The 115,343-nt window shown below is 40.9% G+C and carries 105 protein-coding genes (1 of these 105 only partly in view); 58 read left to right on the top strand and 47 right to left on the bottom strand.

Annotated elements, in window-relative coordinates; all coding sequences use genetic code 11:
• Positions 1-137 precede the first annotated feature (137 nt).
• Positions 138-995, bottom strand: coding sequence for a hypothetical protein (locus KSK55_RS15860; RefSeq protein ID WP_218607644.1), 858 nt, complete (start codon positions 993-995; stop codon positions 138-140).
• Positions 996-1,412: 417 nt separating this feature from the next.
• On the opposite strand from KSK55_RS15860, the gene KSK55_RS16585 reads away from it, so the two are divergent.
• The 4 genes from KSK55_RS16585 (at position 1,413) to KSK55_RS15845 (ending at position 5,874) form a co-directional block, all read left to right on the top strand.
• The gene (locus KSK55_RS16585) at positions 1,413-1,544 is read left to right on the top strand and encodes a hypothetical protein (protein WP_256664063.1); all 132 of its coding nucleotides are present in this window, start codon (positions 1,413-1,415) and stop codon (positions 1,542-1,544) included.
• 308 nt (positions 1,545-1,852) lie between these two features.
• On the top strand, positions 1,853-2,482 hold the full coding sequence (locus KSK55_RS15855; RefSeq protein ID WP_218607643.1) for a hypothetical protein: 630 nt from the start codon (positions 1,853-1,855) through the stop codon (positions 2,480-2,482).
• Between the two features lie 62 nt (positions 2,483-2,544).
• Positions 2,545-2,838: an SNF2-related protein gene (locus tag KSK55_RS15850; RefSeq protein ID WP_256664062.1), complete on the top strand. Its 294-nt coding sequence runs from the start codon at positions 2,545-2,547 to the stop codon at positions 2,836-2,838.
• A 570-nt stretch (positions 2,839-3,408) separates the two neighbouring features.
• Positions 3,409-5,874, top strand: coding sequence for a PAS domain S-box protein (locus tag KSK55_RS15845; protein ID WP_218607642.1), 2,466 nt, complete (start codon positions 3,409-3,411; stop codon positions 5,872-5,874).
• A 101-nt stretch (positions 5,875-5,975) separates the two neighbouring features.
• On the opposite strand, the gene KSK55_RS15840 is transcribed toward KSK55_RS15845, so the two are convergent.
• The 3 genes from KSK55_RS15840 to KSK55_RS15830 form a co-directional block, all read right to left on the bottom strand.
• Complete coding sequence (locus tag KSK55_RS15840) at positions 5,976-8,564, bottom strand: PAS domain S-box protein (RefSeq protein WP_218607641.1); 2,589 nt, start codon at positions 8,562-8,564, stop codon at positions 5,976-5,978.
• A gap of 123 nt (positions 8,565-8,687) precedes the next feature.
• The gene (locus KSK55_RS15835; protein ID WP_218607640.1) at positions 8,688-10,622 is read right to left on the bottom strand and encodes a heavy metal translocating P-type ATPase; all 1,935 of its coding nucleotides are present in this window, start codon (positions 10,620-10,622) and stop codon (positions 8,688-8,690) included.
• A gap of 20 nt (positions 10,623-10,642) precedes the next feature.
• A complete protein-coding gene (locus tag KSK55_RS15830) occupies positions 10,643-11,071 on the bottom strand; it encodes a MarR family winged helix-turn-helix transcriptional regulator (RefSeq protein ID WP_214421139.1) in 429 nt (142 codons plus the stop codon).
• A 196-nt stretch (positions 11,072-11,267) separates the two neighbouring features.
• Here KSK55_RS15830 and KSK55_RS15825 point away from each other — a divergent pair, with 196 nt between their 5' ends.
• Together KSK55_RS15825 and KSK55_RS16580 are read left to right on the top strand one after the other, a co-directional pair.
• The gene (locus tag KSK55_RS15825; RefSeq protein WP_214421138.1) at positions 11,268-11,450 is read left to right on the top strand and encodes a hypothetical protein; all 183 of its coding nucleotides are present in this window, start codon (positions 11,268-11,270) and stop codon (positions 11,448-11,450) included.
• A gap of 89 nt (positions 11,451-11,539) precedes the next feature.
• Positions 11,540-11,674 carry a hypothetical protein gene (locus KSK55_RS16580; protein ID WP_256664061.1) on the top strand — a complete coding sequence of 45 codons (135 nt, stop codon included), beginning with the start codon at positions 11,540-11,542 and terminating at the stop codon, positions 11,672-11,674.
• Between the two features lie 287 nt (positions 11,675-11,961).
• Here KSK55_RS16580 and KSK55_RS15820 read toward each other — a convergent pair whose 3' ends face one another.
• The 6 genes from KSK55_RS15820 to KSK55_RS15795 are packed head-to-tail and all read right to left on the bottom strand — an operon-like array spanning position 11,962 to position 16,404.
• On the bottom strand, positions 11,962-13,200 hold the full coding sequence (locus tag KSK55_RS15820; protein WP_218607639.1) for an ATP-binding protein: 1,239 nt from the start codon (positions 13,198-13,200) through the stop codon (positions 11,962-11,964).
• On the bottom strand, positions 13,130-13,492 hold the full coding sequence (locus KSK55_RS15815) for a helix-turn-helix domain-containing protein (RefSeq protein ID WP_218607638.1): 363 nt from the start codon (positions 13,490-13,492) through the stop codon (positions 13,130-13,132). Before KSK55_RS15815 ends, KSK55_RS15820 begins: the two co-directional genes overlap by 71 nt.
• Positions 13,485-13,931 carry a hypothetical protein gene (locus tag KSK55_RS15810; RefSeq protein WP_218607637.1) on the bottom strand — a complete coding sequence of 149 codons (447 nt, stop codon included), beginning with the start codon at positions 13,929-13,931 and terminating at the stop codon, positions 13,485-13,487. The genes KSK55_RS15815 and KSK55_RS15810 overlap by 8 nt, the downstream gene beginning before the upstream one ends.
• Positions 13,932-13,934: 3 nt before the next feature.
• Positions 13,935-15,923, bottom strand: coding sequence for a ferrous iron transport protein B (feoB, locus tag KSK55_RS15805; RefSeq protein WP_218607636.1), 1,989 nt, complete (start codon positions 15,921-15,923; stop codon positions 13,935-13,937).
• A gap of 7 nt (positions 15,924-15,930) precedes the next feature.
• On the bottom strand, positions 15,931-16,155 hold the full coding sequence (locus tag KSK55_RS15800; protein WP_214421133.1) for a FeoA family protein: 225 nt from the start codon (positions 16,153-16,155) through the stop codon (positions 15,931-15,933).
• 6 nt (positions 16,156-16,161) lie between these two features.
• The gene (locus tag KSK55_RS15795; RefSeq protein WP_214421132.1) at positions 16,162-16,404 is read right to left on the bottom strand and encodes a FeoA family protein; all 243 of its coding nucleotides are present in this window, start codon (positions 16,402-16,404) and stop codon (positions 16,162-16,164) included.
• Positions 16,405-16,776: 372 nt separating this feature from the next.
• On the opposite strand from KSK55_RS15795, the gene KSK55_RS15790 reads away from it, so the two are divergent.
• Positions 16,777-17,412, top strand: coding sequence for a hypothetical protein (locus KSK55_RS15790; RefSeq protein ID WP_218607635.1), 636 nt, complete (start codon positions 16,777-16,779; stop codon positions 17,410-17,412).
• A 96-nt stretch (positions 17,413-17,508) separates the two neighbouring features.
• Here the strand turns inward: KSK55_RS15790 and KSK55_RS15785 are convergent, their stop codons facing one another.
• On the bottom strand, positions 17,509-18,204 hold the full coding sequence (locus KSK55_RS15785) for a hypothetical protein (protein WP_218607634.1): 696 nt from the start codon (positions 18,202-18,204) through the stop codon (positions 17,509-17,511).
• 415 nt (positions 18,205-18,619) lie between these two features.
• Between KSK55_RS15785 and KSK55_RS15780 the strand changes: the two genes are divergently transcribed.
• Positions 18,620-19,204 carry a DUF2178 domain-containing protein gene (locus KSK55_RS15780; RefSeq protein WP_218607633.1) on the top strand — a complete coding sequence of 195 codons (585 nt, stop codon included), beginning with the start codon at positions 18,620-18,622 and terminating at the stop codon, positions 19,202-19,204.
• Positions 19,204-19,437, top strand: a complete 234-nt coding sequence (locus KSK55_RS15775; protein WP_214421128.1) for a helix-turn-helix transcriptional regulator — start codon at positions 19,204-19,206, stop codon at positions 19,435-19,437. Before KSK55_RS15780 ends, KSK55_RS15775 begins: the two co-directional genes overlap by 1 nt.
• A 74-nt stretch (positions 19,438-19,511) precedes the next feature.
• Here the strand turns inward: KSK55_RS15775 and KSK55_RS16775 are convergent, their stop codons facing one another.
• Positions 19,512-20,123, bottom strand: coding sequence for a DUF4143 domain-containing protein (locus KSK55_RS16775; RefSeq protein WP_372238730.1), 612 nt, complete (start codon positions 20,121-20,123; stop codon positions 19,512-19,514).
• On the opposite strand from KSK55_RS16775, the gene KSK55_RS15765 reads away from it, so the two are divergent.
• The 5 genes from KSK55_RS15765 to rbr all read left to right on the top strand — a co-directional run bounded on the left by KSK55_RS15765 (position 20,118) and on the right by rbr (position 24,744).
• A complete protein-coding gene (locus KSK55_RS15765; protein WP_218607631.1) occupies positions 20,118-21,182 on the top strand; it encodes a DMT family transporter in 1,065 nt (354 codons plus the stop codon). The genes KSK55_RS16775 and KSK55_RS15765 overlap by 6 nt on opposite strands.
• 9 nt (positions 21,183-21,191) lie before the next feature.
• Positions 21,192-22,202: a class I SAM-dependent methyltransferase gene (locus KSK55_RS15760; RefSeq protein WP_218607630.1), complete on the top strand. Its 1,011-nt coding sequence runs from the start codon at positions 21,192-21,194 to the stop codon at positions 22,200-22,202.
• Positions 22,203-22,664: 462 nt separating this feature from the next.
• On the top strand, positions 22,665-23,300 hold the full coding sequence (wrbA, locus tag KSK55_RS15755; protein ID WP_218607629.1) for an NAD(P)H:quinone oxidoreductase: 636 nt from the start codon (positions 22,665-22,667) through the stop codon (positions 23,298-23,300).
• Positions 23,301-23,485: 185 nt separating this feature from the next.
• Positions 23,486-23,926: a metal-dependent transcriptional regulator gene (locus tag KSK55_RS15750; protein ID WP_218607628.1), complete on the top strand. Its 441-nt coding sequence runs from the start codon at positions 23,486-23,488 to the stop codon at positions 23,924-23,926.
• An 89-nt stretch (positions 23,927-24,015) separates the two neighbouring features.
• On the top strand, positions 24,016-24,744 hold the full coding sequence (gene rbr / locus KSK55_RS15745; RefSeq protein ID WP_256664059.1) for a rubrerythrin: 729 nt from the start codon (positions 24,016-24,018) through the stop codon (positions 24,742-24,744).
• Positions 24,745-24,840: 96 nt separating this feature from the next.
• Here rbr and KSK55_RS15740 read toward each other — a convergent pair whose 3' ends face one another.
• A complete protein-coding gene (locus KSK55_RS15740; protein ID WP_218607626.1) occupies positions 24,841-25,404 on the bottom strand; it encodes a YqhA family protein in 564 nt (187 codons plus the stop codon).
• A gap of 286 nt (positions 25,405-25,690) precedes the next feature.
• Between KSK55_RS15740 and KSK55_RS15735 the strand changes: the two genes are divergently transcribed.
• Positions 25,691-27,841 (top strand): PAS domain S-box protein, encoded by a 2,151-nt coding sequence (locus KSK55_RS15735; RefSeq protein WP_218607624.1) that lies wholly within the window; start codon positions 25,691-25,693, stop codon positions 27,839-27,841.
• Between the two features lie 109 nt (positions 27,842-27,950).
• Here the strand turns inward: KSK55_RS15735 and KSK55_RS15730 are convergent, their stop codons facing one another.
• The 4 genes from KSK55_RS15730 to KSK55_RS15715 all read right to left on the bottom strand — a co-directional run bounded on the left by KSK55_RS15730 (position 27,951) and on the right by KSK55_RS15715 (position 40,597).
• Positions 27,951-30,794: a PAS domain S-box protein gene (locus KSK55_RS15730; RefSeq protein WP_218607622.1), complete on the bottom strand. Its 2,844-nt coding sequence runs from the start codon at positions 30,792-30,794 to the stop codon at positions 27,951-27,953.
• Between the two features lie 164 nt (positions 30,795-30,958).
• The gene (locus KSK55_RS15725) at positions 30,959-35,470 is read right to left on the bottom strand and encodes a PAS domain S-box protein (protein ID WP_218607621.1); all 4,512 of its coding nucleotides are present in this window, start codon (positions 35,468-35,470) and stop codon (positions 30,959-30,961) included.
• Between the two features lie 269 nt (positions 35,471-35,739).
• On the bottom strand, positions 35,740-38,661 hold the full coding sequence (locus tag KSK55_RS15720) for a PAS domain S-box protein (protein WP_218607620.1): 2,922 nt from the start codon (positions 38,659-38,661) through the stop codon (positions 35,740-35,742).
• Positions 38,662-38,854: 193 nt separating this feature from the next.
• Positions 38,855-40,597, bottom strand: a complete 1,743-nt coding sequence (locus KSK55_RS15715) for a PAS domain S-box protein (RefSeq protein WP_218607618.1) — start codon at positions 40,595-40,597, stop codon at positions 38,855-38,857.
• A 257-nt stretch (positions 40,598-40,854) separates the two neighbouring features.
• Between KSK55_RS15715 and KSK55_RS15710 the strand changes: the two genes are divergently transcribed.
• The 4 genes from KSK55_RS15710 to KSK55_RS15695 all read left to right on the top strand — a co-directional run bounded on the left by KSK55_RS15710 (position 40,855) and on the right by KSK55_RS15695 (position 47,132).
• Entirely contained in the window at positions 40,855-42,903 is a 2,049-nt protein-coding gene (locus KSK55_RS15710) for a HAMP domain-containing methyl-accepting chemotaxis protein (RefSeq protein WP_256664058.1), read from the top strand.
• A gap of 100 nt (positions 42,904-43,003) precedes the next feature.
• Entirely contained in the window at positions 43,004-45,892 is a 2,889-nt protein-coding gene (locus KSK55_RS15705) for a methyl-accepting chemotaxis protein (protein WP_218607614.1), read from the top strand.
• Entirely contained in the window at positions 45,889-46,395 is a 507-nt protein-coding gene (locus KSK55_RS15700; RefSeq protein ID WP_214421113.1) for a chemotaxis protein CheW, read from the top strand. Before KSK55_RS15705 ends, KSK55_RS15700 begins: the two co-directional genes overlap by 4 nt.
• Positions 46,396-46,493: 98 nt before the next feature.
• Complete coding sequence (locus KSK55_RS15695; protein WP_218607612.1) at positions 46,494-47,132, top strand: response regulator; 639 nt, start codon at positions 46,494-46,496, stop codon at positions 47,130-47,132.
• Positions 47,133-47,414: 282 nt separating this feature from the next.
• On the opposite strand, the gene KSK55_RS15690 is transcribed toward KSK55_RS15695, so the two are convergent.
• From KSK55_RS15690 to KSK55_RS15680, 3 genes are all read right to left on the bottom strand, one after another.
• Positions 47,415-51,311: a methyl-accepting chemotaxis protein gene (locus KSK55_RS15690; protein WP_218607610.1), complete on the bottom strand. Its 3,897-nt coding sequence runs from the start codon at positions 51,309-51,311 to the stop codon at positions 47,415-47,417.
• Positions 51,312-51,528: 217 nt separating this feature from the next.
• Positions 51,529-52,263 (bottom strand): hypothetical protein, encoded by a 735-nt coding sequence (locus KSK55_RS15685; RefSeq protein WP_218607609.1) that lies wholly within the window; start codon positions 52,261-52,263, stop codon positions 51,529-51,531.
• An 86-nt stretch (positions 52,264-52,349) separates the two neighbouring features.
• A complete protein-coding gene (locus tag KSK55_RS15680; RefSeq protein WP_214421108.1) occupies positions 52,350-53,126 on the bottom strand; it encodes a DUF169 domain-containing protein in 777 nt (258 codons plus the stop codon).
• Between the two features lie 140 nt (positions 53,127-53,266).
• On the opposite strand from KSK55_RS15680, the gene ppk1 reads away from it, so the two are divergent.
• From ppk1 to KSK55_RS15660, 4 genes are all read left to right on the top strand, one after another.
• On the top strand, positions 53,267-55,447 hold the full coding sequence (ppk1, locus tag KSK55_RS15675; protein ID WP_218607608.1) for a polyphosphate kinase 1: 2,181 nt from the start codon (positions 53,267-53,269) through the stop codon (positions 55,445-55,447).
• Positions 55,448-55,469: 22 nt separating this feature from the next.
• Positions 55,470-55,952 carry a hypothetical protein gene (locus KSK55_RS15670; RefSeq protein WP_214421106.1) on the top strand — a complete coding sequence of 161 codons (483 nt, stop codon included), beginning with the start codon at positions 55,470-55,472 and terminating at the stop codon, positions 55,950-55,952.
• 164 nt (positions 55,953-56,116) lie between these two features.
• On the top strand, positions 56,117-59,044 hold the full coding sequence (locus tag KSK55_RS15665; RefSeq protein WP_218607606.1) for a PAS domain S-box protein: 2,928 nt from the start codon (positions 56,117-56,119) through the stop codon (positions 59,042-59,044).
• Between the two features lie 89 nt (positions 59,045-59,133).
• Positions 59,134-59,748, top strand: coding sequence for a PAS domain-containing protein (locus KSK55_RS15660; RefSeq protein WP_218607605.1), 615 nt, complete (start codon positions 59,134-59,136; stop codon positions 59,746-59,748).
• A 73-nt stretch (positions 59,749-59,821) separates the two neighbouring features.
• Here the strand turns inward: KSK55_RS15660 and KSK55_RS15655 are convergent, their stop codons facing one another.
• The gene (locus tag KSK55_RS15655) at positions 59,822-60,445 is read right to left on the bottom strand and encodes a LysE family transporter (RefSeq protein WP_256664057.1); all 624 of its coding nucleotides are present in this window, start codon (positions 60,443-60,445) and stop codon (positions 59,822-59,824) included.
• Between the two features lie 32 nt (positions 60,446-60,477).
• Between KSK55_RS15655 and KSK55_RS15650 the strand changes: the two genes are divergently transcribed.
• The 5 genes from KSK55_RS15650 (at position 60,478) to KSK55_RS15630 (ending at position 64,841) form a co-directional block, all read left to right on the top strand.
• Positions 60,478-60,885: a ribonuclease HI family protein gene (locus KSK55_RS15650; RefSeq protein ID WP_218607603.1), complete on the top strand. Its 408-nt coding sequence runs from the start codon at positions 60,478-60,480 to the stop codon at positions 60,883-60,885.
• A 62-nt stretch (positions 60,886-60,947) separates the two neighbouring features.
• On the top strand, positions 60,948-62,111 hold the full coding sequence (locus tag KSK55_RS15645) for a response regulator (RefSeq protein WP_218607602.1): 1,164 nt from the start codon (positions 60,948-60,950) through the stop codon (positions 62,109-62,111).
• 25 nt (positions 62,112-62,136) lie between these two features.
• Positions 62,137-62,496, top strand: a complete 360-nt coding sequence (locus KSK55_RS15640) for a response regulator (RefSeq protein ID WP_218607600.1) — start codon at positions 62,137-62,139, stop codon at positions 62,494-62,496.
• 236 nt (positions 62,497-62,732) lie between these two features.
• Entirely contained in the window at positions 62,733-64,193 is a 1,461-nt protein-coding gene (locus tag KSK55_RS15635) for a response regulator (RefSeq protein ID WP_218607599.1), read from the top strand.
• 42 nt (positions 64,194-64,235) lie between these two features.
• Positions 64,236-64,841 carry an SOS response-associated peptidase gene (locus KSK55_RS15630; RefSeq protein ID WP_214421098.1) on the top strand — a complete coding sequence of 202 codons (606 nt, stop codon included), beginning with the start codon at positions 64,236-64,238 and terminating at the stop codon, positions 64,839-64,841.
• A gap of 19 nt (positions 64,842-64,860) precedes the next feature.
• Here the strand turns inward: KSK55_RS15630 and KSK55_RS15625 are convergent, their stop codons facing one another.
• The gene (locus tag KSK55_RS15625; protein ID WP_218607597.1) at positions 64,861-67,275 is read right to left on the bottom strand and encodes an ATP-binding protein; all 2,415 of its coding nucleotides are present in this window, start codon (positions 67,273-67,275) and stop codon (positions 64,861-64,863) included.
• Between the two features lie 35 nt (positions 67,276-67,310).
• A complete protein-coding gene (locus tag KSK55_RS15620) occupies positions 67,311-67,475 on the bottom strand; it encodes a rubredoxin (protein WP_218607595.1) in 165 nt (54 codons plus the stop codon).
• A 248-nt stretch (positions 67,476-67,723) separates the two neighbouring features.
• Here KSK55_RS15620 and KSK55_RS15615 point away from each other — a divergent pair, with 248 nt between their 5' ends.
• Positions 67,724-68,248 (top strand): zinc ribbon domain-containing protein, encoded by a 525-nt coding sequence (locus KSK55_RS15615; RefSeq protein WP_218607593.1) that lies wholly within the window; start codon positions 67,724-67,726, stop codon positions 68,246-68,248.
• Positions 68,249-68,257: 9 nt separating this feature from the next.
• On the opposite strand, the gene KSK55_RS15610 is transcribed toward KSK55_RS15615, so the two are convergent.
• Positions 68,258-70,039 (bottom strand): hypothetical protein, encoded by a 1,782-nt coding sequence (locus KSK55_RS15610; RefSeq protein WP_218607592.1) that lies wholly within the window; start codon positions 70,037-70,039, stop codon positions 68,258-68,260.
• Between the two features lie 183 nt (positions 70,040-70,222).
• On the opposite strand from KSK55_RS15610, the gene KSK55_RS15605 reads away from it, so the two are divergent.
• On the top strand, positions 70,223-70,747 hold the full coding sequence (locus tag KSK55_RS15605) for a protein-tyrosine phosphatase family protein (protein ID WP_218607591.1): 525 nt from the start codon (positions 70,223-70,225) through the stop codon (positions 70,745-70,747).
• A 20-nt stretch (positions 70,748-70,767) separates the two neighbouring features.
• Entirely contained in the window at positions 70,768-71,163 is a 396-nt protein-coding gene (locus KSK55_RS15600) for a PaaI family thioesterase (RefSeq protein ID WP_218607590.1), read from the top strand.
• Positions 71,164-71,211: 48 nt separating this feature from the next.
• Here KSK55_RS15600 and KSK55_RS15595 read toward each other — a convergent pair whose 3' ends face one another.
• Entirely contained in the window at positions 71,212-74,409 is a 3,198-nt protein-coding gene (locus KSK55_RS15595) for a tetratricopeptide repeat protein (protein WP_218607589.1), read from the bottom strand.
• Between the two features lie 404 nt (positions 74,410-74,813).
• Positions 74,814-75,266, bottom strand: coding sequence for a GNAT family N-acetyltransferase (locus tag KSK55_RS15590; protein WP_214421090.1), 453 nt, complete (start codon positions 75,264-75,266; stop codon positions 74,814-74,816).
• A gap of 77 nt (positions 75,267-75,343) precedes the next feature.
• On the opposite strand from KSK55_RS15590, the gene KSK55_RS15585 reads away from it, so the two are divergent.
• The 6 genes from KSK55_RS15585 to KSK55_RS15560 all read left to right on the top strand — a co-directional run bounded on the left by KSK55_RS15585 (position 75,344) and on the right by KSK55_RS15560 (position 80,518).
• Positions 75,344-75,856, top strand: coding sequence for a MarR family winged helix-turn-helix transcriptional regulator (locus tag KSK55_RS15585; RefSeq protein WP_218607588.1), 513 nt, complete (start codon positions 75,344-75,346; stop codon positions 75,854-75,856).
• A gap of 52 nt (positions 75,857-75,908) precedes the next feature.
• Positions 75,909-76,412, top strand: a complete 504-nt coding sequence (locus KSK55_RS15580) for a GNAT family N-acetyltransferase (RefSeq protein WP_218607587.1) — start codon at positions 75,909-75,911, stop codon at positions 76,410-76,412.
• Between the two features lie 119 nt (positions 76,413-76,531).
• Positions 76,532-78,316: a S8 family serine peptidase gene (locus tag KSK55_RS15575; RefSeq protein WP_218607586.1), complete on the top strand. Its 1,785-nt coding sequence runs from the start codon at positions 76,532-76,534 to the stop codon at positions 78,314-78,316.
• A 9-nt stretch (positions 78,317-78,325) separates the two neighbouring features.
• Positions 78,326-78,838 carry a hypothetical protein gene (locus KSK55_RS15570; protein WP_214421086.1) on the top strand — a complete coding sequence of 171 codons (513 nt, stop codon included), beginning with the start codon at positions 78,326-78,328 and terminating at the stop codon, positions 78,836-78,838.
• A gap of 10 nt (positions 78,839-78,848) precedes the next feature.
• Positions 78,849-79,148 carry a DUF4389 domain-containing protein gene (locus KSK55_RS15565; protein ID WP_214421085.1) on the top strand — a complete coding sequence of 100 codons (300 nt, stop codon included), beginning with the start codon at positions 78,849-78,851 and terminating at the stop codon, positions 79,146-79,148.
• Between the two features lie 26 nt (positions 79,149-79,174).
• Positions 79,175-80,518 carry a pyridoxal phosphate-dependent aminotransferase gene (locus KSK55_RS15560; protein WP_218607585.1) on the top strand — a complete coding sequence of 448 codons (1,344 nt, stop codon included), beginning with the start codon at positions 79,175-79,177 and terminating at the stop codon, positions 80,516-80,518.
• A gap of 5 nt (positions 80,519-80,523) precedes the next feature.
• Here KSK55_RS15560 and KSK55_RS15555 read toward each other — a convergent pair whose 3' ends face one another.
• Positions 80,524-81,243 (bottom strand): S8 family serine peptidase, encoded by a 720-nt coding sequence (locus KSK55_RS15555; RefSeq protein WP_218607584.1) that lies wholly within the window; start codon positions 81,241-81,243, stop codon positions 80,524-80,526.
• 78 nt (positions 81,244-81,321) lie between these two features.
• Between KSK55_RS15555 and KSK55_RS15550 the strand changes: the two genes are divergently transcribed.
• Positions 81,322-82,518 carry an aminotransferase-like domain-containing protein gene (locus tag KSK55_RS15550; RefSeq protein WP_218607583.1) on the top strand — a complete coding sequence of 399 codons (1,197 nt, stop codon included), beginning with the start codon at positions 81,322-81,324 and terminating at the stop codon, positions 82,516-82,518.
• Between the two features lie 40 nt (positions 82,519-82,558).
• Positions 82,559-83,143 (top strand): tetratricopeptide repeat protein, encoded by a 585-nt coding sequence (locus KSK55_RS15545; RefSeq protein WP_214421081.1) that lies wholly within the window; start codon positions 82,559-82,561, stop codon positions 83,141-83,143.
• Between the two features lie 8 nt (positions 83,144-83,151).
• Here the strand turns inward: KSK55_RS15545 and KSK55_RS15540 are convergent, their stop codons facing one another.
• Both KSK55_RS15540 and KSK55_RS15535 read right to left on the bottom strand, forming a co-directional pair.
• The gene (locus KSK55_RS15540; RefSeq protein ID WP_256664056.1) at positions 83,152-84,219 is read right to left on the bottom strand and encodes an ABC transporter permease subunit; all 1,068 of its coding nucleotides are present in this window, start codon (positions 84,217-84,219) and stop codon (positions 83,152-83,154) included.
• A complete protein-coding gene (locus KSK55_RS15535) occupies positions 84,216-86,030 on the bottom strand; it encodes an ABC transporter permease family protein (protein ID WP_218607582.1) in 1,815 nt (604 codons plus the stop codon). The genes KSK55_RS15540 and KSK55_RS15535 overlap by 4 nt, the downstream gene beginning before the upstream one ends.
• An 81-nt stretch (positions 86,031-86,111) precedes the next feature.
• Here KSK55_RS15535 and KSK55_RS15530 point away from each other — a divergent pair, with 81 nt between their 5' ends.
• Complete coding sequence (locus KSK55_RS15530; protein ID WP_214421079.1) at positions 86,112-86,993, top strand: ABC transporter ATP-binding protein; 882 nt, start codon at positions 86,112-86,114, stop codon at positions 86,991-86,993.
• A gap of 1 nt (position 86,994) precedes the next feature.
• Here KSK55_RS15530 and KSK55_RS15525 read toward each other — a convergent pair whose 3' ends face one another.
• The 5 genes from KSK55_RS15525 to dinB form a co-directional block, all read right to left on the bottom strand.
• Positions 86,995-88,041: a 6-phosphofructokinase gene (locus tag KSK55_RS15525; RefSeq protein ID WP_250545272.1), complete on the bottom strand. Its 1,047-nt coding sequence runs from the start codon at positions 88,039-88,041 to the stop codon at positions 86,995-86,997.
• A complete protein-coding gene (locus tag KSK55_RS15520) occupies positions 88,034-88,942 on the bottom strand; it encodes a beta/alpha barrel domain-containing protein (RefSeq protein ID WP_214421078.1) in 909 nt (302 codons plus the stop codon). Before KSK55_RS15520 ends, KSK55_RS15525 begins: the two co-directional genes overlap by 8 nt.
• Positions 88,943-89,027: 85 nt before the next feature.
• Positions 89,028-89,270, bottom strand: coding sequence for a hypothetical protein (locus KSK55_RS15515; RefSeq protein WP_214421077.1), 243 nt, complete (start codon positions 89,268-89,270; stop codon positions 89,028-89,030).
• A gap of 59 nt (positions 89,271-89,329) precedes the next feature.
• Positions 89,330-89,632, bottom strand: a complete 303-nt coding sequence (locus tag KSK55_RS15510; RefSeq protein WP_214421076.1) for a hypothetical protein — start codon at positions 89,630-89,632, stop codon at positions 89,330-89,332.
• 116 nt (positions 89,633-89,748) lie between these two features.
• Positions 89,749-90,837, bottom strand: coding sequence for a DNA polymerase IV (dinB, locus tag KSK55_RS15505; RefSeq protein WP_218607581.1), 1,089 nt, complete (start codon positions 90,835-90,837; stop codon positions 89,749-89,751).
• A gap of 492 nt (positions 90,838-91,329) precedes the next feature.
• On the opposite strand from dinB, the gene KSK55_RS15500 reads away from it, so the two are divergent.
• Complete coding sequence (locus KSK55_RS15500) at positions 91,330-91,686, top strand: hypothetical protein (RefSeq protein WP_218607580.1); 357 nt, start codon at positions 91,330-91,332, stop codon at positions 91,684-91,686.
• A 50-nt stretch (positions 91,687-91,736) separates the two neighbouring features.
• A complete protein-coding gene (locus KSK55_RS15495) occupies positions 91,737-93,803 on the top strand; it encodes an acetate--CoA ligase family protein (protein ID WP_218607579.1) in 2,067 nt (688 codons plus the stop codon).
• A gap of 1 nt (position 93,804) precedes the next feature.
• On the opposite strand, the gene KSK55_RS15490 is transcribed toward KSK55_RS15495, so the two are convergent.
• From KSK55_RS15490 to KSK55_RS15480, 3 genes are all read right to left on the bottom strand, one after another.
• Positions 93,805-94,452 carry a response regulator gene (locus KSK55_RS15490; RefSeq protein WP_218607578.1) on the bottom strand — a complete coding sequence of 216 codons (648 nt, stop codon included), beginning with the start codon at positions 94,450-94,452 and terminating at the stop codon, positions 93,805-93,807.
• Positions 94,453-94,530: 78 nt separating this feature from the next.
• A complete protein-coding gene (locus KSK55_RS15485) occupies positions 94,531-95,646 on the bottom strand; it encodes an aminotransferase class I/II-fold pyridoxal phosphate-dependent enzyme (RefSeq protein ID WP_218607577.1) in 1,116 nt (371 codons plus the stop codon).
• An 89-nt stretch (positions 95,647-95,735) separates the two neighbouring features.
• The gene (locus tag KSK55_RS15480; protein WP_218607576.1) at positions 95,736-96,317 is read right to left on the bottom strand and encodes a hypothetical protein; all 582 of its coding nucleotides are present in this window, start codon (positions 96,315-96,317) and stop codon (positions 95,736-95,738) included.
• 96 nt (positions 96,318-96,413) lie between these two features.
• Between KSK55_RS15480 and KSK55_RS15475 the strand changes: the two genes are divergently transcribed.
• On the top strand, positions 96,414-97,124 hold the full coding sequence (locus tag KSK55_RS15475) for an endonuclease III domain-containing protein (protein ID WP_218607575.1): 711 nt from the start codon (positions 96,414-96,416) through the stop codon (positions 97,122-97,124).
• A complete protein-coding gene (locus tag KSK55_RS15470; protein ID WP_218607573.1) occupies positions 97,121-98,080 on the top strand; it encodes a DUF7544 domain-containing protein in 960 nt (319 codons plus the stop codon). The genes KSK55_RS15475 and KSK55_RS15470 overlap by 4 nt, the downstream gene beginning before the upstream one ends.
• 16 nt (positions 98,081-98,096) lie before the next feature.
• Here the strand turns inward: KSK55_RS15470 and KSK55_RS15465 are convergent, their stop codons facing one another.
• From KSK55_RS15465 to cbiM, 4 genes are all read right to left on the bottom strand, one after another.
• Positions 98,097-98,939 carry an energy-coupling factor transporter transmembrane component T family protein gene (locus KSK55_RS15465; protein WP_218607572.1) on the bottom strand — a complete coding sequence of 281 codons (843 nt, stop codon included), beginning with the start codon at positions 98,937-98,939 and terminating at the stop codon, positions 98,097-98,099.
• A complete protein-coding gene (locus KSK55_RS15460) occupies positions 98,936-99,769 on the bottom strand; it encodes an ATP-binding cassette domain-containing protein (protein ID WP_214421066.1) in 834 nt (277 codons plus the stop codon). Before KSK55_RS15460 ends, KSK55_RS15465 begins: the two co-directional genes overlap by 4 nt.
• A 163-nt stretch (positions 99,770-99,932) precedes the next feature.
• Positions 99,933-100,274, bottom strand: coding sequence for a PDGLE domain-containing protein (locus KSK55_RS15455; protein WP_214421065.1), 342 nt, complete (start codon positions 100,272-100,274; stop codon positions 99,933-99,935).
• Positions 100,271-100,912: a cobalt transporter CbiM gene (gene cbiM / locus KSK55_RS15450; RefSeq protein ID WP_214421064.1), complete on the bottom strand. Its 642-nt coding sequence runs from the start codon at positions 100,910-100,912 to the stop codon at positions 100,271-100,273. The genes KSK55_RS15455 and cbiM overlap by 4 nt, the downstream gene beginning before the upstream one ends.
• A 369-nt stretch (positions 100,913-101,281) precedes the next feature.
• Between cbiM and KSK55_RS15445 the strand changes: the two genes are divergently transcribed.
• Positions 101,282-102,682, top strand: a complete 1,401-nt coding sequence (locus KSK55_RS15445) for a hypothetical protein (RefSeq protein ID WP_218607571.1) — start codon at positions 101,282-101,284, stop codon at positions 102,680-102,682.
• Positions 102,679-103,341 (top strand): tetratricopeptide repeat protein, encoded by a 663-nt coding sequence (locus KSK55_RS15440; RefSeq protein WP_214421062.1) that lies wholly within the window; start codon positions 102,679-102,681, stop codon positions 103,339-103,341. The genes KSK55_RS15445 and KSK55_RS15440 overlap by 4 nt, the downstream gene beginning before the upstream one ends.
• Positions 103,342-103,343: 2 nt before the next feature.
• On the opposite strand, the gene KSK55_RS15435 is transcribed toward KSK55_RS15440, so the two are convergent.
• The 4 genes from KSK55_RS15435 to KSK55_RS15420 are packed head-to-tail and all read right to left on the bottom strand — an operon-like array spanning position 103,344 to position 106,566.
• The gene (locus KSK55_RS15435) at positions 103,344-104,516 is read right to left on the bottom strand and encodes a M20 family metallopeptidase (RefSeq protein ID WP_218607569.1); all 1,173 of its coding nucleotides are present in this window, start codon (positions 104,514-104,516) and stop codon (positions 103,344-103,346) included.
• A gap of 15 nt (positions 104,517-104,531) precedes the next feature.
• The gene (locus KSK55_RS15430; RefSeq protein ID WP_214421060.1) at positions 104,532-105,035 is read right to left on the bottom strand and encodes a hypothetical protein; all 504 of its coding nucleotides are present in this window, start codon (positions 105,033-105,035) and stop codon (positions 104,532-104,534) included.
• 42 nt (positions 105,036-105,077) lie between these two features.
• Positions 105,078-105,956: a GTP 3',8-cyclase MoaA gene (gene moaA, locus KSK55_RS15425; protein ID WP_218607567.1), complete on the bottom strand. Its 879-nt coding sequence runs from the start codon at positions 105,954-105,956 to the stop codon at positions 105,078-105,080.
• On the bottom strand, positions 105,943-106,566 hold the full coding sequence (locus tag KSK55_RS15420) for an RlmE family RNA methyltransferase (protein ID WP_218607566.1): 624 nt from the start codon (positions 106,564-106,566) through the stop codon (positions 105,943-105,945). The genes moaA and KSK55_RS15420 overlap by 14 nt, the downstream gene beginning before the upstream one ends.
• Before the next feature lie 91 nt (positions 106,567-106,657).
• Between KSK55_RS15420 and KSK55_RS15415 the strand changes: the two genes are divergently transcribed.
• The 11 genes from KSK55_RS15415 to KSK55_RS15365 all read left to right on the top strand — a co-directional run bounded on the left by KSK55_RS15415 (position 106,658) and on the right by KSK55_RS15365 (position 113,894).
• A complete protein-coding gene (locus KSK55_RS15415) occupies positions 106,658-107,401 on the top strand; it encodes a DNA polymerase sliding clamp (protein ID WP_214421057.1) in 744 nt (247 codons plus the stop codon).
• A gap of 4 nt (positions 107,402-107,405) precedes the next feature.
• Entirely contained in the window at positions 107,406-108,563 is a 1,158-nt protein-coding gene (gene priL / locus KSK55_RS15410) for a DNA primase regulatory subunit PriL (protein WP_218607565.1), read from the top strand.
• 183 nt (positions 108,564-108,746) lie between these two features.
• Positions 108,747-109,295 (top strand): thiamine-phosphate synthase family protein, encoded by a 549-nt coding sequence (locus KSK55_RS15405; protein WP_218607564.1) that lies wholly within the window; start codon positions 108,747-108,749, stop codon positions 109,293-109,295.
• 12 nt (positions 109,296-109,307) lie between these two features.
• Positions 109,308-109,502 (top strand): 30S ribosomal protein S17e, encoded by a 195-nt coding sequence (locus KSK55_RS15400; RefSeq protein WP_214421054.1) that lies wholly within the window; start codon positions 109,308-109,310, stop codon positions 109,500-109,502.
• 5 nt (positions 109,503-109,507) lie between these two features.
• Positions 109,508-110,383 carry a 4-hydroxy-tetrahydrodipicolinate synthase gene (gene dapA, locus KSK55_RS15395; RefSeq protein ID WP_214421053.1) on the top strand — a complete coding sequence of 292 codons (876 nt, stop codon included), beginning with the start codon at positions 109,508-109,510 and terminating at the stop codon, positions 110,381-110,383.
• Entirely contained in the window at positions 110,376-111,140 is a 765-nt protein-coding gene (gene dapB, locus KSK55_RS15390) for a 4-hydroxy-tetrahydrodipicolinate reductase (RefSeq protein WP_214421052.1), read from the top strand. The genes dapA and dapB overlap by 8 nt, the downstream gene beginning before the upstream one ends.
• 52 nt (positions 111,141-111,192) lie before the next feature.
• Positions 111,193-111,366: an indolepyruvate ferredoxin oxidoreductase subunit alpha gene (locus KSK55_RS15385; RefSeq protein WP_214421051.1), complete on the top strand. Its 174-nt coding sequence runs from the start codon at positions 111,193-111,195 to the stop codon at positions 111,364-111,366.
• Positions 111,367-111,408: 42 nt separating this feature from the next.
• Positions 111,409-112,425 carry an aspartate-semialdehyde dehydrogenase gene (asd, locus tag KSK55_RS15380; protein WP_214421050.1) on the top strand — a complete coding sequence of 339 codons (1,017 nt, stop codon included), beginning with the start codon at positions 111,409-111,411 and terminating at the stop codon, positions 112,423-112,425.
• 14 nt (positions 112,426-112,439) lie between these two features.
• Positions 112,440-112,715 (top strand): DNA-binding protein Alba, encoded by a 276-nt coding sequence (albA, locus tag KSK55_RS15375; RefSeq protein WP_214421343.1) that lies wholly within the window; start codon positions 112,440-112,442, stop codon positions 112,713-112,715.
• A gap of 61 nt (positions 112,716-112,776) precedes the next feature.
• Positions 112,777-113,214, top strand: coding sequence for a hypothetical protein (locus KSK55_RS15370; protein WP_214421049.1), 438 nt, complete (start codon positions 112,777-112,779; stop codon positions 113,212-113,214).
• A 17-nt stretch (positions 113,215-113,231) separates the two neighbouring features.
• Complete coding sequence (locus KSK55_RS15365) at positions 113,232-113,894, top strand: MarC family protein (RefSeq protein ID WP_214421048.1); 663 nt, start codon at positions 113,232-113,234, stop codon at positions 113,892-113,894.
• 9 nt (positions 113,895-113,903) lie between these two features.
• On the opposite strand, the gene KSK55_RS15360 is transcribed toward KSK55_RS15365, so the two are convergent.
• Entirely contained in the window at positions 113,904-114,134 is a 231-nt protein-coding gene (locus tag KSK55_RS15360) for a HypC/HybG/HupF family hydrogenase formation chaperone (RefSeq protein WP_214421047.1), read from the bottom strand.
• A 102-nt stretch (positions 114,135-114,236) separates the two neighbouring features.
• Between KSK55_RS15360 and KSK55_RS15355 the strand changes: the two genes are divergently transcribed.
• Positions 114,237-115,223, top strand: a complete 987-nt coding sequence (locus KSK55_RS15355) for a YbgA family protein (RefSeq protein ID WP_218607563.1) — start codon at positions 114,237-114,239, stop codon at positions 115,221-115,223.
• 19 nt (positions 115,224-115,242) lie between these two features.
• Here KSK55_RS15355 and KSK55_RS15350 read toward each other — a convergent pair whose 3' ends face one another.
• Positions 115,243-115,343, bottom strand: partial view of an FHA domain-containing protein gene (locus KSK55_RS15350; RefSeq protein ID WP_218607562.1) — the 3' portion only. 400 nt of this gene lie beyond the right edge of the window; 101 of the gene's 501 nt are visible here — the last part of the coding sequence; its start codon lies off the right edge, out of view; it ends in the stop codon at positions 115,243-115,245.

The following is a 115,343-nucleotide window of genomic DNA, read 5'->3' as shown; positions in this document are numbered from 1 at the left end:
TATCTCAATAAAGTGCTTCTTCTGATAATTATGCCCGGAAAAATGATCTGCTCCTGAATTTGGTTTCTATTTTTTTGCTGATATCTTATACATAGTATCCACTTCGCTAATTTTTGAATAGTCAGGATATTGTAGAATTAATATCCAGCCAAAAATCTTGTCATATCCACAAACCAGTGAAATCCACAAGCAGAAGGGAGTCCTTTATAGAGTTGTAGCAGGCACATAGGCAAACCAAAAAGCAGAGATGTCAGAATACACATGATAACCGCTCCTATCGGGTTTGTTACGAACAATTCAGGAAGATGGTTCAGGCTGTGAGGGACAACACCAATGAAGATTACTGCACAAAGAGTACGTCTATCTGAAGATTCATTTCGAAGTAATGCAAAAGTCAGGATAACAGGGAAAAACCTAAAAATTATCTCTTCTGATATTGCCGGATTACATGCCAGAAATATGGCATCAATTATTCCGGGAGAGAGTAGAAGACCCTGATTCAGGTAAAAATATCCAAGATTGATGCAAGCAAAAGGAACAGATATAATAATTCCAAAGAGAATAAGCCGTAAAATATATACGGGTGATTCCTGGAAGGATATAACCGGAACCCCATGTCCTGTCCGGAATATGGTTAAAGCAGAAACATAACAAACCAAGACCAGTAAACCGGTGAGTATTCCATCAGTCAGGCTTTGGTTCATTCCATAGTGACTTGCTCCGCTTATTATCCCGAGAATAATTCCCCTAATTAAACCAGATGTTGAGAATCCAGCCCGATTTATAAAAAGGTTCATTATTGCTCCAACTCCAAGAAGAAGTTCTGTCCATGACCATATTCGTGAGGTGAGGTTTTGATATTCAAAAGGAAAAGAAAAATCCAGAGGCAGGAAAATATTGATTATATAAAGAATTACATATCCGATGAGAATTAGAGAAAAAATAGCCCATCCAGAGTATCTATTTAAATTCGGAAATTCAGGAGTAAAATCCATATACCTCGTTTGTTCAGAATCTTAATAAGAATGATATCATGAATTTTCGGTTGTGATATTATTATTTGAAAACCGCAATAAATTTAATTATATATTAAATTATTAATGAACTAATGCGATCTAAATTTCCCCTAAAAACAGATGATATTCATCTTTTTTGCTGTCAAAATCCAGATTGTTCCGAGTCTGGTAAACGTGAGCTAGGAAATCTTATAGTAAGTGGAACGTCTGGAGGCCAAGGAAACCGGATGTTGAGATGTAGGACTTTTGGCTATCGCTTTTCTGAAACCAGAGGCACTGTTTTATTTAACCCAAAAATAGACTACGATCAAGTAGTTTCTGTCATGGAACAATTGTCCGAGGGATGCGATATACGATTACCAGACCAATATCCATCATACCCAGAAGAAGAACCCGATGAAATTCTCAGACCTTGAAGAGTTCATCAGCTGCTATCATCCGGAAAACCACCATAAACGGGCAGAGACCTGGACTGTGAAGAACCCGGAGGGACTGACAGACATTGTGCCGGGAATGTTTATCCTATAATATACCCTCGTTTCTATGATCCCTGATTCCGTACGTTCTCCTCTTTTTTCTCATGTGTTTCTCAGGTCATACCCGTTTTGACTACCGGATGACAGGCAGAAAACCTCATTTTCTGAGATATCGCTCATGCCAGTATTCCCTTACTCCATCTACCCCGCTTTCAGTCGAAAATTCACCCGCTATTCCACCAAAAGGAAACCGGGTTTCAGAGGATCAGAGGAATTATCCCTGTTCATAAGATGGTCCTGATCATGGAAAAGACCTGCCAGTGGATAAGTTATTTCATCTTGAATAGGAGAATATCAATCATGACTCATCACCTTTCACGTGGATGTACCTGCATCCTGTTGTTGCTCTTATTGATAGGGGTATGTATGGCGGAAGAAATTCCCAGTTCTCTTATATTCGTTCAGGGCGGGGAGAGTGTAATCACAGAAAAAACTGACGGATTGTATCTTATAACCGTTCAGGATATCATCCCGTATCTCCATATAAAAACCGGAGAGAGAAGTTCCCTGATGCCATTTGAAATCCTGACAACCTTAGATGAACCCCTGAATGGGGCTCTGGTCTTTTCCGGGGCTGATACGCAAAGCACATCAATGGTTGAGGTTTTAAATCTCTCGCTCTCCAATGATACTACGGGTCTGACCCTGACGGTAAAACCACTTGAGTTTTATGATGGACAGTTGCTTACATTCTTTGAGAGTGAGAAGAATGAAGGGAATACCATATTTAAGGGTCAACACGACGAAACCAGAATATATATAGAGGAAATGATAAATCCCCCAGATAATGTCCCTGATTCGTTTAGATGCGGAGAATGCTACGGGATACCGGAGCCGGGGCATGGCTGTTACAAAGCATGTTGTTGGGATTACGAAATGGGAATAAAATGTAGCAGGGATTGGTGTAATTGCGCAGATCGTAAATTTTGAGGTAGCGATGGCTCAGGGACCTAAAAAAAGGCTCAACACCCCACATTCACTTTTTTCCTCATATGTCTCTTGGATTCACTGCGGCTATCCCTGAAAAAATGGAGGATTCAGAGGTACCGGTCTCGATTCATGCAAAAGATGACTGGGTTGCTGATCTTCTGGACTTTTTCAGGACCGAGACAAACCAGGCTGTTCCAGTTCTGAAGAAATTTAAAGGGGAACTCAGGCCATATCAGGAAGAAGGATTCTCTTTCCTCTGTCAGTGTACCAGGAGGGGCTTTGGAGCCTGCCTTGCTGATGACATGGGGCTAGGAAAAACTCCCCAGACGCTTGCATGGCCCCTCTATCTCAAGTAGAAAGAAAAACCCGGAACTCCGACCCTCCTGATATGCCCAATGTCGGTTGTCGGAAACTGGGAATGAGAGATACAATGGTTTGCCCCTTCACTCCGTTCATGGGTGCATCATGGGATTGACCGGTGTAAAGGCGATGATTCATATATATAAATCTCCTTTTGCTGAATAAGACTATGTATCTGATTTTGATCATTTGAAAGAATTTCAAAAAATATGAAGGTAAGAATTGCATCTCATTCATTTATCATAAAGTATAAAATTGAGTACCATTTCCATTTACTATAAAATACAGGATTGATTTCTCTCATTACCGATGTTTCCAGATGAACGGCGGTTTATGACTGCTGAAACTGACAAAGAACCAATAAATAGATTAATTCTCCTAGAATCGTTAGCCGGTTTAAAATACACATCCCTTCTTTGAAATGGAGGAATGAATTATCCCCATTTCTGTTGATCTTGTCATTTTGTGATATTTTATAATTTTCTCCTCTTTCTCATTCAAAACCTTCAATTAATATGGTAATAATACTATGATTGTTCGTTTGGAATGAAGCGTCGGGGGATTGTATGGGACTTTTGGGAATATCAGCATTTACGGGTCGAAAACTCTACACCCTCACGCTTTATTTTTTAATTACCGGATTATTTATTGTGAGCCTTGTTTTTGCACAAACTGATGGCGGAGAAAAACAAGGCAGTATCAATACTTCGTCATTTCAGTTTGGAGATCCTGTTCAGCTTACACCAGAAGAAAAATCTTACCTCTCTAACCTTGGTAATGTTACCATGTGTGTGGATCCTGACTGGGAACCATATGAGAGTATTTCTGAAGATGGGAATCATGTAGGTATCGCAGCAGACCTGATCCGGCTTATCGCATATCGCTCAGGAATTGATGTAAAACTTGTCCCTACAAAAGACTGGGACGAGAGTTTGAATGTTTCAAAAGAAGGTAAATGCCTCATTCTGTCTTTTCTTACACAAACTCCTGCCCGGAATGAATGGTTGCTGTTTACCGAACCATATTTTTCTGATCCAAATGTCATAATTACCAGGGCAGAACATGATTTCATTCCTGATCCAGCCCTGCTCATCAATCATACCATTGCATTACCCTCAGGCACCAGTGTGGAAGAACGAGTCCGACAGGATTATCCTCATCTTACCATAATAACTACCGGGTCTTCTGAAGCTGATACATTTACCCTTGTCGAAGAGAAGAAGGCAGATATGACACTTCGCTCTCTGACGATGGCTGCATATACAATACGTAAAGAAGGTCTTTTCAATCTTAAAATCTCCGGTCAGATCCCAAATTATACTAACCATTTCCGAATTGGTGTTTCAAAAGACCAGCCAATGCTCCGGGACATAATAAACCGGGGAATCAGCACACTGACACCACAAGAAGTTCAACAGATAGTAAATCGCCATATTTCTATCGAGGCCCAGACGGGGATTGATTACAACCTTATCTTTCAAATTATTATTGTATTCTCTATTCTCACCGGAATTGGCTTTTTGTACGGATTTCAACAGAAGCGGTTTAATAAAAGTCTGGCAAAGCGGGAAGAACAACTTGTCAGGCTGAGCGAAGAACTTCATGATCAACTTGAAATAATTGCGAAAAATGATGCAGCCCTGCGGGTGAGTGAAGAAAAATTTCGTCTCCTAATAGAGAATTCAATCGAAGGAATCTGTGTCGTTCAGGATGGCCTGCTCAAATTTTTTAATCCGATTGTTCCTCAATTAATTGGTTATTCAGCTGAAGAAATTAAGACGATGCCATTTACTCTGTTTATTCACCCGGAGGATGTCAATTTTGTATCAGAGAATTATTATAATCGGATACAGGGTAAGACGGTTGAAAGCAGGTACAGATTCCGGGTTGTCTGTAAAGATGGTACTGTAAAATGGATTGAAATGAATTCAGTCCTCATTCATTGGGAAGAGAAACCTGCTATTCAAAGTTTTTTTACTGATATTACCGATAGAATCAGAGCAGAAGAAGAAGTTTTGGAAAATGAAGTGAAATTTATCTCAATATTCCAACAAACTCCTGATCCTATCCTGATTACAAGTGCAACCAGTGAGATTATTGAAGTAAACCTGGGATTTGAATCGTTATTCGGTTTTTCTAATAATGAATTATCCGGAAGGAAATTTCAGGATACCGCTCTTTCATTATCCCTTTCAGAATTGAGTAGAGAATGCAGGCTGGTTCTGGATGGGATGGTGTATCGAAAAGAGATGACATTTTTAAACAAACAGAATATGCCGTTTGTTGCAGATGTTTCAATATCGAAAATAGTTATCCGGTCTGATCCCTGTTATCTTATCCAGATCCATGATATCGATGAAATCCGTCGTGCTCATGACGCAGTTGCCCAGGTGAATCATAAACTGAATATCCTCTCAAGTATTACCAGGCATGACATTCTCAACCGCATCATGGTTACATCATTTTATAGTGGTGAAATTAAGAATGCAATATCTGATGAGAAACTCCGAAAACAACTGGATCTTATCTCAAAAGCAACAGAAGAGATACGTTCCCTTATCGAATTTACTAGAGAATATCAGGATCTCGGAGCTACTGCCCCTTTGTGGCTTGCACCGGATAATGTTCTGAAAATTCCTCCGATTCAGGGATTACTCATGAATGTGACTCTGACCTCTGAACTTGGAGGTCTTGAGATCTATACTGACCGCATGCTCGAGAAAGTCCTCTATAATCTCATCGAAAATTCTGTCAGACATGGGAAAGATATGACTAATATCTCCCTTTCCTGCCATCAAAGCAATTCTGATATGATAATTTCATATGAAGATGATGGTGGAGGAATTGCATTAGCCGAGAAAGAAAAGGTGTTTGAGAAAGGTTTTGGAAAGAACACCGGACTTGGCCTTTTCCTGATAAGAGAAATTTTATCAATAACAGGTATCGAAATTGTGGAAAATGGAGAACCCGGAAAAGGCGTCAGGTTTGAGATACGTGTTCCGGTTGGGAAATGGAGAATATCCGGGGCTTGATAATGGATATATGAGACGGCTCAAGACATGACCTTTCATTTTATGAATATGGGAAATTTGTATCTTTGGGTAATCGGCTAATACAACAATATATCTGTCAGCTAACCGGACTCATATGGTAAAATCCGCCACTTTCCTGCCGGAACTTTCATCTCAAACCGTACTCCATCTCCATAAGTTCCAGTCTCCTGAATTGATATACCGGTAATGGATAGGATCTCACGAATCAAAAATAACCCCATTCCAGTATTTTTACCAAATCCTCTCTCAAATATCTTTTCTTTTTCTTCAATTAGGACTCCTCCTCCATCATCTTCATATATGAGAATACAACCGTCTCTCTCTTTCCGGTATGAGTATCGTATCCAGGATAGGGTATGCCCATGTCTGATTGAATTGTCAGTAAGATTATAGAGGACTTTTTCGAGCATCATGTCCGCGTAGATCTCAAGTTCTCCCAATTCAGATTGTATCTGAATACCATGAGCGAGATCTTGAATTGTTGGCTCCAGAATTAGGGTTTCAACCCGTTGCCATCCAGGAGCAGATGTACCTAAATCCTCGTATTCCTTTGTAAATTTAATCAGATGCTCGATATCTCGGGATGCCTGTGAAATCGTTTCAACATATCTGGTCAAAGTGGGATCATGAACTGCTTCTTTCAATTCCTCACTATATAGTGAAGCAATCATGACCCGATTTAAAATATCATGCCTGGTAATACTTGAGAGGATATTTAATTTATTATTCGCCTTTTGAGCAGCATCATGTGATTTTCTTATCTCATTGATATCATGGATCTGAATGAGTGAGTATGGGTCATAGCGAATTCTGAAATGGGAAATGGCAACTTCGGCTATGAATGGAATTTTACTTTGATTTACAAACATCATCTCCTGACGATGGATATCATCCCAGGTATTGTTTAATAGATCATGAAATCCATTTTGGTCTTTTGATAGAATTCTCATCTCTTCGATGGTCTTACCGATGACTTCTTCATCATTGTGTCCGAATATATCATGAAAACCTTGGTTTACTTCAAGAATTTTTCCATTTTGATCAAGGATCAATATGGGATCTGGTGTTTGGTTAAATATTGTTATGAATTTTATCTCATTTTCTTTCAGTTTTTCTTCAACGATTTTTCGTTTTGTAATGTCTCTGCTTACTCCGATGAATCCGACTGTATCACCCCATTTGTCGTAAAACGGCCTGGCAACGACTTCGGTCCAGACTGAAGAGCCATCTTTACATGGCTGCTCTATCTCAATAATGACCGGGTCCGGAGTTTTTCCTTGTTTTATCAGTTTTGTCGCCCTATTGAATGCATCTAATGATTTTTGAAGAGATCCCGGGCTTATTGCCTGAGTAAGCGGGCTGTCCATTACTTCCTGGGGTGTATAACCCCGCAAATGATACACAGAAGGGCTTACATATGTGAATTGACCAGAGAAATTGAGTGTCCAGATAACATCCAAGGTATTGTCGGTAATAAATCGAAATTTTTCTTCACCTTTTTTAAGTTCCTCTTCGGCTAGTTTCCTGTCAGTGATATCATGAAGGGCAGATAATACACATTCCTGACCCTGAAACATAATTATTATTCCAAATCCTATAGCCCAGAATTTTTTACCAGATGGAGTAATTAAGTCCATTTCAAAATTTGTCACAATTCCTGATTTTTTTAGTTCAGAAACCCAGTTATTTCTGCTATGTATATCGGCCCATACGTCCGGAGCTTTTGTGTTATATAACTGTTCAATAGTATCAAACTCAAAAAGTTTGACGGCCTCTGGATTTGCATAAAGAATCTTTCCATCCAGTGTGACAATACTTATAGAAATTGGAAGATTATCGATGATTTGTCTGAATTGGGTCTCATGTTCAGCCAATGCACAACTGGTATTTTTTAACTCAGTGATATCCTGATTTACTCCAAATACCTGAACCGGTTTCCCATTCTTATCTTGCTTTATCTCTCCAAATGTTGCAAGATATCTCATCTCTCCGGTTGTAGGTAAAATAATCCGCATCTCTGTAGAGTAAGATTCACCTGTTGTAAGTGAATGAACAAACAAATCCCTGATACGAGGGCGGTCTTCTGGGTGAATTATGTTGGCAATATCTTCAAAGGTAGGGGAAATCCCCGGAGATAATCCAATTAACTGTAATGCTTCATCAGATGCCGTATATCGATTTGTTTTAAGATCTAATACCCAATTGCCTACATGAGCGACACTTTGAGTTTTCCGTAAGGTTTCTAATATTTCTCTTGCATTATTTTCAGAATTATATAGTTCTCGTTCTGTTCTTCTTCGTTTCACTGCCTGGAGCACTTTATGATTCAGCTCTGCGAACTGTGCCTTTGGATCCCCTCCTTTTTGAAGATAAAAATCAGCACCGTTGTTAATAGCCTCAATTACAACTTCTTCCCGTCCACGGCCGGTGAAAAGAATAAAAGGTAAATCCGGGTATCGTTTTCTGATCTCTTTGAGAAACTCAATACCGTTCATGTCCGGCATCTGGTAGTCAGAAATAATCGCCTCATAGGACGAAATCCGGGATGAATCCGCTAGACCTACAGCTGTTGTTGATATATCTACAGAAAATTCGCCACTTTTTTCCAGGAAAATTTTGGCGAGATCAAGAAGTAGATCTTCATCGTCAACGTAGAGGATCCGGATCATAGTATGATTTCCATATTTATCCTCCTCATACTTGGTTCTGTCTACCGTGTACTCACATATCAGATAGGAAAATGTCGCCTATATGGAATGGGAAAAAATTGAAGGATTTGGTACTAATCTGGTCTAGTATCCAGAGAAAGTATATGATAATCGAATAGAGTTTACCAGAACAATGATCGTTGCAAACTGGTGGCCTATTGCCCCGATAACTGGTGTAATTAAGCCTCCTGCAGCTAATCCGATGAGCATACAATTTAGCAGTAAAGCAAGCGAAATATTCTCTTTTATTGTCTGGGATGTCTTCTTGCCCAGTTTCATAAATGTCGGAAGTGATGAAAGCCCTTGTTCCATGAGAATTACTCCCGAACTCTCCAATGCCAGAGTGTTTGCACGACTTCCCATTCCTACTCCGATATCCGCCCGAATAAGAGCTGGACCGTCATTTGTTCCATCACCTACAAAACATACTCGTTCTCCTTTTTCCTGGAGATCTGCTACGAATTTTTCTTTATCTGATGGTAACAATCCGGAATAGGTCATAGATTCTGGGATTTCCAATTCATCTGCAATTGCCTGTGCAGCTTTTTTATTGTCTCCAGTGATTATTGCATATTGTGAATATCCTAAATGCCTGAGTGAAGCCAGGGCTTTTTTTGTATCGGTATGGAGCGTATCTGATATGAGGATTTTTCCGATATATTCACCGTTTTTAGCCACCAACACCTCGGTCTCAAACATATTCTTCTGGATATTATCTTGTTTTGCCGATTCTAATACCGGGATTGAGTTTTCTTTAAAAAAATCTCTATTACCAACCAGAACAGGTGTACCATTCCATGTATCTGCAGCTCCTTTGCCAGGGATATGTCGGCCAGTTCCAACTCCTGAAAACACAATTCCTGTTCTTTTTGCTTCTTTTAGGATTGCCCGTGCAATCGGATGAGGAGATGATCGTTCCGCGGAACCGGCAATTTTTAAGACTTCTTCTTGTGTTGATCCATTTTCGGGTATTATGGTTGTTACGTTCATCTCACCAGAGGTTAGTGTCCCGGTTTTATCAAAAACTATTGTTGTGATTTTTTTACACATTTCCAAAAATAAGCCACTCTTAATGAGGATACCTTGTTTCGCTGCCGGCCCGATAGCTGCTAGCACTGCTGACGGAGTTGCAAGAAGAAGTGCACACGGACAGGCAACGATAAGAACTGTGATTCCCCGGACAATATCGTTCGTGACGAACGCAGTTCCAAAAGCAATGACAAGAATTAGGGGGGTGTAATAGTGTGCAAATGTATCTATCATCGGGTGTGATGGTGGTCGTCGCATTCCTGCTTTTTGTACAAGTTCTACCACTTTCGCATAAGATGACTGATTTGCAAGTTTAATGGCAGTAATGACCAGTATGCCATCCAGGTTAATGCTTCCCGAGTAGACAGTATCTCCTGGATTTTTCTGAATCGGAAGACTTTCTCCGGTTCGGAACGATTCATCAACATCTGAATGGCCTTTCTGGATCTCTCCATCTACCGGAATTCTTTCACCAGGCCTAATTAAAATTATGTCTCCGATCTTGATATCATCAACCGCGATCTCAATTATCTCTTCATTTCTAATTATATTCGCAGTGGTGGGGACATGAAGCATGAGTGAATGAATATCTTTTTGAGTCCTGGCATAAAGATAGTCTTCAACCATTTCACCAATGGTGAGAATAAATGCTATTTCGGCTGCAGCGGTAAACTCACCAATGAGAACTGCTGCAACAAGGGCCAGGGCTGCCAATTCGCATACATTCCATACACCCTTGATAAGTCCCAAAGCCGCTTCTTTCAGGATAGGATATGCAGTCAGAGCTAGAGCAATAAAAGCTGCAGGGATTTCTAGTTCCGTGAGAGGTATAAATCTATATTCTGTGAGGACTGCCAGTGTAACAAAAAATCCTGCTGTTACAAGTCTGATGAGGTTTATTTTCAGTTCTCTCTCTGTATGCTCATGCGAACATCCATATCCATGACAATTACAGGCTTCTGATTCACAGGATATCTGGCTTTTTGACATGGTCTTTCTGCCACCGTTTATTAGATATGCTCGTTGATTTTTTTCAGCAGATCAATAAAGATCCTCGTCTCATCATCACCTAGAACGGATGCGATTTCACTTGCCAGATTCAGGTGATGACGGTGATGTTCTTCATATGCCAACGCCCCGTCTTCTGTTAATTCAATTATGTACGATCGCCTGTCATGTTCAGCTCTGACCCGTTGTGCATAGCCTTCCCGTTCCAGTCTATCTACCGTAATTGTCGTTGTTCCTGTCGTAATACCTAGTTTTCCTGCCAGTTCTTTCATATTCATCCGACCATAATGGCCGAGAATCTCGATGGCATGAGCATCAGATATTTTCAGATTACTTGATTCAATAACTGATGATTCCCAGGAGGTAAATCTGTCAAAAAATTCAACAAGGCTTTCATTTAATTCTTCTTTTAAAGGATCTTTCTTATCCATATCGAGATCTCCGATTGTTTCAATATAGTTTGATCATCAAACTATTTGAATGATAGATATTTTGATCGCCAGAATTTAAGAAAAATAGAGATTTCCATATTTGTTCTATTCAGCAAAAAAATTTAGGATATGTCTCATATCAGCCAAAATAGAAATATTGGTATGCGGGAGTTCAAACCCGCGAAACGGAGAACAAATGAGTGAAAAATCAGAATTAATTACACATTTAAAAGAAGAACTTGATCATGTTCATGGGGATATAGAACATGTACAACGTGATTTGGAGGCTCTCATAAGCCACATAAAAAACCTGGATGAGCATCTGCATCACCTGGTAGATGAAACGACACAATCTTCCATAAATCCAGAACCGTTCTAGACGTGGATTTAGCTCACCTGGAAAAACACAGAATAATAATAAATTCCCTTCTGTGTAGCCAGGTGATCAGTTACTATTTCGGAGGTCACATGGGTTGTCATGCATCAATCAGAGGGGTATTAACAATGGATTTAATTCCAGAATTCCTATGGAAACATATGGATCTGCCACTCGATGATAAAACCCCGTTGATTGATACTAATCAAAAAAGAAAGATAGAATAAATAGTCAATCATAATCGGTTATACAGGTTGTCATTATTGTCTGTCTTTCCTGGTACCATTCGTTATCACATGCAGTCATTGGAACAGGACAATTAGGATCGTATAATCACCACACCTGAAAAAACCAAAACTAAAATCCTTCCATAGCAGCTCCATTATGTATGTTTTGGTGTGATTCAGAGATTATTCGATCTCTCCCGAGTTTATTCTTATTTTATCATGAACAATTATGGATGGTTCAAAATCGCTCAGAAGGTTCTAAAATGAATAAAAAAAGATTCACCAGTTTATTGACCATGAGAAATTATGGCCGTGTTTTTAGGACATTCAAAATCCTGACCAAAAACGGATATGGATTTGGATTTCTGAACTTCAACGAAACGATACAACCCATCAGGAATGGTGATCTCAAACCGTGCTCCCGTTCCATATTGGGCCCCACATTCAGATATCTGCATTCCGCAAGCATTGAGAATCTGATATGCTAGATATAATCCTTTTCCTTTATCTGTCTGTGATGAAGCTCGGAATATATGTTCTCTTTCCGCCTCAGGCATTCCTTTTCCATTATCCTGTACATACCAGAGAATTGAGTCAGCTTTTTGCACATATCCGCTATTTATTCGGGATACACCATCTCCATGTCGGATAGCATTGTCAAATAGATTATATACTACTTTTTCGAGAAGTGAATCCCCAAATACTTCAACAGCCCATACATCATGTTCTATAACAACTGATTCTGTTTGAATCATGGATTGAGCATGGGATATTAACTTGCCCAGGTTCATCCACATGTGTCCTGCATGGCCTGGTATGAGATGATCTGAACTGGTTGAAATCTGTCTGTTGATGGCTTGAATTGTGGCCTCAATTCTAGATATTACCAGATTCATCTCCTCACCGGAGCTCATTGTTTTTAAGAGATCAAGATACCGGTGAAGAGACGTTGTCGTATTAAGGAGATCATGGCGGGTGATCACCGAGAGGATATCATGATTTGCCTGATTTTTTAGAACCGAATGAATAACAGTCTCTTTGAGGGCTGATTCCTGGATTTTTTCAGGACTATCCCACACTATTCCAACGCCCTGCATCTTGAGAAAGAGTTCAAGAGCAGATATCGTTTGTGAACCTGCCTGAGTGTTTAAAAAACTAACCAGGTTTCCAATTGCTGAGGTTGTAATGGGAGATAATTCATGTTCGATAATACATGCTTCTTTATTAGCAATATCCGGGGCAACCCCGATAAACTCAAAAAATTGACGCAGAGTTTCATGACGGATATGAATTACTTCTCCTCGTAATCTGCCTTCCGGAGAGAGAAAAACACCCTCATACCGCCTCCATTCAACAAAACCAAGCTTTGATATCTTTCCGACCATCTCAACCACTGACGAAGGTGAGACACTTAAAGATCGGGCTATTTCGCCTGTTCGTGCATATCCTTTGTCTTTACTGAGTACATATATTGTTTCGAGATAATCTTCCATTGCTTGAGATAATTTCTGATCCGGTTTTTTCATCCCATTTCCTCCTGATGAGAGAACGCCCACGTTCGGTAAGTTCAATTCTGTTTTCACTGGATACCGTCTTTTCTTCACAGGAACAATGACAACAGACACATTTCATGCTACTTTTCCTGCAGGAACATTCCGATAATTCCTCTCCGTCACGTTTCAGGTATCCGGTGCTACACAGCATAGATACCCAGGATTGTACCGAGTTTTTCGGAATCCCAAGTTCGGTGGCAAGTTCGGAGAGGAGGCATCCCCCCCTCTGGCTGATAAGATGAAGGATTTCAAGACCTTCACTCACAGTATTCACCACCACATGAACATCCGTATAAGAGTTTTGATACTCCGGCCAGAAGTGGCAACACAAGAATTGCTGCCCAAATGAAAGATGAACTGATGATTGTCAGGAGATTTGCTTCTTCACCTTCCATGATGAGGGTGAGCACATTTCCACCTTCAACAAGTATGGCACATCCCGCGAACACTACAAGGAGGAGAGCTCCGATATATGAGAAACTTATCCAGCCTGGGCGATCTGTTTTGCCTTTTAAGAAGGCAGATCCAAACAATGCTGATATCATGATCAGGATGCATCCTCCCGGAATATCCGGTAAGATAAATAATCCGGTTACGATCCCGGCCCCTTCAAGGATTGAGAGGAGTCCTGCGACAAAGGTGGTCAGTGCTACAAGTCCTGTCCATCCATAAAGATATTGGTGAGGGTATGTTGTATTTTCCATGATTTATGCTCCGATTACGAGTGAACCTACGTGTAATATGATGAACGCGAAGACATATGCGACGAGTATTCCCCATCCGATTGCAATTCCCGTCCATTTCCAGTTCCCCATCTCCTGCCTGATTACTCCCAGTGCAGCCACACAGGGAAGGTAGAGGAGGACAAAGACCATGTATGCAAGGGCAATTACCGGACTTAAAGTCGGGTCTGCAGCAAGGGATGATTCAAGCATCTCTTCTCCTCCATAGAGGGTTCCAAGAGATCCTACAACCACTTCTTTCGCGATGAATCCGAAGATGAGTCCTACAACCAATTGCCAGTTAAACCCAAGCGGAGCAAATATTGGTTGAAATGCTTGCCCGATGATTCCTGCAAGGCTTTCTGCAGATCCATATTCCACTCCTACCGGAAGGGTTGCTAATGCCCAGACGACGATAACTCCTCCAAATATGACAAGACCTGCACGTTTCAGATATTCCCTGCCTTTAAACCACATATGGACCGCTGCAGCAAATCCGCTTGGTCTCCGGTATGGTGGCAGTTCCATGATGAAGGGAGATGGCTCATCTTTGAACACCAGACGCCGGAATATCAGAGCTGACAGGATTGCAACCGCGATTCCAAGGACATACAGGAAGAATATAACATTTCCTGCTGCTGCTCCGAAGAATACACCCGCGAAGAGAACATATACCGGAAGCCGTGCTGCACAGGACATGAACGGGATAGTGATAATGGTAATTATCCGGTCTGCTTTGCTTTGGAGTGTTCTGGTTGCCATGATGGCCGGCACATTACATCCAAAACCTATGAGGAACGGAATGAATGAACGCCCATGAAGCCCGACTGAATGCATGAGCCTATCCATTACAAAAGCGGCCCTCGCTAGGTATCCGGTATCTTCAAGGATAGAGAGTAGCAAAAACATGACAAATATGCTTGGAACAAAGACAAGCACTGAACCAACACCACCAATTACTCCATCAGACAGGAAGGACCGGATAAATGGATCCATGTCGACGTTATTCATCAATTCAGTGAAATACCCGAAAACGTACTCTATTCCTACAAGGAATGGATTGGATGCACTAAAGGTGAGCTGGAATGCAAACCACATACATGAAAGGAAGATTGGGATTCCAAAGATTCGGTGTGTCAATACCTGATCAATAAGATCTGCAGGCATAACACGCCCCATGGTGCATGTAACCGAACAAGTAGTGATTTCTTCTGCTGTCCGGTATCGTGCCAGTAGAATATCTTCTGCAATTCCATCCCGCTCTGCCGGATCCGCCTTGTCAATAAATGGAATCGCAAGTCCCTTATCATGGAGCATTTTTTCAAGGTGTTCATCCCCTTCCATAAGCCGGATTGCTGCATACTGTGGTGATAAACTTCCTAGGGATGATGAGTGAGAGGTGAGAAATGATCCAATTTCGTTGATATGAGATGTGACAGAATGTGGATATTCGATCTCTTTTGATTGGACGGAAGATTTCTCTTTTGTGACTCTGATGATTGTATCGATTAATGTGTCTATTCCCTCTCCTTTTCGTGCTACAATCCGAACGACTGGAATTTTTAGATTCTTTTCAAGACACTCTGCATCAATGGAAATTCCCTGTTCATCTGCCAGATCGCACATATTCAGAGCTATTACCATTGGAATGCCAATTTCCATCAGTTGAGTCGTTAAAAACAGGTTTCTCTCAACATTTGTGGCATCAATAATCTGAACAACAGCATCAGGATGTGAGGTCAGAAGTGCATCACGAGCAACCTGTTCGTCCGGAGTAAAGGCAGAAAGACTGTACGTTCCGGGGAGATCGGAGACAATCAATGAATATTCATTTATTTGTCGTTTTCCTTCTTTTATCTCAACAGTCACTCCTGGATAATTCCCAGTGTGTTGATGAACTCCACATATGCTGTTAAACAGGGTGGTTTTTCCCACATTGGGGTTTCCTGTAAGTAATATACGAATATCTTTCATAAATTCCTCATTTGAGTGGTTCGACGAGAACCATACTGGCTGCTCCGGCTCCAAGAGCATATCTACTCTCTCCAATCCGGACAATCACAGATTCTTTTGCTTTTTGAATAATGGTAAGTTCAATTCCGATTATGATCCCAAGTTGACCAAGTGTTTTTGCCAGGTGACCAGTTCCACATATAGACCGGACTACAACCTGGTCTCCGGCTTTTGAAAGGCTTAAGGGAACCATAATACATCACTTCCTCAGTTTTGGTTCAACAGTGATCAAAGCTGCTTCTGCTCTCCGAAGAGACAATTTGTACCCACGGATACTGCATTCAGCAGGATCTCCAAGAGGGGCCCACTTAATGAGGGTTAACTCTGAACCGGGAAGTACTCCCATTTCCATTAATCTACGGCGAATAACTGAATCACCAAGAATTGACGTAATCGTTCCCGATGATCCGGGTGGTAATTTCTCGAGTGTAATGGTGGCCATGATTCACCTAATAATTTTAGACTCATCTAAATTATTATGTTTAAATATATTAAATTAGTGGATCCTAAATAGAATTTCTACATCTCAAAATAATTACATTAAACAAGAATATAATGAAACGAACAATTAATTTTGCTCATTTGCAAATTACTACAGAAAAAATTAATATCTTACATTGGTTTGTTAGATCTACCATTAATTTCCTTAAATTTTGTTTAAACTTTCAATTTTCAATCTTTTGTCCTTTGGTTTATTTTCTCTGGGGAAAAACGCGGGAAGAAATCCTGGAACTTACCAGATATTGTGTTTACATCTACAGCCTCTCTGGTTAACACCAGAAACCTCATAGTCTTCCCAATCGAACGTGATAGTATGGATCTATTTCGAATATGCAGTTGTTTTTGTATTTTGATTGCTGCCATTCTTCTTCCTGTCTCTGCAGCTGAGTCAGGAACTTCTGCCAACCAGACGATTAATGATCAATTTGTAGTGAAATTGCCTGCAGATTGGTCTCATTTTGCTGTCAACTCCTATGCAGGAATGGCAACCGGTGTTATGGATAACAATGATATTACCAATGTGATTTCAATTCAGGTATATCAGAATATGAATTGTTCGCAGGTAATTGAGGAGAACCTGAAAGTCAACCTTGATATATTTAATGCAAAAGCGGGTATTGCAAGCCTTTCAGAACCGGAATATGGCACTGACAATGTAACCCAGTATGGAAAATATTCTGATGGAAAGACTTCAAATCTCTTCTTAAGACTGATTCATGGCAATGTTGTTGCAGTCTTTGGTTCATACGAGACCATGGATGATGCAAAGGAAAAGTCAGAAGAGTTTTCTGTGATAGCAGCATCGGTTATTCCACTTCATCCTTCGGTGAATGAACTCTGTGTGGTTGAAAATCAAAAACCGACACCGGTCCCGACTACAACCTATAAACCCCGGCCGGTTCCGACAGTGAGTAATACAATAGCCCCGACTGAGGCTCCGGTATCCTGAAGAGATACTCAATCTATTTTTTTTCTCCCAGTATGGTATACCAGGTTTTGACTTTACTGGAAAAATGATCTTAAAAAAAAGAGATATTCAAGATTGCTATGCTTTTGTCAGGTTGAAACAAAGTTCTCCATTTGCGATTTCTTTTTCTCCACATTCTGTCTCAATAAGGTTCATACCATCATCAGATAGAATGAAGTTTACATCCTCTTCATATGACCAGGTCATAAACACGGATTTTCCATCATCTATGACAGTTCCTTCAAACTCTTCAGTATATGTAGGATCTGGAATAAAATAGGCTTTCCCGGTGACAATAGTACCATTCTGATCGAAGATGATAGAGTTATTTCTAGACAGCCATTCTCCTGTCCAGAGATTATCCGGATCAGTCGTGGTTCCATTCCTGGTTGCATTTATCACATAGGTATATGGATCACTGGAATTATCGACTGAATCAACTGTTCCAGTTCCTGAAAATGACATTAAATCATCTGAAATTTGAAGATTTCTGGTTCCAGATGATTTCATTACTGTTTGATATACTGTACCATCTTCAGATATAGTTCCCGTGAGTAAAAAGGAATAATCTTCATCTGGTTTAAATGGAGTTCCGATTCCAATCAATTCAGTTCCATTCTGTTCAATTGAAATCGTATGATTAACATCTGTCCAGGTTCCAATCCAATTTTCTACGTCAGAACCATTTATTTCTGTTTTTTCATCCGCCCACCCTGGGACAATGAGAAGCAGAGTAATTGTCATTACCAAACCAATTAAGAGAATATGTTTCATCTACACACCTCACTCGAGATTGATAGATATGGAGTATTTGTTTTTTAATTTGCCGATGTTAATTTTCAGAAAATGGTGATAAAAATTTTTAAATCCAACACACCTCAATGAAAAGTTTAATGGTAGTTTACGTGGAGTATTTGTCTGTTGATGTCTCATGTCAACTCATGCATATATCGCAGAAATTGAGATCGTCCAGAGACTACATCCTGAAAACCTGGTTGGAGATACTCTGCTATTTTTCCTGATTATATTCATCCTTATGATGTTCATATATCTGTATAATACGCGGTTTTTCTCTTTTCATCATCAATAATCAATTTTGGATGTTTTCCATGGTTTTTTTACATCTTGATCATGTGTGGTTTTTAGACATGAGAAACTATTTACTCTAAAAGAGTAACATGTGTTACATATGACTGGTATAAGCAAAATGACATATTACCTGTGTCTGGCCGGAATCTGTTTGGGTATCATTCTGGGCTTAGGGCTTGGGATTGCAGTGGGAAGTCTGCTTATTATCGCTCTTGTGGTGATTATTGCGATAATCGTGGCATTTGTGTTTCACCGGCGGATTAATGAAGTCATGACCGATGATTTATCTAAAGCAATCAGCGGGAAAGCAGCAATACGGACTCTTGAAATTCTTACGGTGCTTGGTGCGATATTGTTTGCCTGCACGATGATGCTCTATTGGGGCAACGGAGGAGGTCTTGGTTCCGGGATTCATACTTTTGATAATGGGTCGGCCACAGTTCATTTCACAGTCTGGTACCCGGGTTTTCATCCGATGTATGATGAACGTTTGTTTATTCAGGATATGGACAATATTTCCGGAGATGAACTGTTCTCTCTTGAACGGTTATTCGGCCTAGGATACCGGGTGAGAGATGGACCGATGTTCATGGGTCTTGCATTTGGAATCATGACAATTCTCATTGCAGGTCTTTTTACAGCATTTTCATACTATTATAATAAAAAAATGGATCCTGAAACCTGATGAAGAATAATATTCGAATTTACCGGGCAATCCATAACCTTACACAGGAAGAGCTGGCCCGGAAGATATCGGTCACCAGGAAAACGGTAAATTCAATTGAAGGAGGAAAATATAATCCTTCAATTGATGTAGCATATAAAATGGCAAAACTGTTTCACGTGACCATTGAGGAACTCTTCTGTTTTGAAGATGAAGAAAATAACAATGAAGAAGAAGATGTTTATCTGTCATAAATCCTCATTTGAATGATAGAGCGTGAATCATACTGGCTGCTCCGGCTCCGGGAATTGTGTCTCCTGTCTCTGGTTTACCACTTTAACTTTTGGATTAATGGGCAGTCAGCAAGTATTGCATTCCAAAACGGGCGTATCTTTATCCTTATTCCCTCAATAACCATGTCCTGATATTGCCGAAGTGTAAGTATTACTCCATCATTGCACTGCGTTTCTTTCATGGCCTCCAGTAATCCTGATATCTCCCGTTCCTGGTTTTCCATAGTCAACTCAGTACATGCCTGAATACATGTGGTGATCTTCCCCTGTTCAAAAATGAGGAAATCGCATTCGCCATCTGCTTTAAACCAGAACAATTCATGTCCGCGACTTTTATATTCCATCCAGACTGCCTGTTCAAACAACAGTCTGGTATCTCCTGAGAATCTGAATGATACGGTATTCCGAAAACCAGTACCAATTACATAGATCTTTTTCTGATGAGCATGCTGACGACGGAGTGAATAATCAAACTTAAAGCATTCAGATATAAGAAAGGAATCCTGAAGATATCCAATCCATGATCGGATAGTCAGTCGAATATTCGGACATGTATTCGACCAGAGATAATTATTATGGATTGGGCATTTAGATAAATTAGGCTGAAAAGAGCTTATCCGATCGCAGATGCAAAAATGATCATGCAACCCAGCAACCGGGACGCGATCCTGATGGCACTCCTTGCCGCTGCCCTTTTTGGTGCAGTTATTCCTGCTTCCCGTATTCTCCTTTTCGATATCGGTCCAGTCACTCTTGTCGGGTTACTCTATCTGGGAGCAGGTGCCGGAGGGCTTTTGATCCGAAGATTCACAAATCCGGAAGGGACGACCGAGTCTCCAATACGGAGAATTGATCTTCCCTGGCTTGTTGGGATCATTGCCTTTGGCAGCATCATCGGTCCAATCCTCTGTATGATCGGCCTTACTACTACTCCGGCATCGACTGCTTCTCTGCTCATCAATGCTGAGCTGGCTTTTACAACCCTGATTGCCGTGATTGGATTTCGTGAACCGCTTGGAAGACGGGGGCTGTATGCCATCACTGCAGTCGCCCTTGGTGGCCTTATTTTATCATATGATCCTGCAGGAACTTTTGGGCTGTCAGCGGGTTCACTCCTTATCATTCTGGCATGTTTCTGCTGGGGTCTGGATAATAATTTTACCCGTGTAATATCAGGAAAAGAACCCGCCCAGATTGTTATGGTCAAGGGATTTGTTGCTGGAATATTCAGTGTCGGCCTGGGGTATGCAATCGGAGAAACGGCTCCGTCCCTGACAATTATCCCGGCAGTCCTTCTCATTGGGTGCCTCGGGTATGGAGTTTCGATATTCTTTGTCATTCGAGCGATGAGAGTTCTGGGATCAGCCCGGACCGGTGCATTATTTGCAACTGCTCCATTTATCGGTCTGGTCCTCTCTCTTCCACTCCCTGGTGAGAACCCCGGATTACAGATACTGCTGAGTCTTCCCCTGATGGCAGCCGGAGCATGGCTGATTGCCACCGAAGAGCATGGTCATCGTCATATTCATGATTCGTCCAGTCATGAGCACCGGCATAGTCATGAAGATGGGCATCATAGTCATCACCAAGATCCGGCTATGAAAGGAGTTGTCCATGCCCATACCCATGAACATGAACAGGTTGAGCATATCCACCCTCACACCCCGGACCTGCACCATTTTCATGACCATGAAGAGGGTGAGTAATCCATGGATATGCCAGATATTCAAATTGGTTTCAAACCACTTCAGGATCTCCTGCTGAAGAAATCAGAGGCAAATATACTCCTTGCTGCAATTGAACTTGATCTCTTTTCTGTGCTGGAAAAGAATCACTCTGCAGAAGGTATCGCACAAATCCTTCATCTTCACCCACAAAATACTGCTCATATTCTGAATGCTCTTGTTGCGTTTAATTTGATTTGGAAAGACGGAGATATATATAATAACTCTCCTATTGCGAACGATTTTCTTGTTTCTGGGAAACCTACCTACCTTGGCGATTATCTTCGTACGTGCGATCCTTGGTATGCAATCTCCCCTGAAATGATATGCAAACTTGTTCGAGAAGGACCAAAACAAGCTGAACGAGATGTAAATCCTCATTCTGAAAATTTTTTGGAGATGCAAACACGAAGATCAATCAACTATCAACGTTCAGGGATGGCTCATATGGTTGTCCGGCTCGTTTCATCACTTCCAGAATATAGCGACTTTAACCGAATGCTTGATCTGGGGTGTGGTCCAGGTCTTCTTGGTATTGCTCTGGCACTGGATCATCCTACATTGAATGTAATTCTTTTTGATAAACCTGATATTATTAGTGTGGCAGAGCGTTGTGTATTGGAATATGGTGTATCTGACAGAGTAACTACCATGGCCGGGAATTACCTAAATGATTCATTTGGAGATGGATATGATCTTATCCTGGCTTCAATGACCTTGAATTATGCCCTTGGTTCGTTTGATCGCCTAATGAAAAAGATCTATGAGGGATTAAACCACGGAGGTGTATGTGCAACACTTTCTGATGGTAGAACACAGAACGGATCCAAACCAGAGGAGATAGTGATATCGATGTTACTTCCTGATCTGTTGGGACAGAATATGGCCATTCGTGAAGATTTCATCGCGAATGCCATGTTTCATACAGGATTTCACCGAGTGAGAACGAAAATGGTCCAGTCACCAATAGGCGAACTTGAGTGGACGATTGGGAAAAAATAGTAACTTCTTGATAATCGATACAATTGCTCATTTCTTTCATAATTGAATGCTCACAGTTTTTTTCTGTTTCAAAAAGGGTTAGGGAACCTCTCATATGAACCAAAAAATGAAGTATTGATTAGACACCCTGGAGAACCGGTATTGTCTGGAGGTTTGTAAAAAAGAATAACAAAAAAGATTCCTCGAAATCGCCTTTGTAGGAAGATACCAGCCTGACCGGTTATTCAATATCTTTTCAATGACCAAACCATTGTTACCGGTCTTCTTCCTTCTGATACAACTCTTCTCTTGGTCGTGAAAATTTTATGTGTAATTTATCGCTATATTCATCTAAAAAGGATCATTTCACCAGAATGTGTTTTTTTCTCATTCAAATATGAAAACCAACATGAATTTAATCATTTTAATACGAATGTATATCATATCTCATGAACTATTTAAACATGATAATGGGAGAAGAATATGAGAATTTTCATTGTTTATTACTCGCTCTATGGCCATATCCATAAAATGGCTCAGGCTGTTTCAGAAGGTGTCAGTGATGCAGGATTTAAAGCTGAGTTTTTCCGTGTTCCGGAAACCTTGCCGGATGTAGTGATTGAGAAGATGGGAGCTACTTCTTTTCAGACAGAGTTTCGAAAGCTCCCGGTTATTACTCCAGATGAACTTTCAAAAGCTGATGCAGTAATTTTTGGGACTCCAACCAGGTTTGGAAACATGGTCGGACAGATGCGTCAGTTTTTAGATTCGACCGGAGGGATTTGGAGCAAAGGAGCTCTGGCCGGTAAAGTAGGAAGTGTCTTTACCAGCAGTGGTACCCAGCATGGTGGTCAGGAATCAACAATTCTTTCAATGCATATTACACTTCTTCATCATGGTATGATCATTGCAGGACTACCATACACATTTGCAGGGCAGACTATCATGACCGAAATCACCGGATGTTCTCCGTATGGGGCATCAACAATCGCAGGAGGATCGGGTGAGCGATTCCCATCAGACAATGAATTAAGTGGAGCACGATACCAGGGGAAGTATGTCGCAAGAGTTGCAGAACAATTAGCCGGAAAACAAAATTATCTCCTTTCCCTTTCCTGATTTTTTTAAGGACCTTTTAAATTCTGTACAATACGATCTGATCGATTGAAGTCTGAAATAAGAACTGTAGGAACAGATATACACAATTGCGATATATTACCAGTCTTCTGATGAATTTAAGGCATATGAGATCTAACAGGTAACTATCTACCGAATAACGAATATCCACTCACACTATTATTTTCATGGCCGAAGAAAAAGTAACCCGGAGAAATGAAGATCTTTTAGAAGTAATCTATGAGATCTCAATGGAAAAGGGATATGCAAAATCACGGGATATCGCTGCAGCATTAAGCATTACCCCGGCAACAGTAACTGACGGATTCAAACGGCTCCAGGATGCAGGTCTAGTAAATTACGAACCATACGGAGGAGTTACTTTGACTGTTGAAGGGAGGGATATTGCTGAGAGAACAAAGCAATCTCACACCATACTCCGTAATCTGCTGGAACTTGCCGGAGTCGATACAGATGTTGCAGATCATGATGCATGTATCATGGAACATGGATTGTCCCCTGAATCATATGACAAACTCATGAAAGTCGTTGCTTTTATTGAAGAGTGTTGTAAAAAACCTGCTCAGAAAAAGTTGTTCGATACCATGGTCCGGGAAGAGTCAGGTTGATTTAATCCATCTTTCCATAACTTCCTTTCGAAGAACCTTTTTTTTATTGAGAGTTCTGCCAATACATTACATATGTATTCAGAAGAAAATTGGATGAAATAGTTATTTTATATATTTTCCACTATTTTTTCAAGTATCGTGTTTGTACTAAGGAAAGATCATATCTGACACATATTTATAAACCACAAACAGATTATTATCTGTACAATCTATTCTCATCATGCATATGCATGAGGGTGATCAATATGGATTTAAAAGGAAGTAAAACTGAAAAGAACCTGCTCGCCGCATTCGCTGGCGAATCTCAAGCAAGAATGAGATATAACTATTTTGCAAGTGTAGCAAAAAAAGAAGGGTACGAACAAATTTCAGCTATTTTTACTGAAACTGCTGATAATGAAAAAGAACATGCAAAATTATTCTTTAAACAGTTGCCAGGGGGAGAAGCTGAAATAACCACATCATATCCATCCGGTATGATTAAATCCACCCTTGAAAATTTGAAAGCAGCAGCCGATGGTGAAAACCATGAGTGGGGGATTTTATATCCTGAAGCTGCTGATGTAGCAGATAAGGAAGGGTTTTCTGAAATCGCTCATATTTTCCGTCAGGTTGCAAAAGCAGAAGTTGCCCATGAGACGAGGTTTAGAAAACTTATATCCAATATAGAAAAGGACGTTGTTTTCAAACGTGATACTCAATTAAAATGGAAATGCAGAAACTGTGGATATGTCCATGAAGGAGCTAGTGCTCCAGATCCTTGTCCCGTATGTTCACATGCAATTGCATATTTTGAGCTCTTTTGTGAGAGCTATTAATCTTCTTTTTTAACTCTCTCATTTCATTTTCGAATATCTTTGTCAGAGATGTTTGGTATATTCAAAAAAAGTGTTGTTTTTCTAAAGTACACGACATTAGTGTTCTTTTGTCAGGAAATATGATCCAATACAAAGTGCAAGGATGGCAATTGCAAGCATAAGAGCATCACTGACTTCTATCATCTTCATTGAGATTACATTTTTAAAGAATGCTACAATCAGGATGATGATGATAACTTTTATTATCTTACTTTTAAGTTCATCAAGAGAGGTTATCTGAAGAAGTGGATGCTCAACATCATCACAGGAATTTCTTGCCACATCAATTTTTGAGATGATAAGCTCATACAGACCAAAACTAAAGATCAGGAAGAATACAGCTATCAGATAAAGATCTAATGCTCCAATAAATCCTTTTAATATCTCTTCATTTTTCAATGTTGGATGGTCTGAGGCAGAACTAATGGTTGCTATGAGTATCTCTTTAATCGGATGAATAATCTCAAGTGTACCCATAATAAAGAGCGCAACAGAGGCAATAGCACAAAAAACCACTGCCAGAAAAGATACATACCGGAACTTCCACAGCCAGTACTCTATTGGATTTAGTATTTTACACTCAAGTGCTTCATTACTATCAGGAATAATTTTTTTTAGCATACTTTTACTCCAAATACATGGGGAATAATAAAGCAATAAGCATTTGCCCTGAAATTGGATACAGCATATATATTCGAGTACTAATCGAAGGACATGATTTTCCTACACAAGAATTTTTTAGAAAAAGAAGTTTAGTAAACAGTCACTTGCATGGCAAAATAATATATATAGATACATAAAATAGGATACTATTTCTGAGTTTTGTTTTATTTGATTTTGCCAGAATAATCGGATAAAAGGGAAAAAACAACATATTGAAGAAAGATTCAGATGATGAGAGGCCGGAATGATATCTGTTCTGTATGTAGATGATGAACCAGACCTCTGTGCTGCATCTTCCCGGTTATTTTCACAAAAGGGATTTGTTGTGGACACCTGCACTTCAGTTGAAGATGCATTTCTGGTTTTACATAAAAAAACCTATGACGTAATTGTCTCCGATTATCTCATGCCACGCATGAATGGTATTGATTTCCTGGTTGAGGTTCGAAAAAACTATGGAGATCTCCCTTTTATAATTTTTACCGGAAAAGGGGATGAAGACGTTGTTCTTCGAGCCATTGAATATAAAGCAGATTCCTATGTTCGAAAAAATTGTGATTTAAAAACTTTATTGACTGATCTTGCATTTACGATTGAAAATGTTGTAGAAAAATATCAGGCGAAAAAAAACCTTGAACACAGTCTTAAAAAGCTTCGTCATGCTGAAGAAATTGCAGGATTTGGACACTGGGAGTACCACCCGGATACCGGTATGGTGTTATTGTCACATGGCACACAAAACATCTGTGGTCTTTCCGGAGATGAATGGCCATATACGGAGTTTCTTTCCTTTGCTCCTCCCGAATTGGAACAAAAATTATCATACCTCTTTCATACCCTCATAACAAAAGGCGAACCATTTAATGTTTCATATCAGATTCACCGTAAAACTGACGGGAAAATCATATATGTTCAATCATTAGCCGAATATGATATTGATGCAAATGTTGTGTTTGGTGTTATGCATGATGTAACAGAACAATATATTGCACAACAGGCATTACTTGAAAGTGAGGAGAAATATCGTTTTCTCGTAACAAATGCTCTAGAACCCATCCTGATCGTTGATATGCAGGGGAGCATTTTGTTTGCGAATAGTGCTGCATTAAAACTGATTGAAGGGGATGAAATCTTTTCGTTCATTGGTCGGAATGTTATTGAGTTTATCGCCCCCGTTTCTCAAAAGGATGTTATTCGTGATTTTGTAGAAGTATCTCAAGGTCATGATGCATATGTGGCTGAGTATGATGTGATCACCGCAAAGGGTCGGCGGGTTACTGTTGAGAGTATTGGAAAAGCAATTCGATATGAGGGGAAAAAGGCCGATTTGCTCTCGCTTCGTGATATCACAGATCGAAAACAAGCACAGGAAGCTCTCCGAAGAAGTGAGGAACAATTCCGTTCATTTGTCGAACATGCAAATGACGTTGTCTATTCTCTCTCCAAGGAGGGATTATTTATTTATATTTCACCTAACTGGACTGAATTTCTTGGTCATGTGCCCGAAGAAGTCATCGGGCATTCTTTTACAGAATTTGTCCATCCAGATGATCTTCCTGTCTGTACTAGTTTCTTTTATTTAGTTACCCATACGGAAAAAAAAGGGAGTGGTGTTGAATTCAGGGCTCGCCATAAGGACGGGGTATGGAAATGGTTTTCATCAACAGCCTCTATGATTCATGATGTTAATACAGGTAATTTGGTTTATCTTGGTATAGCACATGATATTTCCGAACGAAAAAAGACGGAAGAAGCCCTTCGAAAGGCTTCAAATCAGATAAATCTGATGAACAGTATTACCCGGCATGATATTTTAAATAAAGTGACTGTCATCCTAGGTGCCATTGAAGTAGCAGAATTGGAATGTTTGGTTCCAGAAATATCACATTATTTTGATATTATTGAGAATGCAACCGTCGCAATTCAAAGGCAGATAGAATTTACCAGAGAATACCAGGATCTTGGCATCCATGAACCTTTCTGGCAGAATCCGGAACAAATAATTGGTAATCTGCAGGTTCCGAAAAACGTGACAATAGAGAACCATGTGCACCATGTTTCAATTTTTGCAGATCCAATGTTGGAGAAAGTGTTTTACAATCTTCTTGACAATTCACTCCGACATGGTAAGAATGTAACTCATATCCTGGTAACTGGAACAGATAGACCAGATGGGTTTATGTTAAGCTGGGAGGATGACGGAGTTGGTGTCGGTGTGGAGGAAAAAGAATTGATATTTGAGCGGGGACACGGGGCAAATACCGGTCTTGGTTTATTCCTGGTCCGGGAAATCCTTGCACTTACTGGCATCTCTATTCAGGAGACTGGGAAAAAAGGATCCGGTGCCAGATTTGACATGTGTATACCAAAAGGTGCATACTCTGTAAACATTTGAAAATTGAGATCACATTTTTTAGAGAAAGAAAGAAACTCCCCATTCCTGTAAAGGCGTTTCCTAAGTATGTCAGTTCTGTTGAAGGAGAAAATTTTGCCTCATCTGAAACTTAATTAATTCTCCATTTCCCTGAAGGGATGTGTATCTCAAACCTGGCACCTTTTCCCGGAGTTCCAGTCTCAATTATCTCCATATTATTTATTGCCAGGATCTCCCGGACTAAAAAGAGTCCAAGGCCGGTATGCTTCCCATACCCCTGTTGGAATATTTTCTCTTTCTCATCCACAGGAATTCCTGATCCATCATCTTCATACAAAAATATGCAGGTATCATGAACAATCTGGAATGAAAAGTGAATATGACTGACCTGACCACCATGACGAATTGAATTTTCAATCAGTGTGAAAATGACCTTCTCCAAAATTGGATCTGCATACAGATATAATCCATTCAGGTTTACCTGACAGGTTATCTCTCCGATTGCAAATCCATGTAGTACGTGAGTAACCATCCGTTCAGTATACTGCCATGATAATGAATTACTCCGGATTTCATCAACAAGTTTGGTAAACCCAATCTGACTCTCAATAGTGTTAGTAAAATCCAGACATTTTTGAATATACATATGCTGGGGATCTTCAGGAACAGTATCATATAGTAATTCAAGGTACCCTAAAAGACCGGTTACCTGGTTTAAGATGTCATGGCGGGTTATCGAAGAGAGAATAGTTAATTTCCTGTTGGCCCGGACCAGAGCATCTTTATCTCCTTTTCGGTCGGTAATATCTCGAATGGATACGAGATCTGCATCCTGTCCATCCCAGTAAATGAGATGTCCAGCTGCTTCGATAGTTCTAACCTTTCCATTGGATGTGAGAATGTCATACTCATCAACAACCGGACCGCCTGTTTTTTGAATTTCGATAAGATCTGCAGAGGCTTTATTCCATGATTCTGCGGAAAGAAATGATTGTATATGAAATGGTCCCTTATTTGTTCGATCTAATTCGAAAAAGGTAAATGCTGCAGGATTCCCATATAATATTCGGCTATCAAATCCGATTATGATAACCGGGTCAAGCAGGTTTTCAACAAGAATGCGGAGCTGGTTTTCGCTATGACGGATGTGCTCTATTGATTGTGTGGTAATATTATATTGGGTCCGGAGTTCTTCTTCTGTTGCTGAAAGCTCTTCATATGCAGCGGAAAGTTCTTCATTACTCCGGAGAACGGCTTCATCTGCATTTTTTCTCTGAACAATATTCCATACTCCGGCCATGAGAAGCGTAAGCTGTCGTATGTCTTCTGCACCATAATCACCAGGTTTATTCGCAACACCAACCAGCATCACGATCCGGTTTTTATCAAAAATTGGAACTCCAAGATGTCGTATTATTGATACATGACCGGCTGGTGTACCTTTTTTTAATGGATCCGGAGTTGAATAATCATTGGTAATTACTGGTCTGCGTTGTCTGACTGGTTCTCCCCACAATCCAGTATCTGCAACCGTGTACTCAATGGTTCGATATTGAACCTGACATTCTTCCATTGCTACATGTGACCAGGCATGCATCGTAAGGATCGTTTCATCCTCATTTAAAAAAGCAACATACCCAATTGCACTTTCTGTCAGTCGGACTGCTTCTTCAAGTGCAAAATCAGTAATATCACGAACCGGCTTTTGTGTCATCAGGGTTAATGTCAGTAATGTTTCAAGCCTGGACTCATCGAGCCTTAATTTCTCTTCTGTATGTTTTAAACTGGTGATATCTGTATGAGTTCCAACCATTCGGACAGGAAGGTTTGAGTCATCCCATTCGATAATCCTTCCTCTTGCTAATATCCACTTCCAATCTCCCGATTTTGTTTTCAGACGAAATTCTATAGAATAACCATCATTTTTTCGGTTCAAATGATCTTCAATGGATGTTTTTGCACGATCAAGGTCTTCAGGATGGAGTAATGACTGAAGTGCTTCATATGATGCGGGGAATTCGTCTGGTTCATACCCTAACATGGTATACCAATGAGGACTAAAAAACGCTGAACCTGTTTTGAGATTCCAATCCCATATCCCTTCATTTGATGCATCAAGAGTAAGACGGTATCGTGATTCGCTTTCCTCTAATAATTCTCTGGCTTTTTTGAGTGAAGTAATATCTCGAAGTGATTCAATTGCTCCGATTATTGTTCCTTGTGTATTATAAAGAGGACATGCTGTAATCCAGAAAAAGATCTCTTTTCCCTCGTGGATCCATGGACGATTTATTTCAGTCATCAGATTTTGATCCTCTCGCTTGACACCAGGGTATTTTTCAATGATTTCTGGATTACAATCCAGAACCAAATCAATTAGCATCGGGCGCTTTTTCTGATAAAATGGAATTGAATAAGCATAGTCTCCTTTCCCGATAATCTCTGTTGCAAAAATGCCTGAAAGTTGTTCCATGGCACGATTCCAGGCAATGACCTCATGGTTTGTATTTATTGCAAACGTTGCATCAGGCAGGAAATTAATGATATCTGACTCACGTTGCTTTAATTCTAAAACCTGGATTTCAGCTCGACGACGTGATGTAGCATGGAGGATTTTATTGACAAGTTCTACAAACTGTGCTTTTGGATCACCTCCTTTTTGAAGGTAAAAATCCGCTCCATTATTGAGAGCTTCTATGACCACCTCTTCTCTGCCTTTACCGGTAAAAAGAATAAATGGGGTTGGATTTCCTGTAGATTTCAGATGCTTTAAAAATTCGATACCATCCATTTCAGGCATCTGGTAATCAGATACTATGGCATCAAAATCCTGATGTGTAATCAGATCAAGGGCTTTTTGTGCACCCGGAACGGTGGTAACTATAAAATTACCAGTTCGCTCAAGAAAAATTTTTCCAAGTGTCAAAAGATCTGGTTCGTCGTCTACATAGAGAACTGATATATGACCGGTCATGGTATACCCTCCGGTATTTGCCAAAAAGTATAGGTATTGTATCGTTTTTTTCCATTCATATTTTCATTTTCTATAATCCCAACCCCTTTTTTACCTGTTATTATCAAGGTTCCCAGTCTTTTTAGAATTCGTGAAACGTGATGTGATTACCATCTTCAAGAATTTCACGTATCTTTTCTCCGGAATTTCCATTTAGGAACAATGATCTCAAATCTCGCTCCTTTTCCTTCCACCCCACACTCGCTGATAGTAATCCCGGTTATCTGAAGAACTTCCCGGACCAGAAATAATCCATAACCCGTGTTATCTCCGATTCCCCGATCGAAAACCCGTTCCTTATAGTCAAAAGGAACCCCGATACCATTATCCTCCCACATGATCACCAGTTCATCCTTTTGGTTAACAGTATGAACACGAATTTCAGTCACATGCTTCCCGTGCCGGACAGAATTATCAAGAAGATTGGTAAACACCTGACTGAACATCGGATCGGCAAATACTTCATAATTTCCGGTTTCTTTTCTGAATTGAATCGTTGATGGAACTGTTGAAGGCATAACATCATCTAACAGATACCATTGCGGCTCATGAGATCCAAGTTTTTGGTATGTCCTGGTAAACTCAATATGACTTTTTATTGCATCTGTTGCTGATTTGATGATCCTGAAGAGTTGATCAAGCGAGGGATCTGTATGATCTATCTCAGCAATACCAAGGGAATCATAAATTACCGAGGTTTTATTGATGATATCATGCCGGGTAACAGCAGTCAACAGATTTAACTGTCGGTTTGCCTGTCGGAGAGCATCTTCGATCCGTTTTCTTTCAGTGATATCAACAATATTTCCAATTACTTTTACCACCTGTCCGTCTTCAAGGACAGCTCTGCCCATGGTCTGTATCCATATACGGTTGTTTTTCTGTGTTGTGAGAGGAAATTCGAGCACGTATGGAATTCCTTCAGAGACACATAAATTGAAAGCCTGCTGGATAACCGGTTGATCTATTTTATCATAACAGCGAAGACTTTCCAAGATATGATCAGGAGATCCAACCGGAATAGTTCCTGGTTCAATTTCATGAATACGATATGTCTCATCGGTCCATGTCATTGCGTGTGTTCTGACATCATATTCCCACCCGCCTACTTTTGCAAGATGTTGCGTACTATCAAGAAGAGCTCTGCTCTCCTGTAATGCTACTTCAAGTCGTTTCTGATCGGTCACATCATTATATACAGCAACAATCTCTCCACTTTTCAATTTGAAGACACGATTTTCATAATAATTCGCATATTGTTGATCTAGATATAACTTTTGTGGGAAATATTCTGGAATTCCGGTTTTCCATACCCGCTGAAAAACCGGGATAAGACCATATTCATCAATATTCGGTCTGAGATCTGCAAGACTTTTACCAATAACTTCTTCAATCATTTTTCCTTCAATTTCAAGGGCCATCCGGTTAAAATCGGTTATAATATAATCCTTCCCATACCTTCCATCACCCTGGACCGAATAAACCCCAACCCCGCTTGTAATAGTATCAACGAGATCTCTAAACCGTTTTTCGCTCTCTGCAAGTGCTTCTTCGGCTTTCTTCCGGTTAGAAATATCAAGCATAGCTCCAATCATACGGATTGCCTGACCACTAGAATCACGAATAATATACCCGCGATCCATAACATATGCATACTGTCCATCCGCTCTTCTGAACCTGTACTCATCATGCCATTTCAAGCAGAGAGGATCTCTTAATGCATTTTCAAATTCTCTGGCAACCCGTTTACAATCATCAGTGTGAACCCGATCTGTCCACCATGCAGCTGATTGTTGATGGTGAACAATATCGGTCCATCCAAACACAACAGTTCCTGATTCATTCCATCGTTGAGTATCATTGATGATATCATAGTCCCAGATAACATCATTTGTTGCCCTTAATGCCAGTCGAAACCGTTCCTCCTGTTCAAAGAGTGCTATTTCAATTTTTTTACGTTCTGTAACATCTCGTGCTGCTGCAAAGACCCCTTCCATCTCCCCATGTTCATTCAAATAAACAGACGCATTATAGAGAACATCAGTAATAGTCCCATCTTTATGCCTGATAGCGAGAGGATAATCCCTAACCAATCCCTTTTCAAATACTGTCAGATACCCGGTCCGGGCAAGTTCTGGATCAGTAAAGTAATCTGAAAAATCAGTACCTATCAGATCATCTCTGGAATACCCAGTAATTTGTTCAGTTGCGGAATTGACATCCGTAATCTTCCCATCTTTTCCAATTGTTACCAATGGATCCAGGCTTGTCTCAATTAATGTCCGGTTGTATCTGTTTTTTTGTATTAGTTCATCACTAATCCGTCCTCGATGAACCATTTCCCACATAATATTGCCAAGAGTGAGAAGGGTATTGACATCATCATACGAGTAATCATTCAGTTTATTTGCCACAGCGAGAACAGCAACAATCTGATTACCATCACATATCGGAACACCTAAAAATCTGGTGATGGGTATATGGCCTTCTGGTGATCCATGTTTTGCCGGATGGGGACCAGAATAGTCGTTGTGAATAAATGGAGAACGGGTTCTGACACACTCCCCCCAGATTCCCGCATCCTTTATGGGAAAATGAATTGGTTTTTCCAGTATTGAGCAGATTTCCAAGGCACCCTGAGACCAGGTATGTATTTCCATCTCTGATTCATCAGAAGACATGAGACCGACAAAAGCGTAGATACTTTCACTTACTGTTAAACTCTTTTCAAGAGAGAAGCTTAAGATATCCATCTCTGATGAATCTGCCATATTAAGAAGGGTTAAAAATGCTTCTAATCTGACAAGTTGTAATTTGTCCCGCTTTTCTGCCAGTTTTCTGTCAGTAACGTCTGTTCCAATCTCAAGCCTTACCAGACGCCCGTCAGCCCATGGAATGGCCCGGGTCCGCGATTCATACCACCGATCAGTTTTCGGAAGTAAAAACTCTCCTTTGATAACCTCTTTGGAACCGGCTTTTTCCCTAATAAGATTGTTTGTACAAAAAGAACATGGGCCATCACGTATGCCATAGATACTTCCATAACATTTCTGCCCAATTACATTTCCAAAGAGTTTTCTTCCCTGTTCGTTTAAATATAAGATATCATACGTCTCTAAATCAACAACATAGATATAGGCATCAGTACTATCCAGAATAGAATAGAGCCTGGTCTGAATCTCTTCGACATACCGTTCATGACTGCTCAAGTAGGGTGATGATAGTACTTGCTCGGTCTGCAGAAAATGTGATTGCCCCTTGTTAGTATGAGCATGAGTCGGGACAAAATCTATAGCCACTTTATCATTTTTTCGTAAATAATTTAGAATTTTTTCTGAATGCACCCACTCCCGATCAAGGTTATTAACCATTTCATCAATACGCATTACTTCATGCTGTATCCTGGCTGCTATTTGCTCATCTCCTGCCAGATCAGCATATGAAGCAATTATCGTGAGCGGATTTCGTATACCGTCATTCAAAATAGCGAGTTGGGCAATATTTTCCTGGATCTGAATTGCTGCCCGTTCTTTTTCCAATTCCAAAAACCTTTCAAGGGTGACATCACATCCTTGTGCAATTGTTGCTACGGGTTTTTTTCCATCCGGACCATAAATGGTTGCTGAATTCCACAGAACTGTTCGTGCAGTTCCATCCTGATGGATAATTGGAATCTCTACGGTATCCCATCTGACCCCTTCATGAGTCGTTTTGATTAGCCGCATCGATCGATCTGCATGAGCAGGATAAAAGAGAATTGAAAGATGTCCTCCTTCCAGGTACTCAGCGGGTCTGCCACATAAGAGTTCAAATGCCCGATTTACCCGAGTTATATGGTAATCAGGATCCCAGATGATAATCGGAACATTGGCATGGGTAATGAGGTTTTCAAGATATGCGTTTGTCTCATTTACGAGTTTTTCCTGATTTTTCCGGTCTGTAACATCATGGATAAGACATGCAAATGTTCCAGGCTCGGGAGAATAGGCTGTTACCTCAAAATATTTTCCAAGTTCCTTACTATATTGCTCAAATTTTTTTGTGATACCCGTTTTTGCCACGGCTCCATATGCTTCAACCCAGTAGTCCTCAGTGCCAGGAAGGATCTCACGTACTGTTTTTCCAACAATATCTGACCCGAGAAGGCCTGTCATTTTCTCATATGAGGGATTTACATTAAGAAACCGATAATCAACAGGATTTCCTCTTTCATCACAGATGATCTCATGAAGGGCAATTCCGGAATCATTTGCATTAAAGAGTTGCTTGAATTTTTTTTCGCTTTCTATGAGTTCTTTTGTTCGTTCCTCGTATCTAGATGATAACCAGGTGACAACGCCAGCTACAACAATAAAGATTAAAACCCGGATAAGAGCTGATATCAATTCATTCTGGGTATGGGCAAATATTAAGATGAACAATCCGTAAATTCCAATTAATATTAATGAAAAAATAAATCCTTTCCGAAGATAAAATGCACATGCGATGATTATCGGGAAATAATACAGATTTTGAAAGACTATTGTTATTCCTAATGAAAGGGAGATAATTGTTAAAATGATTACAATGAGTGATGAAATAATAAGGGCATATAAAGATACTTTTGGAGTTACCTGCAATGACTCATGTAACGACATTATGAATTATCCTTCCGGTGAGGAAGTACCGATATGAGATGACTTTGTGCCCCATACCGAATAACTATTTCGAAATATCTCAGTTTTCGGATTTTACAAAAAATATCCGATTTTTAGTTTCAAATATTATTTTTACGAAATATTTAGTTTTATTTATTTTTATATGGGTATAGATAATTAATCTGTGCATAAACTCTTCATACTTTAATCGTTCATAGAAGGTGTTTGAAATAAATGAATAGTTTAGAGGATCTTAAAAAACCATCTCTCTATTCTGCAGCATTGTGATTTCTCCAGAGTCCTTTCGGGATATGAATTTCAAATTTAACTCCCTTCCCAGGAGTTCCTGTTTCCTCTATCGAAATCCCGGTAGCAGACATTATTTCACGAATGAAAAAAAGACCGAATCCTGTATTGTTGCCATACCCTCGTTCAAATATCAGATTTTTTTCATGGGCAGGAATACCGACCCCATTATCCTCAAAAAATAATATATATGTCTCTCCATTCATCAAATTTGATAATGATATCCGGGTTACTTTCTGACCGTGTCGTATTGAATTATCTATAAGATTATCAAAGACTTTTGCCATAAGTGGATCCGCATATATATCGATATCCATAGTAGAATTGATGATATCAAGGTAATATTTATCTGAAAAATTTTGAATCGATCCGGAAAGATGATGCCATACCGGAGCATGGGTTCCAAGATCCTTGTATATTCTCGTGAACTCTATATGTGATTGAATAAGAGAGATTGCATGTTCAATATTTTCAAATTCACATAAAGCAGGAGTAACGTCTATTTTCCCTTTCATCAGATCTAATAGGAGTTGAATAGCGTTGATACTGTTTAAAATATCATGCCGAGTGATATCTGTTAACATGTTGAGCTGGCGGTTTGCCTGCCGGAGAGCATGTTCTATTAATTTCTGGTCAGAAATATCCGTTGCAATCTCAAGTCGAACGATTCGGCCATCAATCCACCTGATGGCACTATCATGACACTGGTACCACCGCTTTGTTATGGAATTCTCGTATTCCCAGGTAATAGTCTTGGATGGATTACCATCACCATCTAAAAGCAAATGATTTGTACAGAAACTGCACGGGACATCCTGATCACATTGGAGTGCTAAATAACAGATTTTTCCAACTGCATCTCCCCAGATTTGTTTTCCATACTCATTAAGAAACAGGATCTCATGTGTCTGCATGTCTGATACATACACAAGAGCATCAATACTATCCATAACCGTATTTAATGTATCCCGAGCTTCCCGTAATGCATCCTCAATTCTTTTTCGTTCGGAGATATCACGTATTGATTCAATAGCACCAACAAACCAACCGGATTTGTCAAAAAGAGGAGATGCAATACTCCAGAGAGTAACATCTTGACCCCTGAAGTTGGCAATGATGGATTCAGATATGAATTTTTGTCCTTCTTTCTGAAAATCTTCGTAGTTTTGACTGATACTGGAATCAAACTGCATTGCAAGATCAATAAGGATCGGCCTTCGTTCTCCATAAAAAGGGATGGAATATTCATAATTTGTTTTCCCGATTATGTCCGACGCACGGATACCTGTCATCTCCTCAATTGCTCTGTTCCAGGCTATTACAATCCCGTTTTTATCAACGACAAAGGTTGCATCAGGGAGAAAATCGATAATATCGTGTAGTCGTTGTTCAGAACGGCCTAAAGCCTCTTCAGCAGACTTTCGTTGAGTAATATCTATAGCAAGATGTACAACACTTGTCACATATCCATTTTCAATAACCGGATTACTCCTGATCATCCAGTGTCTCCCGTCTGGAGTGGTGATTTCCCCTTCTTGAAACACCCCGGTCTCTATTGCTTTTATTGCAGTACACCCTGGACAAGGACTATCTCTTCCATGAATGATCTGATAACAAAATTTACCTATAAAAGAGTCACCCAAATGAAAAGCATCCTGTGTTGCCTTATTTCCCCAGATGATCTTCATATCGCAGTCAATATACTCAACAACAATATCTTTAAGGCCAGATAGAATGGCTTCTTTCTCTTTTTCAGAGTGTTTTCGTTCTGTAATATCCCGACATATGGCAAGAATTACTTCCTGATCATGGAGATGAAAGAGATGGGTTGCAATTTCAACCGGAACGATAGAACCATTTTTTCGTTGATGAGTACATTCAAAAGTGAGATGATGATTTTTTAATAGTGATGGTGCTATCGTTGGAATAAGTGCATTACTTTCCGGAGTATTTAGGTTTGATACTTCTAACGAAACAAACTCTTCTCGGGTATGCCCAAGCATCTCGCAAGCTGAATCATTGACTTCAAGAATTCTGCCAGGTCTCCCCTCTGCTTTTATCTCATGGAGGATGATTGCATCTGAAGCATTATTGAAGAGTTGACGAAACCTTTCCTCACTTTCCCGAAGAGCTTCTTCTGCCCTTTTCCGTTCTGTGATATCCTGTAATATTGAATTGCTCTTAAGAATTTTTCCCTGTTCATCTCGTATGGCCTGAACAGAAACATTTACCCATCGACTGGTTCCATCTTCCCTTCTTATTACAAGTTCTTTGTCTGTGACTACCCCATTATTAAGAAATTCCTCAATAATCTCACGAATTCGGTCTTTCCCTTCCGGCTGTTCAGCATAGATATCCAGAACGGGCATTCCAATAAGAGAATCCGCAACTTTTCCAAGAATTTCTCCTCCCTTTTTATTGCATCGAACTATTTTTCCGGAATTATCAACAGTGATATACGCCAGAGGTGATTCTTCATATAATTGTCGATATTGAGCTTCGCTTTGAACAAGACATTTTTCTGCTCTTTTTTTCCAGATAATTGATCTGATCCGATGACTGAGTTCTGCAAATTGCGAACAAATTTCTCCGCCTTTCTGCACATATCCATCAGCACCATTGTCATATGATGCAATCACCACTTCCTCCCTTCCTTTACCGGTAAACATTATAAAAGGAGTCTCATCTCCTGATGATCTCAACTTTTTTAACAGGTCCAATCCACTCATACCTTCCATTTCATAATCAGCAATAATGGCATCATAATGAGAAGTGGCAATCATTACCATCGCCTCAGCTCCTGAACGAGCAGTATCAATGTCAAATGAATAAACAGTTGACATATACTGTTTGGAGGCTTCCAGAACAATTTCGTCATCATCCACTGCTAATATTCTTAGAGGATCTGAAAAAGGGGACGAATTTTTATACATACGAATCACGTCTTAATATTTCAGCACAATGTGATATGGGAAATGCAAATTTGAGATGGCATATTTTATTGTCATTCCAACCAGTGGTGTAAAGATTTCCTGAATAGAAATTTTTTGAGAGAGAAGAAAAATGCAGACAATTGGATTACTCATGCTCCAGGATCCTCGTATCGAGTGATAAAGATAAAACAGCATCCACACTATGTTCTCCAAATCGAATAGGCACTGCACGATTTAAAAAACAGATATTTTGTTCTCTTATAGTCAGGCAAATAATTTTTGAATCAGGTATTTGTGAATCGATAATTTTCTGATAATAGGAACGCAATGAATTTAGTTCATTTTTAGGAATATATTCTGATAATTGATGTTTTTCTCCATTAAGGACATCAGATCCTGACAAGTATCGACTTGCACATGCATTTGCATATAAGATATTCCCATGCCGGTCAATTACACATACTGCATCAACAAGTCCATCCAGAATGGTTTTTAGTCGTTGTTCCTGGATAAGTGCCTCATTTTTCACACGAATGCTTTCAGTTACATCCCGGAATAAAATAATAATTCCAGTAATAGTACCATTGTTTTTCATTTCACTTATCGAAACCTCAACAATCCGGTTTTTACCATCACCTCTTACAATATTAACTTCCCCTCGATAATGGCCGGTTTGTGATAATTCCAGGTAAATCTCCTTTCCATTATTTTTAAATTCGTCATCTGATTCATACAATTTCCGGATACTCTGACCAAGTAAATCGCTTCGTTCATATCCCAGTATTTTGCATCCTGCAGCATTGCAACTTGTAAATTTACGTTCAATATCAAGAGTTGCAACACCATCGTTCGCATTTTCTAGAACAGTAGTCAGATACTCATTCAAATTCTGAATAATCTGTTCAGCAGCAACTCGTTCCGTAATATCTACAATAGTCCCAAGATAACCAGTAACTTCCCCATTATCAGTTCTTAGGGGAACAGCCATTCCAAGGGTATGCACTTCTTCCCCATTTTTTTTCTGGTATCGGATTGGATGGTTCCATGGAATCTGTTCTGAAACGTGCTCATACCAGAGTTTTTTGATCCACTCCCGGTCATCACGGTGGATGGATTTCATCCATTTTGATCCCGTAACTTCATCGGAGTCAGTTCCCGTGATTTCACACCATTTTTTATTCACATAAATTACTTTTCCTTGTACGTCAGTCTCAAATATACCAACCGGGGCTACTTCGGCAAGAACCTCATACCTACGGATACTAGATGATAATTCACTGGTTCGTGCATTGAGTTGTCTTTCTAGTTCTTCCTCATATTTTTTATGAAGTGTCAGATCGTGTAAAACAAGGGCCACTTTTGTGGAGAAATCACTCTCCTGAATCGGAATACAGGAAATCCTGAAAAAAAATTGACTGCCTTCAAATCCTACATAATCTTCAAATATTCGTTTTGTTCCAGATGATGCATCCTGTAAAGCCTGAATAATATCATGTGAAAAAAAATGAGGTATCGGTGAATATATGACATTTGTTCCTTTTATAACATCACTATTCATTTTGAAAAAAGAAGCAAATGCATCATTTAAATCCTCTATGAAGAGTTCCTCATCTACAACAAGAAAAAGATCAGAGGAAAGACTCAAAAGTCGCGCAATGGGAATTTTAGATGATAGTGTGTACACTTTTGCTCTTCCAAATGATCTCATGGAAATTTCTCCCTGTCCTACCATGAGATTCAGAACATTCAGGATTAAAGTACGGTTAATGCCTAGATTCCTGGAGATTTCTGAGATTGTCATCCCATGACGATTTTTTGTAAGAAGTTGCTGAATATCACGTATGATTTTCTCTTCATCTGAACTGTACTTATCATCACGTATTTTCATCAGTGCTGGATTCATTGTTTTTAGAGTATACAAAATTAATGCTAAGGTTTATTTTAAACATAATTATAGCAATACTACAATCATATATATACAAATAGATAGACGATTACTTATCGCGGGAGTCCAAGGGGTGAACTCCTCCGAACAATCGGTGATACAAACCAGTTGTGTGTGATTAGAGAGGGCGTAATATGGAGTTTCTTGATAATTTAAAAATCAGTCGAAAATTGGCGGGAAGTTTTTTTATTTTGATATTGATGCTTGTTATCATTGCTTTGGTTGGACTATTGAATATGATGGAAATCAACGATGGAGTGACAGCCATATATGATGACCGTTTAATCCCTCTTTCACAAATTGCATCAGTATCTGATGAACTCTTATATGTCCGGGGAGATACGCTCAAATTTGCTCTCCTTCCAAATGAAAGAGCGCAATTAAAGGAAACAATTGCACAAAACAGAGAAGAACTTGAATCTCTGATTGAAGAATATAAAAAAAACAAACTACTACCTGAAGAAGAAGCTGAGTTAAAAAAATTTGAAGCAGCCTGGAAGGATTATTATAGTAGAATACAAGGAACCATTGCATTATTTGATTCTGGAAAAGAGACTGAAGCTATAGCCTCAATATCCACCGGGGGTAGTGTTGCAGATGCAAGAAAACCCGTAGATGATGCTATTGCGAACCTGTATCAAATCAACCAAAAGGATGCTGAACGCATTAAATCCAATGCCGTTGGAAGATTTACTAATTCTGTCTTAATAATTGCAATTGTAACTATTATTGGCATAATAATTTCGCTTGTCCTAGCAATTACGATTACCCGAAGCATTACAATTCCCTGTGTACAAGTCAAAGAGTTATTATCTGAAATGAGTATGGGCCATCTTTCAGGTCGGCTTCATTTTACAAGAAAAGATGAACTCGGAGACATGGCACGGACGATGGACAGTTTTTCTGATGATCTGCAACATAAAGCGGTTGGTGTAATTCGCCGAATCGCCCAGGGTGAGCGGATTGATATCGCATTAATGAAAGATGAGACTGATGAGATCGGATCAGCGATTAACACACTCGCCACGGCACTACGTGGTCTTACCGAGGAAACAACAAACCTCATCAATGCTGCAAAAAATGGAGATCTATCCGTCCGTGGGGATGATACGAAATTCCAAGGCCGGTTTAGAAATATTGTAGCAGGTATTAATGAAACACTTGAATCTGTGATTATTCCTGTTCAGGAAGCGATGCGTCTTTCAAAAAGTTACGCAAATGGAAATTTTGTTGACCGGGTAAATCCCTCACTTGCAGTTGCTGGCGATTTCATTGACTTTAAAAACGCCTTAAATCATCTGGGCAAAGAAACAAGCCTCGCTGTTGGAAATGTAAAAAATGAGGTTGAAGGTATTACTGCCGGAATGGAAGAAACCGCATCAAGTGTTGAAGAGGTAGCAAACAGTGTTGAGCTTCTCACTGAAAATTCATCACATGTCAGTTCCCTGGCTGAAAAAAGCGGTGAAGGAATTCAGCAGACCCTGACTGCAATGGAAGACCTCTCACGAACTGTTGGTTCTGTTGCAAATAAAGCAGAAAATGCATCCGCTCTTGCACAAAAGACAGTGGATCTTTCAAATGATGGAATGGAACTAGCCGGAAATGCAGAAAAGGGAATGGAAAATATTATAGAGTCCTTTGCAGGAACAGAAACAATCGTAAACGACATTACAAACCAGATGGATGAAATTGGTCGGATAGTGGATGTTATTACAGGAATCGCAGAACAGACCGGGCTATTGGCACTAAACGCAGCAATTGAAGCAGCACGGGCAGGAGATGCAGGAATGGGATTTGCAGTCGTTGCTGATGAAGTAAAATCCCTGGCCCTTGAGTCACAGAAATCTGCAGAAAATATTGCTACTATCATCGGAAACCTGCAGAAAAAATCCCAGATGGTATCAGATTCGATGAAATCCTCGTCCAATGAAGTGAAAACAGGAAATGAGGCGGTTGGAAAAACACTCCAGTTATTTGACCAGATAGTCCAGGCGATCAATGAAGTTCATCAGAATATGACCGAAGTAGCAGGTGCTGCAGAAGAACAGGCTGCAGCAGTTCAGGAAATTACCGCAAGTATTACTGAAGTGGATGACATGGTCAGGCAGACCGCAAAAGAAGCAGTTCACTCTGCTGCAGCGACAGAGGAGGTATCAGCATCAGTAGAGCAGATAAACAGGGTAATCACCGATGCATCGATTGCATTACAACGAATTTCGTCGGATATGGGAAGATTCAATGTTGGATAAACAATTATCACAATTGTAAATTGGGGCCCAATCTGAGCGACATATACATGATTATTTATTCATATTCATATATAATATCAAAAACAATACGGTGTAAAAAATGAAAATAGATCAAAACGAATTATCGTTCTGTCAAAATATTCTAAATGGTGTAGCAACTCCGGTTATTCAGATAACGCCTGATAGAAATATTGAGATAATAAATGATGCAGCTCTTAATATTTTAGGACTCTCACGCGAACAAGCAATAGAGAAAAAATGTCATGAACTATTCAAAACCGATGATTGTGAAGGTGGAGAATGTGCAACACTCCGGGCAATGAGAGAGAAGAGAAAGATAGAAAGTGAAACGATAGCACACATCAATGGAAAAAAAATTCCTATTCACTATTATGCATCTCCACTTTTTGATTCATCTGGGACTGTAATTGGAGCGGTCGAGTACTTTGAAGACCTCACCGAAATAAAAAATAAAGAAAAAGAATTAAAAAACGCAAGTCGGGATATTCAAGGGGTATTAAATGGGATTGCTACCCCGGTTATTGCCATTGATACAGAACAAAGAATTACTCATATTAATAAAACAGGTGCAGATCTGTTTCTGAAAAAACCTGATGATCTCATAGGGACTATTTGCCATACATTATTTAATACCGACGTGTGTCAGGAAGGTAATTGTGCAACAATGCGCAGCATTAAAGAAAAAAGAGTAATTACTGAAGAAACAGTTGCGCATATCGGATTTAAAAATATTCCAATTCTCATAACCTCAACACCCCTTGTAACAGAAGAAGGAATCTGCACTGGTGCAGTAGAATATATCACCGATCTCACTGAACAAAAAGAAGCAATTCAAGAGATTCTTTTATTGACACAGGCAGCAGTAGAAGGAAAATTAGACACAAGAGCTGATTCATCCAGACATCGGGGGGATTTCAAAAAAATAATTGACGGGGTAAACGGGACACTGGATGCGGTAATAGAACCTCTGAATCTTGCTGCAGAGTATGTAGACCGGATTTCAAAAGGAGATATTCCGGAAAAGATAACTGGTGAATATAAAGGTGATTTTAATGAAATCAAAAATAATCTGAATACCTGTATCGAAGCATTCAACTATCTTGTTACAGATGCACAAACTCTGATAGATGCTATTGTTGAAGGCCGACTTGATTACAGATCAGATACTGTAAGACACCAGGGTGATTTTCGAAAAATCATTGACGGCATCAATACAATATTAAACGTTCTGGTTGGATATATTGACAGACTACCCCTCCCCACTTTGGCACTTGACAAATCCTTCAATATTCTTTATATGAATGAAAACGGGGTAAAACTCTTAGAATCTGGCAAGTCTGACATTATCGGTAAAAGATGCTATTCACAATTTAAAACAGGAGATTGTCAGACACAAAACTGTGCATGTGCTCAGGCAATGGACCAAAATAAGGAGATAAACCGTCAAACCCGTGCAAATCCTGTTGGAAAAGAACTTGAAATCTCGTACACCGGTATTCCAATAAAAAACTTAAAAGGAGAGATAACTGGGGCATTTGAATTTATCCAGGACCAGACTGCATCGGTTAGATTATCTAATTATCTGAATAATGAGGTGAATAAATTAGGTGAAAACCTTGAAAAACTCAGTAAAGGAGATACAAATCTCAATATTGCAGTAACCGATGCAGATCAATATACCAAAGAGGCTCATGAGAATTTTGTGAAGATTAATGCAAGACTTACTCAGGTTAATGAAGCGATTCAACTCCTCGTTCAAGATGCCCTTATGCTTTCAGATGCAGGGATTTCTGGAAAATTACAAACCAGAGCCGATGCATCCAAACATCTGGGTGATTACCAAAAAATTGTTCAGGGAGTGAATGAAACACTTGACAGCGTAACCATTCCGGTAAATGAAGCACTCCGGGTGTCAAAAGAGTATGCAAATTCAAATTTTGCTGCTCGGGTCGATACTTCTCTTAAGGTTTCCGGAGACTGGGTTGCCTTTAAAGATGCACTTAACAACATTGGTATCCAGATATCAAATGCAGTCGGTCTGATCAATAAACAACTCATGGATCTGGCATCAAACGCAGAAGAAGCAACAGCTAGCATCGAAGAGGTAACAGCAGGAGCACAGCAAATTGCCAGAAATGCGGGTGAAGTCAGTAGCAATTCCTTGAAAGGAGAAGATGGTATTATCCAGGTTTTAAAAGCCATGGAAGATCTCAATATTACCGTTGCAGAGGTTTCAAGACGTGCTGAACAGGTTTCTGCCACAGCAACCAAGGCAAATGAATATGCAAAGAATGGGGTTGATCTTGCTCATAAATCTGAAACGGCAATGACTGAAATCAAACGTTCGTCTGCTGAAGTAGACCAGATAGTAAAAGAAATTAATCAGCAGATGGATGAAATCGGAAAAATTGTCCGCCTCATCTCCGACATAGCAAATCAGACAAACCTTCTGGCACTCAATGCTGCCATTGAAGCTGCACGAGCTGGAGAAGCGGGAAGAGGATTTGCAGTTGTTGCAGCAGAAGTAAAATCTCTTGCCCAGGATTCAAGGCAATCTGCCGAGAATATTGCGGATATGATTGCATCTCTTCAAAACAAAGCGAAGAAAGCGAATGAAGCGATGGGGTATGCAGGAGAAACTGTAGAATTGGGAAGTGAATCTCTATCTCATACCCTGGGATCATTTGAACAGATTGCAACATCAATAGATGATATAACACGAAATGCAACCGATGTAGCATCATCTTCTGAAGAGCAGGCCGCGTCAGTTGAAGAAGTGACGGCGAGTATCAATGAAGTAAGCGGGCTTGTGCAAAACACAGCAAAGGAAGCAGGAGATGCAGCTACCGCAACCGAAGAAGCATCAGCTTCCATTGAACAGATCAGCAAAATTGTTGCAAATGTCAATGAAATCGTAGAAATTGTCTCCAGAGAAATGTCCAAGTTTAAAATTCAGGAAGAATCATGAGTATTGTAGATAATTTAAAACAAACAAAACGTTCTGACCAGGAAGACGAAATCCAGGTCGTTGAATTTATTATTGGTGATGATAAGTTCGCCATCAACCTTTTTGATGTTCGGGAGATTGTAGAAGCCTCCAAAATCACTCCTCTTCCCCATGCATCATCATATATCAGAGGAATTATTGATCTGCGAGGAGAAATTACTACAATAATTGATCTACGCCAGTTATTGCAAATCCAGGCTGCACAAGACTTAACCACTGCAGACCTCCGGTTTATCGTCCTTGATGATACTGTATCAGCACAAAAAACAGGAATAGTGGTCGATGAAGTAACATCAGTTCTGACAGTTCCAGTAACAGATATCGATCAAGCTTCAAGAGGAAGCGTAGAAGAAGGAGGATATATCCTTGGTATTATTAAGAAAGAGATTGGTGAGAAAGGGGAAAGTAAGAAAGAACTTGTAATTTGGATAGATATTCGGGAGTTAATATCTCAAATGGATTAGTGTTGTTCTTCATATCCAGTCATATCAGATAAACAAGAACACATTTTGATCAAAGTAAGGTTATTCATATCACAACACACAATATCAGAGAGGTCAGAATGGTTAAACCTCCCAAAAAAATACTTATCATCGATGACGAAGCGGTATTTCTTGAAGCATCAAAAAAAGCCCTCATCCCTTGTGGATATTTTTGCATCACAAAGCAGGATCCATCTGAGGGTATTATGCAGCTCAAAAAAGATTCAATTGACCTTGTTCTTTTAGATATCATGATGGATCCGGTCGATGGATGGGATATTCTCAACCATATCCGGTCCCATACAAATGGGAATATGGTGCCGGTTATGATGTCATCAGCAAAAAAATTGCACCCGGATGAACTCATCAGATACGGAGATTCAATGGATGGATTTATTATAAAACCATTTTTAGATAGTGAATTATGTGAAACCGTGAATGAGTTCTTTTCTTTTTATGAAACACTTTTAAAAATATCTCATGCAGCACTCATACAAGGTGTTCCAGAGTCTGTACGGAAAAAATGGGTTCAGCTGAATAGACAGATTCGGGCCATGAACCAGATAAAAGAGATTCTTACACCCCCTCTCATTATTCAGGAGCCAATTTCTCCTGAAGAATTTTTACAACAACGACTCTTCCAGATAAATCAGATAATTACTCAGAAACAATCCGAACGCGATTTGATTCAGTTTCAGTATCCGGTATTCAGGAATTGATGCATCATACCAAATCCTAAAAAAGATTTTTATAAAAATCCCCATGAAAAATGGGCATTAATAACCATAGTAGAATACTAGAATAGTTGATATTTGCCTGTCGGAACTAAAATTATAAATTTTGCTCCTGTTACTGAGGTGCTAGTTTCCTTTATTTAACACTTGGCAGGAACGAATATGAGTTACGTCCATTATCTAACTATTTTTTAATTTTCGTTTCAATATTCCTCATTAATACCTTTTTTTAAAAAAATATCGGAAATTATGAAAATTTCCTGGCACTTAAATTTTAAACTTAGTCATCTCCCTCGAAATACTATCAGCTATCCCACTCACATTAGCAACAACCCGGCCAATCTGTTCAATAGAAGCTGATGCCTCTTCGGTTGCTGCAGCTGCATCTCCAGCTTCCCGGGATGTTCCCTGAATGAGAATTGAAACCTCATTCACACTAGCCGTAATTTCTTCGACTGAAGCAGCTTGTTCTTCAGAAGCTGATGCAACATCCATAGCATTCTTAGTGATGTCTTCAACCGAATCTGCAATTTTACTAAATGCTCCAACAGTAGCTTCAAGTGCCCGGTTTCCATCTTCTACAGCAGTTCCTGCAGTAATCATCGCATCATTTGCTTTTCGTGCTTTATCCTGCAGACCTGAGATCATATCAGCAATATTTTCAGCAGATTGTCTTGAATCCTGGGCAAGAGATTTAACTTCTGCTGCAACAACTGCAAACCCTCTTCCTGCCTCTCCAGCCCGTGCTGCTTCAATGGCAGCATTGAGTGCCAGAAGGTTAGTTTGATTGGAAATATCTGTGATAAGACGGACAATTTTTCCGATTTCATCCATCTGTTTATTGATCTCTTTTACGACCTGATCAACCTCATTCGTGGAATTCATGATTCCTTCCATGGCTGATTCAGACTTTCTCGCAAGATCAATACCCTCTTTTGAGAACTGGTTTGCCTGTGTGGCAAATGCTGAAACCTTTTCAGCCCGCTGGGACACTTCTCCAACCGTTATGGTAAGATCCTCCATCGCCTTGAGAACCTGGACAATACCTTCATCCCCTTGTTCAGCATTTGCACTGACACTCCCTGCATTCTTTGCTATCTGTTGGGCACCAGCAGAAATCTCTTCAACACTTGCCGTCGCTTCTTCAGCATTCGAAGCCAGATCAAGTACTTGTTTGTTAATCTTTGAGATAGCATCGCAGATCTGAATTCCGATATTATCCAATGCTGATTTGAATCCTACCCAGTCTCCTGCAACAGTAATTGAGGGATTAAACCTTTCTGTGAAATTTGCATGTGCATATTCATCTGCTACCCGGATAGCTTCCTGTACCGGTGTGACAACCGAATCGAGGGTTGCGTTAACCCCATTCACCACTTCAGCAAAATCTCCGGAGATTTTTAGAGCATCAGCACGGTGTTTCAGATCTCCAAGTATTGCTGCCTGGGCCAGAGCGTTTGCTTCAAGAACAAGGTTTTTCACAGCATCGCGGGCCAGGTACAGATTATTGGTAAGAGTGTCTATTTTCGTTTTTACTTCTTCCGTGTATTGATCTGAGTTAGGAATGGAGACAACAAAATCAGTTTTCCCCTTGGAAAATTCTTCAAGACATGCAGAAATGTTACGTACTGATTCATCCAGGAAATTGCCGACCTTTGTGATTGCAGTAACGTCACCAACAACTTCAACCTGACCGACCGTTTCACCCTGGGCATCAAATACATAGGCACAGTCAACATTGTAAAAGCCTCCATCCTGCTCAAATTTCGTTTTTGTAATACCTTTTTTCAACCGGTTAATACCACAATTATCCGTATTACAAATGGCAGCACCCCACTCGCTACAGGGGCGTCCTATCAGTTCTTTCCTGGATTTCTTGAGCATGTTTTCGACGGCTTTATTGACAAAGGTCCATCGTGAGTTCAAATCAGTAACCGTGATACCCATCGGTACTGCATCCAGAATAGATTCATAATATGCAATCTGATTCAATTGATCAGTTAAGTCCTGAACCGTCTCGACATATCCGATCTGTTCTCCCTTGGCATTCATTACCGGTTTTGTCACCTGTTTTCCATTCATTCCCTGCCATTCAAAATAGGATTCAGTAGCTCCGGTTTTTCTTAGTTGTTCAATACCACATTTTTCAGTCCGGCAGATAGTTGCATCAGCTGTATAACAAGGGAGACCATATGCAGATTTTCGGTCATTTATAACTTTATTTTTCAACAAAACCGCTTCAAAGGCCTTATTCATGTAAGTCCATTTCATATTCATATCAGTGACATGAATCGGGAACTGCACAGCATCAAGAATGGATTCATACCAGGCTACTTTATCCGCAATTGTTTCAACTGTGGCATTAATACCCTCAATAATTCTTCGGTATTCTCCTTGATGTTGGTCAGCATCTGCCCGGACATTAAAGGTACCATGTGATGCAGCCTCAACCAGCATTTTTGTATCAGTCGTTAGTGCCTGAAGGTTTTCAAATGCTTTGATAAGATTTGGAACAATCCGATCTTGATCAGATCGTCTCCCTATGCTTTTGTACGTGTCAAGCTCAGAGAGATCACCGATACTAATTTCGATTATTGAATCTGCAATATGATTTACCCTTTCACGAACGGCGTTTATGTTTGAAGCCAGGGTTACAAATTCACCCAAGTATTTCGATTCATCCATTCCTACCGTATGATCATTGACCGCCATTCGCTCAAGGACTGATCCAGCATCATGAAGTGGAGTTACAACAGCATCCATGATCCCGTTCATGCCTTCAATTATCTTTCGATAATCACCCTGATGGTTCGCCTCATCAGCCCTTACCTGAAGTTCTCCATGAGTTGCTGCATGAATAAGGGTATCACAATCACGTATGAGAGACTGAATGTTCCCTTGAAGAAGATCCATCTTTTCATTTGCAAGAACCTGCTTTCCAGGTAATTTTTCAAGAGTTGGGGAGAAATTGCCTTCCGCATATGAACTTAGGATGGTAAGTATCTTCAGAATACTAGAAATGTGAAGGTTTACAACATCATTGTATCCGGTTATAATATCTAAATATACACCCTGATATCGGTTAGTATCTATTTTTGCCTCGATATCTCCTTCTTTTTGAGCCCGGTACATCGTATTGGTATCGGAAATAAGTTGTTGCAGGCTGTCAATACAGGTGTTCAGGTTATTTTTAATCTCATTAAAATCGCCGTTATACTGGTCAGTAATTTTTGGAGGAATATCACCCTTGGCAATTCTATCCATATATTCTGCCGCCACGTTTAAGGGACCGATAACACTATCTAATGTTCCATTTATTCCTTTTGTGAGATCAAATAATTCTCCTGAATACTGACTGACGTCTAACCTGGCATCAAGATTTCCAGCCTGGCATTTTTCTGTCAGTGCGATAATATCCCGAACAGCTCTTCGTTCTGCTGTTTTATCAATATAATATGCAATTATCGAAGATAATGTTCCATTATGATCAAATATCGGGTAATAAAGATATTGCAGGTGTTTTGTTCCGGATGGAACAACAGCATCCAAATCACCAGAAACCGGGCTTTTTGTTTCTATTCCCTCAGTAAGTGATCTCCCAACTCTGTTTTGGACATTAAAATCTGAAAGTTTCATCACGGATAATTCTTCTGCAGACATGTCTGTTAAATTCCCAAATGCCAAATTTCCGGCTAAAATAGAGAGATCCGGACGGACATCAATAATTGGGATTGGTGATTTTTCTATTATAAGTTCTGATTTTCGCCGAATTGCTACCAAATCAGTAATATCAATCATCGTTGCCATCAGACAGGTCTGCCCTTCATACGTGATCAGTTGTAAGGTCACCTGACAAGGGATTATTGTTCCATCAAGGCGTTTATGCTCCCACTCAAAAGTGACCGATTCTCCGGAAAATGCCTTATCAATATATTTTTTCGCTCCTACATCAGAGTAGGTTCCATCGCTCTGTTTTTCAGGGGAGAGTATTGATGGGGGTTTCCCAATGATATCTTCATAATTTTGTGCACGAAACAGTGCATAAGTTGCTGCATTACAATCAATAAATACCCCATCCGGACCTACAATTTGAATAGATGCCGAGGTACCATCAAGAATTGTTTTCAGAGACGCAATGTCCTGTGTTCGAATATTTCCAGTCATACGTAAACCACATCCAGCTAAACGAGAACAATAATGATTCAACTCTTTTCTTTTTCAATTATTAAAACCAATTGTATACATGACTAATCAGAAAATTTACAAAAAAATTGAGAATCTAACACAAAAATTTCTGATAAAAAAGCGACACTGGAAGTAACCAATAATTTTACCAAAAATAAAGAAATATTCAATTATAGTTACAATCCATTAAAGAAAATTATCCTGCCACAAAAATCTTCAAAACCTGATTGTAAAACTGAACTGATGACCAGGCTCCATTACGAACTAAACCCTCATTCCACACATCGTAAATAGTTCTTCCTGACCAAGCATACAGAACTAACTCTTTCACCTCACGAAACGTGGGAAATTCTGTTAATACATCATCCGGAGGAATGGAGTTCAGTTCATCATAATCTGAGCACCAGAGCACAGTTCCATCCTTATCAATAACAACTGAGAATAACTCTGGAGATAATCCAACATCTTTTGCTGCCTGAAGACAGAGATTGTCTGTATCCAGAAACAAAACCATATACTCAATGCCACGGGTGGTTCGAACAGGATAAATGAAAATTTTCCCATAAAAAGGAATTGAATCCCCTGGTAACAACTCAAAAGAAGTATTTCCAACGATCTGCGGTGTCCTTATATCGTTATTGATTAGATCTTCATAAAAAGAATTATTGTTCATAATAACTGATTCAGGATAAGCAGCCATAATTTCTCCATTTTGTGAAATATACAGTGCCGAGCGAATGAGGGACTCGGAATCGACAAGAGATTTGATATCCGATTGAATAGTTAGATTCGTGATATCTGAATCTGTCAGGTTTAATGATGTCATTGAGATGTGCTCATCTATATCACAGAGTCTGTCAACCACAGCTTGCCTGAACCTGATATCATCAGAGATAAGAGAATTTGTATCATATCGGGTTTCTGCGCTCACACTCACCATGAGGAGGAAAAAAACACAAATAAATGCCAGAATATTCATAGGTATTATTCCAGGTAATTATGATCTCTATGTTTGACTCATGATGAATGTGCACTCTGCTTCTGGCTTTGCACAATTTTCTTTTTTACTTTTTCCCATGCAGGAGTAATAAGAAAACTTTCATCCATATACGTAACCATTCGGACAAATTTTTTCATCGGAACTGCAAAGGTCATAACATCAAGAGGAACACAGGGTCGTGCCGATGGATCCATCATTCCTAGAATTGCCTTTGGATCGTCAGACTGTTCTTCATGCCAGGGATAATGGACTATAGAAGAGCATCCCGCTCCCATTGGCATAACAACACCATACAAATCTGCACGATCATAATTTGCCAGGGTGAAAAGGCCGGATAATACTTCAGGTCGTGCAAAAAATATCACTACTGATGGATTATCATCATTATCAAGCAGATCCCATCTTTTAAAGATCAAATACTTCCCCGAAGCGGGAATAATATGGATATTCTTCTGCCATTCATCAACTAAAGCAGGATCTTTTTTATATCGTTCTCCTTCAAGTTTTCCTTCTATGCCATATGAAAGAAAATATGGAAAATCACTAAATGGAACTGACTGATATCCGCAATATCTTTTACCTCCACTACAGGATATGGAATCCTCATGAAATGCAAGAGATGTACCATTCCTGACTTTTGTCAGATCACACACAAAACATCTCCATGTATCGGCGGTCCTAGCTTTTTGGATACCACGAAGATCTGAAGAGAGTTCAAACGTAATGGGGAGAGGCTCTCCAGGAAAATAAGTCTCCCATCGGCTGATAAAATCACTTTTAAAAGGAAGGTCCATACCATCAATACTACGCAACAGATAATATACCTGATGATAGAAGAACAAAAAAGTGTACTCTCATATGACATGGTCGAACATTAATTTTCTCCCAAAACACAAACTCAACCTTTATCATATTCTGATGAAATTCTTGTAATATGGATCAGTCCGAAGAATCTCTTCATTCAGACACGGCATGTTCACTCTTATCTGATCCTTCTCTCTATATTAACCGGGAGTTATCATGGATTCGGTTCAATAGTCACGTCCTGGATGAGGCAAAGGATCCTTCTCACCCACTTCTTGAACGAATTAAATTTCTTGCAATTTTCTCTAATAATCTTGATGAGTTCTTTATGGTGAGAGTTTCAGGGCTCCATCATCAGCTGGCAGAAGGTGTCATAAAGCTCCCACCCGATGGGCTGACAACGATGGAACAACTGGAACGGATAAACAAAGATCTCATCCCATTACTTGATGAACAAACCCGGGTATGGATTGAAGAGATTGTTCCTGAACTTGCAAAATCAGGAATTATTATACATAAACGGGAGTCTCTGGATGAAAAACAACGAAAACGACTTCGGAAATATTTTTACCGGGATATTTTTCCAGTTCTGACCCCCCTTGCATTTGATAAATCCCACCCCTTTCCCTTTATCTCAAACCTTGCCTTAAATCTCGCAGTTATCCTAAAAAGACCCGGAAGTTCGGATGAACTATTTGCTCGGATAAAAATACCTAATAAACTATTTCCACGGCTTATCGAGATCCCTGTTGATCCAGAGAATAATCACCTTAGGGAAAACCAGGAGTTTATATTTCTTGAAGATCTGATTGCTGATAACCTGGATCTTCTCTTTCCTGGAATGGAAATTGTCGCAGCATACCCTTTCCGGGTTACAAGGGATGCCGACATTGAAATCGAAGAGGATGAAGCTGATGATCTCTTAAGCGCTGTGGAGCAGTCTATTAGTAAACGTTGGATCGGAACTCCGGTAAGGATTGAAATTGATAACAACATGATCCCGGCCATCGTTGATATGATGGGTGCAAAACTTGCAAAATACCCCCATATGTTTTACCAGGTGAAAGGTCCGATGGGGATGGCTGATCTCTTTTGCCTATTAAACCTCGATCGACCTGATTTGAAGGATTATCCATTCCTTCCATCAGTCCCGGAATGGTTAGAACGGGATCCGGATATCTTTCATGCCATAAAACAACGTGACATCATTCTTTTTCACCCGTATGAGAGTTTTCAGCCGGTTATTGAATTTTTACAAAAAGCGGCACATGATCCAGATGTCCTGGCAATAAAAATGACTCTGTACCGGACAGGGACAAACTCTCCAATTGTTCAGGCTCTTCTTGATGCACGGGAACATGGAAAAGCTGTCTCTGTTCTGGTTGAACTCAAAGCACGATTTGATGAAGAGAATAATATCGGATGGGCCCGGGCACTTGAGCGGGCAGGAGCACATGTCGTATTTGGAATTATGGGTCTTAAAGTCCATGCAAAACTTTGCCTTGTTGTCAGAAAAGAAAAAACAGGTATTGTCCGGTATGTTCACATGAGCTCTGGGAATTATAACGCAGCAACAGCAAAAATATATACAGATATAGGCATTTTTACTGCAAATGAAGAGATTTCATCAGATGTATCTCACCTGTTTAATGTATTGACCGGATATTCACAGTATAATTCATATAACCATCTGCTTGTTGCTCCTGGTGGAATTAAAAAAGGGATTATTTCCTTAATTGATCAGGAAATTGCAAGGCAGAAAACGCATGGTGACGGGAAACTTATCTTTAAACTCAATGCATTACAAGACTCTGGTGTTATTCGTGCTTTGTATCGTGCATCACAGGAAGGAGTAACCATCCATCTGCAAGTCCGGGGAATCTGTTGTCTTCGGCCAAGTCTTAAAGGAATATCAGAGAATATTACCGTTACAACAATTGTTGGAAGATTTCTTGAGCACACCAGGATCTATTATTTCCATAATGGTGGTGACCCTGTTATCCTTATGGGAAGTTCTGATCTCATGCCACGAAATTTAAAACGACGTATAGAGATACTCTTTCCAATTCTGGATACCGGTATTCGGGATGAGATTATTCATACTATACTGCCAAACCATTTACATGATACAATAAAGACTAGAATATTACTCCCCGATGGATCATATTCACGGGTTTGCCGGGATCAGAACGAACCAGTTCAAGCACAGGAATGGTTGATAGAAAACAGGGGACTATGGAATAAAAACCATCAAAATACTGAGGCTACGAACCAAAAAGACATCCTAATCCCACGGGTGAATAACGTATGAACCGAAGAATTCTGTGATATCCATGAGTTATGAAAAAATTGAAAAGAAATTACCTGAAGAAATTCTGGCATATATCGACGAAGAGTCAATGGTACTAGGGATAACAAGGCAGGAAGCAATCGGACGGCTGATCCAGTCAGTTCATGTTATGAAAAGTGAGACTGAAACCGAACGACTAAGAATAGATCTGAAAGCTCAAAATAGAGAACTTACGATAAAAGATGAAGAGATCTCATTTCTTCGAACAGAACTTCATGCATTACACACTGGTCTCTCAAAACTAGCAGAAAATCTGACGGCTCGGAATAATCATTCAGAGGAGCATGAAATACAGATTTCTATAATGAGAGAGAATATAACTACAATTTCAGATGCAATAAAAAATATTCAAGTCAAAATCGATAAAACTCCAGACAGACCATTTGAGCAACACATTCCCCTGATCATAATTGGTATCCTGGCTGGTCTTTTAGTATTATACCTTATTATCTCAAAAATTGGATAAAATATATGAAATATATACCTTTATCAAGGAAGATGCTCAAGAGACAATAAGACAAAATAAGCACCAATAGAATTCATTTCCTTAAAACTGGCTGAATCCCCCCAAACATAATTATGACACTAACTATACCTTCAGGGTCAGAATTATCTTTTAAAAGAAGCCTGATGGCTTTATTCATTATCATAATACTCATTTCGCTCATATCGATCACTGCAATTTATTATTCAGAGACATCAAAACAGATTGATGACCGTTTTTATAAAGATTTGAACCAGACCGAATTTTTCTTAAAAGGTGCATCAGACCGGATAACGAAGGGACAGATGCTCTGGGAATCAACATATAATAAACCTCTGAGGACAGTATCAGATCTTGTTATTAAAGAGTATGAATCTCATTCCAGGGATCCTTCACAGATCGACCTACATTATATCATTAATCAGACCGATCCAGACTATCGTAACAGGATTGATATTCTGATAATTAATAGTTCAGGAGTAGTGGAATATAGTTCTAATTTGAATGATCTGTACCTAGACTTTCGTAAATGGGTCTCTTTTAATAAGACCATTACAGATATACGGATGAATGATAGTTTTCGTCTTGACAGGGTAGTCAGAGGCTTTGATACAAATAAACCCTGGAGAATATTTGCATATCAACCGACACCAGACCACAGGTTCCTGGTAGAAATTGCATATAATATTTTTAATGATTACCAGACTGAACGGAACGAACTATCATTAAATGCTCTGGTGAACCAGGTGATGAACCAGGACTCACGGGTTTTGGAATTGGACCTTATCGGGAGTACAGGAATGATTATGAGCGAGGTTGATGAGATTCCAATCCCTGCTCATCCTGACGTTGCCAATATTTCCATGGAATTGTATGCAATCCATGGTTCCAGAGATATCTATGATGATGAAAACCAGACCCTTACCAGATATTTTTTTATTGAAAGTGGAGACAGAACAAGTCCTGCTTCTGAATATATCGATTATATTGCTAGAATGGTTTTTAAAACCAGCGAATATCACAAAGAAAAGGGATACCTGTTATCATTGACAATTTCATTACTCCTCATTTCGATATTATTATCTTCTTTGTTGGCATTTCTTTTTTCACGATTTTTATTTAGCCCCATAGAGTCATTACTTGAAGATCTTGATGTAATTGCTGAGGGAGATCTGGACCATCACATACGACCATCAAGACATCAGGAACTCAACCGGATTGCTCAGACAACATCTTCAATGATAGATTCAATTCGGAGAAACATCAGTTCTTTAGCAACATCAGAAAAGCGGTATTATTCTTTGTTTTCGAATGCATCAGATGCAATCATTCTCTGGGATGGGGAAAAAATCATCCATGCTAATCCAGCGGCTTATACAATGTTTGGATGGGATACACAAAAAGAAAGTCTTGAATATTTACTCAACTGCTCCAGCCTGATAACCTCATTGGTAGGCAGTACTCATGAGAACGATAAAGAATGGGAGCAAAGCACAAATATTTCCAGGAAAGGAAAATTAATTGTAAATATTCGGAAAGTCCCACTCATTCTCGATGATGTATCCCTCGATCTTCTTCAAATACGCGACATCACCGAAGAGAAGCGGATGCATGATGAAATCCATCAACTTGCGGACATAGTCAGAAATACCCGTGCAGGCATTATCGCCGGACCAATTGAAAGACCAGATACAGTTAATGACGCATATGTATCAATGCATGGATTTTCTTCTGAAGAGGCTTTGGAAAACGGATTTTTTGGACCAGTTCATTCAGATAGTCAGGGAGACATTCCCGTATGGATTCGGATGGCTTCAGATACTGGTCATTCTACCGGAGAAGCGATTCGAGTCAGAAAGGACGGAACTCAATTTCCAGCACTCCACGATTTAACCATCATTACAAATTCACATGGAGAAAAATACCTTATTCTTAACATCCAGGATATTACATACCAACTTCAACTCTGGAAGCTGACGCTTGAAAAGGAATCACTATCAGATTCATTACGCCTTCTCAATAGTATTCTGGCACACCTTCCGGATCCGACTTTTGTTATTGACACAAGAGGCAGGATACTTGCATGGAACCGGGCAATGGAAGATTACTCTCAAACCCCCATGCAGGAGTTGATGACAGGAGAAAAGACCTATTCATGTGCAGTATATAAAAACCAACGCCCTATCCTGATTGACAAAATATTAGATTCTGCCCTTGATATCTCAAAATATTATAGTAACGTAAAATATGAAAACGGAGTCATATCTGCAGAACTTGAACATATTACGTCGACAGGAGTGAATCGGCATGAATGGGCAGTTGCTGGGCCATTGTATGATAGTAAAGGAAATCTGGTTGGTGCAATAGAAACAATAAGAGACATTACAGATCTGAAGTTCGCCTTAAAGAAGCAATCAGAACTGAATAATAAATTAATGCTTCTTTCTTCTCTGACCAGACATGATATCAGAAACAAAGTTACCATCATCGATGGGTTCAGATTTTTTGCAGAAACTGAAACAAATGATCCAAAAGTAACCGAAATATTATCACATCAGAAAAAAGCGGTAGCAGATATTGGGAAATTAATCGACTTCAGCAAAACATATGAAGAAATTGGTATACATGAACCTTCGTGGCATAATGTCCGGCAATTATTTGATTGGGCAGTACGGCAGGTTGCAATTGAACTCAACTATTCCTGTGACATTCCACCTCTTGAGTTGTACTCAGATGCTCTTATTAAACAGGTATTTTATAACCTTGTTGAGAACTCAACCAGACATGGAGTAAACGTAACTTGTATTCGTCTTTCATTTGAATCAAATGCTGAGGAGGGTCTCTTACAGTATGAAGATAATGGAGGAGGAATTCCTGATGATGATAAAGATAAAATATTCTTAAGAGGGTATGGGAAAAATACTGGTCTCGGTCTTTTTTTGATAAAAGAGGTTCTTGCCATTACTGATATTAGCATTTCTGAAGAGGGTACATATGGGACAGGTGTCAGGTTTGTTTTCCATATACCACATAATCGATATCGAGTTGGAGATACAGGAAAGGGAGAATCATGAAGGACGAGGCGAGTAAGATGGACCTACAATCATTTCCGTCCGAACAGATATATCGGCGGTTACAGGCTGTGGAAGCGAGATGGTAGATCTTGTTTCACGCTGCCCCTGATCCAATTATTATCGGTGATGAAGATGGAGTGTTGGTGTGTAATCCCCGGTTTGAAGAAATCACCGGACTCTCTTCAGAACAGATCATAGGAATTCCCATATCCTCTCTTCCTAGGTGTAATACTAATTCGGATAATTGCGAATCCCTGGTGTATCACTGGTATCACCCAAAAAGGGAAGGAAAACGGTTCACCTGGGAGTTCACAAACGTTCTTGGGAACCAAATTTTTCTTGATATGCAGATCAAATTCGTGGAGATTGAAGACAATATGCTCCGGTTTTGTATCGGACGGGATATTACCTGGGAGACCAGACTGCTACAGGATCAGAAGATCGCAATTTCACAGATTGATAAAAATATTGCTCAGTTAGCTGCTTTGAATGATGAGATACGAAATCCCCTCACTCTGATATCAATGAGTGCAGGTATTGAAGAAGGACCATACCAACAACGCATTCTAGAAGGTGTTCGGTTGATCAACCGTATTGTAGACCGGTTGGACCAGGGATTTACAGAATCTGAAAAAGTAAGGAGATTTTTGAGGCGAACCATGGATGAATTTATGCCTGAAATTGATGAACAGGATATCACGTAGTCCCATGCGCCTGGAAGAGTTTATCACCCCTTTATTTCCACTGGAGACACCAAATTTTTTGCTAATATCCCGATTATAACGCCTGGGTAAGAAACCACATACCAAATATAACTAAAAGAAGTCCGCATCCAAGTAAGATTCCCCGATATATTCTATTGTCAATTACTGTTTTACTCCGGTGAATACCAACAGAGACAAGAGTAAACCAGGCAAGATCCGCTGACCAGTGCCCACCAATAAATGCAAGTAAACCTGCAATTCCTTGAGAAAATGAACTGAATAACAGGGCACTCCCTACAGAAAACCACCAGATCCAAAAGTAGGGATTTGAGATGCTGGTAATGAGTCCGGCAAGAACAGGGCCTGCATTTTTTCCTTCACAGTTACCAGATAACAGGGTTGCATTTCGGGCACCAAGAAGAGTCATCCCACCAAAAATTACAAGGGCAACCCCTCCGATTCCAGCAATTACCGGGCGATAAGTATCTGATACGGTTGTGACTCCTGCCACTATAAGCAAAACAATTCCCATTTCTGCAATAATGTGCCCAACCGTAACCCGTGGCCCCCCGGTCCAGCCGATACGAAGGGCTGAATGAATGGTTGCCACCAGTGTTGGTCCGGGAGCGAGAGCACCGGTCAGACCGATGATAAATCCCATGAGAGCAAGTTCGGGGATCGTCATGTATCCATACATGTATGTGTCTGATACGATGAACACTATACCCAATGTTGAAGATCTCTACAGATGGTGCATCACGGGGAAATCCAGGAGCTGCTGCCTGTTCGTATATAATCAAAGATGAAAATGGAACTTTGATTGAATCATATGTTGAATTTTTAGGAGAGACGACAAACAATGTTGCGGAGTATACAGCCATAATCAGAGCCCTTACCAAAGCACACTTGTATTCAGATCCGTACCTGACAATTTACTCGGATAGTCAGCTTGCAATAAGGCAAATAACCGGTTTATACAAAATTCATAAACCTCATCTACAAAATCTTTATAATGAGGTGAAAAAACTGTCCGCTCAATACCAACACGTATCATGGGAACATGTTCCAAGGACGAATCCGGACGTTGCACTTTGTGACCTATTATGCAATGAAGAGCTTGACCGTCACTGTATATAATTCCAATAAATTATAAAACTAAACCCTTCTGAATTATAATCTTTCACGAAGAGTTATGATACATGGTGGCATCGGATACCAGGCTCCTGGTGGTTGATGATGATCCCGGAATCCGGGATTATTTAACAAACCGGCTCTCAATGGAGGGATATACAGTCCATGACGCAGAAGATGTTGACAAAGCATTGAATGTTCTGCATGATACTCCGGACATGGATCTCATCCTCCTTGATGTCATTATGCCAGGTCAGTCAGGATTTGATCTGTTACGAATGCTCAAAGCTGATCCTCAATATAACCATATTCCAATCATTATGGTTACTGCCCTTGGTCTTGTTCAGGATAAGGAACTTGCATTCCGGCTTGGTGCAGGAGATTATCTGACAAAGCCGTTTGATACGAGAGAGATGCTCGCACGGATTAAAACCCACATTAGTTTGAAACAAAAGACCGACGAAATTACTTTAAGTAACCAGATCCTGACGACAATGCTTGCTACTGTACCGGGCATTGTCTATATGAAAGATGCAGAAAGAAAATTTTTGCATGTTAATCAGTTATTTGAAGAAATTTCCGGGAAAAAGGCCGCAGAGATCACTGGAAGATCAGATTATGACCTATTCAACCAAAGCCTTGCAGAATCGTTTAGCAGGTATGAAGATCTGATTTTTAAACATGGCATTCCTCACCTTGAAAACCTTGAAGAAATCAAAACCGCATCTGGTGATACAAGAAGTATTTTTTTCCGTCGTCAACCGGTGAAAGATTCGAAAGGTGTGATCTCTGGCCTTGTTGGTGTTGGTATAGATCTTACAGAGCAGGTAATACTGCGTAATATTCTATCAGATCGTGAGGCATTTCTCTCTACTCTTGTGAACACATTTCCTGCACGAATATGGGCAATAAACACGGACAATCTCTTTACCCAGCAAAACTCAGCCCATATTGAGCGGTGGGGAAATCTGATAGGAAAGTGTATTGATGATATTCCAACCGATGAAGGAGTAAAGGAGGATTGGAAAAACCGATGCAAAACCGCATTGACAGGTAAGAAATCCCTATCTTTATTGCCGGAAGAACCAGGCGTTAAGGGGTCAGCGTTCCTGTCATGGACACTTCCAATCAGCCAGAATGATGATATTATTGGTGTACTTGGAATCACCATGGAAATCCCAGATGGGATGATTCATGAGATTGTTGCTCTGGAAAAAGATAGAGGTGAATAGTCTGTTTCCAGATAGGAGGTTTTGAATGGTCCGCATTTTAGTGGTTGATGATACCAGGTTTATGAGGACTATTCTTGTGAATATTCTTACCGAAGATGGTTTTGAAATAGTAGGAGAAGCGGAGGATGGCCAACAGGCTGTCGAAATGTATCTTACAACGAAACCAGATCTGGTACTTATGGATATTATCATGCCAAAGATGGATGGAATGATGGCGTTAAAAACAATTCTGGGGATAAATCCGGAAGCTAAGGTTTTGATGGTTACTGCTATTCAATCTATTGAAATGGCAAAACTGGCATTTAAATGTGGTGCCGTAAGTTATATCATGAAACCATTTCAGAAACAGGGTATTCTTCAGGAGATCGAAAAGGTTCTTCTGTGAGACCTATACGTAATTATATTACCATGATGAATCTACTATAGTGCACTGCTCATGATTTAGATACATGCTTTCATGGCATACACTAAGTCAGAACACCATAAGTAATTTATAGTTGATGTAAATATTCCCCATTCATTAGAAGGTTTACATGTAACTATTATTTCGAATTACAATCGCTGTACTGCCCTTATTGGAGATGTGGTATTCTGGATATAGAAAATTCCCCCCCGATATCCGTGCTTTTTGTTGACGACGAGCCAAGCATGTGTGAAATTGCACGCATCTACCTTGAAGAACGGCTCGGAGGATGCATCATTACTCCGGTTACCGATGGCGAAACAGCTATCCAACTAATCGAATCTCATTCCTTTGATGCAATAATTGCAGATTATGAAATGCCAGGCCTTGATGGGCTGGAACTGCTCAGGAGAGTTCGAAATAATAATGACATGACTCCTTTTCTCGTTTGTACCGGAAAAAGCAGGCATGAGGTAGTGATTGAAGCACTAAACGCTGGTGCTGACTTTTATTTGCAAAAAGGAGAAGATCCTTATGTATTATTTACCGAGATGAAGCAGCTGATTGTCCAGGCAGTGACGAGAAGGCGATCAGAAAAAGCTCTTGCAAAGTCCAGAAATTTTCTTGAAGAAATCATTGATTTTCTCCCAGATGCTACTCTTTCAGTTGATTCAACACAAAAAATCATCGCATGGAACAGGGTAATGGAGGAACTCACCGGGATACCATCAAAAGACATCCTGTTCCAAAAAAGAAACAGTGTAATTAACCGATTCAAATCACCAGGAGCTTTATCACTGATTGAACGGGTTCTTTTTCTCGGAGAACAGGCCTCTTATATTTCTGGTGATTCAGATGAAGATACCAGAACAATAACTGAAGAGTATCATAGTTTTTTCGGAGAGGGAAATGATAATGACAGATATTTCAGGATAACAGTTTCTCCGATACTATCAGCAGATATGGAAAGAATCGGATTTATTGGCTCTGTCCGGGATATCACCCTTCAAAAACGTTCAGAATATGCATTAATTGAAAGCAGGGAAAATTTCAGGGCCTTGGTTGAGAATAATACAGATATTGTAATGAGGTTTGACCTTGAAGGTCGGCATAGATACGTCAATCCTGCAATTTTGCCATATATTCCTTTTGATCCAGAATACCTGATTGGGAAAAGATATTCTGACATCATCCCTTATTTAAAAGATGGTAAAAAATGGGATAATCTGATCCATGAGGTTATTATATCTGCAAATCCTGTAGAGATGAATATATCATTTCAATCCGTGAAAGGTCTGGTTACTTTTAATTGGCGCTTGTTCCCTGAACTGGACATGGAAGGGAGAGTAAGATCAGTTCTGTCAATTTCCCGTGACATTACATTTCAGCTTGCATTTGAGAAAGAAAAGGAAGCATTATTATCACAAATTGAACGTAATCTTGGAGAATTTGCCATCCTGAATGATGGGATCAGAAATCCACTTGCAGTAATTACCGGATGGTTGTCAATGATGGATTCTATACAAGGAAAAGAACGGGACACACTCATGCAACAAATCCGGGAAATTGACCAGATGATCACCCAACTGGATAGACGATGGGTAGAGTCTGAAAAAGTGCTGGGATTCCTGCGACGGCATTATGACATCCAAAACAGGTTCCTTCCAGACCAAAAATAGAACATGTGCGGTAGGTTTTGTATAGCTGCATCACCCGGAGAGTTGTCAGAACGTTATAGGGTTCAAATTCCTGATACATATATTCCACGATACAATTTGGCTCCTGCAGAACCAATGTTGTTTATTTCGAAGGGAGATGACAGCCCCTTAGCGGAAATGGGAACATTCGGTTTTATGAACGGATTAAAAACCCGAATTATCAATGCAAGATCAGAAACCGTTCTCGAAAAACCACTCTTCAGGAAAATCAATGAAACTGGAAGATGCCTTATTCCTGTATCCGGATATTATGAATGGCACCATATATCTGGGCAGAAAATTCCATATTATTTCTTTCTGCCATCTTATCCTATCCTGACATTTGCCGGCCTTATGAGAGATACCGGAGATGTGAAAGAGGTAGTAATTCTGACAACCGCTTCAGAAGGAAAAGTGAAAATCATTCATCCCCGGATGCCCTTTATTATCCCGAAAGAAGCTGAAAATGACTATCTTGCCGGATGTGATCCAGAAAAAATTTGCAAAATCCCTCCATCCGATCTTTTGATACATCGGGTGTCTGAAAAGATCAGTACTCCAGGAATAGATGGTCCGGATCTTATTCGTCCGATATCAAATCACATCTCCAACCAGACTACTCTTTTTTAATTCCTACTAAGATAAAAATTTAATTATCGTTTTTATGAATGACCCTGGGATCTTCATTCTCCAAATGAACCGGAAGAGTGAGAGTAAATGTAGTACCACAATCAGGTCCTTTACTTGAGACCGTGATCGTCCCATTATGTTTTTGGACTATTTTTTTACATATCGCCAGTCCAAGTCCAGTGGATGTTTTATCATGGCGAGATCTGTCTGATTTATAAAATTCTTCAAAAATACTCTGCTCTTCACCAGGTAACAGACCAATTCCTGTATCACTAACAGTAAGTGTCATAATATTATGAGAAATATCAGCTTTTATTAGGATAGTTCCACAAGATGGTTTTGAAAATTTTATGGCATTTGAAATAAGATTGTCAATGAGTTCCTGGATAAGAATCTGATCCCCCCTGATTATGCAATTATCAGGGATGTGAACAGTCACTGTAATCCCGGCATTTCGAATTGATATGCGGTTGATATCAAGGACTGTTCTGGTAGTATCTGCAATGTTTACATTTTCATTTTCCGGGATATAATCCAAAGAATTCAATTTTGCAAGTTTCAATGATTTTGAGCCAATGTTCTGAATATGCCTCGCGTTTCTTTCAATGATCTGTAAAATCATATCATGTTCTTCGCCAGATATCTCATAGAGACGAGGCAATAATCCTAGAATTGGAGTGAGAGGCGTTCTTAGATCATGGCCGAGTTGCATGATAAAATCGTTTTTCTGTTCTAATAACCGAAATACCTCTTTTGTCCGTTCATGAACGATACTATCAAGATTTTTATTTATCCGAAATAATTCATCCCTGACAACCTCTAACTCATGAGTTCTCTTTTCTAGTTCCAAAGTATAACTTCTGATCTTCTGTTCATTCTCTTTCCGTTCAGAAATATCAGTTACAATTCCAAATGATCCGATATATTTCCCATCATCTGATAAAGAAGGGGATGCAGAGATTTCTGTAAAGATGAGATTATTTTTACTTGTAAGCAGAGAAATTTCATATCGTTCCGATATGCCATGATGACGATTACTCATTTTTGTATCAAATAAATCATAGTTTGAGGGATGAATGATGTCCCGGGCATGTTTACCAATGATTTCATCTGGAGTCGTCTCTAGTATCTCAGCCATACGGGAATTGACAAAAGTTGTGATCTCGTTTTTATCAACGATCCATATTCCTTCATTTAATCGTTCTACCAGGGTCTGGTATCCTTCCTTGCTCTCCCTGAGATATTGCTCTTTCTCCTGAAGATTTGTGATGAGATCGTTAAGATGAGTAATTAATAGATTCAGACTGGCCTCTAACTGAGTAAACTCAGCGCTTCCAGAATATGAGACACGATGACATAAATCTCCATGGGCTATTCGGTTAATGTCATCAATTATTTTTCTCATCGGGCGTGTAATGTGATTTGCCAGAAAATATGCAATGAAAATTCCGAGCAATATTGCAATAAAAGAAACCAGAACATGATATAATTTTAGTGAGTTCAGGTGAGCTTCTCTCACTGATGTGTCATATTCAATTCTTGCAACAAGGTCAAGCATATTTCCAGAAACGGTGCTTTCATCAGAAATTTCAATAAACTTGTAATAAACCTCTGAATTATTTACAGGATCTGATATCCATGTCCGGTTACCTCTTTCGAAAGATCCCTTAACAAAATTGATAACTTCTGAATTGGGTAGAGTTCTCTTCCCGTCACTACTCCAGAGGATCCTGTTCATTGAATCATATAATGTCAATGAGCGGATATGTGGTGTATCATTGACAAAAGTTCTCATCACCTGAGCATATGAGAAATTCTTTCTAGCAGCGTCATAATCCCCTATGAGATAGGAAATTTCAAAGAGGTACTGATGATCTGGAGTAGGCTGATACGCAAATTTTCGCGAATTTTTTGCAGAGCTGAATCCATAAACTGCACGATCTGCTTCAAATACTGATCCGTTCCGAATATTAGAGATGTCTTCATACACGGCAGGCCAGATTTTAAAATCAAGTCCCAGATCACCCGGATAGGTGGTATCAATGACAATACCAGAACTGTTAATAATATAAAAGTCCGCAATATTTCGTAATGATGGGTTTAATTGCAATTTTAAATGGGTCAGGTTCATCAGTGATGGATCATTACCAGACTGGTTATATGCTTCAATAAAATATCCAAACTGTTCCTTCATCGAAGCATCAAAGGTATGGTCAAATAATAAAAGTCCCAGGTTTATAAGTTTTAGAGAATTTTCAAGATATTGTTCATTGTGGCGGACATCATTATCCCATTCATGCATCAAATGCTGATATGTCTGATCAAGAATCAAAACAGATATTATCCCGGTTACAAGAATGAATATCGTTGTAAGGACCACCATTACCAGGACCGGCAGAGAAATATGTAGACCTGAATCAGTCCCTGGTTTCATTGTGGTTCCTAAAAAAATACTTTAAAAAGATGAGATCATTCTTTTCTTTTAGCAAAGAATGCCTTTGATGCTTTACAACGGGGGCAGACCCAGGAGTCTGGAATCTTTTCAAAAGGGGTCCCAGCTGGAACTCCATGCTCAGGATCACCAAACCGATCATCATACAAATATCCACATTTCGTACAAACCCATGAAGCCATAAATGAATTTCTGCCTGAATAGATAAAAGGATCGTGATCTGATATTATCAAGCCAGATAAAACTAATTTCTTTTTTATTTAGTGGTTATCAATATGATAGGTAATGGGATTACTTTCACCCTGCACGTGATACATTTAAATACCTAACTAATATACGTTATGGATCAGGAGTAAAAGGTCCTGAATTTACCATATGGGTAATGTTTTTTCATATATATATGAAAACAGCCCTGTTCTGGAGAGTAATCATGTCAGAAAAATCAAATGTTTGTCAAAGTTGCGGCATGCCCCTTTTGAAAGGTGAAGATTTCGGAACTGAAGAAAATGGAAGTACATCTTCGATATATTGTTCTTATTGTTATCAACAGGGATCATTTACCGATAAAAATGCATCTTTTGAGGGAATAGCAGAACATGGTGCTCAGATCATGTCACAAATGTATGGCATGCCCATTGAAAAAGCCAGAACATTCGTGATTGATCAGATAAAAACTTTGTATCGGTGGAGTGGGCGTATTGCACCTTCTTGCCAAAGCTGTGGCATGGCAATATTTTCTGATACTGATGCTGGTACAGAACATGATGGCACTTTGAGCTCATTATATTGCACTTATTGTTATCAGAATGGAGAGTTTACCGAGCCAGACCTTACTCATGATACAATGATAAAAAAATATGCTCCAATCCTGGCAAACCAATTAGAGGTTCCATCTGATAAAGCAGAAGAGATGGTTAGAGTATTTACTTCTGGCCTATCAAGATGGAAAAAATGATTTTTATTTCTATCCCAATGTGACAACGAGCATTGCTTCTGCATCTACCAGGGATTCAGCTGGATCTCCATAGTAATAAGAAACGGTGTCACCCGCCACAAGAGTATATATATTCAAACCATCCGTTTTTGGAACTAAGTAGTCTTCCAAAAGATTTCCATTTACTTTTACAAACCAGATTTTTGTCGCAGTCCCAAAATATTCATTAATTCCATCAAGAATTAATATTCCGCCTTTATGCATCCCGCGATCATCAATACTTATGTTTTTAATGAGGCCTTCTTTTAAAAGAAGATGGAGAAGACCGATGGGTGTATTAACCGGGATTTCATAGTCCATTCCAGAATTAACCGTGATATTCACGGTACCCTCTGGGAGTGCATATACACCAGAGTAAAGCATTCGGTCAGGCTTTTGAGAGGATTTCGTGGGTTGTGGAGTTGTTGTGTTCTCTCCGGTCACATTTGGTTCGATTAACGTGTTTATTGGTTCACTATTTGTAGTATTGGATACCGTGAGATTGGCTGTGGGGGTTCCATTCGGAACCGGAGTCGGAACTGCAGTTACTTCTACAGTGGGAGCAACCGTTGGTGCCAGAGTCGGAACTGCAGTTATTTCTACAGTGGGAGCAATCGTTGGTGCCAGAGTCGGAACTGCAGTTATTTCTACAGTGGGAGCAATCGTTGGTGCCAGAGTCGGAACTGCAGTTACTTCTACAGTGGGAGCGACCGTTGGTGCTGGAGTTGGAACTGCAGTTACTTCTACAGTGGGAGCGACCGTTGGTGCTGGAGTTGGAACTGCAGTCACTACTACAGTGGGAGCGACCGTTGGTGCTGGAGTTGAAACTGCAGTCACTACTACAGTGGGAGCGACCGTTGGTGCTGGAGTTGGAACTGCAGTCACTACTACAGTGGGAGCGACCGTTGGTGCTGGAGTTGGAACTGCAGTCACTTCTGCGGTAGGAGCGACAGTTGGTGCCGGAGTCGGAACTACAGTCACTTCTGCGGTAGGAGCAACCGTTGGTGCCGGAGTCGGAACTGCAGTCACTTCTGCGGTAGGAGCGACAGTTGGTGCCGGAGTCAGAACTGCAGCCACTTCTACGGTAGGAACAACGGTTGGAACCGGAGTCGGAACTGCAGTCACTTCTACGGTAGGAGCAACCGTTGGTGCCGGAGTCGGAACTGCAGTCATTGCCGGAACAGAAACCGGAACTTGAGAAATAACATACTGACCCATTACTGCGGATGGTGATAATAATTGCATGACACCGGTTTTACTCCCCACCTGCACCCAAATGAAAGCCTTTGCAGAGCTGGATGGCAATGTTGGGTCTCCATATGCGAACAGGACATCATCACCATCTTTTAATAAGCAGGTGTTCAGTCCTTCACGCTTTGGGAGTAAATACTCTCTTAACTGAATACCATTTACCAAAACATACCAGGCATCCTGATCAGAAACACTGAATGAATTAATCCCATCAAGAGTAAATATCCCCCTTTTATCAAGCAATTCGTCTCCAATATGATATTCTGCAATCATACCAGTTCCTGCAAGAGCCTGAATGATCCCAAGTGGACTCATAGCTGGAACTGGATATAAGACACCTGAGTCTGATCTGATCGAGACATTCCCATCCCCATAGGGGATTTGGCCGGAAAAAATCACTATCTGGTTCTGAACTGGTTGTATCGATGTTCCTGCACCAGAACATACGGGAAATATTATGCAAATTAACAAAATTACCAGGAAAATATGCTTATGTGATCTTGATATACCCCATATCTTCATCTACTTCCCATCTCCTCTGACGTTAACCACATTGGCTGTAAGAATGGTAGTCGGCAGAATATTTAAGCGATTTGGACCGAGAATACTTTTTCAGAGAAAATATCTAAAAATAGACATAAAAATACCATAAGCAAAGGCTACATTTATTGAAAGCGGCATATATTCATATGGAGTATACTCGCAATGCCTGAATTATCAAGGTTATTATTCAGGAAAGTCTCTCTCCCGGAGTACCTGCCCGGGTCATTATTTCTTCATCCGATGCCAGGAAAATATGAAGATATCGCAACATTTGAACATGAACTGAAAAAAAGGAATATTAATTATATTATCTGCCTGCCTGACATGGATGAAATAGCAGAGGTCTCACCACAATACCTGACCTACATACACAAACCAGACCGTGAGATATCCATAGAATGTTTTCCAATATCAGATTTTGGTGTACCCGAACATCCGGAAAAATTCCTTGTTCTTGCAAAAAAATACTCCCAACTTTTAATCAAGGGTGAATCATTATTAGTTCACTGCAGAATGGGAATTGGCAGAACCGGATTGTTCGCAGTTATTCTCTTAATGACTGCAGGAGTCTGTAGAGTTGATGCTGAGCATATCATTCGTAATGCTGGTGCCGGTGCACAAACCTATGCTCAAAAACAAATTATATACTGGGCTAACGATCACCTCAATGAGCCAGAAAAAAAGTGAATGCACGCTGGAGTAATTATATGAATTTTGGAGAATCGTTTCTTACATCTGATCGTTTTGCCAGTGAATTGGGTATCGTATATGAAGAATCAGGAGCAGGACATGCAACTCTTTCGCTTAGGATATCATCAAAACATCTGAATGCGCACGGAACGGTGCATGGAGGTGTAATCTTTACGCTTGCTGACTGTGCATTTGCCATAGCCTGCAATACTGATGATGTACCATCTGTCGCAATTAATACATCAATTTCATATATGAGGCCAGTATCAGGGGGAATTCTCATTGCTAAAGCCTCTGAGTTTAGTAAAACAAAAACACTTGGAACGTATTCAGTGGTCGTTCTTGATGGTGATGAAAGAAAAATTGCACAATTCCAAGGAATGGCGTACCGTATCCAGCCTGATACCAGATAAAGAACATAGTTGATCTATTGGTAACCATAGTGCTAGGAGAGAATTTGCCTATGTTTTTCTTTGTTGTAAATATCTCATTTTTTTCGAGAGCATGAGTCCGACAGATGGATCTCCACCCAGAGAAAACGCCCGCTCATGGGCGATAGCAGCCTCTTCAAACCTGCCAGCATTCTGAAGAGAATCTCCTTTTAAAAACCAGGCTCTGGCATTAGTATCGTCATGAGCAAGTATTCGTTCATATGCAGCGGCGGCAGCATTGTGATCAGCAGTCATCCAGAGGAGTTCAGCATACAATGACCAAGCTTCAGAATTATCAGGAGCTTTATCAATAACCCTTCTGACCATATCAAGAGATTCTGGATAATTGTCTGATTCATACAATGTTTTAACCCTGGCAAGCATGAGACCAGGATCATCAGGAATCTGTCGTAATGCTTCTTCCACTGCATGAGCAGCTTCATCACTTCTTCCTAAAGCCTGTTCAATTTCGGCTTTCAACTTCCAGGCGTCCGCATTATCCGGATCGCGTTCAAGAATCTGGTCAAGAGTAGGAATAGCAGAGAGTAACTCTCCGGATTTTACCAGACTTTGTGTATACCGGAAGAGCAAATTTGTATCATCCGGGTGGTATAATGCCGCTTGAGACAGGGCATTAGATGCCAACAGGTATTCTCCCATGTTGTATAGTGCCCTTCCTTTCATCTCCCAGATATCAGGATCATCAGGAACTACCTCAAGGTATTGATCCAATTTTTGAATTGAAAGATCACATTTTCCACTTCGATAGAGTGACACACCTAGTCTTCGGATAAGATCCGGATCATCATGCAAAAATTCTGATGCTTTCAGGTACGCTGCTGATGCCAGTTCATACTGGAGTAATGCTTCATGAGCAGCACCCTTTCGTTTCCATAACTCCCCATTTTGAGAATCAACCTCCAAAACCTTCTCAAGAACTGATATCGCCTCTGGATATTTTCCTGCTTCATAAAGCACGATACCTTGCAAAGATTGGAGTTTCTTATTATTCGGTGCGTATTTACATGCCTGGGTAAGGGCATGGGCTGCTTCGTCAAATAATCCCTGGGCCCGTTCGATTTCTGCCCGAAGGTGCCATAGGTCAGGATTCTTCTCATCATTTACTAAAAGACGTGTAACCCGGGCATATGCTTCCCGAAATGAACCGGTATGGTATAATGCACGGGCATAACCAATCAGAACAGCAGGATCACTTGCATCCGGTTCACTGATAAGAGCATACGTCTGACAGGCACCCCGGAATGATCCAAGTGCAACCTGAATGGTGGCTTTTAGTATGAGTGCACTATTTGAAGAGGGAACTAACTCAAGAGCTTTTCCAATTGACTGTAAGGCATCAGAATAGGCCTTTCTTGAACTCTGCACATCGGCAAGCAAGTACCAGGCCTCATATGACTGATCATATATCTGAATAGAATGTTTCAGGATAAACTCAGCTTTCTGAAGTTCTCCACGTGAAACCAAGGCTTTTCCATGATAATACCAGGCCTGATAGTCATCGGGATGATTGTCTTCAACCTGTTCAAAACAGGTAATTGCCTCAGGAAACTGAAAGAGTTCAAGAAGAGTCAATCCGGCCCAGAACAATGAATCATTATGATCTTTATCTAGTTTTATGGTCTCTCTGAAATGATGCAAAGCAGCCTCATACTGCTTAAGTTCGTATTGAGCTACCCCCAGTAGAAATAGTACTTCCGCATCCGGACCAAAGAGTTCTATAAACCGTTCTGCCCCCTTAATGACCTTCATATTCTCATGCTCGTAAGCCAGAGCATTCAGATAAATAAGCCAGCTGTCGACAGGAATCGGTCCGAATTTACAAGCTCGTTCAAAGGAGTTCACCGATTGATCATATTCACCCAATTCAAAACTGGTAATTGCATGATTAATCCAGGATTCTGGACGAGCGTTTTTCGTCTCACCTGCATGTTCAAATGACTCCAGGGCAGCAGGGTGACTATCCATAAGCCGAAGAGCAAGTCCTCGCTGATTCCAGGCAGTTGGGTTATCAGGCTCTAGTTCAAGGGCTTTTTCATATGCTGCCACTGCATCCTGAAACATACTTCTTTCAGTCTGCGTATCGCCAAGCATTATCCAGACATTTACCTTCCGGGGACAGAGCTCTGTTGCATGAGTATACGCTGCAGCAGCCCGGCTGAATTCGTACTGTGCAGTTGCAACCATCCCGATACCTATCCATGCATTGACATTTTTCGGATTTAATTTTAGAGAATGCTGAAATGATTTCATTGCATCCTTTAACCACTTAAGTTTGTACAAAGCCGCACCATGATTATGCCATACTGATGGATTATCAGGTCCAAGTTGTAATGCACGGTTGAAAGCCTGTAACGCACTCTCATATTTTTTCAGGTGCATGAGCGTGAGGCCATGGTTATTGTAAAAGGTAACTGATTCCTGGCCTTCATTTATTATCTGATTTAAAATATCGGTTACTGCGGCTTTATCATCCGATAATTCAGCTTTTAAAATTGAATAGGAATATCGGGTATCAAGATCCCAGGGTTCAAGCTTTAAAACCTGTTCATATGCATTTGAAGCCTGGGCAATCTCTCCGGAATCAGCAAACAAATCAGCAAGCATCCTCCAGGCATCAGCATATTCAGGATCAATTTTTACTGCCTTTCGCAGTTCCTCAATCGCCTGATCCCGTTCATCAAGATGAACAAGGGCATTTGCCAGGCCAAAAAATGCAACAGGATCATCAGGGTTTATTTCAACGGCAAATGAATAAGCGTCAAGTGCCTCTTGAAATTCACCAATTTGAACATGACAATACCCCTTTAGGACCCATACTTCTGTTTGTTCAGATCCCCAATCAATGGCCGTTTCAAAGTCACTGAGTGCTTCACGGAATTTTCCTAAAGCAAGATGGCAGGCTCCCCGGTACATCCATGCCTGCTCATTTTCACTCTCTCTTTCAATGAGATGGGATAGAACGGGGATGGCTTCTTTATACATTCCGACTTCGTGCATTGACATACCAAGCCGGAGTTGTGCATTGAGATTGTCCGGATCATATTTGAGAGCATTCCGGTACATCTTTATAGCGTCACGATGGCGCTCTTGTTTTGCAAGGACTATTCCAGTCTGAAACCAGAGTTCTGAGTTTTCCGGATCAATACGAAGTCCTTCTTTAAATGCGTAATACGCCCGGTCTTGTTGATCCTTTTTGAGGAATGCCATCCCCATAGATAGCCATTTCTTGACTTTCTCGTTCGTTCCTGCTTCTTTAGCCAGGGTTATCCTCCAGGATTGTTGTATGTGTGAATTGAAGGAATAATAAAATGCAAAACCAACCAGGATAAAATGGGCGGTTTGTATTTATAACGAAGTGCATCACATGTCCGGATTTTGGCTCTCAAATCCACCACTTCTCGTGTACTATGTAGTGCACTATAGAATAGGTGGATGACATCAGGAATATACTATTCCAATAGAGGTTCCCCAGAGATCTATTATAATACTAGGCTAAACTTCCGGTATTTGTTCCTATAGAAGTTTTGAAGACCTTGATGATACCTATGAAATTACAACGAACATTACCAGTGATATGATTATATAAAAAACCTGGTTCCTGCCACATATATTCATTTTTTATCAATGGTGCAGGTTATCCATTCCTGGTTAAAAGTCGGCGCATACTGGTTATAAAACTCAATGGCAGGTTTATTCCATTCGAGTACCTGCCAGAGAACTCCATTTAAATTTTTCTTCTGCGCATCGTCCAGGACTGCTTCAAATAGTTTTTTTCCAATCCCTTTTCTTCGATATTCCCTGGTTACAATAATATCTTCTAGATATAATCTCTGACCTTTCCAGGTTGAGTAACGAATGTAATATAGAGCAAAACCTACAATGATTCCAGATATTTCAGCAACATGTGCCCACCAAACTGGACAATCTCCAAATCCTGACTCTTCAAAATGGCTCGAAGTTACTTCAACCTCATGAAGAGCACGCTCATATTCTGCAAGTTCCTTGATTAGTTCCAGAAGACGAGGACAATCTGTTCGCACTGCTGGTCGGATGGTTAGATTCATTTATCCATATCCTATTTGTCGCCACCAGATTATATTTGATAAAGATCCAATTGCAAAGAGATTGGGAAACATATAATATGACTTCACCAAAATCTTTTTCTGAGCTTACCGATTCACTCATTCGGATTATTCATCAGGCTGTTGCTATTGAAAAAAAGCCGGTAGATTTGGGGTATGGTGATGTCCTTTCTGCTTCTGAAATTCATCTCATTGACATTGCAGGGAGATTTCCTAAGGAAAAACTTTCGGAAATTGCATCCTTACTGGGCATCACAAAAGGGGCCGTCACACAGATGGTCCAAAAGCTTGAGGAGAAGGGATACATATGCAGAGTAAGGAGCAGTGAAAACCGGAAGATCGTTTATCTTGATCTTACCCCCAAAGGAAGGAAGGCGTTTTTATGGCACACCGATCTCCATACCCGACTGTATACAGAATTTTTTAGGGAGATATCAGATATGCCGGAAGAACAGATTCACGGAGCAATATCTATCCTCCAATGTTATGAAAAAGTTATACAGAGAAGTATTGATATCCGGGAAAATTCTTCGAATTCAGAATCTCTCTTTTTTTGGAACTTGAAAAAATGAGTTAAGAGCAGAATGAATTCTTATAGTTTAGTGACTAAACTATTTTGAGACTATGACACTATCAACAGAACTGCTCCTAAGTCCGATTATCGAATCAGACAAAGAACCAATCATCGCCTTGTTCAATTATTATATTGAACATACCTATGCTGCCTTTCTTGAAACACCACTTCCCTTGTCATATTTCGATGCCATAATGCCGGTTATTGAGCATTACCCTTCAGTATCGGTAAAAAAGAACGGAGTATTGATCGGGTTTGGATTTTTACGGCCCCATAATCCCATGCCGGCATTTCGATATACTGCAGTTATCTCATACTTCCTGAACCCTGAATATACAGGAAAACGGATTGGATCCATGATGCTGGATTATCTGATTGAGAAAGCACGGGAGAAAGGAATAAAATCAATACTTGCCGAAATTTCTTCTCTCAATCCGGGAAGTGTAAAATTCCATGAAAAACACGGGTTTATTCACCGGGGACAGTTTGAACGGGTGGGTGTAAAGAATGGTAAAGAATTTGATACTATCTGGATGCAAAAAATTATTAATTAATAAAAAAGCCGAATTCAGGGATACATCTGCTAATTATTTATACAATAACGATATATAAAAAATAGATTATAGGCAATTGCCAATTTTTCTGAAATACTGAGGGATGAGGGATGGAACGAGTGAGTGTATCGTGGGTTTTTAGAGCATGTATGCTTTTTATGCTCATGTTATCATCATGGGGTGCAGTATCTGCTGCAGATGTATCTGGAACATATGAACCGGGAGAAGTTATTATTCAATATAATGACATTGGTTCAGGAACAGCGGTGGTATCTGTTGCTTCTTCATTGAATGCACAAATCGGGGCAGAAACAAAACTTACAGAGGAAATACTTGGAGTAAAGGGGCTTCAAGTAGTGAAAGTTCCGGATTCCATGTCTGTTCCCGAGGCTGTGGAGTATTATAAGTCCAATGAATATGTTGCTTACGCAGAACCAAACTATATAACATACCTGCCAAATCCGACAGATGATTCAGGTATAACAGAAGAGAATCTGGATATCGCAGATGTGCCAATGAACTTCCCTAATGATCCAGGTTTTTCTTTACAGTGGGGATTATACAGCAACAATACTACCAATGTGAGCACAGGCAGGTCAGATATTCATGCACCTGAAGCATGGAATGTATCCACCGGATCTTCTGATGTTATCGTTGCCGTAATTGATTCTGGTGTAGATTACAATCACGAAGATCTGGCAGAGAACTGTTTAAGCGGATATGATTTTGTAAATTCTGACACTGATCCCATGGATGATAATGGTCATGGAACTCATTGTGCTGGAATATTGGGAGCTGTAACGAATAACAACCTTGGTATTGCAGGTGTCAGTTGGAACTCAAAAATTCTTCCGGTGAAGGTCTTTGATGCTGCAGGCACGAGTAATACCGTTCTTGAAATACAGGGAATATTATATGCCTCTGAAATGGGGGCAGACATTATCTCATGTTCATGGGGTACATACTACAACAGTGAAATTCTTAAGGAAGTTATAGATAATACTCCTGCATTATTTGTCTGTTCATCAGGAAATGATGGGTATGATACCGATAAAATCCCCCATTATCCATCCGGGTATGATTCTCCGCATGTCATCTCAGTTGGAGCAAGTGACGAATCCAATCTAAAAGCATGGTTCTCAAATTATGGAGTAACCACTGTTGATCTCATGGCACCAGGAGTGAGTATCTATAGTACAACCCCGGGGAGTTATGGATTCGAAGACGGAACATCAATGGCAGTTCCATTTGTTGCAGGAACGGCAGCTCTTATTAAAAGTGAAAAGCCAGCCAATGAACCGGTCCAAATAAAAAATTTGCTCATGAGTACTGTTGATAAGAAGTACTGGCTTAATCAGAGTTGTGTTTCAGGGGGGAGACTCAACGCGTATAATGCATTAAGCCAGGTTCTTCCGTTGCAGGCAGATTTTTCTGCAAATCCTGCTTCAGGAACAATTCCACTCAATGTTCAGTTTACTGATCATTCTACGGGTGAGCCGACAAAGTGGCATTGGTCATTTGGTGATGGTTATGAATCAACCACCCAGAATCCGGTTCATCTCTATATGAAGCCAGGAAGATATTCTATTACTCTGACGGTTTCTAACGAGGGATTAAGCTCAGTCGCAGAGAAAGAGAATTACATCCATGTAAAACCACCATACCAACCGGTTAAGGCTTTCCCTGATGGAACTGGAGGTAACTATCCAACACCAACAGATCCGGATGATGATGGCCTCTTTGAAGACATCAATGGAAATGGATGGCTTGAATATGATGATACCAAACTACTATTCAATCAGATTCTTTTTGCTATGAAAGAAGAACCAATAGGCCAGTTTGACTTTGATGGAAGTGGATTTATCGGATTTGGTGATGTTGTAAAATTATATCAGATGGTGTAGGTGATGGAGATGAAACAGACAAATACTATCAGAGTGCTTGGCGTACTGATCCTGATTGCTGGGCTGATGGCACCGGTATCAGCATACTCACTCCTCTTTTTTAACCCCTCGGTTGTCGAATCTAATCCAGGAGAACAACCGGAGATAGACCTCATTATGGAGGGATGTGATGCAGGATTATCAGGGTATGCCTTATATCTCACCCTTGATAACCCATCCGTTGCATCATTTGGTGAGATAACGTTCCCATCATGGGTGTCGATGAATAAAGTTGAACATATAAATAGCACTACTGTCCTCATTCAGGGTGCAGATCTCGGAAATCAGGTTGAACCTGCCCTTTCCATTTCTAATCTTGCCAAGGTGACCATCCATGCCCTAACTGCAGGATATGCAACTCTGAGTGTTCAGCCAGTTATCATTGATGACGATCGGAATGGCAGGTATGAAACGGTGAGCAAAACAGCAAGCATCGTTATATCAGGGGCAGGACCAAACCCTATGATACCAGCTTCACAGTGAGACGAATTATATGAAACAATTATTCGCATATGAAGAAAAGGCAGGCAGGATAGAACTTTTCATAAGGATTATTTATTCATTCATCATTGGAATAGTCCTGATGGTATATGGATTTGTTGCAGGTATCTGCATGTTGATCCAGTTTATTGTCGTCCTCATCCTCGGAAGGAGATCTCAGGGTCTTTCAGATTTTATCCAGGGATATCTTGAATATTATGTACACATACTGAGTTATACCTCATTTATGACTGATGAAAGACCAGGAATTCTTCCAACATCTGTCATTATCTACGAAGAAGAGAAACTATAAATCCGGTCACTGTAAGAAATTCCCTCATGGCCGGCATTATTATCGATGCCAAGGTTGACCGGATCCAGGTTCCGGAAAACCTTCGATATTTTCGATTAATCGAAGAGCAGAAGGAGCGGTGTGCAGAAATTGGATGTAATGGCCAGATGTTTAAGTTCGGCCTTGGACAATCGCCTTTTCCGGTTCCCGCACCGCTTCAAAAAGCTCTCTCGCTTCATAGTGGAAAGGGAACATACGCTGACCCAATCGGGAACACTGAGCTTCGGGAAGCAGTTGCTTCATTTTATAAAAAAAACTTCAGGCTTGATATTGAACCATACCGGGTAATTACCGGCCATGGTGCAAAAGGTCTCATATTTTCTCTTTTTACCCTGTTGACTGGTTCTGTTATCATCCCGTCTCCCGGATGGCTTGGATACCTGCCTCAACTCCGGATTCTGAATGTTCCATATTATCGGTTATATACTCATGGTGCAGGAAATTTTAAAGTCCGCCCAAATACCCTCGAAGCAATGCTCAAGGGTCTGGTAAAAACTCAGCATCTGTTAATACTGAACAATCCTGGAAATCCTACTGGAGCATTGTATAGCAGGGAAGAACTGACAGCAATTGCTGATGTATGTAGGAAATACCATACATTCATCCTTTCTGATGAAGTATATGGCCTGCTCACCTATGATCCAGAATCTTTCGTGAGTATGGGAGAGATCTACCCAGAGGGAACTTTTGTTATCCATAGCCTTTCAGCAGGAATGGGAGCAGGAGGATTCAGACTTGGGAGTTGTATCATGCCAGAAGGAAGTAGTCCTGCTATTATCAGAGATGTTGCAAAAATTGCAGCAACCATCTACACAAGTTCTGCAGTACCAATCCAGGAGGCAGGTATTGCAGCATATCGGTCAGAAAATGAGATGGATCAATACCTGGATGCTGTGAGGAATATTCTTCGGATTATGACAACCAGACTTGCCCGCCTTTGTTCAGATACTGATGGTATCAGAGTCACCATTCCAAAAGCAGGGTTTTACTTCATGATTGACATGAATCCAATGGCAAACCTGCTTCAAAACGCAGGTATCATGTATTCTAATGATTTAGCTCCTGCTTTAATCTCTCACCCATACCACATTGCCACAGTTACGGGAGAGGCGATGATGGCCCCATATGGAGATTTTTTCATCAGAATTGCTGCAACTGATTTTGATGGAGAAGAAGCACTCCTTGAATATTTAGAGCGGTCACCTGCGTCAGATGCAGAAGAAGAGATATTTTTCACGAAATATGGTTCAGATATGATTGAAGGTATCAGAATGTTTAAAAAATGGGTTACTGATATCAGGGATGGATCATTCAGGTTTTCAGCACCCTGATAATATCAGACTTTCTTTTTCGGAGTAGTGATACTAACCGGATAATCCGGTTCTACAAATAATACAGAAGACTGATTTTTATAAAATCCAATTCCCTCTTGTACTCCAATCTTCGAAGGTAGTTCAATTAGATGAAGGCCTGCCAATCCATCAGCAGTGAAATCTTTGACTAGAGTTGCATTTAAGGATGCATGAGTCTGGTTTGCATATACTGACAGATTTTGTCTATCTGGAAATGCCTGGACCTTGAACTGAACAAGCAGACGGGAATTATGCGATGTTAAATTATCCGACACTGCTGACAAAGATGCAGGTTGTGCTGCAGTTGAATTTGATGTGCTTTCGATTGAATAAACAGCATTTGGTTCAGCATATTGAACATACGGAAGTGCCTGATAATATGAAACTCCTTCTTTTACAGTCATACCAGGAGGAAGTTTTACCAGCTGCAGACCGGCAAGTCCAAGATCGGTGTAATCTGTCTCAACAGTAGATCCGATGTATGTATGTGAAGCATTTGCTGCAACTTTCATTGCAGATGTATTCCACAATTCCGGATTAAACCGGACTAACAGATCAGCCTGTATTGATGAATTTTCTCCATCAGGTATCTCCTGAACAGGTAATGATCCCCCTGAACCCTTGGTAACATTATCTGCAATGACAAATACCCCGAAAATAACACAAACCCCTAATACCAGCAAAAGGCCAATTGAAATTTGCATACTCTGCTTATTTGAATTTGGGAGATAATAGGCTTGCCGTATCAAAACAATTTCCTGATAGGAAGTCAACAATCATATATGGCTCATCCGGAGGGGACTCATACATACCGGTTTGCTTCCTGCATGAACACGCTTCCCCCATCATTTCTTGATGAACTCTTCAGGGTATCTGCAGTACCTGATATCATATCCTTTGCCGGAGGTCTTCCTGATGCATCACTCTTTGATGTTGAGGGAATCAAAAAAGCAATGGAATCAGTATTTGATGACTATGGTTCTATCGCTCTCCAGTACACAACTACCGATGGATACCGTCCATTACGGGAGATTATATCCAGGAGATATTATTCACGCCTTGGATTGCATGTAAACCCTGACGAAATTCAGATCCTCAACGGATCTCAGCAGGCACTTGATCTTACAGCTAAAATACTCACAAATCCAAACGATAAAATCCTAATTGAACGTCCCGGCTACCTTGGTGCAATTGAGGCTTTTTCATTTTATCGTCCATCTTTTTCATCAATTAATCCGGATACAGAAGGTCCGGACCCCGCTGAACTAAAAAATTGCATTCAATCTGATAATCCAGTTTTTTTCTATGGAATCCCAAATTCACAAAATCCTTCCGGTCTGACTTGGTCAGATAAGAGAAGAAAAGAGGTTGCAGAGATACTGTCAGAAAGTGACTGCCTGCTTTATGAAGATGATGCATTTGGAGAACTCTTCTTTGATGGGAAAGCCCGAGAACCAGTGATGAAATACCTTCCGGACCAGGGGTTGATGAGTGGATCATTCTCAAAGATTATTGCTCCAGGACTTCGGATAGGATGGATTCGTGCTCCACCTCAGGTCCTTTGTGCGTTTAACAGGGCAAAACAGGCAGCAGACCTTCATTCAAATCTCTTTTCCCAGATGGTCATGACACAATACCTGGAAAAAAACGACATCGAACAGAGAACAAGAATGATTGCTGCGAAATATGGTGAACGATGCAGGCTCATGATTGACCTCATCGAGGATCTTCTTTCGGATTCAATTCACCACACAATACCTAGTGGAGGCATGTTCCTTATGCTCACATTACCAGGATCGATGCATTCAATGAACGTATTTGAACACGGTATCAAAGAAGGCGTTGCTGTAATGCCCGGGATTCCGTTTTATATCGATGATGGAGGAAACAGCGCAATACGACTGAATTTCTCTGCATCATCTGAAACACAAATTCAGATCGGCATGGAACGTCTGGCCAGGGTTTTTCATCGTTTGTAACCCCAATCTTCTGATGAGTTGAAATAGAGGAATCAGCAACATGTACACTATGGAAAGCCGGGCTGATAACCGGGTAGATGATCCGGCAAAGAAAGCATATATTGAAGGCCTTAAAAGATACAGGGATGGTGACCTGAAAGAGGCATGTGTTTTCTTTACCAATGCAATTGCCGGTGGAATCACAGATTTCGATATTTTATATTACCGGGGGATGTGTCACCTTGACACAGGACGGTATCCTGAAGCACTCACTGATTTTGAAGTTCTTGTCAGGCAGTTTCCAGATAATCCGGAGTATATATTCCGCCGTGCCTTTATCAGATATAAAACCGGCGATGTACCTGGAGCTATCAGTGATTTTAATCAAATCCCGGTAGATTATAATGATTTTTCGATCAGATGGCACTACCTGTCTGTCCTTTATTACAAGACAGGTAACTATGATGCAGCTCTTGAAGCAATTGAAAAAGCGCTGACTCTTTTTCCAACTATGCCAAAAATTTGGTTTAATGCAGGAATTATCATGCAAGCCGGTGGACTTTCAGATCGTGCTGATCTTGCTATTTCAACAGCAGCGCGTCTTGAACCAAAACTTGCATCCGCAAAAAGGGAAATTCTGGAATAAGGAAATGATTAGGAGTATTCAACTCTCCTGATCATATTTCGAACTAGTACAATCAGAATCAGACATCCAGCGATAGATGCTGCCATTACTGCCCAGTGATAAAGTGGTGCCACACCAACAGCAAGAAGCACTATAAGATTAATGGGATTAGACGGAAATGCCAGAATAAGTAGCAATACAATAATCACTGCTGTTGAAAAGATAAACTGTGCCTTTGTCCGGTCACGATAAAAGACAGCTATGGTTGCAGCAATCAAAATCAGGGCTGCTGATGCAAAAACGACATGCAGTAAAATCTCGACAAGAGCTGCAATCCGTATGCCATTGATCGATAATAGAATCAGCCATAAGATCACCTGTACCGGAATTATTGCAATGCAGGCCAGGATTTTTCCGCATACAATATCTTCAAGGGTAGCTGATGAGGTCCGAAGGGTATCAAGTGTCTGTTGCTGATACTCTTCTGTAATAAGGTCAATAACAAGCCCTGCAGAGATAATTGCAGGCATAAATAGAAGCATGGGTATCAGAAGCCCATATATAAACTCATAAAATGAATTTTGAGCCACCGGTCTTGAAACTGATACCTGAATGGGTTCAAAATCAAGTCTGTCTTTTCTTATATCACGGAGTATCTCCTCATATTCCAGCAGAATATCCTTTATCTTCACCTCAATGACTGTTGACTGAATATCATTACTGATGGTATACAAGGTAACAGTAACAGGATCCTCTGCTTCAGGAGGGGACTCAGAAGTCCACAAAACTGCAGCCAGTTTTCGTTCTTTTAAAGCCCCGAGAGCTGTAGCTGCATCCATCTGATAGGGAATAAATGATGGTTCCCGAGAGAAGAGATCAAACAGGATGGTATCATTTCCAATGAATCCTACGCCATATTGAACTCCGGTTACCCTTCCATAGACAGATGGATCGTACATAGCTGAAAGACCTACCATCAGAAAAGAAGAAAACATGGCAATGAAGAGCTGTAGGAGTATTGCTAGAATGATCGTCTTCTCTGAAGTAATACTCCGAATCTCTTTTTTAGCGATTGTCGTAACAAGACGTTGCTTCACCAGACCCACCCCCTGAGAAGATAGAGATTGTATATACTATGGACAATTGTTGCAAGAACAATTCCAATCGGGAGTGCATTTTTTCCCCATATTTTTAGCACCGCACCGGTGCAGAAGACAGTTCCTGCATGAAGCAGAAATGGCATCCACAAAAGGCCGAGTGTAAGAAAGAGCGCTGCACCAAAAATTGAATCTGCAATCTGTGATATCGTAACAAAAAGGAGTAATTTTTCTCCAAGTAAAAATCCAAAACCAATCAAAAATGAGGCCAGGATCACAATCTTCCAGGACATGGGAGGATAACTGTGGGTTACCAATGCTACAAATCCTGCTGCTTTTACCAGCTCTTCGGTGAGTGCTGCAAGCACCATTATCAGGATCAATGAAAAGGGCATTGGTAGATTGAAAAAGAGCACGAGATACATCATCTGTGCCATGAACACAAAAGGAATTGTCATGACGGATATCAAAATAAGCGACAGGTACCAGTATCTGTTTGAAACCAGAGTGCCGAGATAAAGTGCCAGTGTGTCCAATAAGCTCTTCTCGGTAAAGAGTTGTTCTTCGTGAAAATTCCGGATACAGATACCAAACAGGATGATACTTGTCAGGTAAAACAAGGCTGTTGAATAGACATAATCAGTCAGAGTATAGCCAGTCCCATCAATTACATGCACAACCAGAGTAACTGGAGAGAGAAGACTTACAATATGCACATTTGCAAAAATACTTGGAAAGAAAAGATACGAAGTTGCAATTGTTGAAAAAAATATTGATATAAACGAAAGTTCTTTGTAACTTCTGGATACCATCCCAATAAAGAGAGCAAATGATAAGAAAAATAGGATTACCGGAACCAGAGGCAATATCGCAGCAATGTCGGCTTTCACGGAAAAAAGAATAATTGACACAATAAGGAGCATTCCAATAGCATAGGGGAGCATCTTTCCAAAGACGAGAATTATTGGTTTTACCGGGGATGCGATGAGTGCTTCACCCTGCCGGAGAGTCCGTTCGTTCATGATGCTCATCATAAAAAACTGGGACGTAAAGTACAATGGAAAAATGAAGACAAAAATAAATATGATGGTATCAAAGGGAAGTGGAGGAGAAAGCATGGATGGAACCCTGAGTTCTCCAAGGGCTTCCTGTTGAGAGAGTATATCGGTATACCGCCCGAGCTGATCAGATCCTCGTGCTGCCTCTTCTTCAAGCTGTAATCGAAGTATCTCCATATCAGCAGGCACTATTCCGGATGGAGGAATGAAATCAACTTCCGGCTCATCAGGAACCGGTGGAGTGGCGGATGCCTGCCTGGGTGCAGCCAGCTGCTGGCCGGTCTGGGTAGCAAGGAAATCAAGTTCGCTGACAACATATTCACTATCAACCCAGAGAGGGTATGCTGCGAAAAGATCAGTCTGTTGGCGATACACATAATCCTGATATGCCTGATAATCCCGCTCAAAACTTTTTTGAGCGGCTGCCCCCTTATCCCCATTTGCCCGGAGGAGTGATCCGGCCCTGATGGAAAGATCCAGACCGAGCGACCGGATATTTACTACATCTGACGGAAGAGCATAGACCACATATCTGGGATCGCCTCCGATAATATCAAGGTATATCTGGCTGTCAACGCCTATCCGGTATATACCATCCTGTAGATGGATCCCCTGCTGGGCAGTAAATCCACTTACACCGACAAGAAGGACGAGGAGAACAATCGCTACTGGCAGTAGATCCCTACTCATCGTACCCTGAAAGCGTTTAATTTCCCATCTTGCTATGGTCAGAAGCTGTGAGAGAGCCTCCATTGGGTGATAGTTCGCCGGGATGGTATATCAATGCTTACCGTAACTCTTTAAAGGAGAGAAAACAAGAGGAGGTTACTCAGTATGATTGAAGCATCGTTCCTTACGAAAATATATGGCGATGTAGCGGCTCTCTCTGACGTTTCATTTACCTGCAGGGAGGGTGAAATTTTCGGGATTATCGGCCATAACGGAGCTGGAAAGACAACGCTTCTCAAAATCCTTTCAGGTCTTATCCTTCCAACATCAGGATCACTTGACATCGGAGGCATGGATCTTATCAGGGATCCAATGTTGGTGAGATCACAGATCGGGTATCTTCCGGAGGAGTCAAGACTCTATGAAACGATGCTGGTTCCGGATTACCTCCGGTTTTTTGGAGAGATCTACGGGCTTGATCGGGTTACCATACAGGCCAGGGCTGATCTCTTGTTGGCCCAGTTATCATTGCAGCCCGATGGGAAGCGTATTGGCAATCTTTCAAAGGGGATGAAACGAAAAGTAGCCATTGCGCGATCACTTATTCACGATCCTTCAATCCTGATATATGATGAACCAGGATCAGGTCTGGACCCGATGACGACCCGGTTTATCATTGAATACTTAAAGCAACTCAGAATGGTTGGAAAAACAATAATCCTTTCTGCCCATAACCTGGCCCAGGTAGAAGAAATTTGTGATCATGTGATGATCTTGAAACGGGGTAAGGTTGTTGTATTTGGAACGATGCCAGAGCTTCGTGAACAATTCGGATCCATCAGGTATGAGATCTGGTTCATATGGCCGGATGGATCAATACCTGACATAGATTCTGAGCAGTCTGGCAATCTCTGGGTTTCCGTTGCTCACTCAATAGAAGAACTGAACGAAATCACGAGTTCGATATCGTCTAAAGGTGGAACCGTTGAGCGTATTGAATCTAAGTATCCCTCATTAGAAGAGATTTTAGTAAAAATTGGAAAATGAATCAGTAGAAGATCCGAGCCATTTCATAAAGTTCAGGATCAACTTTTTTCTGGGTAATTGCATCACTCAGAGGGATGGGAACGATTTTGTCTCCCTGAAGAGCAACCATGACGCCATAATTTCCTTCATGCAACTGTTCAACAGCTTTTACCCCATACCTCGTAGCAAGAACACGATCATGAGCAGTTGGCGAACCACCTCGCTGCACATGACCAAGGACCGTTACCCTGGTTTCTGAACCAATCCGCTCTTCAATTGCCCTGCCAAGAAGATGACCGATACCTCCCAATTGTTCATGCCCGAAATCATCCACTTTTGATGAAGTCGTTGCAAACCCGGTCATATCCGCAGGCTTTGCTCCTTCAGCAATTACCACAATTGAAAATTTTTTCCCTCTTTCACGGCGCTTTTTCAACCCCTCACAGACATCTTCGATATCAAAGGGAACCTCCGGGATCAGGATCTGATCTGCACCACCAGCAATTCCGGCCATCGTAGCAATCCATCCTGCATGGCGGCCCATAACTTCCAGAACCATAATCCGGTGGTGTGATTCAGCAGTTGTGTGGAGGCGGTCAATAGCATCAGTAACAATCGCAACTGCTGTATCAAATCCAAAGGTGTAATCGGTTCCTGATAGATCATTGTCGATTGTTTTTGGAATACCGACCACCGGAATGTGCATCTGGTGCAAGCGGGTTGCAACACTGAGGGTATCATCTCCTCCAACGGCGACAATAGCATCAAGACCAAACTTGCGGATATTTGTCAACATCTGCTGTGTCTGCTCTTCGCTTTTTAAAGGATTTGTTCGGGAAGTTCCTAATATGGTTCCCCCTTTTGGAAGTATTCCGGTGACTGAAAATTCTGTGAGGGGTTCTACCTCCCCTTCAACAATTCCTTTCCAACCGTTCCGAATCCCGATAACTGTGTAGTCATATAGGTGTGCAGTCTTTACCACTGCACGAATGACTGCATTCAGCCCGGGACAATCCCCACCACCGGTAAGTATTCCAATTGTTTTTATAGATCCGGTTTTTTTAACCATGATAAATCTTTACTGCATCTTCTACAGAGGCTCCATCTACCGTTATAGCATAGATGGCATTACACATCCGTACCGCTTCATCCAGTGGCTTCTGATGGATATTTCTGCCGGTTGCATTCCCGGAACATCCTCCTATGTGAATCTGCTCCCAGAGCTGGGTAAGGAATGTTGATCCATCAACACTCGATCCTCCGGCACAGACCACCTTTGTTCGTCCTGCTGCAAGCGTGGCCTCTTTAATCAGCTCAGCTGACGAAGCACCTTCAGCTTTAGGTGGGTTGACCTTTACAAAATCAGAACCCAGACATGCGGCAACTCCTGCTGCTCCAGCAATGAGATGTGGATCTTTTTCATTTCCAACAGCTTTCCCACGCGGGTATATCCAAAGTACAGTAACAAGACCATTCTGGTGTGCTTCGAAAATTGCCTGTGCTGCAGCACTTAACATGGCAGATTCATACTCTGAACCTAGATAAATGGTGTAACCAATTCCAAGGATATTGAGTTTACTGCATTTTCTGAATGCTACTACCTGTTCGATTGTATTAATGAGATTTGAAAATGGTTCATGTTGGGCAGTTGGAACCAGGTGCGTTTTTGAATTAATCTTAATGAGATAGGGAATCTTTGGATAGTCAGCACCATATTTTGCAATGAGTCCTAACTGTGTTGCAAAACACCCAATTTTAGATTTTGCCGCAATACGAAAGAGATGTTCAGGATCATTATCATCCTGATGAATTCCGTCCCCATAAAAGTCATCATTCAGATGCTCAATCTTTTGATCTCCGGCAAAAAGCATCAGGCGACCGGAATCATGAGTTATCGTCTTCAGATTTTTAAGATACGTATCCTGCTCACTTTTTGGAACATCTAGGGGAACAGCAAAGCCTTTGCTCATGCCATTTCTCTCACTTTTTGGACAGATAAACATTCCTTCAGAAACTCAAAGGGTCGGATAGAAAAGAAGAAAGAGGAGATTGTGGTTATCTGACTTGAATGACCTTTTCTTCACTGTTACGAAGCCGTGTACGTATCCAGGTCATGGCGTCCAGCTTATTTTTAAATGCTGCAATATTTACTTGCTCGCCATCTTTCAAATGAGCCCGAAGAATCGCTTTTTCAACGATAACCTGGCCCTTTCGCTCCTTCGTCACTTCGACAACCAGGAATTTTGAAATGTAATCAAGATTAATTACCTGGGTTCCGACATCAAGCCATTTGGGCATATATTGTTCCGACTATCCAGAAAATGAAATGCGCTTATATTCTGTATCTTTTAAGATCGTCACTTAATTATACGATCTCGCGCCTGGTTAATAAACTCTATACCCTCACGCCGGATCTCTTCACATACCTGAACTACATCTCCGGTAATCTGATCCAATTTTCGCCCCAGGTGTTGCCGCCCTTCCTGGCTTGAGATCAGGTCACTTCCTGCAGACAGCAATTCATCTATCCCCCGACCAATGAGCCCTGCTGCTGAACGGAGCCTGACCTCAATATTTTCTTGTGGTTCAGATGGAACTTGCTCCTCTGGAGTATTTTCAACCCATCTTCCATTTTCAAAATGTCCCCCCGATTCTCCCATACTAGTATTTTTCTCCCGTGAATTTATCAATCCTTGTGTTATAATGTCCATTTCATCGTGGATAATTGACCTACGATCTTTGTAAGATCTGATTATCACTGAAGAATATCCGCTTTTCAGGATATTTCGCTTTGTTTAAAGTCAAACAGAGTTCTCTGAACAGGGTCAGGATATACAAGTCCAAAACATCTGACACCGATAAGCCGTACTGGTTTCGTATCCCACATATCAGTAAATAAACCATATACGGCTTTTTCTATGATCCTGATATCCCGGGTAGGTTGCATGAATGTGACCGACTTTGTCCGCGTAATAAAACCCGGATATCGAATCCTGATCCCAATGGTGCGCGAATAAATATTTCGTTCCTCAAGTTCTCCCTGAAGAGAATATATCATCGTTTGCATGGAGCAGAGGATCGTATCAGGATCTGATGTGTCTTCAAGAAATGTATGCTCACGACTTATCGATTTCCTTTTACCTGAATTACGGAGACCTTCCCGATCAAGACCTTGCGCAATCTGATACAATCGGACTGCATGAGATCCAAAGATGTCTTGGAGTACCTGAATATTTGTTGTAGCAATATCGCCGATAGTATGTATTCCGGCATCTGTTAATGCTAGTTCAGATTTTTTTCCAATACCTGGAATTGCACCTGCAGGAAGATGAATTAAAAAGGGAAGCAAATCTGTAGGTGAGACGATTGTCATACCATCCGGTTTATGCAGCTCAGACGCCATTTTTGCATATATTCGGGAAGGAGCGATGCCAACCGAACAAGTCAGACCCTCCTGCTGCCTGATTGCTTGTTTTATCGCGGTCGCCACATGAGCTGCTTGTTCGTATGTTACACAGGAAGTAAGATCCAGATACGCCTCATCTATCGAGACCTGTTCTATTTCACCGGCAATATTTTGCACAATAGACATGATTCGTGCTGAAACCTGAGCATAAACGTCCATTGAGGGAGGGATAAAAACCGCTTGAGGGCATAACTGGTATGCACGTGATATGGGCATCCCTGAATGAAGACCATATGCCCGTGCTTCATATGAACACGTGCTGACAACACCCCGCCCCTTCCCCAGCATGGGATCTGCTCCAATGACAACAGGAAGACCAGCTAAATTCGGATTATTCCTAATCTCAACAGAAGCATAAAATGAGTCCATATCTAGATGAACAATAATGAATTCTTCCATCTGATCCAGAGTGTATGACACATGAATAGTCAGGCATCAGACTTGAGCCTTATTATCAAAAGGAAGTAGTCAGAATATGTGGTTTTGCGAAAGTGAAGGGATTTATTAATTTGACCTTAAATATAATATTTTCAAAAAATATTGGCGAATTCCCATTAATTAGAAACAGGACAAAACCCATTTTTCACTTTCACCCTGTTTACCATAACCTCTTAAACCCTCATTCTGACTAGGTAGGTGTGCAGGAATGTGCCGGAGCATCTCAACGAAACATAAGTCCCCCAAACCCCCCACATGCCACTATATCCCACCTGATACGATTTGCTCCGGAACCAGTGCTGCACAAAATATCACCACCTTATACTCTATCATGTTATTCTCTCCTTTTCAGTTTTTACCAGAGTCATGTAGACGAATACTCTTGACCTGATATGACAAATATATAGAATCATTCATAGCCCATTCCGGGCACCTGATTGATGAGGTATACACATGACTGATACATTTGGTTCCGGATGTACACCGGATAAATGCGGAAGCTGTCCTGGTTGTGGAGGAGATACGATTGAAAAAATATCCCTCCGGGTAGAATGGAAGCATAAAGGAGAGACACCTGAAGATCCGGATGTGATTACTACGGTCATCAATGATCTCGCCAGTGAACTCATCGTTTCAGGCGTGGAACTGACCTATATCAACAATACATTTGGAGCAGACATTCCGGAAAATTCATCAGCATTCTTGATTAATGGCCATCCACTGGCAGAAATTGTAAAACTTGAACCCGGTGAAGTCACAAAAGAGCTCTTACGGAAAGGTATATTTCAGGCACTTCTTCAGAATCTCTAAGAGATAACCCTTATCTTATTCGTATTCTATACTCACCTTCAGGAAGAACCATGGAGAAAATACTCCTCCCTGAATTTGAAGGGTACCAGATTCTGAGCAGGCATGAAATTCCTGTTCCAGATTATCTTTTTGTCACTTCGCATGAAGAAGTGCTTACAGCAGCGGAGAAAATCGGATATCCTGTTGTTATAAAGGTTGTATCTCCCCAGGTAATTCATAAATCAGATGCTGGTGGAGTTGCTTTAAATCTCACCTGTCCTGATGCTATCAATACCGCGCTTGTGCAGATGGATTCCCGTGTTACCACAACCATCCCAGATGCTGATATTCGAGGGTATATGGTAGTGAAAGAGATCCCTCAGGGAACTGAGTTCTTAATAGGGGGGAGGATTGATCCATCATTCGGTAAAATTATCACCGTTGGAATGGGTGGAATCCTGGTCGAATTGCTCCATGATTTTTCCATGCGGGTTCTTCCTGTATCCTTAGATGAATATCGTGAGATGATCCGGGAAATGAGTGGATATAAACTCATAACCGGATTTAGAGGGAGAAAACCACTTGATGAAGATGCCCTTGTCACCCTGCTCCAGAAAGCCGGAACGATGTTCTTTGAAGACGAACATATAGTAGAATTTGATATTAATCCGGTCATCCTCTATGAAAACGGGTCATATGCTGTTGATGCACGAATCTATGTCAGGACCGGAGAACCGGAAATTGTCCCAGTGCGTCAAGAGCTACCACCTGTCCCAGACATTCTCCATCCTTCCTCTATTGCAGTAGTAGGTGCTTCCCGCAATCCTGGAAAAGTCGGGTATGCAGTCTTTCGAAACCTCCTGAATTTTAAAGGGAAATTATATCCGGTCAATCCACAAGCTGAAGACATCCTCGGAGTTCCTGTATTCAAATCTCTTTCAGACATTCCGGATCAGGTTGAGATGATAGTCATTGCTATACCTGCACCAAAAGTTCCAGAAATTATAAAAGAAGCCGGGAGCCGGGGAGTGAAGGTTGCTGTGATTCTAACCGCCGGTTTTCGAGAGACAGGCGAAGAAGGGAAAAAGATCGAGAATGAACTCCTCAAAATAGCACGGGAGACAGGAATCAGGATAATTGGTCCGAATTGTCTGGGAATTATTATTCCTCCTCTTGAACTCAATGCAACTTTTGATGTTCAGTCCCCTCTTTCTGGTCAGATAGGATTCATATCTCAAAGTGGCGCGATCATTACCACTGTTCTTGACTGGTCAATCTCCCGTCGAATTGGTTTTTCATCGGTCATTAGTGTAGGTAACCAGAGTGACATGGGATTTGTGGAGTATTTGCAGGTATTAGACCAGGATCCCACAACTTATGCCATAATTCTGTACGTAGAAGAGATCCGGGATGGGAGAGATTTTCTAAAATATGCTGCGACAATGAGAGGGAGAAAACCAGTCATAGCCTTAAAATCCGGTTCTTCGGTCAGAGGACGTGAAGCAGCATCCTCACATACCGGATCCCTTGCCGGAAGTTTTGAGACATATATCGCTGCATTCAGACAGGCAGGTGTTATTCCAGCATTTTCTTTAAACGAGGCATTTGATATTGCACGACTGGTTGTTTCTGAAGGGTATCCCCGTGGAAAACGAACCATCATATTGACAAACGCCGGTGGTTTCGGTGTTCTTGCATCGGATTATGCAGAAAAATATGGTCTTGAAATGATTAACTTACCGGATGCTGTCTATGATGAACTCAATAAACTTCTTCCCGATCTCTGGTCACATAAAAATCCGGTAGATCTCCTCGGAGATAGCAATGCTTCCAGGTTTGCCCGTGTATTTGATATCCTGATAAAATATCAGAATTTCTGGGACATTGCCTTTGTTATCACTGCACCGGTTGCATTAATGGATCCAAAAAACCTGGCACATGAAATGATTCGCTTATCCCGGTTCACACGTTCGATGGTTGTAGGATGTCTTCTTGGAGGTGATTCGATGAAATCTGCCATTGATATGCTTGGAGAAGCACACATACCTAATTATCAGGATCTACAGGATGCTTTCAGAGCGGTAGGATCAATCATCAGCTCATGTGTTGTTGACGGGAATGGTGATGAAGAAGGATAATTCACATATTTTTCAGATTGGTGCCGAACAAAGTGAAATTAATATCTTTTTGTAAATCATCATACTCCTGCTGCAGTTTAAGTAGAAATTTTGCATAATCCTCTGGACCATACGTTTCACTCTCTTCAGCCGGGTTATGATGTCCATACCGTTCTTCAAGAATACTCTGAAGTTTTCTTGCAACATAGATGATCCGATATATTGTTGCCAGTCGCCGTATCTTCTCTTCCGGGTATCCTGCACGAAGACCCTGCAGTATTATCTCTTCAATCTTCTGAACTTTATCCAAAGCATTTGTTATATGATCAATACATCGTTTTGGAGTGATGGGTTTCATCACATAATCTTCGATGCAATAGGAGTATTGTTCTGCTTCCCGGTAGGTAAGGTTTTTACCGGTTTGCATTATGACCGGGATATTTTTAACGTCCTGAATTCTTTTCAACCGGTTTAGTGTCTCCCACCCATCCATTGGTTCCATCATCATATCGAGAAGAATAAGGTCAGGCCGGTATTCAGTGTTTAAGAGTTCAAGACACTCCTGCCCTCCAAGAACACCTTCGGTTTTAAACCCGTATTTATTGAGACCAATTACAAATAACTCATTTAAAGCGGGTTCATCATCAACGATAAGAACATGTGGGGGCATGAAGGTACCTATCTTATCATGTTTGTTTGCTATCGGTTGCATTAAATAATACCGAATGGCAAACTACACCAATTGTTATCATTTCTCTTGGAGATACTGAACCAGTTTGTTTAATGACTGGTGCATATCTGACCTGCCATATCCAAACCTGACATATGAACCATCCACACCGAATACGGAACCGGGTAAAAGCAGCACCCCAATAATCTCTCTGACTTCATCACAGAATTTTTGTGCAGACATACCATTAATAATCCGTGGAAAGGGTGTAGATCCTGCAATCGGAGCTGACCAGGTCATTACATGTGAAAATTTTTTAAAAAAGTCTGAGAGAAGGTGTAGGTTCTGATGCACTATTGCGAGGTTTTTTTGCAGAATTACATCTTTATTTTGAAGAGCAAGTGTTGCAAGAAATTCTGATGGTGCAGATGAACAAATCGTAGTATAATCTTTCATCGCCAGAAACCGTCTGACAACCTCCTTGTCATGGGTTGCAATCCACCCGATTCGAAGCCCTGCAAGACCAAATGCCTTGGACATAACACCAATGGAAATGTTCCTCGGGTGCTCATCTGCTGCTGCTGAAAGCTGAACTTCTCTGGCGTGCTCAAGTCCACGATATACTTCATCTGATATGAGCCGGATTGAAGTCTCGCGTATGATCTTATTCAGATCATTCCACTCGCCATGAGTAAAGAGATGTCCTGTTGGATTATGCGGAGAGTTTACAACAATTGCTTTCGTATCAGGTCGGATGAGTCTTTTTAACTCTTCAATGTCAGATACCCACCCTGAACCGTTCTCTTTTAATTCCCATCGCGATACCGCACAACCAATTGCATTTGCAACTTCATACAATGACTGATATGCCGGGGCCTGGACAATGACATGATCACCGGGAGAGAGAAGAATATTCATAAGAAGGAAAATTGCTTCTTCAGCTCCTGCAGAGACAACAATCTGGTCAGAATTGAGGGAGGTATAGAGGTTTGCTATCTCCTTCCGGAGTGCAGGATTTCCTTGTGACTCGGTATAACCAAGCCCAAGATTATGAAATTCTTCATCCGCTCCAGGTTTAAGTGATAATAGTTCTCGAATTGTCATCGTTTCACTATCTGATGTACAAAGAAGAAATGGAGCTGAAAATTCATGGAGTGCAAGATAACGTTCAAGTTGAAATTCAGAAATTTTCATAAAAGAATATTAAACCCTGTTAGCAATAGGATTTATCACATGATCCTAGGTGGCCTGCCCGGATTTATCCATTTCTGAAAAAAATCGAACTATCCTTTAATCCTGACATAAACAAAGGTTATACAGACAACGATGGTTAAACAGATAATCAAAAAGAAAATGACCGGGTTTGCCATAGACTGGCCCATGAAAATGGCATGAATTGCTGCGATGATTATCGCCGGATAAACCAGCATATGGATATATTTCCACTGTTTTTTGATTGTCATTCGAAAAAGACCGGCAAGAAAAGCTGCATAAAATAATAGAATTGCGGTTCTTCCTCCTGTAGCAAAAAAAGAATCCCAGGAAGAGATATCTGGAATGAATACCCGGAAGTCATGGGCAATGTATGCAAACAAAACCGGGTGCATTGTTACAAATACAAGACCGGCAATCACAAAGTAATGATGAATTTTTAAAAATGGTTTCCCTAAATGCGATTTGACCTTTCTTTTCAAAAGATTCAGGATTATTCCTATTGACAGTGATATAAATCCCCAAAGGGCAGCAATCCGTAAGAGCGTATACAAACTCCAACTCGTTTCCTGACCTGATATGATAAACAGGGGAATCAGAAAGAGAATACATATTCCGGTATACACAAGAAGATGATGCAATCGCCCTCTCATGCATTATACTTGTTTTAAAACCATAAGATTCATGTGTCTTGATTTTTCAATGAAGATTTATGAGATGAGATCTCACACGGTATTGGAATTATTGAAATGAGAAACTGGACAGGAACAGATCTAATTAGTTTTTACCAGGTATTACACGATACATATGGTCACCAACACTGGTGGCCGTCAGACTCGGCATTTGAAACCATAATTGGCGCAATATTAGCCCAAAATGTATCCTGGAATGGTGCCTTTCAGGCAGTCTGTGCATTATCTGAGGCACATTTGTTAGATCCTCACTCATTGTATAATGCTGGCCCGTCACTTATCGCTCCTTTGATCCGTTCATCCAGATACTACAATCAAAAAGCCAATAAAATAATGAATTTCCTGGAGTGGTTTCTAAGTTCCTGTAAAGGTGAGATAGCAAAGATGATGGCTATTCCAACAGAAAGGGCTAGAGATGAACTTTTGACAATATCAGGATTTGGACCTGAAACTGTTGATTCTATTCTCCTGTATGCACTTGAAAAACCGATATTCGTTGTTGATGCCTATACTCGCCGGATTGGATCACGTCAGGGATGGTTTAAACAGACAGCAACCTATGCACAGATGCAGGAATACTTCATGGATCGCCTCTCTCCGGATGTCGCTTTGTATAATGATTTTCATGCTCAGATAGTCAACCTAGGAAATAAGGTCTGCAAAAAAAATCCGCTCTGTGATACCTGCCCAGTTCGGATAGGTTCTGGTCTTCCTGGATGTATACATGGAAAAAACCAACAGACTATCCAATCTCCGGAGATAATATGAGTGAGTACCTTGCAGTCCTGGCAATTGTTCCTGCTCTTCGACATACGAAACAAATTTTTTGGCCCATAAAAACAGGGCAGATCCTTCGTCTCCTAATCATCTCATTTTTCATTGGTGCCTGGATAACAAGCCCGATACCCCAGGATTATTCATATGCTGACATTCCATATCTTTCAGCACTTAACGGGACTGATGTGATAACTGAAGAAACCGGACGGATTTCCATGGTAATGACAGGGATACTCTTTATCCTGCTTGTGTATGCCTTACTCAGCTCAATTTTCCAATTTATCTTTGTCGATTATCTCTCTGCAGAAACATTACGAATTTTGCCTTCATTAAAGATGCGGATCGGAATGGGATTAAGGCTAATGACTTTTTATCTTAGTATTATTCTCATCATCGGTCTATGTGCAGCTGGTGCAATAATTGGAATTGCAATGCCTGTTCTTATTGAGAATCCTGATAATCAGACCATGTTTTTTGTTGCACTGATATACACCCTTACCGGGCTTTTGATATTGATACTTCCGGTGTGGGTACTCACCATTATAACAACCGACTTTGTTGTTCCGGTTATGATGGTGCATTTATGTGGGATTATTCAGGGCTGGACCATCCTGCTCCGTGAATTTTCAGGAAGATGGGACGAAGTGGGTATTTACCTCCTGATAAAGATTAGTATCGATTTAATCGTAGGGATAATCCTTGGAGTAATGCTTGTGTTGGTAATGCATCTGTTGGGATTTCCTGTAATGCTAATTATTCCCGGTCTATCTACATCCACCGGATATTCATTGTTCGAAGCCATTATCCCTTTTCTTATAATGGCTGTAATCACTCTATTCGTTATGACACCAGTGGTTACCTTTCTTCGATATTACGCTCTCATTTTTTTGGAATTACTCTCTGAAACCTATACATTACTTCCTGAAGTATACCAATGCAGGAGATGATACGTTACATGTCTAGCTATCTTGGAAGAAAGCAGAACATCTGAATCGGATCAAACCAGCAGATCAATGGAGCAAGTATGATAATAAGCAGGCAAATGCCAAGAAAAACGATATCTGCAGACAATAAGGGTTTATTTCGAATATATATATAACTGTCCCGTCCATATCCCCGGCAAAGCATACTGGCATATGTCCTCTCTCCCTGCTCAAGTGACCGTATAAACATCGAACCCATCATATAACCCATGTTCACAATCCGGTATCTGTATGGCAAGCGGTGATCAAAAGGATCAAAAAGACGGGTTTTTAAGGCATCTGTTACTCTTCTGTAGATGATTCCAAACACAAACAAGTACCTGATCATCATTCCGAGGGCCAGGATGAGTTCTGGAGGAACTTTTAATCTTCCTGCCGCTTCGAGAAGATCCTGTAGGGAAGAGGTTGAAGACAAAAGAACAATAAAAGAGTAGCATACAAGAAATTTGATCAATAATATTGAAGCGAATTCAACCGATTCTGAAAAAATCGTAACTCCAAAGGGTAGTTCGATGATTGGGTGGTATTCTGTATAGTACCGGTTCTTAAAAAAAATTTGAAAGCCGCATAGCATAAAGCCAAATGGTAAAGCGAGCAGAAGTCTTCGGAAATATACCATCGGAGAGAGTCTTGAAAGAGCCCAGAGTACCAAAAACAGACCAAATAATATTGCTGCGACTTCGTATACAATAAGAGAATATGGGACAGCAACAAGGCCAACAATAGCAGCACAACATACGATGATTTTTACCCGTGCATCCAGGGAATGTATGACACTTTTTTGGGATGTTACCTGTTCAAGATCAAATAAATCCTCGATCATGACATCTTTCCAAATGCTTTCAAAAATGCCTGTTCTGCTTCCTGGTATGTATACCCCATCTCTATTGGAACACCCTGGGACTGGAGTGATGTGATGAGTTTTGGGAGAACAGGGATATCCAGACGAACACTTGCAAGGAGTTCGGGCTGTGAGAAAACCTCTGGAACTGTCCCTTCAGCGACAAACGTTCCGGCATTCATAACATATATGTAATCAGCAAGTTCTGCTACAAGTGATATGCTGTGGGTCGAAAAAATAACCGTCATCCCATACTGAACAGAAAAATTTTTTATGAATTTTACAATATCTCTGACTCCCTGGGGATCAAGCCCTGCAGTTGGTTCATCAAGTACAAGAACCTGTGGTTCCATGGCTATAATGCCAGCAATTGCAACACGCTTTTTTTCACCACCTGAAAGATGATGAGGGACTCTTGTCCGGTAGTCAAGCAGACCGACAGTACTTAACGCTTCATGAACCCGATGCTTTACTGCTTCTTCATCCAGTCCCATATTGGTCGGTCCAAATGCCACATCCTGTTCAACCGTAGGAGAAAAAATCTGATCATCAGGATTTTGAAATACAAGCCCAACTGTCCTTCTGACTTCCCTGATATTTTCTTTTGTTATTGGTTCTCCTCTGATCAGGACTTTTCCGGTTGTTGGCTTTAAGACACCGTTAAAATGCTTAAACAAGGTACTTTTTCCAGCACCATTCGGTCCAATTATTGCAATCCTGGTATTTCGGGGAGCAATAAAGGAAATATTTTTTAGAGCATCAATGTTGCCCTTATATGTATGACCTAACTGTTGCGTCTCGATAATATGCATGAAGGTATCTCCTGTCTGGAGTCATCAGAGTGATGGACCAGAATGGAATCGATGATATGCAGGAGTACCCATTACAGTTCTTTTAATAAAATATTACTGAAACAATATTCGTAATAAAATAACGCACTAAAAGGAAAAAGGGGATTATTTTTCACTATTCAGATTATGTTCCTTCTTTACTTACTCTCAAAATGTAAGAAGCGCCCATCACAACAAGGAGAGTAATGAATATACCTGCGATAATAGCAACAATACCGCCTGATAATCCCATGTCCTCACCAAGTGAATAATCTGGCATTGGAGAATCATAAGAAAATGAACCGGTCCCTATTACTTCAGGATCTCCTTCCTCTGGTGCCTGTCCGGTCAGATCCTTTTGTCCGGATACAACAAGAGCAGTACTTTCTAGTCCGTCCGGATCTCCGGATGCAAAAAATACCGCAACAATTCCAATAGCCAGAGCAAGAAGGATACCAACCAGAATAAAGGTCTTATTGTTCATCATGCTGAAGCAACTCCAATGGATGAGTCAACCAGATCAGGACGGGCCATTGCCAGTACATAGATGATTACAGCAGTAACAACGCCCTCTATTACGCCGATAATTGCGTGGTATATACCCATTGCAACAAGTCCAGGGACAAGGGGGAATGTTCCGGCAATTGACATCTCAACCGCACATGCTAGAGCAGGAACAAGACAGGCCAGCCATGCCGCAACAGCACTTGAGATGTATCCATTCTTTAAAATTTTTTGTAATCCCTGGAATGAATAATACCCGACAAATCCTCCAATGACTCCCATATTCAGAATATTCGCCCCCATAACTGTAATCCCCCCGTCTCCAAAAATAAATCCCTGGATAATGAGTACAAGGGTCAGGATAAAAACGGCTGCAAATGGTGATCCAAGAACGATTGCCGCAAGTGCCCCCCCAACGAGATGCCCACTAGTTCCCATAGATACCGGAAGATTAAAACTCTGAAGAGCAAAAATTCCGGCTGCAAGAACTGCAATCAATGGGATTTTATCTTCATTTAACTCTGAACGGGCCCACTTGATCGCTAATGCTAGGAACACTAATGCAATAATCCAATACACTGCTGCTTGTGGGAGAGGAATAAATGCGTCTGGTATGTGCATATCTACACCATCCTACTATTTGTACAAATATTATTAAGATGTTACGAATTGAAGATTTTGTATAAATTATAATGAAAAATCTTGCGAGGGTAACAAAGAATTTACAATTTACGTTTTTCACGATTTATATTCTAAATGACTCTTTATGGAAAGTATACCCTCAGTATTTCACCAATGATACTCATGAGAAGACTAAAACCAACACGAGATACATTTTTTTAAAAGAAAACATAAACCGAAGGATAAATTTTTTACATTTTTTGGAATCGTAAAGGTCAAAAATCTCTCCGGTTTTCGACACCCGGTTCATGCATCTGTTTACCCAGATGGAATTCTTTCATGTGAGTAAACCACAAATATAGTATAAGTATGAGATTTGTTCAAGCAGTACTTTCCCTGCTTTTCACATTCATTATCATCACATGTATTCTGCCGGTTCAGGCTGTTCCCCCTCTTCCAGCGGAATTTTATGGAAATGTTTTAATTGATGGCACACCTGCGCCTGCAGGGACAATAATCACAGCATTTCTCCAGGATGTATCAAAAGGATCCATTGTTACAGAAATTGACGGATTTTATGGCGGTCCTGGACTGTTTGATCCACGATTAAAAGTAAACGTTTCCGAAGAGGAATTCCAGTCTGGAAATCTGCTTATCAGTTTTCAGATAAACGGAGTCCCAGCATCTCAAACAGTAGTATATGAACCCGGAACATCTCAGCAATTTGATCTATTCACTGGAGGTACTTCCCTAGGTGAGAATATATATGCAGGTCAGACTCCGATACCTGCCCAGACACAGCCTCCTGTTAACACTATGCAACCTGGAGAAAATTACACTGAACCTCCACGATCTGAACCATCTGATTCAGATCCCACAATCCGGTATGGGCTGGAAACTGAAGAAAACTTCAAATCTGACGATGGGATGGCAAAAGTTACATTTGAGAAAGATACACTTTTATTTTCTCCATCCGGAGAATTTTTGCAGAATGTAAATATTTCATCACGAACGATTGCAGATCTACCTCCGATAGACACAAACCAGTCACTATCTTTCTCAGGTTATGCGTATGAAATATTTCCAGAACGGACGTACTTTAATCCTGAAGGAAAAATTTCATTCCAAATCCCTCTTGAGAAGATATCTGATCTACTGGCATTAAATCCTCAAATCCATAAGTTCAATCCCCAGACTGCTACCTGGGATTCTGTCCGAACCAGTTCAAATCAGTTTACCGGAGAGATAAGTGGAACAATTTATGAAGCAGCAATATACGGGCTATTCATCGAAAGCCAAAATGCATTTGCTTCACCTACACCAACTGAAATAAATTCTGTTCCTGCCACCCTCCCCCCGATAGCTGGTCAACCACCTGCCACAATACAGCAACAATACCCACTACCACCAGCACCTCCATCTGCCGGAATCGCATATGAGCCTGTTTATCCCTCGCCTGAATCGATGATAGACCAGGCCCAGGTGGGAGTAACACCAGAACCCACCGTGCAAATTGAACCGGTGCAGACTGAAACTCTCTATGGAGTAGAACCAGTTTCAACAGAACCTGCCATATATCCTCAGGAAATTACTCAAGTTCCCGTTCAGGGTCCATCTCCAATCACTGCCGGACCCACCATTATTGACTCTCTAAAAAAGGCGATGTCTAGTCCGGTTGGACTTGGCGTCGGTCTTGTCCTGTTGATCCTTCTTATTAACGCAATAGTATATGCTATCTACACCCGATGGTGGCTGGTTCGAAACCCATGAACACGAGAAAAGCGTACACGGCAGCAACAGTTATTAGGGACATTCAACGGGGAAGGCCTGAAAAGGCACTCAAATCCCTTGAAAAACTCTTCCGGGACTCCCCAGACAATCCTGCGCTCTGGAACCTGAAAGGGATTGCATTAGGAATGCTTGGGGAGCATGAAGAATCCCTTGGATGTTATGAACGGGTTCTTGCATCAGATCCATCTCCAGCTGTTTACTGGAACAATAAAGGACTTGCTCTTCAAAACTTAGAAAGATACGCAGAAGCAGAAAAAATGTATTTGCAGGCATTGGAAAGGGAGCCTGAGTCTTTAGAAGCGAGATATAACCTGGCAAACACTCTTCAGTCATTAGGAAGATATGAAGAAGCACTTACCTATTATGAAAAAGTTTTGGATTTCCGCCCAGATCATATTCTGACCATGTTGAACATGGGTAATGCTCTTGCAGCATTAAAACAGTATGACAGAGCAATTGCTACTTACCTAGAAATTTTAGAGATCTGTCCGGAATATCCTGATGCTGCATATAACATCGGGCATACCTATGAAGAACAAGGAAACCAGATACAAGCTGCTGATTGGTATAGGCGTACCTTGGCGATTGATCCGAATTACCATCATGCAAAAGAGCAACTTACGCAACTAAAAGGATAAAATCAGGGGGAGGGTATGTGTGAAAGAACATGCATATAGACATCCTTGCAATGCTCAAGCATATGAATCGGGACACATTCATTGACTGCGTGAAGGCGTGATAGATCACCAGGACCATAATTAACAACTTCTGCTCCAATTTCCCGTAGGTGACGAGCATCACTTGCTGCTTGTGTAACACCGGGCTTCGCCTTTTTTCCATGCACAGCCAAAATACCTGCACAAACAAGATCACAGAGCATTCCTGGACGGCTGAGTGTGGGTTTTGCAACATCCATAACATCAACCTGAGTATCAGAAAGATGAGTCTGGATATCCCGAATCAAGGAGTCAACATCACAACCCCATGGAATCCGCATGTCAAGATCCAGCAGGCATTTTTGGGCTATGACATTCATACGCTCTCCGCCGGAGATTATTCCTGGATTGTATGATACCCGGCTCAGAATAGCAGTTGATTGCTCTTTTGTTATTGACAGCAGGGCAGAGAGTGATTGCGTAGTATTTTCAATTACTTCACGGACCAGGGGATCATCAAGCCATCTTCGTGAATGAATATTCTCACAATACTCAAGGAATGAACATGCCTGAACTATTGCAGAATTACCAAGAACCGGATGCAAAGAAGCATGCCCTGCATCTCCGGTAAACGTAATATGAAGTCTGAGTACCCCTTTTTCGCCAATTACCGGTGAGAGTTCCGGAGTGGGTTCTGCAATCAGACATGCTTTTGGACGAAGAAGACGTTTCTGTACAAAATATTCCATGCCAAAATCCCCATTTCCCTCTTCATCACAGACAAAAGCCAGATCAACTGGTGGATCAATACCTCTGTCAATTACCTCTGCAAGGGCACTCAAAAGGGCAGCAACTCCTCCTTTCATGTCAGTAGAGCCTCTCCCATAGACACAGGTCTCATCAATGAATCCAGAGTAGGGAGGATTGATCCAGCCATCATCAAGTGCTGGAACAACATCAACATGTCCACATAAAAGAAAATGGTTTTGAATATCTTTGGAGAGAAGGTTCGATTTTCGCCCCTGACTGACAACTTTCGTATCTACTCCTATACCTGAACAAATCTCCTGCAGGTAAGAGATCACCTCATCTGTATATCCTGGAGGATTCTCTGACCGAATTTTCACTAGTTCAGAACAGAGACGAGTTACATCCATACCAGATCTCCACAGTTACCGCTGATTCATATACTGCGTATACAACTGTGCCATGTTTGATCCATTGTAAATGGAAGCAAGGTATGCTTTATCAAATATTTCATCAATCATGACCCTGAACACAGCAGGAGGTGTAGGTTTTTTGTCATTGGGATCCAGGACAATCCGAAAGGATCGGTATGATGCCATATCATTTGGATCATGGATTTTCTGAAGAAACAAAGGAAACTTTTCATACTCACCAGGGTGGTTTTCCAAAAGCCAGTTCATAAATCCATCAAAACATGAAAGTCTATCCTGCATGGATTGATCTTTTCTATATTTGAGGTACTCACGAGACAAAAGATTCCGGGGTGAATCTGCATTATATGCGAAGAGGGAAATTGAATAATCCAGATGCGCCATAGCATCAAAAAACCAGAAACTCAGGTCCGGATGAAAATCGGACATGTTTTCCAGTATCAGCGATTTGTCATAAAAGGTTTCAAGAACCTTTTCATACTCATTATTCTCAAGCATGATCACAAGATTAGCGTTCTAGACATAACCATTTCCGCATTATCATTTATTGTATGGTTCACGCTTTTTTGCAGCAGTCTGAAAGAGTTTTAAGAGTTCTTCGCCTCGTTTACCCCTGATATCAACTAAATTATCATCTCTAAGCAGACAGGGTTTGAGTTTTCCATCTGAGGTGACCCGCATTCGTGTGCAATGATTGCAAAAATCAGAATTGTGCCATGGACGGACAAATTCTATCTCTGCACCTTCATAACAATATTTTTTCCGGTGATGCATTCTTCGGGTTATTACTTTGCGCGAATGTATGGCGATTTTTTCTTCCAGTTCAGCAAGGTCAGCATGAAGAGGGCACCCTCCCAGATCCATGAGCTCAATAATCTGCAGAATGAGTTGGCGATCACCGGAAACGAGGTGAATGAAATCGTCAATTTCACCTTCATTGATCCCTTTTAAAAGAACCATGTTTATCTTGATTGGAGTGAGCCCTGCATTCCGTGCAGCCTCAATACCTTCAAGCACATCAGACAATAATCCGGTTCCAGTGATTGCCCGGTAAGTGTCAGGATTCAGTGAATCAAGGCTTATATTCACCCTCGATAATCCTGCAGCCCGAAGATCAGACGCCATCGATCCAAGAAGGGTTCCGTTTGTAGTCATGGATGATTCAATCCCCGCCGGAACTGCTTTGATAATGTCAACAATATCGTTCCTGAGAAGAGGTTCGCCACCTGTGAACTTTATTGACCGTATTCCAAGAACATTCGCAATATCAAGAATCGCCTTAATATCCTCAAGAGAAAGGGGATTTTCTGGTTTAGTCTCTCCTTCCCGGTGACAATATACACAGCGGAGATTACATCCCGAATTTACAGAAATTCTCAGATTCGAAATAGGCCGGCCAAACGTATCATGCAGATCCATCTGACGAAAACTCCTCCGGATTAGGCTGATTACCAATGAAATTCTTTGCTATGATATACATTTCAGTACTTCCCTTGCGGGTGGTCTGTGCCTTGTATGTTCTGACGGAGTAGAAATCCAGTTTGATCTGGTTGTAGAGCCAGCTGAAATCCTCACCCTGAAATGATTTCATGATCATATTCCCTCCCTGTTTGAGAACCAGACGTGCAACATTAAGGGCCTGGCTGTTCAGTTCAATGGCTCTGGCCTGATCTAGTGACCGCTGACCGGAAAGTTTTGGTGAGGCATCACACACAATGCCATTCACTTCAGGCATCAACTCTCTTATTCTGGCGAGAATCGCCGGATCAGTAAAATCTCCGGTGATGGTTATGACACCTTCCATAGGAGTGATAGGATTTAAGTCAACTCCGACGATAACTCCTTTTGTTAACTCACGCAAAACCTGCAGCCAGCTTCCTGGTGCGGCTCCAAGGTCAAGTATGTTATCATCAGGACGAATAACCGGATTTCTGCGAATTATTTCCTTCAGCTTCATCGCTGCCCGCGAGCGATACCCAGATTGTTTAGCTTTAAGATATGTTTTATCTTTACCCCATTGTGAACCCATAAAATTTATCGACCTGATAGTTCCTCAATTATATGCGAACCCGGCACATATATCTGTGTCAAATCACAACCTGAATGCATAGGGAGCGCAGATGCTGAAAGCAACAATCAGTGCAGATATATTCAGGGATACCGTTGATGCCCTCTCTGCTCTGGTAACTGAATGCAGACTTCATTTTTCTGATACCGAAGCTTGGGTAAGGGCTGTTGATACTGCCAATGTGGCAATGATCATCTTAACCTTAAAAAAAGAAGCATTCAGCCAGTTCGAGGCAACAACCGGAGAGATTGGATTAGATATCGCAAAACTGAAAAATACATACTCCATGATGGGTAAGGCAAGTGAAATTCGCCTTGAACATCCAGAAGGAGCAAATAAAATTGAAGTTACCTTTGAAGGATACCATTATTCAATCACACTCCTTGACCCAAATACCATCAAGAAGGATCCGAATGCGCCAGGCATTCAGCTTCCGGGGCAGGTAACCATCGCAGGTGCAGAGCTCTATAATGTTATCAAGTCTGCATCTATCGTGTCAGACAAGATATGGTTCTCGATCGAACCCGAAAATAAAGAGTTTGTTCTTTATGCAGAAGGAGATTCAGATAACATCAGAAGATCCTTTTCTGCCGGAGAAGTAATTGCGTCAAACTGGGAATCTGCAAAATCATTGTTTTCAATTGATTACCTCAAAGATATGGGAAAAGTGATGAGTCATGCTGAGAAAGTCACGATTGACATCGGTATAGACCATCCGGCAAAATTCTCCTTTGAGATTGCAGGTGGCAACGGACAAGTTGAATATCTGCTTGCACCCCGGATTGAGGCTGACTAAATGTATGGTCACCCTTGATCGCAAAGATCTGGCAAAATATCCTTTTTTAAAAGAGTCTCAGTCGTATATTGGGACGATTAGTAGTTCACTTGAGCAATATCTTCAGTCACCGGGGGGAAAACATGCCATCAAAGAAGCCAGCACTACGATGCAGTGTGCGCTATCCTTCAACGGAAGAGAGTTACCCCCCCTGCCAGATATCCCTCCGGATGCTGAATCAATAACGAATATTATTGCTTCCTACCCGGTAAGCCGGATTATAGTATCATGCGCACAGGACCGGGTTCTCATCGATCGCTTGGTCAGATACCAGTCATGGCTGGTTTTTGCATTTCTCCAGGATGAATCCTCAGATGTAAAACGATTCATTAGAAAGTCAATCGGGCTGCCGGAAACCGGAACTGAAATTTCTGTGACTGACTATATACCGGTGGCTTCCAGGATGCAGGAAGAACGATGGCGACTGATAAACAGGGTTGTAATCAGAGGTAAGGTCAGGGTTGCTCCTTTAGAGTATGACGAGATTGTCAGGGAGCGACTTAGATATGTAATGGCGAGAAATCTGCCTATCAAGGTTCCTTCATCAATTTGTGAACTCTTGCAACCGGAAGTCGACAATATAAAATCAGAATGGCAGAAACATATTCTTGAAGAATTCGGAAAGGTAGAGGAATCAGCGTTTCCACCTTGTATGCAGGCCATTCTGGGAGCAATTGCAGGTCAGGGTCATCTGACGCATATGGCACGATTTGCCATATCTGCATTTCTTCATAACATCGGAATGGAAAATACCCGTATCATTGAGTTATATGGAAATGTTCAAAATTTTGATCTTCGAAAGACGATGTACCAGGTTGAGCATATTTCTGGAAGGGGAGGTACCAGTACTGAATATATCTCCCCACAATGTGCCACTATGCGAACACATGGAATTTGTATTCACCCAGACAGTCTTTGTCAGAAGATCAATCATCCATTAACATATTACAAGCAAAAAAAACGGGAAATTTCAAAGAAAAACTTAAAAAGTACATCCGAACAGAAAGGATCCCGGCAGATTTTGGACAAAGCAGGTACTAAAAAGAGTGAATCAGGCGGAGACTCCTCTAATCAAATACCCTCCCGCGCTGATGGTGGCAACAAAGATGAGCAGGGCACCTAAATATCCAATTTCACCAGGAAGGACTGCCGGTAGAAGGAGAATAACCACAAGAAATACTATGAGACTTCCGACTCCGACTATGGCATCAAGCATCCATCGTTTCATATCTTGAATATTATGAGTCATGCCGCTGGTTAAGATTTATGGGATGAATAAATTTTGATTACCTCTCTCTGGGGACACATGAAAGAATCATACAAAGATAAAGTCAAACAAGAACTCTGTCGTGCGGTAGCACGATTAATCGATGATGTTAGTCCAGAACTCATACCTGATGATGGTATGGAGTTAGTATATGCAATCCCGGCGGCACGAACTCCTGAAGATGTCGGTTCATGCACTCTGTTCCCTGGCCGAAATCATATAAATATGGATAATATCGAATTTGGACGAGTTTCAGCCATGACATCCGGCATTCTCACTGCCATCAGGTTTGCTCCAGAGATACGATGCGCTGGCTCAATAAAAAATATCGACTCACTGACCTGGATAACTGATGAAATGCTTTTTGAAACATCTACCTGCGATGCCGGGGCAATACCTCCTGGTGTATCAACCATGGACTGGGCTGTTGCATTCTGCAGCGAACAGGAAACAGGAGTTCCTGACATTTTATTTATAAAAAATAGTCTAACCAAGGTTCAGGAAGCCCGGATATTTGGAGAAAATCCGGGATCCGTTGCAACAAATCTTATTAAGATATCACAGCGCATTATTGATGCAACTCACTGAGAGAGATATATCATGGGAATTAAACCGACTTATATCAAGAAAATCGGGACAGAACTTCTTGAGTTCCACGAAGAGAAGTTTTCTAACGACTTTGAAGAAAACAAAAAAGCGGTAGCAGGCGCAACAAATGTTCCGAGCAAGCGGGTTAGAAACAGAGTTGCCGGATACATCACAAGAAAGATAAATACTGGGAAATTCAAAAAATAATCCTCATGTTTGAGGGTGTTTTCCCCGCATTGATTACTCCTTTTCAAAGAAATCATGGACGGAATCTGGACCTTGATGGTCTTCGTTCCAACATAGCGCACCTTGTTGCCGCAGGGGTTCATGGCGTTGTTCCCTGTGGTTCAACTGGTGAATCTGCAACTCTTTCTTTTGCTGAACATGAACAGGTAGTAGAAGTTACTATTGATGAGGCAGGTGGAAAAGTTCCGGTTCTTGCCGGAACCGGTTCTAACAATACATCAGAAGCACTTCGGTTCACAAGGGCTGCGAAGGATGCAGGGGCAGACGGCGTGCTGGTTATCAGTCCATATTATAACAAGCCGAACCGTTCTGGCCTTGTCAAACATTACACAGCCCTTGCAGACTGTGATATCCCTGTAGTTGTCTATAATGTCCCAGGAAGAACCGGACAAAATGTTACACCTGATGTAATCGCTGAACTGGCAAAGCATCCAAACATCGTCGGCGTCAAGGAAGCAAGTGGCGATGTTGGCCAGATTTCGTCCATAATTGAACTCACAAAAGACGAGGATTTTTCTGTTATCTCTGGAGATGACAATCTTACCCTCCCAATTCTAGCTTTAGGAGGAAAGGGAGTCATATCAGTAGCGGCGAATCTCTACCCAAAACCGATGATTGAGATGTACGATGCAGTCCAGAACGGGGACTATCAGACTGCACGTGATATTCATTATACCTATTCACTCCTTTTCCGGTCGATGTTTATAGAATCCAATCCAATTCCGGTAAAGAAAGCAGCTGAACTCTTAGGAATGGCTGCCGGACCACTTCGGCTGCCCCTTGATGAAGCATCAGAGCAGACAACAGCAAAATTGAAAGAGGTATTGTCCAGATATGATTAAAGTAGTAATTTGTGGTGCATTCGGTCGGATGGGGACCACCATTGGAGGCATTGTATCCAAAGAACCGGATATGCAGTTGGTCGGAGGAGTTGACATAAAAACAGGAACATTTTTTGATGCTCCAGTCGTCTCATCCGAAGAATTCTCCGGATTGTTAACCTCAACAAAACCAGATGTTGTTATTGATTTTACCATTGCCGCAGCAGCTGCTAAAAATGTCCCCATAGCTGCGCTTGCCGGGTCTGCCATTATTCTTGGTACAACTGGTCTTACTTCAGAGCAGCGGAAGGGAATAGATGATGCAATAGCAAAAGGAAATGTTCCGGCTGTAATATCAACGAACTATTCAATCGGTATGAACATACTCTGGACACTTATCAGAGACGCTGCAGGTAAACTGAGTGATTATGACATCGAACTCACTGAAGCACACCACCGGTACAAAAAAGATGCGCCGAGTGGAACTGCAAAAACGATCCTGCAGATTCTTCAGGAAGAGATAGGACCCCGGGAAGAGATCTACGGGCGCGAAGGTATGACCGAGAGAAGTTCCGAGATCGGAGTGCATGTCATCCGCGGAGGAGATATTGTCGGTGACCATGCCGTTATGTTTTCAAGTAACTATGAAACGGTGACTCTTTCCCACCGGGCATATGACCGGGCCGTTTTCGCAGAAGGAGCGGTACGGGCAACACGGTGGATTGTAGGGAAAAAACCAGGGATTTATGGAATGAAAGACGTCCTAAATCTTTCATGACCTTTTCGAAACCTATTTTTAACTATTTCACCAAGATTTTGAGGAGATATCAATGACTGCAATTGTTGATAAAAATAAATGTACCGGGTGTGAAACCTGTGTTGATGAATGTCCGGCTGCGGCAATCACCATGGAAAATGAGAAGGCAGTAGTGAATAATGACCTCTGTGTAGACTGTGGTTCCTGTGTGGATGTCTGTCCCGCAGAAGCTATCACCATGGAATAAAATCCTCCTTTTTAATTACTGGTTCAGATATATATACGTGGTATGGTTAGTGTTGGAGTCCTCGGCGCAACCGGCGCTGTGGGCCAGCGTTTTGTCCAGCTCCTGGCTGATCACCCGTATTTTGACCTTACGGTTCTGACAGCCTCTGAGCGGAGTGCTGGGAAAAAGTATCGCGATGCGGTCAACTGGAGGTTGGATCTGCCACTTCCGGAATCTGTTGGAGACATCACCGTAACAGACACCCGGATTGAAAGTCTCAAAAATGTTGATATTGTATTTTCAGCCCTGCCTGCTGATCTGGCAACAAAAATTGAGATTGATTGTGCGAAAGCAGGTGTCGGTGTCTGCAGTAATGCCAGTTCTCACCGGATGTCACCTGATGTTCCGCTTGTAGTTCCTGAAATCAATGCAGATCATCTGCGCATGATAGAGTTACAACGGGATTCAGGCACTGATGGATTCATTGTAACAAATCCCAACTGCTCTACCATCATGCTTACAGTCTCACTGGCGCCAATCAGAAACTTTCACTTTACCGACCTCCGGGTAGCGACTATGCAGGCGATCTCCGGGGCAGGTTTTGAAGGAATTCCTGGAATGTCTATCTTTGATAATGTGATCCCTTATATTGGGGGAGAAGAGGAGAAGATGGAACGTGAGACTTTGAAGATCATGGGTACTTTTGATGGGAGTGAAGTCATCAACGCTCCATTCACCGTAAGTGCAAGTTGTAATCGCGTTCCGGTTATTGACGGCCATTCAATGGCAATCTGGATTGATATTAAAGAATCGGTGGAAGAAGTAGCAAAGGCATTCCGGAATTGGAAATGTCCACTCAAGGATCTGCCAACTTTACCTGAGAAATCCGTTGATTTCATGACCCAGCAGGATCGTCCTCAGCCACGTCTCGACCGCATGAAAGGGAAAGGAATGACCGTATCGGTGGGAAGGCTTAGACCTGGAATCCGATACATTGCTATGGGACACAATACCATACGAGGTGCTGCCGGAGCCTCGGTGCTGAATGCCGAACTGATCTGTGACCGCGGGTACCTGTAAATAATATGGGTAGCATGCAGGACGACAACACCGTTTTTGTGGGAAATAAACCAGTCATGAACTATGTTCTGGCGGTTGTCACCCAGTTTAACAACGGAGCAGAAGAAGTAACCGTAAAAGCCAGGGGAAAGGCAATATCCCGGGCAGTGGATACCACAGAAATAGCGCTGAACAGGTTTTTACTGGATGTGGAGAAAAAATCCATCTTCACATCTACTGAAGAGGTAGACACGGAAAGTGGTAAAACCCATGTCTCTTCAATAGAAATCACCTTAATCTCCAGAAAATAATCCCAGTCAAATTTTCTCTCTGACAAAAGAATTTAAACATCTTCTGTTAAACCTTTTAAGAATGAAGTTCGGTCTGGTGATGCTGATCGGGTGTGTCCTGATCCTGGTGTCCCAGTCATATGCCGCGGAAACAGAACCTGAAGGATATCTCCAGATCAAATCTGTTTCGATATCATTGATGCCCGGGTATGCAGATGTTCATGTAGAATATGTGCTGGAAGATGCATTCAGGCTAATTGCATTTATGTTTGGGGAAAATGATATCAAGTCCAGGCTTCTGCAAAAACTTGCGTTCTCCAATGTCTCCATAATCTCAATGAACTACACTGCTGCAGACCTGAAGGTGTATGATGTACAGCCGGTTTATGGCGACGGACTCTACTGGTTCCCTGCCCACACATTTGGATGTGAAATTCCAAAAGTCGTGATTAGCACCAATCTATCTCGTGAAATGTATGAGAATGTCAGTTCTCTGGAAAATGGAGTTGTGTATTACTAAAATACATAAAAAGAACCATGGCTGCTGATTTCATCAGTTTTTCACTTTTTGCACTCTCATCTATCCTGATAGTTGTAAATCCACTCGGGGCACTGCTTGTCTATAATTCTATTACAGAATTTATGGACTCAAAGGATAAACGCCGGGTCGCAGCTTACGGGTGTCGGATAGCTGGGCTAGTTCTCATATTTTTTACCTTGTTAGGATCAACGCTTCTTTCTCTGTTTGGTATCACCATAAGCGCATTCACTATTGCCGGAGGCGTCCTGCTTTTTGGTATTGGTATGGAAATGGTCTATGCACGGACATCACGGGCAAAAGTAACTGCGACTGAAAAATATGAGAGCATCGATGCAGACGATATTTCATCAATGCCACTTGCATTTCCAATGATATCCGGACCAGGAACAATAACCACGGTCATTGTTCTCTCTAAAGATGCTCCCATACTGTCACAACCGATAGAACTGGGTATCATTCTGGGATCAGTAATCCTGACTTTGATAATCACCTACCTGGTGCTTGTCTCATCTGAGCAGATAACAAAGCGTGTTGGACAGCGTGAATACCGGGTAGTAAACCGGTTGATGGGAATTATGTTGATGGCAATAGCTGTTCAGTTTATCATCAACGGAATCTCACAAGCTTTTCCGATGTTAACCGGGACAGGAATTACCTGAAAAAATTTTTTACGCAGTCTCTTCCATCGCTGCATAACATTGCCGGAAGAGCTCCCTGGTTTCCAGAGCTTCATCACGGTTCACTTTCTGGATAGCAAATCCTACATGAACCAGAACAAAATCTCCAACAGCGACATCCACCAGATCAATCCGTATATCCTGCCTGAGGCTGCCAAAGTCTACAAGAGCGGTATTATCGTTGCGGATTTCTATTATTTCAGCGGGTATTGCGATACACATGTCGATTAATCCTCGTGCCCGGAGGTATACAGTCCGGGTGATAATGATAGTTTTGTAATCCGATTCCTATATACCTGTGTGAAGGATATTCACTGATACGACATGCAGAAAAAAAGGAAATTTTCTAAACCCAAGGTTGTCATCAGCAGATGTATAGAGCATGATCCGGTCAGATATAACGGAGATATGATATCCAGTCCGGAGGTTGCTGCGATGAAATCAGTAATAGAATTTATTCCAGTCTGTCCTGAAGTTGAAATTGGACTTGGGATTCCGAGAAGCAGTATCAGGATAGTCCGGACATCTGAAGGAGATCGACTCATCCAACCGACAACCGAAAGAGATCTGACAGATGTTATGAATGCATTTTCAGATTCATTCTTTGATTTTTTATCAGGAGTTGACGGATTTATCCTTAAAAACAAATCTCCAACTTCAGGGATTTCAAATGTTAATATCTACCCCACGAGCGGGAAATCACACCCTATTGAAAAAGGGCCTGGCTTTTTTGGTGGGAAAGTACTGATCAGGTATCTTCATTACCCGATAGAAGATGAAGGGCGGATCCGAAACCAGCGAATACGTGAACATTTTCTTACCCGGATTTTCATGCTCTCTGACCTTCGAAAAGCTGAAAACACCGGGACCATCAAATCCCTGGTGCAATTTCATACAGACAATAAACTATTACTGACGTCATATAGTCAGGCAAAACTCAAATTGCTCGGACAGATTGTTGCAAATCCTGATAAAAATAATCCAGAGAATACCTTTGTAGATTATCGAAATATTCTCCTTCAGGCAACACGACTCCCTCCCCGCTTTACCGCCCAAATCAATGTCCTGCTTCATGCAATTGGATATTTAAGCAAAGAATTAAACCATGAAGAAAAATCATATTTCCTAGATCAGATAGAGGCATATCGCCGAGGTGTTCTTCCTCTCACTGCTCTTCGCATCATGCTCCAAACATGGCTTATAACACATCCTTCAGAGTATCTGAAAAATCAGACCTGGTTTGCCCCTTACCCGGATGTACTCGGAACATTGCCCCCAGAGGAGATTGAACGGGGACGGGAGATGTATTAAAAAAAGTTTTCACATCCAATTACATTGTCTGGACCGTAAACGTGCAGTTCGATGAAAAAGAAACAGTATCTCCATCTTTTATCTCATACCATTTATCCGCTGAAATCTTCTTTCCCAGGA

Origin of the sequence: Methanospirillum hungatei (assembly GCF_019263745.1) — an archaeon.
GTDB lineage: Archaea > Halobacteriota > Methanomicrobia > Methanomicrobiales > Methanospirillaceae > Methanospirillum > Methanospirillum purgamenti.
The sequence above is the reverse complement of the archived record's forward strand: the minus strand, read 5'-3'. Positions and strand labels throughout refer to the sequence as shown.

Excerpts from the sequence above, each read along its gene's own strand:
- KSK55_RS15495 (WP_218607579.1), top strand. The coding sequence starts at position 91,737 with ATGGAGAAAATACTCCTCCCTGAATTTGAAGGGTACCAGATTCTGAGC.
- KSK55_RS15385 (WP_214421051.1), top strand. The coding sequence starts at position 111,193 with ATGACTGCAATTGTTGATAAAAATAAATGTACCGGGTGTGAAACCTGT.
- KSK55_RS15845 (WP_218607642.1), top strand. The coding sequence starts at position 3,409 with ATGGGACTTTTGGGAATATCAGCATTTACGGGTCGAAAACTCTACACC.
- KSK55_RS15565 (WP_214421085.1), top strand. The coding sequence starts at position 78,849 with ATGAAACAATTATTCGCATATGAAGAAAAGGCAGGCAGGATAGAACTT.
- KSK55_RS15600 (WP_218607590.1), top strand. The coding sequence starts at position 70,768 with ATGAATTTTGGAGAATCGTTTCTTACATCTGATCGTTTTGCCAGTGAA.
- feoB (WP_218607636.1), bottom strand. The coding sequence starts at position 15,923 with ATGAAAGATATTCGTATATTACTTACAGGAAACCCCAATGTGGGAAAA.
- KSK55_RS15445 (WP_218607571.1), top strand. The coding sequence starts at position 101,282 with ATGAGATTTGTTCAAGCAGTACTTTCCCTGCTTTTCACATTCATTATC.
- dapA (WP_214421053.1), top strand. The coding sequence starts at position 109,508 with ATGTTTGAGGGTGTTTTCCCCGCATTGATTACTCCTTTTCAAAGAAAT.
- KSK55_RS15710 (WP_256664058.1), top strand. The coding sequence starts at position 40,855 with ATGCTTGTTATCATTGCTTTGGTTGGACTATTGAATATGATGGAAATC.
- KSK55_RS15810 (WP_218607637.1), bottom strand. The coding sequence starts at position 13,931 with ATGGAAAATACAACATACCCTCACCAATATCTTTATGGATGGACAGGA.
- KSK55_RS15545 (WP_214421081.1), top strand. The coding sequence starts at position 82,559 with ATGTACACTATGGAAAGCCGGGCTGATAACCGGGTAGATGATCCGGCA.
- KSK55_RS15665 (WP_218607606.1), top strand. The coding sequence starts at position 56,117 with ATGGCTTTATTCATTATCATAATACTCATTTCGCTCATATCGATCACT.
- KSK55_RS15610 (WP_218607592.1), bottom strand. The coding sequence starts at position 70,039 with ATGAAGATATGGGGTATATCAAGATCACATAAGCATATTTTCCTGGTA.
- KSK55_RS15510 (WP_214421076.1), bottom strand. The coding sequence starts at position 89,632 with ATGGGAGAATCGGGGGGACATTTTGAAAATGGAAGATGGGTTGAAAAT.
- KSK55_RS15700 (WP_214421113.1), top strand. The coding sequence starts at position 45,889 with ATGAGTATTGTAGATAATTTAAAACAAACAAAACGTTCTGACCAGGAA.
- KSK55_RS15650 (WP_218607603.1), top strand. The coding sequence starts at position 60,478 with ATGTTGAAGATCTCTACAGATGGTGCATCACGGGGAAATCCAGGAGCT.
- cbiM (WP_214421064.1), bottom strand. The coding sequence starts at position 100,912 with ATGCACATACCAGACGCATTTATTCCTCTCCCACAAGCAGCAGTGTAT.
- KSK55_RS15535 (WP_218607582.1), bottom strand. The coding sequence starts at position 86,030 with ATGGAGGCTCTCTCACAGCTTCTGACCATAGCAAGATGGGAAATTAAA.
- KSK55_RS15690 (WP_218607610.1), bottom strand. The coding sequence starts at position 51,311 with ATGACTGGAAATATTCGAACACAGGACATTGCGTCTCTGAAAACAATT.
- KSK55_RS15775 (WP_214421128.1), top strand. The coding sequence starts at position 19,204 with ATGAAGAATAATATTCGAATTTACCGGGCAATCCATAACCTTACACAG.
- KSK55_RS15435 (WP_218607569.1), bottom strand. The coding sequence starts at position 104,516 with ATGGATGTAACTCGTCTCTGTTCTGAACTAGTGAAAATTCGGTCAGAG.
- KSK55_RS15480 (WP_218607576.1), bottom strand. The coding sequence starts at position 96,317 with ATGAGAGGGCGATTGCATCATCTTCTTGTGTATACCGGAATATGTATT.
- KSK55_RS15765 (WP_218607631.1), top strand. The coding sequence starts at position 20,118 with ATGCAACCCAGCAACCGGGACGCGATCCTGATGGCACTCCTTGCCGCT.
- KSK55_RS15670 (WP_214421106.1), top strand. The coding sequence starts at position 55,470 with ATGAGTTATGAAAAAATTGAAAAGAAATTACCTGAAGAAATTCTGGCA.
- KSK55_RS15580 (WP_218607587.1), top strand. The coding sequence starts at position 75,909 with ATGACACTATCAACAGAACTGCTCCTAAGTCCGATTATCGAATCAGAC.
- KSK55_RS16585 (WP_256664063.1), top strand. The coding sequence starts at position 1,413 with ATGAAATTCTCAGACCTTGAAGAGTTCATCAGCTGCTATCATCCGGAA.
- KSK55_RS15555 (WP_218607584.1), bottom strand. The coding sequence starts at position 81,243 with ATGCAAATTTCAATTGGCCTTTTGCTGGTATTAGGGGTTTGTGTTATT.
- KSK55_RS15520 (WP_214421078.1), bottom strand. The coding sequence starts at position 88,942 with ATGAGCAAAGGCTTTGCTGTTCCCCTAGATGTTCCAAAAAGTGAGCAG.
- KSK55_RS15585 (WP_218607588.1), top strand. The coding sequence starts at position 75,344 with ATGACTTCACCAAAATCTTTTTCTGAGCTTACCGATTCACTCATTCGG.
- asd (WP_214421050.1), top strand. The coding sequence starts at position 111,409 with ATGGTTAGTGTTGGAGTCCTCGGCGCAACCGGCGCTGTGGGCCAGCGT.
- KSK55_RS15620 (WP_218607595.1), bottom strand. The coding sequence starts at position 67,475 with ATGGCTTCATGGGTTTGTACGAAATGTGGATATTTGTATGATGATCGG.
- KSK55_RS15455 (WP_214421065.1), bottom strand. The coding sequence starts at position 100,274 with ATGATGAACAATAAGACCTTTATTCTGGTTGGTATCCTTCTTGCTCTG.
- KSK55_RS15705 (WP_218607614.1), top strand. The coding sequence starts at position 43,004 with ATGAAAATAGATCAAAACGAATTATCGTTCTGTCAAAATATTCTAAAT.
- KSK55_RS15760 (WP_218607630.1), top strand. The coding sequence starts at position 21,192 with ATGCCAGATATTCAAATTGGTTTCAAACCACTTCAGGATCTCCTGCTG.
- KSK55_RS15785 (WP_218607634.1), bottom strand. The coding sequence starts at position 18,204 with ATGAAACATATTCTCTTAATTGGTTTGGTAATGACAATTACTCTGCTT.
- KSK55_RS15405 (WP_218607564.1), top strand. The coding sequence starts at position 108,747 with ATGAAAGAATCATACAAAGATAAAGTCAAACAAGAACTCTGTCGTGCG.
- KSK55_RS15695 (WP_218607612.1), top strand. The coding sequence starts at position 46,494 with ATGGTTAAACCTCCCAAAAAAATACTTATCATCGATGACGAAGCGGTA.
- wrbA (WP_218607629.1), top strand. The coding sequence starts at position 22,665 with ATGAGAATTTTCATTGTTTATTACTCGCTCTATGGCCATATCCATAAA.
- KSK55_RS15820 (WP_218607639.1), bottom strand. The coding sequence starts at position 13,200 with ATGAAAAAACCGGATCAGAAATTATCTCAAGCAATGGAAGATTATCTC.
- KSK55_RS15440 (WP_214421062.1), top strand. The coding sequence starts at position 102,679 with ATGAACACGAGAAAAGCGTACACGGCAGCAACAGTTATTAGGGACATT.
- KSK55_RS15800 (WP_214421133.1), bottom strand. The coding sequence starts at position 16,155 with ATGGTTCCCTTAAGCCTTTCAAAAGCCGGAGACCAGGTTGTAGTCCGG.
- KSK55_RS15735 (WP_218607624.1), top strand. The coding sequence starts at position 25,691 with ATGATATCTGTTCTGTATGTAGATGATGAACCAGACCTCTGTGCTGCA.
- KSK55_RS15795 (WP_214421132.1), bottom strand. The coding sequence starts at position 16,404 with ATGGCCACCATTACACTCGAGAAATTACCACCCGGATCATCGGGAACG.
- KSK55_RS15850 (WP_256664062.1), top strand. The coding sequence starts at position 2,545 with ATGTCTCTTGGATTCACTGCGGCTATCCCTGAAAAAATGGAGGATTCA.
- KSK55_RS15605 (WP_218607591.1), top strand. The coding sequence starts at position 70,223 with ATGCCTGAATTATCAAGGTTATTATTCAGGAAAGTCTCTCTCCCGGAG.
- KSK55_RS15825 (WP_214421138.1), top strand. The coding sequence starts at position 11,268 with ATGAGTGAAAAATCAGAATTAATTACACATTTAAAAGAAGAACTTGAT.
- KSK55_RS15830 (WP_214421139.1), bottom strand. The coding sequence starts at position 11,071 with ATGGATAAGAAAGATCCTTTAAAAGAAGAATTAAATGAAAGCCTTGTT.
- KSK55_RS15530 (WP_214421079.1), top strand. The coding sequence starts at position 86,112 with ATGATTGAAGCATCGTTCCTTACGAAAATATATGGCGATGTAGCGGCT.
- KSK55_RS15840 (WP_218607641.1), bottom strand. The coding sequence starts at position 8,564 with ATGATCCGGATCCTCTACGTTGACGATGAAGATCTACTTCTTGATCTC.
- KSK55_RS15500 (WP_218607580.1), top strand. The coding sequence starts at position 91,330 with ATGACTGATACATTTGGTTCCGGATGTACACCGGATAAATGCGGAAGC.
- KSK55_RS15780 (WP_218607633.1), top strand. The coding sequence starts at position 18,620 with ATGACTGGTATAAGCAAAATGACATATTACCTGTGTCTGGCCGGAATC.
- KSK55_RS15595 (WP_218607589.1), bottom strand. The coding sequence starts at position 74,409 with ATGGCATTCCTCAAAAAGGATCAACAAGACCGGGCGTATTACGCATTT.
- KSK55_RS15615 (WP_218607593.1), top strand. The coding sequence starts at position 67,724 with ATGTCAGAAAAATCAAATGTTTGTCAAAGTTGCGGCATGCCCCTTTTG.
- KSK55_RS15640 (WP_218607600.1), top strand. The coding sequence starts at position 62,137 with ATGGTCCGCATTTTAGTGGTTGATGATACCAGGTTTATGAGGACTATT.
- dinB (WP_218607581.1), bottom strand. The coding sequence starts at position 90,837 with ATGGAAGAATTCATTATTGTTCATCTAGATATGGACTCATTTTATGCT.
- KSK55_RS15725 (WP_218607621.1), bottom strand. The coding sequence starts at position 35,470 with ATGTCGTTACATGAGTCATTGCAGGTAACTCCAAAAGTATCTTTATAT.
- KSK55_RS15790 (WP_218607635.1), top strand. The coding sequence starts at position 16,777 with ATGGATCTATTTCGAATATGCAGTTGTTTTTGTATTTTGATTGCTGCC.
- KSK55_RS15415 (WP_214421057.1), top strand. The coding sequence starts at position 106,658 with ATGCTGAAAGCAACAATCAGTGCAGATATATTCAGGGATACCGTTGAT.
- KSK55_RS15355 (WP_218607563.1), top strand. The coding sequence starts at position 114,237 with ATGCAGAAAAAAAGGAAATTTTCTAAACCCAAGGTTGTCATCAGCAGA.
- KSK55_RS15750 (WP_218607628.1), top strand. The coding sequence starts at position 23,486 with ATGGCCGAAGAAAAAGTAACCCGGAGAAATGAAGATCTTTTAGAAGTA.
- KSK55_RS15485 (WP_218607577.1), bottom strand. The coding sequence starts at position 95,646 with ATGAAAATTTCTGAATTTCAACTTGAACGTTATCTTGCACTCCATGAA.
- KSK55_RS15430 (WP_214421060.1), bottom strand. The coding sequence starts at position 105,035 with ATGCTTGAGAATAATGAGTATGAAAAGGTTCTTGAAACCTTTTATGAC.
- KSK55_RS15730 (WP_218607622.1), bottom strand. The coding sequence starts at position 30,794 with ATGACCGGTCATATATCAGTTCTCTATGTAGACGACGAACCAGATCTT.
- KSK55_RS15360 (WP_214421047.1), bottom strand. The coding sequence starts at position 114,134 with ATGTGTATCGCAATACCCGCTGAAATAATAGAAATCCGCAACGATAAT.
- KSK55_RS15490 (WP_218607578.1), bottom strand. The coding sequence starts at position 94,452 with ATGCCCCCACATGTTCTTATCGTTGATGATGAACCCGCTTTAAATGAG.
- priL (WP_218607565.1), top strand. The coding sequence starts at position 107,406 with ATGGTCACCCTTGATCGCAAAGATCTGGCAAAATATCCTTTTTTAAAA.
- KSK55_RS15470 (WP_218607573.1), top strand. The coding sequence starts at position 97,121 with ATGAGTGAGTACCTTGCAGTCCTGGCAATTGTTCCTGCTCTTCGACAT.
- KSK55_RS15740 (WP_218607626.1), bottom strand. The coding sequence starts at position 25,404 with ATGCTAAAAAAAATTATTCCTGATAGTAATGAAGCACTTGAGTGTAAA.
- KSK55_RS15855 (WP_218607643.1), top strand. The coding sequence starts at position 1,853 with ATGACTCATCACCTTTCACGTGGATGTACCTGCATCCTGTTGTTGCTC.
- KSK55_RS15715 (WP_218607618.1), bottom strand. The coding sequence starts at position 40,597 with ATGAAAATACGTGATGATAAGTACAGTTCAGATGAAGAGAAAATCATA.
- KSK55_RS15460 (WP_214421066.1), bottom strand. The coding sequence starts at position 99,769 with ATGCATATTATCGAGACGCAACAGTTAGGTCATACATATAAGGGCAAC.
- KSK55_RS15590 (WP_214421090.1), bottom strand. The coding sequence starts at position 75,266 with ATGAATCTAACCATCCGACCAGCAGTGCGAACAGATTGTCCTCGTCTT.
- KSK55_RS15570 (WP_214421086.1), top strand. The coding sequence starts at position 78,326 with ATGAAACAGACAAATACTATCAGAGTGCTTGGCGTACTGATCCTGATT.
- KSK55_RS15420 (WP_218607566.1), bottom strand. The coding sequence starts at position 106,566 with ATGGGTTCACAATGGGGTAAAGATAAAACATATCTTAAAGCTAAACAA.
- KSK55_RS15680 (WP_214421108.1), bottom strand. The coding sequence starts at position 53,126 with ATGGACCTTCCTTTTAAAAGTGATTTTATCAGCCGATGGGAGACTTAT.
- KSK55_RS15860 (WP_218607644.1), bottom strand. The coding sequence starts at position 995 with ATGGATTTTACTCCTGAATTTCCGAATTTAAATAGATACTCTGGATGG.
- KSK55_RS15655 (WP_256664057.1), bottom strand. The coding sequence starts at position 60,445 with ATGTATGGATACATGACGATCCCCGAACTTGCTCTCATGGGATTTATC.
- dapB (WP_214421052.1), top strand. The coding sequence starts at position 110,376 with ATGATTAAAGTAGTAATTTGTGGTGCATTCGGTCGGATGGGGACCACC.
- ppk1 (WP_218607608.1), top strand. The coding sequence starts at position 53,267 with ATGGATCAGTCCGAAGAATCTCTTCATTCAGACACGGCATGTTCACTC.
- KSK55_RS16580 (WP_256664061.1), top strand. The coding sequence starts at position 11,540 with ATGGGTTGTCATGCATCAATCAGAGGGGTATTAACAATGGATTTAATT.
- KSK55_RS15525 (WP_250545272.1), bottom strand. The coding sequence starts at position 88,041 with ATGGTTAAAAAAACCGGATCTATAAAAACAATTGGAATACTTACCGGT.
- albA (WP_214421343.1), top strand. The coding sequence starts at position 112,440 with ATGCAGGACGACAACACCGTTTTTGTGGGAAATAAACCAGTCATGAAC.
- KSK55_RS15645 (WP_218607602.1), top strand. The coding sequence starts at position 60,948 with ATGGTGGCATCGGATACCAGGCTCCTGGTGGTTGATGATGATCCCGGA.
- KSK55_RS15475 (WP_218607575.1), top strand. The coding sequence starts at position 96,414 with ATGAGAAACTGGACAGGAACAGATCTAATTAGTTTTTACCAGGTATTA.
- KSK55_RS15835 (WP_218607640.1), bottom strand. The coding sequence starts at position 10,622 with ATGTCAAAAAGCCAGATATCCTGTGAATCAGAAGCCTGTAATTGTCAT.
- KSK55_RS15625 (WP_218607597.1), bottom strand. The coding sequence starts at position 67,275 with ATGAAACCAGGGACTGATTCAGGTCTACATATTTCTCTGCCGGTCCTG.
- KSK55_RS15515 (WP_214421077.1), bottom strand. The coding sequence starts at position 89,270 with ATGCCCAAATGGCTTGATGTCGGAACCCAGGTAATTAATCTTGATTAC.
- KSK55_RS15465 (WP_218607572.1), bottom strand. The coding sequence starts at position 98,939 with ATGATCGAGGATTTATTTGATCTTGAACAGGTAACATCCCAAAAAAGT.
- KSK55_RS15560 (WP_218607585.1), top strand. The coding sequence starts at position 79,175 with ATGGCCGGCATTATTATCGATGCCAAGGTTGACCGGATCCAGGTTCCG.
- KSK55_RS15370 (WP_214421049.1), top strand. The coding sequence starts at position 112,777 with ATGAAGTTCGGTCTGGTGATGCTGATCGGGTGTGTCCTGATCCTGGTG.
- KSK55_RS15365 (WP_214421048.1), top strand. The coding sequence starts at position 113,232 with ATGGCTGCTGATTTCATCAGTTTTTCACTTTTTGCACTCTCATCTATC.
- KSK55_RS15550 (WP_218607583.1), top strand. The coding sequence starts at position 81,322 with ATGGCTCATCCGGAGGGGACTCATACATACCGGTTTGCTTCCTGCATG.
- KSK55_RS15400 (WP_214421054.1), top strand. The coding sequence starts at position 109,308 with ATGGGAATTAAACCGACTTATATCAAGAAAATCGGGACAGAACTTCTT.
- moaA (WP_218607567.1), bottom strand. The coding sequence starts at position 105,956 with ATGGATCTGCATGATACGTTTGGCCGGCCTATTTCGAATCTGAGAATT.